A 115,343-nucleotide genomic window follows, 5' to 3' on the forward strand; every position below is an offset into this window, starting at 1 on the left:
CAGCACATCGTTCATGGCCATGCCGTCCCCGCTCACACGCGCTCCAGGATCACCGCGATGCCCTGGCCCACGCCGATGCACATGGTGGCCAGCGCATAGCGCCCGCCCGTGGCATGCAGCCGGTTGACGGCCGTGGTGGCCAGGCGCGCGCCGCTGGCGCCCAGCGGGTGGCCCAGGGCGATGGCGCCGCCCCAGGCGTTCACGCGCTCGTCGTCGTCTTTCAGGCCCAGCATGCGCAGCACGGCCAGGCCCTGCGCGGCGAAGGCTTCGTTCAGCTCGATCACGTCGAGCTGCTCCAGCGTGAGGCCGGTCTGCGCCAGCACCTTCTGCGTGGCGGGCGCGGGGCCGATGCCCATCACGCGCGGCGCCACGCCGGCCGTGGCCATGCCGACCACGCGGGCCTTCGGCGTCAGGCCATGCTTCGCGGCCGAGGCTTCATCCGCCAGCAGCAGCGCACAGGCACCGTCGTTCACGCCGCTGGCGTTGCCGGCGGTCACGGTGCCGCCTTCGCGCACCACGCCCTTGAGCCTGGCGAGCGCTTCCAGGCTGGTCTCGCGCGGGTGTTCGTCCTTGTCCACCACCACCGCGTCGCCCTTCTTCTGGGGAATGGTGACGGCCGTGATCTCGCGCGCCAGGTGGCCGGCCTTCTGCGCGGCCACGGCCTTGAGCTGGCTGGCCAGGGCCATGCGGTCCTGCGCCTCGCGCTCGATCTTGTAGTCGTCAGCCACGTTCTCGGCCGTTTCCGGCATGGAATCGACCCCGTACTGCGCCTTCATGAGCTTGTTCACGAAGCGCCAGCCGATGGTCGTGTCGTACACCGCGTTGCTGCGGCTGAAGGCACTTTCGGCCTTCGGCATCACGAAGGGCGCGCGGCTCATGCTTTCCACGCCGCCGGCGATCATCAGGCCCGCCTCGCCCGCCTTGATGGCGCGCGCCGCCGTGCCCACCGCGTCCAGGCCGGAGCCGCACAGGCGGTTGATGGTGGCGCCCGGCACGTCGATGGGCAGGCCGGCCAGCAGCGCGCTCATGCGGGCCACGTTGCGGTTGTCCTCGCCGGCCTGGTTGGCGCAGCCGTAGAGCACGTCGGTCACCGCGGCCCAGTCCACATGGGGGTTGCGCGCCATCAGCGCCTTGAGCGGAACGGCGCCCAGGTCGTCGGTGCGCACGCTGGAGAGCGCGCCGCCGTAGCGGCCGAAGGGCGTGCGGATGGCGTCGCAGATGAAGGCTTGCGAAGAGGTCATGGTGTCGTGTCTCCTGATGGGGTGGGGGCGCGGCGTTTCAGGCGGCGCGGATGGGCAGGCCGACGAGGCGTTCGAGTTCGGCATGCTCCAGGCCCGGCACGGCGTCGATCAGCACCAGGCCGTCCGGCGTGCAGGCCAGCGTGGCGAGGTCGGTGTAGATGCGCTTGACGCAGCCGATGCCCGTCAGCGGATAGGTGCACTGCGCCACGATCTTGGACTGGCCCTGCTTGGTCAGCAGGTCCATCATCACCCAGGTCTGCTTGGCGCCGATGGCCAGGTCCATCGCGCCGCCCACGGCCGGGATGGCTCCGGGCTCGCCCGTGCTCCAGTTGGCCAGGTCGCCCGTGGCGCTGACCTGGAAGGCGCCCAGCACGCAGATGTCCAGGTGGCCGCCGCGCATCATGGCGAAGCTGTCGGCGTGGTGGAAGTACGCACCGCCCGGCAGCAGCGTGACGGGCTGCTTGCCCGCGTTGATGAGGTCGTAGTCCTCCTGCCCGGCCGCGGGCGCGGGGCCCATGCCGAGGATGCCGTTTTCGCTCTGCAGGATGACTTCGCGGTCGGCCGGGATGTGGTTGGCCACGAGGGTGGGCTGCCCGATGCCCAGGTTGACGACGGCGCCTTCGTGGATGTCCTGGGCCACGCGGCGGGCCAGTTCGTCTTTGCTGCGTTTCTGATAGCTGCTCACGCTGATTCCTTCTGCGCTGGTGGCCTGTTCAATTCCGATGCGATGCCGGGCTCATGCGGCCTTCCTGAAGCCCGCGCCCTGGGTGGCGGTGCGCTCGATGCGCACGATGCGGCTCACGAAGATGCCGGGGGTCACGATGGCCTCGGGGTCCAGCGCGCCCAGTTCCGCGATCTCGTGCACCGTGGCGATGGTCTGCTTCGCGGCCGTGGCCATCACGGGGCCGAAGTTGCGCGCGGACATGCGGTAGGTCAGGTTGCCCCAGCGGTCGCCGCGTTCGGCCTTGATGAGGGCCACGTCGCCGTGGATGGGGTACTCCAGCACGTAGTGTTTGCCGCCGATCTCGCGCGTTTCCTTGCCCTTCGCCAGCTCGGTGCCGTAGGCCGTCGGGCAGAAAAAGGCGCCGATGCCGGCACCGGCCGCGCGCAGGCGCTCGGCGAGGTTGCCCTGCGGCACCAGTTCCAGCTCCAGCTTGCCGGAGCGGTACAGGTCGTCGAACACCCAACTGTCCACCTGCCGCGGAAAACTGCAGATGATCTTGCGCACGCGGCCCGTCTTGAGCAGCGCGGCCAGGCCCGTGTCGCCGTTGCCCGCGTTGTTGTTGACCACCGTGAGGTCGCGGGCGCCCTGCTCGATCAGTCCGTCGATCAGTTCGCCGGGAATGCCGGCCGTGCCGAAGCCGCCGACGAGCACCGTGGCGCCGTCCTGGATGCCCGACAGGGCCTGGGCAACGGAATCCGCAATCTTGTTGATCATGGGAAGAAACACCTGAGATGGGAGGCAGGGCCGGACCGCCGTGCCGCACGGCGACAATCCGGCCCGTGAGCGGGAGGCAGCCGGATGTCCGGCCGCAGGATTTTGTTCGTATAAAGAACAAATGTTCGTACAATGAATTAATTCTAGAACCAACAGCTTATGAGCGATACCCCCACGGACATTGGTAAAAACCCTAGGCCGGGCGACAGCTACGTGCAGTCGTTCGCCCGCGGGCTGGAAGTGATCCGCTCCTTCAGCGCCGCCGCGCCCCAGCAGACGCTGAGCGAAGTGGCCGCCTCCTCGGGCCTGACGCGCGCCGGGGCGCGCCGCATCCTGCTCACGCTGCAGACGCTGGGCTACGTGGAAAGCGACGGGCGGCTGTTCCGCCTCACGCCGCGCATCCTGGACCTGGGGTTCGCCTACCTCTCGTCCATGCCCATCTGGGACCTGGCGGAGCCGTCCATGGAAGCCCTGGCCGGCGAGGTGCATGAATCGTGCTCCGCCGCCGTGCTGGACGGCCACGACGTGGTCTATGTGCTGCGCGTGCACACCCACAAGATCATGAGCACCAACCTCGGCGTGGGCTCGCGCCTGCCCGCGTTCTGGACTTCCATGGGCCGCATGCTGCTGGCCGGCCTGCCCGACGAGCGCGTCATCGCGCTCATGCGCGACCTGCCGCGCAAGCGCTTCACGCCGCGCACCGTCGTGGACGACGCGGAGCTGCTCGCCCGCGTGCAGACCGCCCGCGCGCAGGGCTGGTGCCTGATCGACCAGGAGCTGGAGGAAGGCCTGATCTCCGTCGCCGCCCCGCTGCGCGACCGCGCCGGCCGCACGGTGGCCGCGCTCAACATCAGCGGGCAGGCCAACCGCACCAGCGCGAAGGTGATGCAGCGCGACCTGCTGCCCGTGCTGCTGCGCACGGCCGACACCATCTCTCGGCTGCTGGGCACGCGGCGCGGCTGAGGCCGCGTTTCTCTCCGCGAGGCCGGGCAGCGCCTACCACGCTCCCGGCCCCGGCCCCGGTCACGGCCTGCGGCGGCCCGCGGCTTCGCATGCCTCGCAACTGCTTCGCCGCTCATGACGCTTTCGATGATGGATATGCAAAAGATGTGCATAACCATCGGGAGCGCCATCATGCAGACCTCATCCATCGCAAACATCACTGATCCATCCACCCTCTCACCTCCCTCGGCGGCATGGCTGCGCGAAGCTGCCCGCCGGTTCGGCGAAACGGAAGGCGCGGAGCCTTTCTCCGAGGCGCGCGCCTTCGAACAGGACGGCATCCGCTACTGTCCCCTGCTGATCGAGGACGCCCCGCAGGAGCGCTGGGTCCTGGTGGCATCGCAGCCCCGCCCTGCCGACGTGGAAGAGCCCGTCTGGACCAGCCTGCTGCTGCACCTCAACGCCCCGGCCATGGCGCTCGGGTCCGTCGGCATCGGCCTGGATCGCACCGGCCGCGCCGTGGTCGTGCACGGCGTGCCCCCGTCGCATGTCGGCGATGCGGCACTGCTGGCCCAGGATCTGTTCCAGCTCAGCTACTTCAGCGGCATGCTGCGGGAAAGCGCTCTCGGGGTGCAACACCATCTGCCCTCGATGATCGAAGCGCATGCCCTGCGCCAGGCCGGGAGCGCCCCCGGGACGGAAGCCGCGCCACCGGAGATGCCGCCGCTGCCGCCAGGCCTCGCAGCCACCGTGCAGGCACAGGCCGGTGCGGACTGGCACCGCCCCCTTCTCGGGCAGGCCGTGGACGAGCTGGGCGCCGCGGTCTCGGCCACCCCCGACCTTCCATTGGGCGCCATCGCCCGGCTGCAGGGCAAGGATATCCAGATCGCGGCCTGCGGCGATGGCCGCACGCTGCTGCTGTCGGCACCGCTGGACCGGCCGCTGGCCGACAGCGCCGAGCGCACCGCTGCGCTGCAAGCCAACGTGGAGCTGATGTTGATCGCCGGCTGCGCGCTGAGCCTATCCCCCGAAGGCACGTTCGTACAGACACGCTGGGATTCCGAGGGCATGGATGGCAACGACCTGGCCGTCCAGCTGGACGGATTCGCCGCCCTGGCCGCCAGCATGGACGGCACCTCTGCCTCCACGCAATGAAACCCACCGAACGGAGCCTCCCATGCTGAAAAACGCCACCGCCTCGCCGAGCACCTCGTCGCCCCAGCACTTGCTCACCTCCCCGGGCAAGGAGACGCAGCCCACCAGCAGCCAGCCGGCTTCACCCGCCGTCCGCACGGGCAGCCAGCGCCTGCCGGAAACGGAACTGCAGCGCTTCGCGCGGCCGGATGCACAGGCCTCCACCAGCGCCGCGGCCGCTTCCATCAGGCCCCCGCGCAACGATGCGCCCCGGGCCCCGGCGCGTGAAATGTCGCTGCGCTACATGGCGGATGTGGAAGCCCAGACCGACACGCCTGTCCCGGGCAGGGGCGCGCGGCTCCTGCAGCAGGGCAGGAACCTGGCATCCGGGGCCCGGAATCTGGCGCAGAGTTCGATGACCCAGGTAAGGAACGGCGCGGCCGCAGGTGCCGCGTACGCGGGACAGGCCGCCGCGGCGGTCAAGGACAAAGCCGTGCAGGGCTACCACTACACGGCGGCGAAGGCGCACCAGGGCTGGGAGGTCACCAGCCAGTTCACCCGGCAAAGCGCGCAGGACCTCGTGGGCGACCGGCTCCCCAGCCGCGCGGCCGTGGGAGCCTTCACCGGCCACACGGTGCAGCAGTTGCTGACCTGCGGGATTCCCACCTTCTCCCGCGAATACGCGATGCTGCAGATCTACCGCGGCATCGTGAACTCCAGGTTCGCCCAGGACAACCCCTTCGCCATCGTCGGAATGCAGACCGCCGTGTCGATGGCGGCCGTGCTGGCGCACGCGAAGCTGCGCCATGCGCGCATGGACCGGGACCCAGAAGCCGCGGTCAAGGGGCATTTCGGCCTCACGAACGCGCAGTGGGACGCCATGTCCCCGCAGGACAAGGCAAGGCACAAGGAAATCCAGCAGGCGGATTCGCGGCGCGTGACGGCGAACCAGGTCATCGCCGAGACCGGCAACTTCATCATGGGCGCCACCGCCGCGGCCGGCGGGGATCCCGGCGTGTCGGCGCGGGTGCTGGCCACCCAGGTACGCAACATCATTTACGCCGCCATGCGCGAACTGATGCAGGCCAGCCTCAAGTTCGTCGATACCCGCGGCCCCGGCACCAGCGGCGTGAACAACGCCAACATGAGCTCCATGGCGGCGGTGTACACGTTGATGACCATGGGGGCCAGCACGGCCTCCGACGGCGTGGTCGGCGCGGTGCTGAACGCCCGCTCCGTCAACCTGAGCGGCCTGCAGTTCCAGGTGGCGGACACGAACAACCCGGTCAACGATCCGCAGCTGGAGAACGCGGCCCTCGTCGCCCTGGTCCGCGGGCTCTTCAATACCTCCGTCGAAGTGATCGACGCGGGCGTGGGCAAGCACTACGAGACGAAGCAGGTCGGTGCCCAGCAGGTGTGGAACTCGGGCAGCAAGCTGCCCATGAAGGACCACGACCGCATCCTGGACCACTCCGTCGCGCGGTTCTCCTGGAACCAGTTCGCGGGCATGGCCAACCTCGCGGTGCAGCAGGTGGCCAGGGCCACCGGCCTCAACAGGGCAGCCCCCGCGCTGACCTCGTTCCTCGGGGTCGGCACCACGGCCGCCGCCTTCGGCCTGGCCTACCGCAATACCAACCAGACCTACCAGGCCCATGCCAGGGTGCGCTCCGCCGTGGCGAACGCGCAGGCGTCCGCGCCCGCACCGGACGGCGGCACCCAGGCAGTGGCATCCGGCGCCGCCCACGCCGCGCAGGCACGGCAGCGCCCTGCTGCAGCCTCGGAGATCGAAGAGTCCATGGACGACAGTGCCTCCGTGCCCCCGCACGGCGGACAGGTCCCGCACCCGACCTAATACGCCGCGGGGAGGATTCCGCCGTGCTACGCTGCGCGGCATCATGTTCAATCCCACGCAAGCGGATGTGCGCCGCTTTTTCTGCGCGGTGCATGCCAAGGCCCAGGCAGGCCAGCCGATGGAAGCCATCGAAACCCTGGCCAGCCTGTGGATCGCGGAACACCCCGAATACCACGAGGAACTCTCCGACGTGGACGCGGCCCTCGCGCGCGACTACGACCGCACGCCCGGCCGCACCAACCCCTTCCTGCACCTGTCCATGCACCTCTCGATCAGCGAGCAGTGCAGCATCGACCAGCCGCGTGGCATCCGCCAGGCGGTGGAGCTGCTCGCCGCCCGCCTGGGATCGCTGCAGGATGCACACCATGCCGCCATGGAATGCCTGGGCAGCATGCTCTGGGAGAGCCAGCGCTCGGGGCGCCCTCCGGATGGCGACGCGTATGTGGCCTGCGTGCAGCGCCGGGCCACCCGCGACTGAAACCGCCACCCGGCGGTAGCTATAATTAAAATAGCAAACACCCGACGAAGACCACGGCAGTCCCACCATGAACCGACGACCTCCGGCACGCCGGGAACATGGTTTCGAAGGGCGGTGCTGAAGTGCGGCGCTGGGCCCTGTCGCTGCGCACGGCCATCGCCGTGCCGTTCGCGGCACTCTTCATCGGCACCGTGGCACTGCAGGCGGTCACCCAGCACCGCCAGATCGATGCGCTGATCGACCAGGAAAGCGTCCGCCTGCTCGACGCCGTGACCCACACGGCCAGCGACCGCCTCGTGAACTTCCTGGCCACGCCGTTTCGCGTGCAGCGCAGCGTCGCGGACGCGATCGGGCGCCACGGCCTCTACCACCCGGGCGACCTGCGCCCGATCCACGAATACCTGCGCGCCATCCTGGACGCCATCTATGCCGAAGAGCGGCAGATCGGCCTGCTGGGTTTCGGCGGGCGCGAGGGCGAATACACCGGCATGCGGCGCGAGGACGACGGCCGCCTGCGGCTGATCCTGCAGGACCGCAGCACCCATGGCCGGCTGCAGATATACGGACTGGAAGGCAACGGCACCGTCATCGCTTCGCAGGAGGGCTACGACCCGCGCAGCCGCCCGTGGTATGCGCCCGTCGTCACCTCCGGCCAGTCGCGCTGGTCGGACATCTACACCCGCGCGGGCGAGCGTGCCGACGTGATCATCGCAGCCTCGTCCCCGGTCGTGTCCGAGGGGGAACTCGTGGGCGTGGTACAGGCCGAGGTGCGGCTCGACACGCTGCAGCGCTTCCTGAGCAACGACCCCCTGCTGGGCCACGGCCATATCTTCGTGCTCGATGCCGAGGACCGGCTCGTCGCGCAATCCGGCGAAGGCAGCGTGACACTGCCCATGGCACCCGGCAGCCGCCAGTACGGCCGGCGGCTCGCCAGCCAGAGCACCAGCGAGGCCGTGCGCGCCGCGGCCCAGTTCCTGCCGCCGACCGCCCAGGACGAAGGCGCCGCGGCGTTCAGCTACCCCATGGACGGCCAGCGGTACTTCGCCCGCGTGACGCCGTTCACCCAGGTGCCCGGCCTGAACTGGCGCATCGTGGTCGCGCTGCCCGAGGCCGACCTGCTCGGCGACACGCGCGCGGCCTCCCGCCGGCTGCTGCTCGCCACCGCCGCCATCGCGGCGTTCGGCCTGCTGCTGGGGCTGTGGGCCATCCAGCGCATCGCCGCGCCGATCCTGCTCACGGCCCGGGCCGCGCAGCGCATGGCCCGCGGCGACTGGGACACGGAACTGCGCATCACCAGCCCGCTGCGCGAGACCGGGGCGCTGGTGCAGGCCTTCAACGACATGGCCGGCCGGCTGCGCCACTCGTTCGAGCAATTGCACCGGCAGTTGCTGGGCGATCCGCTGACCGGGCTGCTCACGCGCCGCGGGCTCCTGGAGAAAGCCGACTGGCCCCATCCCCAGCGGGCCGTGCTCGTGCTGGCGGGCATCGATGCGTTCCGCGCGGTGAACGACAGCATGGGGCTCGACACGGGCGACCGGCTGCTGCAGGCGGCGGCGGACCGGCTGCGCGGCTCGCTGCCCGCGCCGGCGTTCGCCGCGCGGCTGGGCGGCGATGAATTCGCGCTCCTGTACCTGGCCAGCGACGCCGCCCCGCCGGCCGATGCCGGGCGCGCCATCCAGGACGTCTTCGCCCAGCCTTTCTCGGTCGGCGAGGACGAGGTGCAGCTGACCGTCTCCGTGGGGACCGTGTCCGGCACGCTGCCGGCCGGCCGGCTGGCGGACTGGCTGCGCAACGCGAGCAGCGCGCTCGGCGAGGCCAAGCGGATGGGCCGCGGCCAGTGCGTGCCCTTCACCCCGGACATGATGGAGCGCTCCCTGGAGCAGTTGCGCCTGGCCTCCGAACTGCGGCAGGCCCTGGAGCGCGGGCAGTTCGTGCTGCACTACCAGCCGGTCGTGGAACTCTCCTCCGGCCGCACCATCGGCGCCGAGGCCCTGGTCCGCTGGGAGAGCCCCACGCGCGGCATGGTGCCGCCCGGCGTGTTCATCCCCGTGGCGGAAGCCTCCGATCTGATCCTGGGCCTGGGCGAATGGGTGCTGCGCGAGGCCACGCACGCCATCGCCGGACAACTGCCGCAATTGCCGGACGGCTTCGACATCCACGTCAACGTCTCGGCGCGGCAGCTCATCCAGTCCGACTTCCAGGAGACCCTGAAGCAGGTCCTGCAGGACAGCGGCCTGCCCCCGGGGCACCTGACGCTCGAACTCACCGAATCGGTACTGCTGGAGGACGACGGCGTGACCCGCGCCCGGCTGGCGGCGATCCGCGCGCTGGGCGTGAAGATCGCCATCGACGATTTCGGCACCGGCTACTCCTCGCTGGCCTACCTGGGCCGGCTGCCGTTCGACTGCCTGAAGGTGGACCAGCGCTTCGTGCGCAACCTGCTGCACTCGCCGCAGGACGAGGCCATCGTGACGGCCGTGCTCAGCATGGCCCGGGGCTTCGCCGTCACCGTGGTGGCCGAAGGCGTGGAAACCGCCGAGGAGGCCGCTCGCCTGCGGTCCATGGGATGCGCGAACGCCCAGGGCTACCACTTCGGGCGGCCGGCACCGCTCGAGCACCTGCGCCTCGCCACGCCCCTGTGACCGGCACGGCGGCTTCAGCCGCCGCAATTAATCGACGGCATTTTCCCGAAAAGGGAATGGGTGAATACCCTGGAATATGCGCCCGTGGCGCGAAACTCAGCGGAAACGCGATTGCGGCACCACCTGCAATTCACCGTCGAGCGAACCCAGATACCCGGACAGGGCCTTGAGCTCGGCATTGGAGAACTGCTTGGCGATGCCCGCCATGATGGCGTTGGAGCGGCCCACGGTGGCCGCGGCGGGGCCGCCCGTCTTGTACGCCTTGAGCGCGGCGAACAGGTAGTCGGGGTGCTGGCCCGCGATCTTCGGGTAGGACGGATCGATGGGCCTGGAGAAGTTCTCCCCGTGGCAGGACACGCAGGCGCCCTTCTGCAGCAGCTGCGCCACCTGGGCGCCCGGCTCGCGCGAGGGCTTGGCGGGCGCGCCGCCCTGGCGGGCCTGGCCGGCGTAGTAGGCGGCCACGTCGGCGATGTCCTGGTCGGAGAGCGAATCGGCGATGCCGCGCATGGTGGGATGCCTGCGGTCGCCCTTCTTGTAGGCCTGCAGCGCCGAGGCGATGTAGCCGGCGTTCTGGCCCGAGATCATCGGCACCTTGTACACCTCGGGGAAACTCGCCTGGTAGCCCGGGATGCCGTGGCAGCCGATGCACATGGCGATCTTGCCCTCCCCGGCCCTGGCGTCTCCCTTGACGTCCTGGGCATGCGCCACCGCGGTCACGCAAGCGACAGCGACGGCGAATATCGTGGTCAACTTCTTGTTCATTTTGCGCGCACAATCCAATGGAGTTTGTCGGTGCTCGGGGGCCAAAATGATTATAGCCAGCGCCCCTTCCGGCCATTTATCAACGATTACCCTCACCGCCCGCACGCACGCCCATGAAATTCCAAGGCTCCGAAAGTTATGTCGCCACGCCGGATCTCAAGCTCGCGGTGAACGCGGCCATCACCCTGCAGCGCCCGCTGCTGGTCAAGGGCGAGCCGGGCACCGGCAAGACCCTGCTGGCCGAGGAGGTGGCGCGCACCCTCGGGCTGCCGCTGCTGCAGTGGCACATCAAGTCCACCACCAAGGCCCAGCAGGGTCTCTACGAATACGACGCCGTGAGCCGGCTGCGCGACAGCCAGCTGGGCGACGCCGAGAGCGGCGAGCGCGTGAAGGACATCCGCAACTACATCGTGCAGGGCGTGCTCTGGCAGGCCTTCACCGCCGACCAGCCCGTGGCGCTGCTGATCGACGAGATCGACAAGGCCGACATCGAATTCCCCAACGACCTGCTGCGCGAACTCGACCGCATGGAGTTCCACTGCTACGAGACACGCGAGCTCATCCGGGCGAAGCACCGCCCGCTGGTCTTCATCACGTCCAACAACGAGAAGGAGCTGCCCGACGCCTTCCTGCGCCGCTGCTTCTTCCACTACATCCGCTTTCCCGACGCGGACACCATGCGCCAGATCGTGGCCGTGCACTTCCCCACGCTCAAGAGCGAACTGCTCGCCGCGGCGATGAAGACCTTCTACGACGTGCGCAACCTGCCCGGCCTCAAGAAGAAGCCCTCCACCAGCGAGCTGATCGACTGGCTCAAGCTGCTGGTGGCGGAAGACATTCCCCTCTCGGCCCTGCAGAGCGCGGACGACAAGGTGTCGATCCCGCCGCTCGTGGGCGCGCTGCTCAAGAACGAACAGGACGTGAGCCTGTTCGAGAAGCTGGTGTTCATGAACCAGCGCAACCGCTGACCGGGAGGCGCACGCCATGGCCTTCGTCGAACCCGTCACCCTGCAGGACCGCGGCATCCGCCTGGAGCCGCTCGCGCTATCCCACGAAGCGGGACTCGCCGCCGCGGCGGCCGATGGCGAACTCTGGAAGCTGCGCATCACCTCCGTGCCCGAGCCCGCGAACACCCGCGCCTACATCGAGGCCGCGCTGGAAGGCCGGGCCCAGGGCCACCGCTTCGCCTTCGCGGTGATCGAGGAGGCTGGCGGCGAGGTGCTGGGCACCACCAGCTTCCACGACATCCTGCCCGCCGTGAAGCGGGTGGAGATCGGCTGGACGTGGTATGCCCGGCGCGTGCAGCGCACCCACGTCAACACCACCGCCAAGCTGCTCATGATGGGCCATGCGTTCGACACGCTCGGCTGCCACGTCGTGGGCTGGCGCACCGACAACTTCAACTTCGCCTCGCAGCGCGCCATCGAGCGCCTGGGCGCGAAAAAGGACGGCGTGCTCCGCGGCCACGCGCTGCGGCGCGACGGCACCATCCGCGACACGGTGATGTACAGCCTGCGCGCGGGCGAGTGGCCCGAGACGAAGGCCCACCTGCTCTACCTGCTGGAGCGGCACGGCGCGGCCGCGGCCTGACCGGCGAAGGAGGCGCCCCATGCTGATCGACTTCTTCTACGCGCTGCGCGCCGGCCAGCTGCCGGTGTCCGTCAAGGAATACCTCGCCCTGCTGGAGGCACTGCAGGCGGGCGTCGTCGGCCCGAAGTCCGAAGACGGCTGGAGCATCGACGACTTCTACCACCTCGCGCGCACCATCCTCGTCAAGGACGAGAAGCACTTCGACAAGTTCGACCGCGCGTTCGGCGCCTACTTCAAGGGCGTCGAGATGGTGGCCGACTTCCGCAAGGAGGTGCCCGCCGACTGGCTGCGGCAGATCCTGGAGCGCGAACTCACCCCCGAGCAGAAGGCCGCCATCGAGAAGATGGGCTGGGACGAGCTCATGGAGACGCTCAAAAAACGCCTGGAGGAGCAGAAGGAGCGCCACGAGGGCGGCAGCAAGTGGATCGGCACCGGCGGCACCAGCCCCTTCGGCCACGGCGGGTACAACCCCCAGGGCGTGCGCATCGGCGGCGCAGGCAGGAACAGGAGCGCCGTGAAGGTGTGGGAGCAGCGCGCCTACCGCGACTACGACGACACCCAGGAACTCGGCACGCGCAACATCAAGGTCGCCCTGCGGCGGCTGCGGCGCTTCGCGCGCGAGGGCAACGAACTGGAGCTCGACCTGGACGGCACCATCCGCAGCACCGCCGCCAACGCGGGCTGGCTGGACATCAAGATGGTGCCCGAGCGCCACAACAACGTGAAGGTGCTGCTGCTCATGGACGTGGGCGGCACCATGGACGAACACATCCAGCGGGTCGAGGAACTGTTCTCCGCCGTCAAGAGCGAGTTCAAGCACCTGGAGTTCTACTACTTCCACAACTGCGTCTACGACTACATGTGGAAGAACAACCGGCGCCGGTTCGCGGAGAAGTTTCCGACCTGGGACATCATCCGCAAGTACAACCGCGACTACAAGCTGATCTTCGTGGGCGACGCGACCATGAGCCCGTACGAGATCGTGCAGCCCGGCGGCAGCGTCGAATACCACAACGAGGAGCCCGGCGCGGAATGGCTGCAGCGGCTCACCCATGCCTTCCCGAAACACGCCTGGATCAACCCCGAACCGCAGGGCGTCTGGCAGTACCGGCAAAGTATCGGCCTCATCCTACAGTTGCTGGGGGGGCGGATGTACCCTTTGTCCCTCAAAGGGCTCGAGGAGACCATGCGGCTGCTGTCAAAATAAACTTCATGCCCAGCCTGACTACAGCGCCGGCCCGTTGGCCGGCGTTGCTGCTTCTGAGTCTCGTGGCGCTCCAGGGCTGCAGCCTGCTGCCCGGCGCCCGCGACAAGGCGGACAGCGACGACAACACCGCCCCCATCGCCTCCGGTACCGGGGAAGCCGCCAGCGGCGCAGATGCCTTCACGCTCGACGTGCGCGGCCCCGACGCCGTGCGCGAATTGCTCGAGCGGCACATGGAGCTGCAGCGCTTCCGCAAGCTGCCCGACCTGCAGGCCAGCGAACTCTCGCGCCTGCTCGGCGCGGCCGATGCCAATGCCCGCGAGCTGCTGGGCACCATGGGCTACTTCAGCCCCACGCTCACCATCGCGCTCAAGGAAACGCCCGGCGGCCCCGCGCCCCGGTCCATCACCGTGAACGTGGAGCCCGGCCCGCGCACCCAGGTCGCCGCGGCCGACATCGCCTTCACCGGCCCCGAGGCCGAATCCCCCGGCTTCGCACGCCGCAAGGAGCGCATCCAGAGCTCCTGGTCGCTGCCGCCCGGCCAGCCCTTCACGCAGGATGCATGGGACGGCGCCAAGGCCGACGGCCTGCGCCAGTTGCAAACCCGCCGCTACCCGACGGCGCGCATCGACGCCAGCCGCGCGGAGATCGACGCCGACCGCAGCGAGGCCAGGCTGAGCGTCACCTACGCCCCCGGCCCGCCCTACCGCTTCGGCGCGCTGCGCGTGCAGGGCGCGCACCGCTACGACCCCGACGGCGCGCGCCGCATCGCGCGCCTGCCCACGGGCTCCGACTACTCCGAGAAGGAGCTGCTGGACGCGCAGGCGCGCCTGGCCAGCAGCGGCTACTACGACGCGGTGTTCCTCGCCCTCGACACCGACGGCACCGACCCGCAGGCCGCGCCCGTCACCGCGCAGGTGCGCGAGGCGCCGCTGCAGAAGGTGGTGTTCGGCGTCGGCATCTCCACCGACACCGGCGCGCGCCTGAGCGTGGACCATATCCACAACCGGCTGCCCGGCATCGGCTGGCGCGCCGTGAGCAAGGTCACCATCGACCAGAAGACGCGACTGCTCTCCACCGAATGGACGGCCCTGCCCGAAGAGAGCGGCTGGCGCTGGTTCGGCGGCGCGCAGGTGCAGCGCGAGGAAACCGGCAGCTACGACACCGACAGCGTGCGCCTGCGCGGCGGCCGCACGAAAAGCACCGGCCACATCGACCGCAGCTACTTCCTGCAGTACGACGACTCCAAGAGCCGCGGCCCGTCGGCGCCGCCCTCCAGCAACGCCATCAGCGCCAACTACGGCTGGACGGGCCGCTACTTCAACAACGACACCTCGCCCACGCGCGGCTACGGCCTCGCGGCCGAACTGGGCGTGGGCACCACGCTGCGGCCCGAGCGCGACCCGTTCGTGCGCACGCGCGTGCGCTGGCAGTCCTTCCTGCCCCTGGGCCGCGTGGACATGGGCGAGGGCATCGTGCGATCCAGCCGCCTCTCGCTGCGCGCCGAGGGCGGCGCGGTGATCGCCCGCCAGGGCGCGGACATCCCGGTCACCCAGCTGTTCCTCACGGGCGGCGACACCACCGTGCGCGGCTACGGCTACCGCAAGATCGGCGCGCGCACCGAGAACGACACCCTCTACGGCGGCCGCTACCTCGCGGTGGGCAGCGTGGAATGGCAGCGTCCCATCACCCTGCGCGGCAACCGTACCGACTTCGAGAGCGCCGTGTTCGTGGATGCCGGCGCCGTGGCCGACCGCTGGGGCGACTTCGACCCGCGCGTGGGCGTGGGCGCCGGCCTGCGCTGGCGCAGCCCCGTGGGCCCGCTGCAGGCCGACATCGCCTATGGCGTGCAGGCCAAGGCCCTGCGGCTGCACCTGCGCCTGGGCTTCAGCTTCTGACCGGCTCCGGCCGCTTTTACCTGCGCGATCCGATGGCCACGCACCAGACACCGAATCCCTACGCCGCCGCCGCGGCCCCGCCACCCCGCCCGCGCCGGCGGCGCGCCCTGCGCATCGCGCTCTGGTCCCTCGCCAGCCTCATCGCGCTGCTGCTCGTGCTGCTCGCCGCAGCCTGGTGGTGGACGGGCACCGGCAACTCCCTGGCCACCGCGCTCGCCCAGGCTGCCCGCTACCTGCCGGCCGGGCAGACCCTGGAAACGCGCGACGTCTCCGGCTCCGTGCGCGCGGGCGGGCAGATCGGCTGGCTGCGCTGGAGCAGCCCCACCCTCACCGTGGAAGTGCAGGACGCGCGCATCGGCTGGAGCCTTCCGCCGCTGCTGCAGCGTGAACTGTCCCTGGGCGAAGTGCATGCCGCGCGCATCGTCGCCACGCCGCGCACGCCCGCGGAACCCGAGCCCGAGAAGCCGGTGCAGCCCCTGGAACAGCTGGTGCTGCCGCTGCGCATCGACATTCCCCTGCGCGTGGACGAAATCACCTGGGCCGCCGCCAGCCCCATCACCGTGCGCAACCTCGCCGGCCGCTACCGCTTCGACGGCGACCAGCACAGCGCCACGCTCGACAACCTGGAACTGGCCCAGGGCCGCTACAGCGGCAGCGCCACGTTGCAGGCCCTGGCCCCCATGGCCCTGGAGCTCACGGCCGACGGCGTGGTCCGCACGCCCGCCCCCGGCGGCGGCGCGGACCTGGAGGCCACCGCCCGCGCCGAGGTGCGCGGCACCCTCGCCACCGCCGCTGCGCGCCTGGACGTGTCCGGCCGCCTGCAGGCCGTGGCCGCACAGGCCGCTGCGCCGCAGCGCCCCACGGCGTCCGCACCGCGCCGCGCCGGCTCCGCGCCCCGCCCGGCCCCCGCCACGCCGTCCGCGTCGGTCGCAGCGTCTTCCCCCGCCGGCACGGCGCCTTCCGGCACGGAGGCGATGCAGGCCCAGGTCCAGGCCCGCATCGCCCCCTGGGCACCGCAGCCCCTGCTGCAGGCGCAGGCACAGGTGCAGGCCCTGGACGTGGCCGCGATCTGGCCCCAGGCCCCTGTCACACGGCTGAGCGGCCGCGTCGAAGCCGCCCCCGCGCCGGCCACCGCGCCAGGCACCGGGGCTCCGCAGGCCGTGCCGCAGCCAGCACCTGCCCAGGCGTCGGCACCGGCATCGGCCGCCTCCGCGCCCTCCCCGTCCGCGGGCACGCCGCCCGCCACCGGCTGGGCGCTGTCCGCCCAGCTGGAGAATGCCCTCCCCGGCCCCTGGGACAAGGGCCGGCTGCCGGTCGAATCCATCGACGCGCGCGCCGATTTCGATGGCGCACGCTGGACCGTGCCCCAGGCCACCGCCCGCGTGGGCAGCGGCACGATCGCGCTGGAAGGCGCCTTCACGCCCGCCACGCGCGCCCTGCAGGGCGACCTGGAACTGCGCGGCGTGCGGCCCGACGCCGTGCTCAGCACCCTGGACGCCGCGCCGCTCTCCGGCCGGGCGCGCGCACGCAGCGACGGCGCGCCCGCCGCCGACAACGACGCCGCCCCCGCCCCGCTGGTGCGCTTCTCTGCCGACATCCGCTCCGCGGGCGCCGCCCGCGCGCCACGCAAGGGCGGCACGTCCACCGCCCAGGCGGCCCCGCCACTGCGCATCGACCGTCTCGCCACCGAAGGCACCTGGCAGGGCACCCTGCTCACCCTGGCGCAATTGCAGATGGACGCGCTGCAGGTGCAAGCGAGTGCGCGCCAGCTGCGCATCGACACCGCAGCCCGCTCCGCCCAGGGCCAATTGCAGGCCACGCTGCCCGGCGCCACCGCACAGGTGGACGGCCGCATCGCCCCGCGCGCAGGCGCGGGCACGCTGGACCTGCGTGTGGCGGACGCGCAGCGCGTGCAGCGCTGGATCGAATCCGTCCCCGGGCTGGGCACCGCCCTCGGCGGCGCCGCGCTGCAGGGCGAGGCGCGCCTCGATGCCCGCTGGAATGGCGGCTGGGAGTCCCTGCTGGGCCAGTTGCAGGCCGCTGGACTCGTGGCGAAGCCCTGGGCCGGCGCCGCCACCACCTCCGGCCCCTTCGAGCTGCAGGCCCGCCTCGCCGCTCCGCGCTGGGAGGTGGCCCTGCCGCCGCGGCCCGGCACCGGTGCGGGCCCCGCGACCGTCCGGCTCACGGCCGTGCGGGCCGACGTGGCCGGCTCCGTGCCGCGCGCCACGCTTTCCCTGGACGGCGAGGCACGGCTCGACGAGCGCCGGCTGGACCTGCGCCTGCGCGGCTCCGGCGGCTCCGCCGGCCCGGGCCAGTGGCGCGCACAGATCGATGAACTGCGCCTGCAGGCCCGTGACGGACAGCGCCCGGGCCCCTGGACGGTGCAGTTCGCGCAGCCGCTCACCGTGTCGGCACGCACCGCGCCCACGCTGCAGGTGGAAACCTCCGGCGGGCAGGCGCGCGTATCCGCGCCCGCCCCGGGCGATGTCACCCTGCGCTGGGAGCCCGTGCACTTCGCGCGCACCGCGGCGGGCAGCCTGCAGTTGCGCACGCGCGGCCAGCTGCAGGGCCTGCCCATGGCCTGGGCCGAAGCGCTGGCACAGGGCAGCGACGCCCTGGACCGCCTGGGCGTGCAGGGCAACCTGGTCTTCGACGGCGACTGGGACGTGGACGCGGGCGACACCCTGCGCGCATCCGCCAGCCTGCGCCGCACTTCCGGCGACCTGCGCCTGCTGACCGGCAATGCGCCCGCGGCCACCGTCGTGCGCAGCAGCGGGCCGAGCACGGGCACCGGCACGGGACCGGCCGCCGGCATGGTCCGCGGAACGGCTGCCGCCGCCAACGCCTCCGCGACCGACACGCCGCGCGGCGCCGGCACCCCCGCCGGCGTGCGCGCCGCCGAAGTGCGCGTGCAGGCGGAGGGCGACACGGTGCGCGCGCGCCTGCAATGGGACAGCGAGCGCGCCGGCCAGGTGCAGGCCGAGGCCTCCACGCGCCTGGCGCGCGTGGGCGAAGGGTGGGAATGGCCCGCCGACGCGCCCCTCTCCGCCACCGCGCGCGCGCGGCTGCCCGACGTGGGCGTGTGGTCCACGCTCGCCCCGCCGGGCTGGCGCGTGCAGGGCACGCTCGATGCCGACGTGGTCCTGTCAGGCACCCGCACGGCGCCACGCTGGAGCGGCACGCTCGCTGCCGACCAGCTGGCCGTGCGATCGCTGCTCGACGGCGTGGACCTGCAGAACGGCCGGCTGCGCGCGGCGCTGCGCGGCGACCGGCTCGAGATCACCGAGTTCCGCGTGAACGGCGGCCCCGGCAGCAGCGCGCGCATCGCGGGCTTCAGCGGCAACCGCACCGCCGCGCCCAAGGACGGCGGCACCCTCTCGGGCACCGGCACCATGTCCTGGGCCGGCATGGGACAGCAGGCCGCGGCAGGCAGCTCGGGCATCGCCATGGACTTCACCGCGGATGCGCGCGCCCTGCAGGTGCTGGTGCGCGCCGACCGCCAGGTGAGCGTCTCGGGCCAGGTGCGCGCGCAACTGCGCCAGGGCCAGCTGTCGCTGCGCGGCAAGCTCACCGCCGACCGGGCCACCATCATCCTGGCGGAAGCCGGCGCGCCCAGCCTGGGCAGCGACGTGGTCGTGCGCTCCGCCGCCACCGACCGCGCCCGTGCCGAGGCCGCCCAGCGCGAAGGCGCGCAGGCCGGCCGCGTGGAGGCCGCGCGCCCGCCCGACATCGCCCTCACCTTCGACCTCGGCGACGACTTCGCGCTGCAGGGCCACGGCGTGACCACGCGCCTGGCCGGCGAGCTGGAGATCCGCGGTGCCACCGCGGCCGGCGGCCCGCCGCGCATCACCGGCGAGGTCCGCACCGTCGAGGGCCGCTACCGTGCCTGGGGCCAGGCACTCAACATCGAGACCGGCCTCGCGCGCTTCAACGGCCCTTACGACAACCCCGCGCTGGACGTGCTGGCCATCCGGCCCAACATCAGCGTGCGCGCGGGCGTGCAGGTCACGGGCACGGCCAAGGCGCCGCGCGTGGCGCTCTACTCCGACCCCGACCTGCCCGACGCCGAGAAACTCTCCTGGGTGGTCCTGGGCCGCAGCACCGCCGCGGGCGGCGCCGAGGCCGCGCTGCTGCAGCAGGCCGCGCTGGCCCTGCTGGGCGGCGGCGGTGGCAATGCGGGCGCAGGCAATTTCGCGAGCCGCCTGGGGCTGGACGAGATCGGCTTCCGCGGCCCGAACTCCGGAGCCAGCGGCGAAGACGCCTCGGGCGCCGCTCTCACCTTCGGCAAGCGGCTGTCCAAGGACCTGTACGTCACCTACGAGCGCAGCCTGTCGGGCGCCCTGGGCACGCTCTACATCTTCTACGACCTGACGCAGCGGCTCACGCTGCGCGGCCAGACGGGCGTGCAGAGCGCGGTGGACCTGATCTACACGCTGCGGTACGACTGACGCAGCGCGCGCGGGCTGCGCGCTGCCGCCCGGCCCGTGCGGAAACGCAGGTCTTCAGGAAACGGAAGGGAGAGGGAGAGGCGATGTGGAAGGGGCCTATGCGCCCGGCGCCGCCTCGGGCACGCGCCCGCCGTGCAGGTGGCGCACGAAGGGATAGAGCATGTGGCCCGCCGCCTTGAGCAACTCGTACTGCGCGGGCGTGAGCTCGCGCTCCTCGTAGTCGAAATGGCACAGCGTGCCCCAGAGCCCGCCCGCGTTGTCGCCAATCGGCACGCCGTGGTAGGCGACGACCACGCCGCGGAAGGGGCTGTGGGCCAGCTTGTCCTCGTGCAGCGAGTTCGCGGTCAGCAACTCGCCATCCCGCAGCACGAACTGGCAGAAGCTGTCGGCCAGCTCCACCACCGCCAGGGCCTCCGGGCGCGCCTGGCCGAGCTTGTCGTACACGTGGACATTGAAGAGACGGGGCCCATCGACCCGGAAGATGCCGGTGTAGCGGTGCGCGACATTGGCATTGAGCGCCTCCATGCCGGCGCCCAGCCCCCGCCCGCGCAGGATCGCCAGCAGTTGCGGGGACGTCAGGTCGAGGAGTGGAGGCATGGGGAAACCATTGTAGAGCCGGGCCGGATCGGATCGGAGAACGACGATCGCCCTGGCGCCCGCCGGCGATCAGCCCCGGCCGCCGGGCGCCAGCTGGATGGTGCCCAGGCCCGCCGGCGCATCGCCCGGCCTGCGGGGCGCGAGCCAGTACACCCAGGCGCCCTGCAGCCAGGCCAGCGCATAGAGCGCCGAGGCCGCGAATACGCCCCAGTGCCCCGACCGCCAGCCGGCCCAGAACCAGAAAGGCTGCCCCAGCAGCCCGACCACGCACGCCCACCGCCGCCAGCGCGCCGACCGCGCCTGCGACAGCCACGCGGCGAATGCGCCGAAAAACGCGATGGCAATCTGTTCGAAAGACATGGCCGGAGCATACTGTATATTCAAACAGCTTCCAACAGGCTGCTGAAATACCTTGGTCCCGACGGCCGAGGTCGCTCCAAGCGCGCTTGGCCGCAGGACAATGCACTATGCGCCGATCCGACACCTTCACCGAGAGCCTGTTCAGCATCAATAAGCTGGAGGATTTCGCTCCAGCGACGCACCCGTTTCGGGCCATCCTTGCAATGGTCAATGACGCGCTGAGCCAACTGGAAGACCTGTTCGCGGGCATGTACGAAGACGCCAGCAAGGACATAGTCAGGGGTGCATGGCGCCTCGCGGCGCTGCGCCGTTAGCTCTGTGCGTTGGGCCAGGGGGCGGGCCGTAATCCGCAAGAAGGCGTCGATGCGGCTTTTCTAGATGAAGCAAACCGGAAAGTGTTGGGGTTGGCGGCCACTGCTATCTCCGATTTTTGTGGTCGGTCGCTCGCAAGGCCGGTGGTGCGAAGGCGTCACCCCTGGTCGTTCTGATTCTTGTTAAGCCAAGCCTTGGTCCGCTGTCTACCGTCCCTTCCCAGGGGGCGTAGTCAGCATCCGCGTCAGGCTCAGCGCCAACCGAAATGCAACGAAAGTTACACGCGACATCTAGAAACGAGTTTGGCGGAGAGCCGGCGAGCCGATGCCCTCCGATGCAGGCTATGGTTAACGCTCAGTGGTCTCAAACGCCATAGAGCTTGGCGCATGCCTCTTGGTAGGCGTCCCAGCCAGGCAGTTGCTCGAGCGCCGCTCGAATCTTTGTCCGCCGCGTGATCATGTGTTTCTGAGGCGAGAGCATGGGTTGCATGTCAGTTTGTGTGCGCCGGGTGGCCCACTCGGACAGCAACGCCTTGGCCGCATCAACGATCGCTCGGTGATCTGGGTTTGCCGCGTCAAACGCTGGGGTTCGATCGAATGCCAGCTTGTGAATATGGCGTTCGCCAAAGGCTCCGCGAGGCTGGTGCGCCTTGATGACCTCGATGACGGCTTGGCTGTTTATCAACGCGGTGATGTAGATTGCCTCGTCCTCGGTCGCCACGCGCCCCCAATAAAGCGTCTGGTCGATGACAGTCTTGCCGCAAGGAATCTGGTCGCCGCGCACATATGCTGCGCACGGCAACTTGCCGCCTGCTGAGGCGAACACCAGCCAGTCCTGGCCGGTCCAGCCTTGGCCAGACAGCTTTTTGCGATCCGTATCCACCGTCTCGAAGAACTCATCGACGCTCTCGTTGATGGCGGTCAAGACAGCTTTGATCGCGCCACTTGTCGCTCCGCCAAGCGCAGCGATCCCCGGTCCAGTGCGAGGCTCCCACCCGCCCGTTCCGTGTTGAAACGGCAGAAGTCCTTTAGCGCCGGCGGCGAGCTCATACGGTGCCAAATGCTTTGAGATCAGCACGTCGAACATCACCTGGTCGCTAACGCCGTTTGCAGTCAGCGCGAAATCTTTAAGCCGATGGCCGTCCGATCTTAGGAAGTAGCAGGGCGAGCCGGAGTTGATTGGCCTCAAGTTCCAACCCGCGCCGCTCTTTGCCGCTGCATGAAAAACGATGCCGCGCGGCATCACGTCGGCGCCCTGCCGAAACAGTGGCCCGATGGATTTCTTGGTCGCGACTTTCACGGCTGGCGCATCGGGTGGCGTGGTGGTCCATGCAGTGCGGCCATTGGATTGGACGATATGGTAGGTCGTCGAAGTCTCTGATGTTCTGCTTACGTCCCGTCCCACAAAAGTCGTGGAGCCGCCAGGGTGCGACTTGGAGCCAAAAAGCACGATCGCTTCATTTTTGAAGGTCTGGTTGGCAATCTTCCAGATTTCGCCAGGAGCGAATTGCACGGGCTTGTTCGCGGTTAGGTAGCCGGCCGAGCGAAATGGCTCGTGGTGCGACCCGTTGAGCACCGTGTCCGGCAGGATGCATCCGATCACCGCGCCCGGACTCAAATAGCGTTCGACGGCATGCAAGAGGAAGATGGTGGCGATTTCCACATGCAAATGCGAAGAACCTGGCGCTTTGATGCCGTGGAGTTCAGCCTTGGCTTTCAGCGCATCCTGGTAAGGGTTGCTCGCGATTTTGCTAAGGGCCAGCCAAGGCGGGTTTGTCACCACTCCGTTGAAGCGTCCCGCCACGAGAGCTGGCCGGAAGCTGTTTCGCAGCACGAATGCCCAGATGCCATTGCAGCCAGCGCGCTGGAGCTTCTCCAATGCCTTGAGAAGCCTCTTGCAGAACTCGATTGACGCGGCCCTTTCGTCGGTGGCCAGCACGACACCGGTGTCAGTCAAAACCGCATCCACCATCGTCTCGATGTCTTGATCCGTGAGCGTCGTGCTCGCTGCCGCTGCGCTGCTCATCGCCATGTCATAGCCACGCGAGAGCAAGGCGTCGAACAAAGTCTGGTTCGATGCCGTGATCAAAAACTGGGGAAGCTGTACCTCTTCCGTGTCGAGTTTGAGCTTGCGCTGTTCTTCTCCCGTCGCGCTGAACACTTTGGTCACCGGCGTGTTCGCAAACAATGAGTCCGCGTGATAGACGGGAATCTGCGCCTCATGCCCGGCGACGAGCCAATCCTTGCTGGCTAGCACCCAGCCAACCTTGGCAAGCATCACAGCCAATGGGTCGATGTCGAATGCAGTGATCGCAGTCGCGAGTTCGCTAAGCGCGGCAGGATCGCCTGGAATGCGGCCGGTAGCGCGAAGGCGCTGTTGAGCGCGCTTCACCGTTTCCACGACTATCGCTCCCGACCCGCAGCACATATCGACGAAGCGCGGCTGCTGTCCCACGGGGAGCGCCGACATGACATGCTCGACAAGCTTGCCGGCGAGCCAAGACGGGGTCCATTCCTGCCCCAGAAGAAGTCGTTGCGAGCGGGCCGCCAACTGCGCCATGAGAGTGCCGAAAAGGTCCTCGGCAGGGGATGATCCGAAATCGTAGGCGCGAAGGTCGTTTTGAATGTCGCGCGCGACGGCGACTAGGTCGCTCACGTAGGGACTGGCGTTGAGCCAGCCGAAGTAGTCATATTCGATGAGGTTGGGCAGCCCACGAGCTTTGAAGAACGAGCCGTCCAAGATCGCTTGCAACTCTGCGCCGTCGCTGATCAAAGCCCTTCCGTTGAGAACGTTGGCGCAAATGAGCTTGGCGAGGGTGAGGATGTAGAGTTCCCCGACATACGAGCCCTTGTCGAATTTGCCGGCAGCGGCGTCCCCGCCCAGGTATGAAACGAAGTCCGTCCAGAGCTTAGTGATCAGGCTGGCATAAGTGGGGTCATGGGCGAACGCGTGGTCCACAAGCGCGTCAATGGGCTGGACATGGGCCTGACAAAATGGGCTGTCGAATCCCAAGTCCTTCGCGAGTGTGAGCGCGGCCAACAAGCGGCCACCTTCACGGCCAAGATGGCGGACCAAAAACGCCCCGAGCTTCTTCGCCTCGACATCGCCCGCCGCAGAAAGGTCGCATGATTCGATCTCGGCGAGCTCGATGTGCTCCGGGCCGAAGCTCGTGGCGCCTGGAACGGCAGAAAGATCCTTGACATCCGAGATGCCAAAGGCGTGCCACCGGACCGTGTCGGAGAGCACGCCAACGAGCAGGTCGCGAGGCGTCCCCGCATTGAGCTGGCCAGCGCAGTATTGCTTCACCTGGTGGAGGCCGTGCGCGAAGGTGCCCAGCGCGTGCAAGTCCCTCTCGTATTCGATCACCGTGGCGCCCACGAGCACATCCACGAAGCCATGCTTCTTGGCCCCAAGCTCGTGGAACTTTGCCAACGACTCTGTCCCGGTGACGTGAGCCTTGGTCCACCAAGGCTGGTCGGGGAACATCAACGGCAGCTTGGCTGAGAGCGCGTGCCGCAGCACATCCTCCGCCATGCCTTCACGGATGAGGTCGCTGGCTTCCTTCAGGAAAGCCTTCCCCTGCGCTTCAACATATTTCACCACCATCGTTTCCTCCCTTTTTTGTGTTGTGTTTGGCGCGTCTTTCCTGTCCCCCACGCGCGATCTGCCGCAATTCCTTGATCCCTTCGCAGTCGCACCCGAGAGCTTCTGCCACCACGCCGTTGATGCCGTTCAGCACCGCTTCCGCTTCTGCGTGTTCGGCCACGGCAGCGAGCTCGTCGCCAAGCTGTGAGAACTTGCAAAGCTGCTTTTCATTGAACGCTGGAACTGGGAAGCGCCGCAGGTGCGCGGCTTCCACCTTCAGGGCGCCGCCTCCCATAACTACTCCCGACGTTTCGACGACCGCCTGTGCCCACGCGCTGTTCATGAAAGCGAGCAAAGCAGCTGCGTTCCATTTGCTGAGCGGCAAAGTCCACATCGTCGAAAAGTTTGCGTCGATGAGGCATTGCCGAGCCTTATTCAAGTAGGCTGTCGGGGTGGCTGAATTCACTCGCGCCAACAGAACGTCAGGCAAGTGTCTCGCCGCGAAGTCGGGCAACATATACCAATGGCGCGGCGGCATGCCGCGAGCCGCAGGCCTGATGTTCGGAGAAACGGCGGTGAGATCCCAAACCTTCTGTGGCTTGGCATCAGTGCCGAAATTGGCTTGACCTGCCGCCCTGACGACCGCAGCAATGGACTCGGGCATGCGTTGATAGATCGATGGGAACATGTCGGCTTCGCCCAAGTCCTCCGGCAGCGCGTGCTGCCTGAGGTCCAGCGCCCAGCCCGTGGCGAGCTCAGGCGAGACGGCGAAGCCCGCCGGAAGCTCAGATTGCCGGCGAATGACGGGCCAAGCGATGCTATCTGGTGCCCGTGCGACCAATCCCGCCAACGGGCCAGAAAAGGACAGCGCTATGTCCCCTGACGAGCGCGCGCCGTCGGCGTAGAAGAAACCATTGGCTCCGGTGCGAAGGCCCTGGCCAACAGCAACGCCCTGCGACTCGAACGTGGCGAAGGAGGGGTCGATGCCCTGGCGCGCGAGCCAATCATGGATCTCGTGAGAGACGTAGATGCCTTCCGACGCTTGGCTGCCTGTCTCGCCCATTGCTGCGAACCATTTTTGCCGCGAGGCGGCGGCAATCATGTTCCTGCATGCGAGCTTCATCGATGCAGGACGCGCGCGGGCGAGCCCTGTGGGATGACTCGCGCCATTTCGAAGCCACGCCCGCGCTTGTTTTGCGAAATCTCGCTCTGGGCTCGATCCTCCGGCAGGCGCGATTCGCCCTATGGGACTCTCCGGGCTGGCCGCAGCAGCGGAGATCAAGATGTGGCAGTAGCTGGAGCTGTCGGCTCGCATCAGCGCCGATGCGCGCCGCTTCACCCGCTTGGCCACGATGAGAGTCGTCTTGACCTGGGCGTCGTCGAACCAAGAGGCATGCTCGTCTTCCACGATGAACTCAATGTCGAACCAGCGGAACAACAGGTAGTGCACGATCGTCGCGTAATCCCGCGTAAGCCACGACTCAGGCACCACCAACGCCAAACGGCCGCCAATCTTTACGAGGCCGGCGCAGAGAATCCAGGAGGGAACTGCTAGGTCAGACAGGCCGGAGTAGCCGCTGATGAGGTGCGCGAACAGGCGTTTGTCCTCTGCGTCGAGAGCGGAGAGCCTTGGCAAGGCTTGCAACAGCCCTGTCCGAATTTGCATTGCGCTCGGAAGATAGTGGGCAACATCTGCCTTACTTGAGAACGACTGATATCGGACATAGGGCGGATTGCCAATCACCAAGTCCCACTCTGCCTTTGGCAGGCGCGAGATGGTGTCTGGGTCGAAAGCGCTGCCGAGAATGCAGTCGGCCTGCGGCAAACGGGTGGAGCAAATGTCTCGAGCTGCGCAGTCGATTTCGATGCCCGCGATCGATGCCGGAGCGGCGCCAATTTCCAGGCACGAAGCCAGCAGATCGCCCGATCCCGCCATTGGATCGATGATGCTTTCTGCCTTCTCGGCTTGGGACAGCGCGGCGAGGATGCGACCGAGACCCACGCCAGTGAAGTATTGGCCCAGGCGTTTGCGGCGCTCCGCATCTGGCGCGCGGCTATCAGGCGGTTGCTGAAGAGCTTTTTTCATCGGTCTGCGGAGGGCCTGCGGCCCGAGCTGACCTCTGCGCGCGCAAGGGCATAGAAGGCCTTAGCGTCCATCTCAACATCACGGCCAAGCTGCAAGCACTTGCCGACGAATTGCGAATAGAGCAATTGCGGATCAGACAGCGAGCCATTGCCCGCATCTCGAATCACTTCCACTGCGATCTTGGAACTCGTCTTGCCAACTGCCCGATCAGGGCGGCGCTTAGACAGCAACAACAATGGATCGCCTTTGACCGAGACGGTGGAGACGACCTGCTTAAAGCTTGCTTGAATTTTGTCCAGGACGCTTGTGGCTTCGACGGTGAAGCCCGCAATAGCATAGGCCTGCGCAAGCGCCCGCCACACCTCCGAGTGCGCGGAGTGAAACACTACCGTCGCCATGCCCTCTGGTTTGAGCACGCGCGAAATTTCTTTGAAGACGCTCGCCATCATGGCTCCGTATTCCGAAACTCCTTTGGACTGCGAAGGACTCACGATCACTTCACGAGCGCGGTCAGTTGTCTTGCCAAGCCAATGCTCGTTGATCTGATTGAGCTCCGCATAGGGGATGTAGGCGCCAAAAGGAGGGTCCGTGAAGACATAGTCCACCGAGTGAGGTTTCAGCGGCATGTTTTCGCTGGTGCCGTTGTGGACGACAACCGTGCTTCTGCTGCCATTAAGCAGGAGGAAGGAGTCGATGAATGCTTTGGACTTGCGTCGCACGCCTTCTAGAATATTTTTCTCCACCGGCAGCCCGCTGATGTACAGCACGCCGCTTTGCGCCCCCGTAAGAACGAAGTCGCTCTGCCCCTTTTTGAGAACCACGCGGGTCATGAGCGTTGAGTGGCTCGAGTTGTAGCTCAGGACCAGGAGTCGCAATGCGTCGCGCACGTCCTCTGGGAAGTCGGCGGCGAGATCAAAAAGGGTCGCCATCGCGATGAAGTTGCGCTTCGTGTAGAAGTGGTGAAGCTTCTCGATACCGACGTGATAGCCAGTGCGGCGCAGCTCGCCCCAAACAAGATCGGCGTTGGGAGCGGACTTCGGCGGTCTCGTTTTTGCTATTCGCGCGAGGACTTCATGGTCTTCTGGCGTGGGCGGGCGCTGCCATTTCGTCGACCCGCTCCGGCCATGCACTCGCGCGATCACGCGCTTCTTTGTCAGTTGCTTGCGACCAAATGCGTCTAGGGATGATTCAAGCGCTCGCTCGCAGGCTCCGACCGGGACCTGTTTCCGGCAGCTCCTGCAACCGAAGGTGTCCGACATGCTCAGTGGCTTTGTCTTCACGCTCGCGTCCCACAGCGAGACTTCGTTGCCGCAGTGCGGGCAAACAAGCACTTCGGACCAGATCATGTGGCGCAGCGTTCCCGGAGAGCCGCTTTCGTCCTTCGCCTCGTATAGCCAGGAGAGCTTTTCTTCGGCGCGCAGGCACAACTCATTGACCGCCGCTGCGAATGTCTCCGGCTCCGGTGGGCGGCAGAGAGTTTCTGAGACGAACGATCCCAACGTTCCGATCTCGAAAAGATGGGCGGTGCGCGGTCCCCACGTCGGCTTGATTCCGAGCGCGTCGGCTATGTGGCGCATCTCATCGGTGGGACGATCGCAAAGCAGTGTCGCGAGCCCTGTGGTTCCGCTTCCTGCGAATGCATCGAGCACGGTCGCGCCTGGCTTAGTGTGCGCGGCAATGAAGACGGCGATGACCTCGGGCGAGATTTTCGTCGGGTAAGAAAAGGCGTTGTAAAGCGGTCCTGTGCGCGTTGATGGCAAGGGGGTGCTGTAAAGGTCGGCGATGTTTGCCACGGGTGATTGATTCTTTTGGTTGTCGACCTCTTGTGAGTCCGAATGGACGCAGGTCGCTTCTCGTTCGAGGGTCATGGCAGTCAGGCCACAGCTTTGACTTGCAGCTTGTTGCCGGCTCGCGTTCGAGCCACTCGCTCGGCAGGAGCGGCAATGCCCTTGGATTCGCAAAAACCAGCGACGAGAACTTCCAGCATGTTCACCATGCTTCGTTGTTCGTGGTCGGCCGCAGCCTTCAAAGCAAGTTTGAAGCTGGGCGAAACTCTGAGGTTCAGCGTCTCGCTCTTTACATCATCAAATCTCATAGCGCCCCGCATCTGTCTGTGCATTTGCGTTATGGTAGCAGCCCCATGGATGGTTACGGGCACACGAAGGTACCGTCCATGACTTCACCGGGTTTTGACGCTACTTAAGAACGGGTAACACGACCTGCTCATGACCCAGTGCGGAGCAGCTATGCTTCGAACCCTCATTGCAAGACGACCCGTCAGCAAAGAACTGCGGCGACAGCTGCAATCCCTCATCCCGGCCTTCGTGCCATGGCCAAAGGCGGAGCGCGCAAGCGCTCCGTGAGCGATGAAACGGCCTCAATGGCATCATCTGTTCGTGCTGGACACCGGCATCGCCTGGGAAGACTTGCCGCAGTACTCGGCTCTGGCGGTGGCATGAAATGCTGGCGGCGGCTGCGCGATTGGAACGCTGCCGGGGTGTGGCAGAAACTGCACCACGCGATGCTGGTGCGCCTGCGCGAGCACGACCAGATCGATTGGAGCCGGGCGAGCATCGATGGCTCGTCGGTGCCGAGCCCCCGGGGGGCTCAAGAACGTGGCGCAGATGTTCGTGCTGAACATGGCCGCCTACAACCTGGTGCGCATGCGTTCGCTGGGACAAGTGCGTCTGCAGGGCGCCAGATGAGCGCAACAGGGGTGCTGAACGGCACTCGTGCCGCTTCCATCGAGCGACAAGAGCACATTCAGCCCTTCAACGCCGAACAGGCGACCGAATTCACGCCTTCACCGACGCAGAACTGCGTCCGTACGCTCGGTATTTCAGCAGCCTGCTAAGGCGCGCTTCGGGCAGACCGTATCGCGTTCGGGTGCCCACCCGGGCAGCTCCGCGGCGGGCCTTACAATCCGCCGTCCTCTCCTCATAGTTCAATGGATAGAACGAGTGCCTCCTAAGCGCTAGATGCAGGTTCGATTCCTGCTGAGGGGACCAGTCTCTGGCGCCGGCTCAGTCTCCGCCGCCCCCATCCCCGCACCCTCCTGCGTCGCCGCTTTCGCCGCTACCGCAGCCATCGGGGCCGCCACCGTCCGAACTGCCACCGTCCGGCACATCGCTGGTGCCCGCCCGCCAGGCCAGCAGCGGAATCGCCGCCAGCAACAGCAGCCAGCCGCTGCCTTCCTCATAGGAGAGGAACGCGCAGCAGAGGGCGAAAAGCACGGCCACGCCACCGGACAGCAGGGAGAAACGCCGGAACCGCATGGCGGGCATTCTCGTGCCTGCGGCCCCAAAGGCAAGGCCCGCTCGAGGCGGGCCTTGCAGGTGGTGAAAGGAAAGGAAAAGGCGTCAGTCGGTGGACTTCTTCAGCGATTCCTTCGCCTTTTCCTTGGAGTGGTGCGCGCGGTTCTTGTGGTAATCGGCCTTCACGTTGTTGACGGCCTTGCCCACGGGGCCGCTGTGCTTGGCGTCGTTCTCGGCGCGCTTCTGGTCGATCTTGTGTTCCGTGGCGTCTGCCGCTTCGGAGGCCGCCTTGCCCACCTGGGCGTGGGCGACATGGCCGCCCAGCAGGGCGGCGGCAGCGGCGAGGGCGGCAAGGGTCTTGTGCAGGGTCATGGTGCGTTCTCCTGGTGATGTTGTGGCACGTGGACCGCAGCATCGCGGACGCCGCGGCCCGGCCGTGTCAGCGGGCACCCCGAGCCGCTGGCGGTGCCTGCCGCGCCTGTACGGCGCCGCGGAACGGGCCCCTGCACCCACGCCGGGGCGGGCCCCCGTCCCACAGCCTGCCACGGCCCCGCTGCCTACAGTGGTGACGGTCGGGTTGCCTCCGGCGCAACAGCCCCCTTCTCCCTTCCGTTCCCCCCATTCCTCTTTTCCTCTTCACGCGCAGGAGTCCCCATGAGCGACGACGAACACGGCCAGCCCAACCCCCTTCTCAATGCCATCTCCAACGCCGTCGCCGCCGTGCGCGCCGACGACGACCAATTGGCACTGGCCCGCGCCCATGAAGCGCTGGGCCCCAAGGCCATCGAAAAGCTCGACGTGGCGGAAGCCCGCCGCCAGCCCACCGTGGCGGATGCCGTACAGCACCTGCTGCGCGAGCAGGGCCGCTCCACCGATCCCGAGCGCCTGGTGCCCGGCGTGCGGGCCACCGAAACCACCGTGGACGGCGCCACCGGACCGCTGCGTGCCACTGTCTACACGCCCGAGACCGCGCCGGGCCCGCTGCCGGTGGTGCTGTACTTCCACGGCGGCGGCTGGGTGATCGCCAGCAAGGAGGTCTATGACGGCGGTGCGCGCGGCCTGGCCCGCGAAGCGCATGCCATCGTGGTGTCGGTGGATTACCGCCAGGCCCCGGAAAACCGTTTTCCCGCGGCCTGGGACGATGCCTTCGCGGCCTATCGCTGGGTCACCGAGAACGCCGGCATCCTCGGCGGCGATCCCGACCGGGTCGCGCTGGCCGGCGAGAGCGCCGGCGGCAACCTGGCCGTGGCCACCGCCATCGCGGTGCGCGATGCGGGCCTGCGTGCGCCACGCCACGTGCTGAGCGTCTATCCCGTGGCGCAGACCAGTCTGAACACCGAGTCCTACCTCGAGAACGCCATCGCCAAGCCGCTCAACCGCGCGATGGTGAAATGGTTCGTGGACCATCTGGTGCGCTCCGAAAAGGACCTGGCCGACCCGCGCCTGTCCCTCGTCGATGCCCGCCTGGAAGGCCTGCCGCCGGTGACCATCATCAATGCCCGCATCGACCCGCTGCGCAGCGACGGCGCCAAGCTCGAGAAGGCACTGCAGGAGGCCGGCGTGCCGGTGGAGCGGCGCGACTACGAAGGCGTGGCCCACGAGTTCTTCGGCGCCGCCGCAGTGCTCGAAAAAGCCCGCCAGGCCCAGGCCTATGCGGGCGAGCGCCTGCGCGCGGCCCTGCGCGCCTGACGCGCTACACTCGCACTCCAATGGGTGCCCTTCCCGGTGCCGCGCCCCCGCGGCGCCGGTGAAGATGGCAGGTCGTCGCGCTGGTCGGGCCGCCGCGCGTGCATGACCACGACCTGCCGATCCCTTCCATGGACACCCATCCCTTCGCCCAGGGCATTTCCGCCGCGGTCTTCGCCGTCGCGCTGCTCCACACCTTCGCCGCCAGCCAGTTCGAACGGCTCTCGCGGCGCTTCCCGCGCCATGCCGGACTGTTTCACCTGCTCGGCGAGGTGGAAGTGGTCTTCGGCTTCTGGGCGATCGTCCTCATCGCCCTGCTCGCCCTGCTGCAGGGCGGCGCCGAGGCGCTGGCCTATGCCGAATCCCGCAACTACACCGAGCCGCTGTTCGTCTTCGTGGTGATGGTGGTGGCGGCATCCCGCCCCATCCTGGAGGCGGTGACGCGCACGGTGGAGGCCCTCGCGCGGCGCATGCCCATGGCGCGCACCGTGGCCCTGGCCTGGCTGGGCCTGTCGGTCGTGCCGCTGCTGGGCTCGCTCATCACCGAGCCGGCGGCGATGACGCTGGCCGCCCTGCTGCTCGCGCCCGTGGCCTTCCACGCCGGCATTCCCGAGCGCGCCAAGTACCTTGCGCTCGGCGTGCTGCTGGTCAATGTCTCCATCGGCGGCACCCTCACCGCCTACGCAGCCCCGCCGGTGCTGATGGTGGCCGCGACCTGGCAGTGGGACAGCGCCTTCATGTTCACGCACTTCGGCTGGAAGGCCGCGCTGGCCGTGTTCGCCAACGCCACGCTCGCCGCGCTGGTGCTGCGCCCGCACCTGCTGCGCCATGCCGCGCGGGGCGTGCTTCCCGATGCCGTTGCCGGCGCCCCGGTTCCGGCCGTGGTGTCGGCAGTGCACATCGCGCTGCTGGCGGGCGTGGTGGTGTTCGCGCACCACCCTGTCGTCTTCCTCGGGCTGTTCCTGCTGTTCCTGGGCTTCACGCAGGCCTATGCGCGGCACCAGAGCCCGCTGATCCTCAAGGAAGCATTTCTCGTCGGTTTCTTCCTCGCAGGCCTGGTGGTGCTGGGCGGCCTGCAGCGCTGGTGGCTGCAGCCCATCGTCTCCAGCCTGGAGCCGCTCGCGCTGTTTTTCGGGGCCCTGGGCCTGACGGCGGTGACCGACAACGCGGCGCTCACCTACCTGGGCTCGCTCATCGCGGGGATCTCTCCGCAGAGCCAGTACATGCTGGTGGCCGGCGCGGTGGCCGGCGGCGGCCTCACGGTGATCGCCAATGCGCCCAACCCGGCCGGAGTGGCCCTGCTCAAGCCGGGCTTCGCGGACGGCACCGTCGGCGCCGGGGGCCTGCTGCTGGGCGCCCTGGTGCCCACGGCCGTGGCCGCGGCGGCCTTCCTGGCGCTGTAGCGGGACGGGCCGCGCCCGGCGGACGTCACTCCAGGCCGTCGAAGGTCGCGTCGTCCGGTCCCACGTAGCGGGGCGACTTCCAGGTCGCGTCGCGCAGGGACCCCGCGACCTGCGTCTCCACGCCCATCAGCACGGCGAACAGGGCCATGCGCACCGCGATGCCGTTGTCGGTCTGGCGGAAGATGGCCAGGCGCGGATCGTGGTTCAGGTCGGTGCTCAGGTCGTTCGCGCCCGGCCGGCCATCGCGCGGCAGGGGGTGCATGAGGATGGTGTCCGGCCGGCACACCGCATCCACCAGGCCCTTGCGTACCTGGAATTCGGGCGTGTAGCCCTCCATGGCCTCGCCCTCGAAGCGCTCCTTCTGCACCCGGGTGGCATAGACCACGTCGGCACCGCGCAGGCCGGCCTCCAGCGAGTCCACGGTCTCCACCGCATGGCCGCGCTGCGCCGCCAGCTCGACGAGGTGGTGCGGCATTTCCAGCGACGGGGGCGCCACCAGCGTGAACCGCAGCCCGCGGTACAGCGAGAGCAGGCGGATGAGCGAATGCACGGTGCGCCCGTACTTCAGGTCGCCCACGATCGCGACATGGGCGCCGTCCAGCAGCCGGCCCTGGCGCGAGAACTCGCGCTGGATGGTGTACACGTCCAGCACGGCCTGGCTGGGATGCTCTCCGGGGCCGTCGCCCGCGTTGATGACGGGGATGTTGGTGGCGCGCGCGAACTCGGCCACCGATCCCTGCTCGGGATGGCGCACCACCAGCGCGTCCACGTAGCCGCTCATCACGCGGCTCGTGTCGTAGATGGATTCGCCCTTGGCCATGGACGAGAAGGTGAAGCCGGTGGTGTCGCACACGCTGCCGCCCAGCCGGCAGAACGCCGCGCCGAAGCTCACCCGGGTGCGCGTGCTGGCCTCGAAGAACAGGCTGCCGAGCACCGCGCCCTCGAGCACCCGGGACACCTTCTGCCGGCGCGCGATGGGCTGCATCACGTCGGCGACGTGGAACAGGTCTTCCAGGCTGCCTCGGTCGAACTGCGACACGGACAGCAGGTGGCGCTGCCCTTCCACGGCAATGCGGTCGGCGAGAGGCCGGTGGTCCGGCTGCCCCGGCAGCTCGGCCGCCAGTGCCTCGTGCCGCAGGATCTCGGCCACGAATTTCTCGACCATGTCCGGCATGGCGCGGGATTCCGCCGAATCCTCCGGCAGCAGCCAGGTATCAAGCGCCCGGCGCCGCACGCCCAGGCGCTCGGCGAACGCATTGCGCGTGAGGTTGAGGCGGCGCATCGCGTCGCGCAGAAATTCCTGTTGTTGCTGGGGCATATATACGCAATGCGTTTTCGATGACTGCAATTTGAAACGCATTGCGTACACAAGTCAAGCTACGATCTGCACCACCGCCACGGCTTCGCCACCGGGCGCAGGGGTTCGCACCTGGAGCCCGCGACAGGCTGGATCACCCTACCCTGGTGCTTTGATCTACCTGATCATCGATATGGCACCCATCAACCTGAATCCGTTTTCCCGCAAAAAGAACCATCGCAACCCGTCCCACGGCGAAAGCTCTTCGCAAGCCGCCGAACGCGGTTCCCGGCATGCACCCCACTCCCCGGCGTCGGACCACCTGTCGGCCCGGCAGGGCGCGGCGTCCCATGCAACGCCTGAGTACAGTTCCGGGCCCCGGCTGGACCGCAGGCAACCCTTTGTCCGCGACGAGCGCGTCGAGCGGTTGGCCACCCGTGCAACCCAGTACGCAACGTCACCCGAAGGGTCGAGCATCGGTCGTGGCGGCCCCTACATCGACCACCGGATCAATCCTCCCGACGAAGAGACATGGCAGAACCTGTTCGATGCGGATTCCGCGGCGGCCCTGGGCCTGGAGGAACCCGAATGGGCACAGGCGTCGCAGGCCTGGGAGCCCTGGTACGGTGAGGCCACGCCAGTGCGGGAGGGGCAGGCCGCAATGACCCGCATCGATCTCAGGGACTATCCCCACGCCAGTGTGGACTCCCTGCCGGAACCGGTGCTGCAGAGCCTGGGAACCGCCCTCGGCCTGCCGGGCAGTACGGGCTATCTACCGGCTCCAGCGCTTGCCGAAGGCATCCGCCAGAGCCTGGCAGCACTGGACATGGGCGTGTTCTCGGTCTATGACGATGTGCATATCCTCAACATGGACCGCGACACGCCGTTGCGGCGCAACCTCGACTCCAGCGACCGGCACAGGCTCTCGCATCTCGCGACCAAGACCCACATGACGATCCGACAGACGCCTGTCACGCCGGCCGTACCGGGCGGGCCATCCTATCGTGTCAGCATCTATTTCGACGGCATGCCGGATGGCAGCAAGCAGCAGAACGGCACCACCCTGAAGGGGGGGGTGGGGCGGGTCTACCGCATGGCCTGCGAGGCGGCGCAACTTGTCGCCAAGGCACTGCAGGCCGATCCGACGGTTCAGGTGTCGCACATCTGCGGCTTGTCCATGGGCGGGGGCAGTGCGCAGATGTTCGCAGCGGTGCTGCAGGGCCACCTGCCGTGGTCCCCACCCCCGGCAGTGGTGCTGCTCGACCCGATGCTGCTCAACCCGAAGCAGAAGGCGCACGCGATGGCACAGAGCCCCCATGGCTACGATTTCACCCAGCCACGCGGCATCGCGCTGACCCTGGACTACGCGGCCAATCCCCGCAAATGCCTCATGGACCGCCAGCACGCCATCGGCCGGTCATCCGAGGGCCTGGTCCGGTTGAGGTTGGGGCTGACCGACCGTGACGGGTTGGGCGGTACGCCTCCGAAGCCGCACGGGCCGCCGGGCACGGGTTACCACAGCAACCGGCACCACTACGAGGCCGCGCTGGCGCGCTTCACAGGCTGAATCCAGGCTACAGCTGGAACCCGACCGCCCGCACCACGCCTTCCGCAATGTCCCGCGGCCACGACGGCGGGCGGGCGTGCAGGCGCCGGGCGCGGGCGAACTGCTCTTCGCACCAGCCCGCCAGCCACCGCACTTCATCCGGGCCGTAGAAGGCCGTCATCACCTCGTAGTTGAGGAACAGGCTGCGCGCGTCGAGGTTGAGCGATCCCGACAGCGCGAGGTCGTTGTCGATCACCACGGCCTTGGCATGCACCATCCCCGGCGCGAGCCAGACCTCCGCGCCGGCCTGGGCCAGCTCGCGCAGGGCGCGGGCGCGTGCCCAGTCGGCCAGCCGGTGGTTGGAGCGCTCGGGCACCAGCAGGCGCACCTGCACGCCGCGGCGGCAGGCCAGGCACCAGGCATCGAGCAGCGCATCGTCCGGCACGAAATACGGCGTCACCGCCACGATGCGCTCCTGCGCGTGGTAGGCGCCGGCCACCAGCAGCGCATGCACCGTGTCGTCCGCATGGTCGGGGCCGCTGGGCACCCACTGTGCGGGCACGCCCTCCGGCGGGCCGGGGGGCAGCGGCCGCGGCAGCACCGCCCGGGCCATGCGCCCGCTCGCCGCCTGCCAGTCGGCCGCGAACTGGGCGGCCGCCTGCAGCGCGATCGGGCCATCGATCTCGTAGCTCAGGTCGATCCAGGCGGGCAGCTGCGGCCGGTCCAGGAAGTACTCGCAGGCCAGGTTACGGCCGCCGCTCCAGAGCCGCTCGCCATCGGCCACCACCAGCTTGCGGTGGTTGCGCAGGTTGGTGTGGCCGCGCATCGGGTTGTGCAGCAGCGGCATGAAGCGGCGCACCTGCACGCCACCCTGCTTCAGGGTGCGAGACAGCTCCGCCGGCATGCCCAGGCTGCCCACCGCGTCCAGCAGCAGCCGCACCGCCACGCCCCGGCCGGCGGCCTCCTGCAGCGCCGCGGCCACCCGCGCGCCGACCTCGTCGTCACCGAAGACGAAGGTGCAGACATCCAGGCTGTGCTGCGCCGAGTCCACGGTGGCCAGCAGCGCCTCCAGCGCCTGCGCGCCCTGCCCGTGGAAGGCGATGCGCGCATTGCGCACCGGCGGCGCCAGCTCCAGCCCCGCCAGCAGCTGCGTGGCCCAGGCGGGCCCGGGCGGGGGCGACGGTGCCGGTGAAGCTGCCGGCGGCGGGCCGGCGATGAGCGATGCCGGTCCTGCCGCCAGCATGGGGGCGGCGCGCCGCTGCGGACGCACGAACTTGCGCGATCCGAACATCAGGAACAGCGGCACCGCCGCATACGGGAAGGCCACGATCGCCAGCACCCAGCCCATGGCCGCCGAGGGGTGGCGGCGCTGGCGGCCGATGCGCGTGGCCATCACGTAGATCAGCAGGCCCACGGCCACGAAAACCGCGTGGCCCAGGCCCGAGAGCAGCGCGAAGCGCGTCAAGCGCCGCCCCCTGGCCTGGCCGCCGCTGCGAAGCGCACCGCCACGCGCAGCCCGCCCAGGCGCGGCGACGCATCCAGCGCCACCGCGGTGCCATGCAGCCGCGCGATCGACTCCACGATCGCCAGGCCCAGCCCGCTGCCGCCCACCGGCGCGCTGCCGGCCGCCGCGGGCGCGCGGTAGAAGCGACCCAGCACGCGCTCGCGGTCGTCCTCGGCGATCCCGGGGCCGCTGTCCTCCACCACCAGCTCCACGCCGGCAGGCCCCGGACCACCGGGCAGCTCGCGCACGTGCACATCCACCACGCCACCGGCGGGCGTGTACTTCACGGCGTTGTCCACGAGATTGCGCAGCAGGATGCGCAGCGCATCCGCATATCCCAGCACCGCCACCGCATCGCCGGTCACCAGGCCCAGGTCGATGTCCTTGTTCTGCGCGGCCGGCGTGGCATCGGCCACGGCCTGCCGGGCGAGGCCCGCCAGCGGCACCGGCTCGGGCGGCGTGCCGGCGGCGGCGCTGGCTTCCTGCCGCGCCAGGGCCAGCAGCTGCTCCACGAGGCGCGTGGCACGGTCGATGCCGGCCGCGAGCCGCCCCGCCGCCACCGCGCGCGCCTCTTCGCTGCCCGCGCGCTGCAGGCCCTGCAGCTGCAGCTTGAGCGCCGCCAGCGGCGAGCGCAGCTCGTGCGCCGCATCCGCCACGAAATGCTGCTGCGCCTCGAATGCGCGGCGCACGCGCTCGAACAGCAGGTTCAGTTCATCCACCATCGGCCGCACCTCGTCCGGCAGCGCGCCCGCATGCACGGGCGACAGGTCGTCCGCCTGCCGCTTCGCCAGCTGGCGCCGCACCCGCTCCACCGGCGCGAGCGAACCGCTCACCGCCCACCACACGGCCAGGGCCAGCAGCGGCGCCAGCAGCGCGATCGGCCCCGCCGTGCGCCACGCCAGGTCGCGCGCCATCGCGCGGCGCGCGGCCATGTCCTGCGCCACCTGGATCACCTGCGAGCGCGTCTGCACCGAGAACACGCGGTAGATCGTGCCGTGCGCGCGCACGTTCGAGAAACCCAGCACCGCGCGCTGCGGCAGCGCCGCGCCCACGGACGACTCGAACACCCGCAACCCGTCGGACGACCAGATCTGCACCACGAACTCGGTGCTCTCCTCATCCTCCTCCTGCTCCGGCGGCTCCGGCGCGCCCTCCGGCATGGCCGGCACGCCGGGGCGCAGCGCCATCGCCGTCTGCTGCATGTGGTAGTCGAAAATCTGGTCCGCCTCGGCCAGCGCCGAGCGGTAGGCGAGCGCGAACTGCAGCAGCGCCGCGCAGACGATCGCCACGAACAGGAAGCACAGCAGCCGCGCCCGCAGCGAGTGCGGCGCGCGCGCGGACAGGGCGTCCATCCAGCGGTCCCGGCGGCGGCCGCGCGCGGGCGGCACGGTGGCACCGGCCGGTGCCGCATCGTGCCCCGCGTCCGGACCGCCGTCCACCGCTCCGCTCATACCTTCGGCACCATGTAGCCCACGCCCCGCACGTTCAGCACCAGGTCCGCGCCGAGCTTCTTGCGCAGCCCGTGGATATAGACCTCGACCGCATTGCTGCTGATCTCGTCCTTCCAGCTGTAGAGCTTTTCCTCGAGCTGCGTGCGCGAGAGCACGCGCCCCGGGCGGGCGATGAGCGGCTCCAGCACCGCCCATTCGCGCCCGGACAGCACCACCGGCTCGCCGTTCACCGTGACCTCGCGCGTGGCCGGATCGATGGTCACGCCCTTGTGCTCATAGACCGGTTCGGCCCGCCCTGCCGCGCGCCGCGCCAGCGCCCGGATGCGTGCCAGCAGTTCGTCGAGCTCATAGGGCTTGAGCACGTAGTCGTCGGCGCCCGCGTCCAGGCCCTGCACGCGCTGGGCCACCGCGTCGCGCGCCGTGGCCACCAGCACCGGCGTGCGGTCCTTGCGCGCGCGCAGATCGCGCAGCACCTCCAGGCCGTCGCGGCGCGGCAGGCCCAGGTCCAGCAGCACCACGTCGTAGGTCTGCGTGCGCAGTGCCGTATCGGCCATCTCGCCATCGCGCACCCAGTCCACCGCGTGCTGCTCCGCGCGCAGCAGGTCATACACGGCTTCGCCGATCATCGTGTCGTCTTCCACCAGCAGAAGGCGCATGGCAGGTGTCCTCGGAAGGTAGGTTCGTTCTCGCGCCGGCCGGAAGCAGGCAGGGGCCCGGCGCCATCCTCCAAGGATAGCGGCAGGCCCCGCTGCGCCGCGTAGGAACCGGCCGGGCCGCAGGGACATGGGCCCGCCCAATGCGGGCCGAGGCCCCGGGCTCCGCCGGCAATGACCGGCGTCCGCCCGGGAGGGATCAGCCCAGGGGCACGGGCACGAAGATCTTGTCGCCGTCGCGCTGGATCAGCAGCGCCACCGACTTGCCCGCCTTGGCCATCGCGGCGCGCACCTGCTCGATGCTCTGCGCCGGCGTGCCGTTGATGGACAGCAGCACGTCGCCGGGGGCCACGCCCGCCAGGGCGGCCGGGCCGCGCGCTTCTTCCACCACCAGCCCGCCGCTCACGCCGGCCTCGCGGCGCTCCTGCGGCTGCAGCGGCCGCAGCGACAGGCCCAGCTGGCCCTTGCCCACGGCCTTGTCGGCGCTGGCCAGCTTGGCTGGCTTGTCGCTCGCATCGCCCAGGGTGGCGGTGATCTCTTCCTGCTTGCCGTGGCGCCACACCTCCATGCGCGCGGTGGAACCCGGCGCGGACTGGCCCACGAAGGCCGGCAGGTCGCCGGACGCCACGATGGGCTGGCCGTTGATGCGCAGGATCACGTCGCCCGACTTCAGGCCGGCCTTGTCCGCGGGGCCGCCCGGCTCCACGCCCGCCACCAGCGCACCTTCGGGCTTGTCGAGCTGGAAGGAATCGGCGAACGCCTGGTTCACCTCCTGCACCGACACGCCCAGGCGCGCATGGCTGGCCTTGCCCGTGGCCAGGATCTGCTCCTTCACCCGCTCCGCCACTTCGATCGGGATCGCGAACGACACGCCCTGGTAGCCGCCCGAGCGGCTGTAGATCTGCGAGTTGATGCCCACCACCTCGCCGCGCGAGTTGAACAGCGGGCCGCCGGAATTGCCGGGGTTCACCGCCACGTCCGTCTGGATGAAGGGCACGAAGCTGTCGTCCGGCAGTGCCCGGCCCTTGGCGCTCACCACGCCCGCCGTCACGCTGTTCTCGAAGCCGAACGGCGAACCGATGGCCAGCACCCATTCACCCACCGCGAGCTTTTTCGTATCGCCCAGGTGCACCACGGGCAGGTCCTTCGCGTCGATCTTGAGGACGGCGATGTCGGTCTTGGGATCGGAGCCCAGCACCTTGGCGCGGAACTCGCGCCGGTCGGTGAGCTTCACCGTCACCGTATTGGCGCCCTTCACCACGTGGGCATTGGTCAGGATGACCCCGTCCGGGCTCACGATGAAGCCCGAGCCTTCGCCGCGCATCGGCACCTCGCGCTGCGGCATGCGCCCGCCCCCGGCGCCGGGCATGCCCGGCATGCCGAAGCGGCGGAAGAACTCGAAGAACGGATCGTCCGGATCCATGCCCTGCCCGCCGCGGGGCTGCTGGTGCTGGGCGGAGGGCGTCTCGTCGTCGCCGTCATCCCCGCCGTTGTACGAGGTCTTGGTCGTGCCCGTCACGCTGATGTTCACCACCGCCGGGCCGTTGAGCGCCGTGATCTGCGCGAAATCCGGGGCGGACACGCCGGAATACGCCGCTGGCGCCGCGGCCACCGGCCCCGTGGCCGCGGGAGGCACCGCGGCATGGCTGGAATGCAGGTTGGTGACGAGCCCCGCGCCCGTCGCCCCCATGGCCCCGGCGACCACCAAGGCGAGGGTCAGGCGGCGGGGAGTGGAGAGGATCGTGTTCATGGCAAACCTTTCAGGTGGGTTGTGGCATGGACGGGAGTGTGCGGAGCGAGGCTTAGATCGGGCTTAGAGGAAGGTTAGGGGAGGCTTAGGGCGTAGCTGAGGCACTGCGGTGCCTGCATAGGCCACTTGATTGGGAAGGCCGAGGCAGGCCGTTGCGTATGAACCTCGTCGCTGGAACACTCGTGCAGGCAGAGCCGAGGAATGGCTGGACTCCGATAGAAATTTTATCTCTCAAAATGGTTTATATAAAAAACTACCGCAGCTCTACTGTTGGAAGTAATTGTTATTCCATCTTCTTTAGACAAACAAGCATGGAGATGCCGAACTTCGTCCGAAAATCGGTCTTTGCCCGAAGGCTTAAATTCAGAGCAAATGAAACCTTTCACTACCTCACCACCTTTGAGGTTTGATGCAATATTCTCTATCTTGCTCTTGTCATCCCACTTTCTCGCAATGATTGTGTACACTTCACCGCTATAGTCTCTACAGTTGATTGATATTTTATGGACTTTTGATTCATCGTTATATTCAGACTTGACGCACCTATCCTTTGGCACCAACCTGGCAATATCTTTCTGGCCATTGAAATAATAAAAAATAGCTCCACCAGAAATCAATAAAAACAAAACCAGAAAGATGAGCCTCAATCTTATTTTCTTCATGGCCTCATCCCCGGGATATGAATAGGTCCTCCTGCGGAAGTACCGGGGGTCTCCATCATAATCTTCGTTACCTCCCCGGTGTTTGAAAGGATTTTCTTTCTTATTTCATTCATTCTTTTTTCAATCTGTTCGATTTTTGCCGATTGACAGGTAGGCGACTGAGACAGGCATGACAGCAACTCTTCGTCAAGTTTATCCAATTCTTTTTGCAGCTTTTTATTCTCTGATACGAGCACCCCTGCTTCAACAGCATCTTTCACCGAGCTTGCCTTCTCACCCCAACCAAATATTTTCGATAGCCATCCCCCCTCCTCCTTCAGTCCAAGGGGATCCTTGCTTGAAGTCGGGTTCGTTGGATAAATCAGCTTGTTCATACCTCCAGCCAACCCCATCGGGTCCTGCGTCACATACTGCCCCAGCATCGGGTCGTAGTACCGGAACCGGTTGTAGTGCAACCCTGTCTCGGCATCGAACTGCTGGCCCTGGAAACGGATGTCCTGGCCGATACCGTGCGGATCGTATTCCTCGCGCACGGTACCCCAGGCGTGGTAACTGGCAGCCCAGGTGACCAGGCCCGCCTGCGGGCCGTTGGCGTCCACCAGCGCGATGGGCGTGCCCAGGTGATCGCACAGGACATGGCGGATGCGCGTTGCATGGGCCTGGATGGCGGCCTGCCGTTGCTGGTGCACGCCTCGGAGACCCGCGGAGAGCAGTGTGCCGGTTTCTTCGGGCAAGCCTGATTGCAGGCGTGCTCGCATCGCGTCGCCGCGCGGCCCCAGGGCGTCGTTCAGCACCTGCTCCAGCCATTCACGCTGCGTGCGCGGCAATCCCGCGAACAAGGCCGCCGCATGGGATTCGCCACCGTGGTTTTCCAACGCGAACATGGCCTGCGCGGGCGTGGGGATGGCCCGGTCCCGCTCCAGTCGCAGCAGCGGCACGAAGGATCCCGGCTCGTACAGCGTGTGCTGCAGCCCTTGCGGGCCTTCGGTATGCACGAGGCGGTCGCCGTCCCAGCCGGTGTAGGTGGTCAGGTCGCCCTGGCCCACCGGGCCGTACACGGTCTTGCCCAGGCGGCGCCCGAACGCGTCGTACCGGTAGCGGGCCACCCGCCGCCACGCGCCAACAAGGCCCTCGCGCTGCCAGACTTCGCGCAACTGGTGCAGCGCGTCGTAGCGCAAGCGCTGGATGCGCCCGCCAGGAAAGAGTGTCTGGACGCGGTTGCCGAAAGCGTCGTGGCGATAGCGGATCAAGGTGCCCTTGCCGACGCTGTCATCGCTGCCGGCTCCATCGGCATCGCCATCGACCGCGCTCCACCCGATGAGGTTGCCCTTCCAGCGCGTGACCGGGCCCTGTGCCTCGCCCGGCCTGCCACTCGAGCGGAGCAGGTCGAAGTCCGGGTCGTGCAGGTGGTCGCGCACTTCGCGGGCCCACGCTTGCCGATCGGCGTTCGGTGCTGCCACGCGGGCCTCCGGAGGCGCGGGCAGGCGGTTGCCTGCGGGGTCGAGCGCCCAGTGCGCCTGTACCTCGGGCGAGCCCTGGCTTGCGCGGTGCAGCCCGCTCAGGCGCTGCCAGGCGTCGTAGCAGTAGCGCGTGGCTTCGCCCGGCGTCTGCACGCCCACCAGTTGGCCCAGCGGGTCGTACCAGTAGCGGCGCTGGGCGAGCGTGGACAGGGGGCCCAGGGCCGGGACGATGCGGCCCGCGGCGGACGAAGGGTCTGTCCCGGAGGCGTTGGCCGGGTCGGCAGGAACCACCGGCGTTGCATGGCGCAGGCCACGCCAGTCCTGGTGCAGCATGCGGCCCATCGGGTCGAGCTGCCGCGCATGCACGATCGCCGGCAGGTCTTCGTTGCCTTTGCCTTCCATCAGGTGCAGCGTGCGCCCCAGCTCGCGGTGCAGGGCATCGCGCTCCCAGTCCACCAGCGGCTGCCCATCCAGCAGCAGCCCGTGTACGTGGCCCGAGCCGTAGGCCAGCCACTGCAGCGTGCCCAGCCCTTGCGCCTGCGTGGCTGTGCGCTGGCCCAGCGGGCCCAGGGTGTGGGTGATCGCGTGCTCGAACTCAACGGGCGGCTCGCCGGCACCCAGGCTGGCCTGGAGGTGTGGCGCTTGCGGCTTCCGGTACAGCGTCTGCGTCTCTCCGCACACACGCCCGAAAGCATCGAGCGCCATCGCCACGCGCGTCTCTGGTTGCAGCCGCTGCGCCTGCAGCGCGGCGGCCAGCGGGGCCTGGGCCGGGTCGCCGGGGCGGTCCAGCAGGGACAGCAAGGCCTGCGTGTCCAGCGCCAGCCAGCGTTCGGCCAGAGGGATGGGACGGTCCGTGGCAGCGCCTGGGCGCGACGAGTCAGAAGACAGGGCCGTTGGCAGAGACATGGGCTCGATCCCGTGGGGCAGCTCTGCTTCCCAGGTCCGCGCCTGCAGCAGGGCTCCGGCCGCGGTGTGCTGGAAGCGCTGGATCTGCAGCACGGCGTGCGATTCAGCCGTGGGGTTGTTGGGGGCCCCGCCTGCGGCATCGCCTCCAACGCCGATACCAGCACAGGCCAATGCGCCCGATGCCGGCAGCCGCACGACCACGCGCGCCACCAGCCGGCCTCCCAGGTCGTAATGCAGCCGCGTGCGCACCACCGCCCCCAGTTCCGGCCGCGCCGCCGCGCCCGGATGGTGGCCCTCGCCATGCCCGTCGCCCGTGTGCGTGAGCTGGCCCGCCGCGTCGTAGCCATACACCTGGCTGCGGCCGTCGAAGCCCACTTCCTGCACCAGCCGGTCGGCCGCATCGTGCACGAAGCGCGTCACGTCGCCGTTCTCGTTGACGAGCTCCTGCAGCCGCCCGGCCACGTCGTAGCGCAGCTGCACGCCCCGGCCTGCCTGCACCTGCTCCACCACCCGGCCCCACAGGTCGTGCCGGTAGGCGACCGTCGTGCTGGTGCCCGCGGGCTCGCCCGTGCCTTCCAGCACGTCGTGCGTGCCGTGGTTGACGGCCGCCATCCGTCCGGATTCGTTCCAGCGGTAGCGCACCGCCGTGTTGCCCGGCTGCTGCACGCCTACCAGCCGCAGCGCGCCTTGCTGCATCGCGTGGTGCAGTCGTGTGCGCTGGCCCAGCGCGTCCACCGCTTCCACCACCTCGCCCCATGCACCGTGGCGCCAGGACTGGCTGCGGCCGGAGCAGTCGGTATGCCGCGTGATTTGGCCGCAGGCGTTGTACGCGTACTGGCTGCGCCCCCCTTGCGCGTCGATCACCGCCACGGGCTGGTCGCACCAGGCGAGTGTGTGCGGTGGGAAGGCCGTGGTGCCGCTAGCGGCATCTTCCTGGGGTTGCTCGTATTCGAAGCGGGTGGTGAGGGATGGGGTGTCGGTCGCCCCGCCCCCGGCTGGAGCCATCGCCACCTCCACCAGGCGCCCCCATTCGTCGTAACGGAACTCCGTACGCAGCCCTGCAGCGTCCTGGCTGGCCAGCAACAGACCATCCTGCGCGCTGCCCGCCGCACCCCAGTGCTGCTGGGTGCTCCGGCCGTCCGGGCCCTGCACGCCCAGCAGCCGGCCTGCGCCGTCGTAGCGCCACCACGTCGTGCGGCCCAGCGCATCGGTGACAGAGAGCCGCCGGCCGGCGCTGTCGTATCGGAACCCTTGTTCGGCCCCGTCCGGGGCCACGAGACGTACCAGGCGCTTGAGGCCGCCTTCGCCCTCGAAATGGTAGGTGGTCGTGCGGCCCAGGCTGTCACGCACCACCGTGCTGCTGCGCGCCAGGGCCGCCGGACCTTCGCCAACACTGGCAGGCGCTTCGCTGTACGCGAAGAAGTACGACAGCCCCTCCTCGTTGTGCTGCTCGGCCACGTGGGCGCCCGGGCTGGCGGGCATCCCCGTGCGCCGGCCCTGCGCCGTCTGGTCTTCATAGACGTAGCGGTGCCATGGGCCTTGGCGCACCTGGTGCTCCGTCATGCGGTGCAGCGCGTCGTAGCCGAAGCGGCGCAGCACCGTGCCGTCCGCACCCAGGACCTCGGCCAGGTTGCCTGCGCTGTCGTAACGGTAGCCCACGAGCGGTTGAGGGCGCAGTGCGGTGCCGGGTACCACGCCCGGATCGAGCGGGTTGAAGGTGCAGTCCACGCCCACCAGCCGCACCCCGTCGTCCGGGCCCAGCAGCGAATGGCGTGCATGCACGGACTCATCCGGCTTGCCAGGTCTGCGGGCTGCAGTGGCATCCGGCACGATGCGTTCGTAGCGCAGTGCGTAGCGGCGCCCGGTGCCATCGGTGGCGCCCACGATGCGGCCTCGCGACAAACCCTCTTCGCCCCATTGGTAGCGCTGGCTGCGGCCGAAGCGGTCGACCACGGCATGCAGGACATGGCCCGCGGCAGGTCCTTCCCCCGATGCGCCCGCTGGCAGGAACACCCAGGCCGGTGCGCCTGCACCGCCCGCGCCCGGCACGGCGACCACGCAGCCCGGGTCCGCACGCAGCACCGCCGGCATGTGCGACCAGCGCGGTTGCTGCGCCCAGGACAGCAGCTCGGCCGGGGCGGAGGCCATCGTCCCAGGCCGGACGGCAGCCATGCCCCCGCCCCGCAACAGCCACAGGTCCTCGCTGCTGCTGTACAGCGCCTGGCCTGGCTGCAGCGCCTCTTCAAAGGTGATCGCCCGGCCCGACGCATCGAAGAGCACCACCCGGTCCGGCTCCAGCCGCAAACGCAACTCCAGCGGCAACTTCCACCCATACCCCAGCAGCCCGCATGCCGCGCCGTGCTCCGCATTCACGTAACTGCTGTACACCCGCTGCCACGCCAGCGGCAGCGGCCCCGGCAGCGCGAAGTCCAGTTCATCGGTCCCCGTCAGCACCTTCGCGCCCAGCGACGGGTTCACCGGGTTGCCCACCGCCATGCCCCCGGGGCACACCGAGCACGCCACGCCCCCTGCAGAGCCGATCAGCACCGTCGCCGAGCCCTGGACGATCGGGCCACCTTTCTTCGTCAAATCGCCCTGCCGGGCAGCGGGTTTGCCGCTCATGTTCCTGCTTCCCTCGCCTGTCTTCCTCACTGCCCCGCAACTTCCAAAGTTTACTGGCAGTTACGTTGAAACGGCCGGGATCATAGGTGGCAAAACATCGGCATACAGCCCTCCCTTCATCCGCCGATGCGTTGGCACACGCCGTGTTTTCTGCCTTTTCCCATGCGGCGGAGAGGAGAAATCAACGCAACGTTATGGGTGCCATAAATAGTTGCCGCAGCATCTCCCACCGGCGTGCCAGGCAGGCCGGCATGACCTGGGTCAGGGAATTCCCGCAGGAGCACAGGCTGCGGATGACAGGGGCTCATCGGTTGCGCACAATGGCCGCAGAGGCTCCGCACCCGGCATGGCCGGGGCAGAACGGGGCCCCGACAAGCCATTGAGAGGGAATTCCTGTTGAAAGACGACACGCAGGGGAGCGGCCACGTCTCCGCTCCTGCCGACGACGCCGCTGCGCCCCACGCCCCGCCGGGCGCGCCATCCACCATCCCCGCGTTCCACGCCCACTCCGTCGAAGGCCAGCCGGAAAGCCGCTGGCAGACGCTGCCCGAGCACCTGCACGCCGTGGGCCGCATGGCCGGCGACTTCGCCGCCGTGTTCAATGCGCAGGAGCTGGCCCAGGTCATGGGCTGGCTGCACGACCTGGGCAAGTACACCCTGCCCTTCCAGGCCCGGCTGCGCGGCAGCCCCCTGCGCGTGGACCATTCCACCTGGGGCGCACGCATCGCCCAGCAGCGCCTGGGCGTGATGGGGCAACTGATGGCGTATGGCATCGCGGGCCACCACGCAGGTCTGGCCAACGGACAGGGCGAAGGGGAGCGCACGGCACTGGCGGACCGGCTCACCGCCGCCGACCTGCCCGCGCTGCACCCCGCCTGGGAAAAAGACATCCCCCTGCCCGCCCGGCTGGCGCTCCCCGCCGGCCTCAAGCTCTACGGCCAGGACCGGCAGCAGGCGCTGGCGCGGCAGCCCTTCCAGATGGCGTTCCTCGCGCGCATGCTGTTTTCCTGCCTGGTGGACGCCGACTTCATCGACACCGAGCGCTTCTACCTGCAGGTCAGGGGCGGACCGGACCACCGCTCCGCGGGCCCGGCCTGGCCGACCCTGCCCGCATTGCGCGCCCAGCTCGACACCTACCTGCGCACGCTCACGGCGCAATGCGATCCGGCACGCGAGGTCAACCGCCTGCGGGCGGACATCCTGCGCCAGGTCCGCGAGCGCGCCGAGTGCACCCCGGGGCTGTTCTCGCTCACGGTGCCCACGGGCGGCGGCAAGACACTGGCCTCGCTGGCCTTCGCGCTGGACCACGCCATCCGCCACGGGCTGCAGCGCGTGATCTTCGTCATTCCGTTCACCAGCATCGTCGAACAGAACGCCGCCGTATTCCGCAAGGCCTTGGGCCCACTGGGCGATGCGGCCGTGCTGGAGCACCACAGCGCCTTCACCGAGCGCCAGCCACCGCGCGACGACCCCGAGAAATACCAATCGGCCGAGAAACTGCGCCTGGCCATGGAGAACTGGGACGCGCCCATCGTCGTCACCACGGCGGTGCAGTTCTTCGAAAGCCTCTTCGCCGCGCGGCCCTCGCAGTGCCGCAAGCTGCACCACATCGCCGGCAGCGTGGTGGTGCTGGACGAGGCGCAGACCATGCCGCTCAAGCTGCTCAAGCCCTGCGTCGCCACCATCGACGAACTGGCGCGCAACTACCGCACCAGCGTCGTGCTCTGCACCGCCACGCAGCCCGTGCTGGAGGCCCCCGCGTTCGATGGCGGGCTGACGGGCGTGCGCGAGCTGGCGCCCGAACCCACGCGGCTGTTCCAGCAACTGGAGCGGGTGCGCGTGCGCCACGTGGGCACGCTGGACGACGCAGCCCTGGCCGGCCACCTGCGGGAACGCGAGCAGGTGCTGTGCATCGTCAACAACCGCCGCCACGCGCGGGCCGTGTACGAGGCCATGGCCGACCTGCCCGGCGCGCGGCACCTGACCACGCTGATGTGCGCGAAGCACCGCAGCGAAGTGCTGAACGAAGTGCGGCAGATGCTGAAGGCCGGGGAGCCCTGCCGCGTCGTCAGCACCAGCCTCATCGAGGCGGGCGTGGACGTGGACTTCCCCACGGTGCTGCGCGCCGAGGCGGGACTGGATTCCATCGCGCAGGCCGCGGGCCGTTGCAACCGCGAGGGCCTCAGGAACATCGATGCCAGCGAGGTGCTGGTGTTCGCCAACGCCAACGAGGACTGGGCGCCGCCCCCCGAGTTGACGCAGTACGCCCAGGCCGCCCGCGAGGTACTGCGCCACTGCGCGGACGACCCGCTATCGCCCGAAGCCATCGCCCGCTATTTCGCGCTGCTGTACTGGCAAAAGGGCGGTGACCAGCTCGACGTGCCCGACCTCATGGGCCTGCTCAAGACCCGCCGCCCGGACAGCCTGCCGATGGAAACCCTGGCGACCCGATTCCGCATGATCGACAGCGTGCAGATGCCGGTGATCGTGCCGTACGACGACACGGCCCGGGAAACGCTGGAGCAACTGCGGTTTGCCGAAGGCAGCGTGGGGCTGGCGCGCAAGCTGCAGCCCTATGTGGTGCAGTTGCCGAGGCAGGGGTTCGATGCGCTGTACCAGGCGGGAGCGATCGCGCCGGTGCGGCCGGACAGATGGGGAGAGCAGTTCATGCAACTGGTGCATCCGGACATCTACAGCCAGCGCTCCGGACTGCATTGGGACGATCCCACCTTCATCCGCAGCGAACGCCTCCAATGGTGAGGTTGCCGTAGCGGCCAGAGACGAACACAAGCCGAACGGGGAGGGGCCATGGCCTATGGAGTGAGATTACGCATCTGGGGTGAGCGCGCCTGTTTCACGCGCCCGGAAATGAAAGTGGAAAGGGTCTCGTACGACACGATCACCCCATCCGCCGCACGTGGCATCCTGGACGCAATCCACTGGAAGCCGGCGATCCGATGGACCATCGACCGCATTCACGTACTCAACCCCATCCGCTTCGAGTCCATCCGGCGCAACGAAGTGGGCAGCAAGATCTCGCCGGCCAGCGTGGCCAAGGCCATGAAGGCCGGCACGCCCGATGGCCTGGCGAACCATGTCGATGAAGACCGGCAGCAGCGCGCCGCGACCATCCTGCGCGACGTGGCCTATGTGATCGAAGCGCACTTCGACCTGACACCCAAGGCCGGCCCCGACGACTCGGTGGGCAAGCACCTCGATATTTTCAACCGCCGCGCGCGCAAGGGGCAGTGCTTCCAGCAGCCCTGCATGGGCGTGCGGGAGTTCCCGGCCAGCTTCGAACTGCTGGAGGATGGCGCCCCGATCCCGCCCGTGCATGACAGCCTGATCGAGCAGCGCGACCTCGGCTGGACACTGCACGACATCGACTTCGACCGCGGCATGGCGCCGCGCTTCTTCCGCGCTCAGATGGTGGGTGGCGTGATCGAGGTGCCGCCCTGGCAGAGCGAGGGGGTGAAGTCATGATCCTGCAGGCACTGAACAGCTATTACAGCCGGCTCCAAGCCACTGGCGAAGGCGACATTGCGCAGCCAGGGTACTCGCAAGAGAACATCTCCTATGAAATAGTTCTGGCGCTAAATGGTTCGGTGGTGGCTGTGAACGACCTCAGGAACACGGCAGGAAAAAAGCCTCTACCCAAAGTCGTTGCCGTACCTGCATCCTTCAAACGTCCTGGCATTGGTTCAAAGTCCTTCTTCCTGTGGGACAAAAGCAGCTATGTGCTGGGTTTTGGAGAGGCAAAGGCGGCCCAGGACCACGCGGCGTTTAAGGAACTGCACCTTTCCGCCATGCCCAACTTGGATGATCCAGCACTCATCGCACTTCAATCATTCATCAATGCATGGCGACCTGAATCCTTGCCATCCCATGCCCTTTTCGCTCCCCATGCAGAGGGTTTAGCGGGCGCGAACATTGTGTTTCGACTGGATGGAGAACTGCGCTTCATGCATCAGCGCCCGGCTGCAGAAGAGGCGCGCGAACGGATATTCGGTGATTCGGGCAAGACAGGGCCTCTAGCCGAGTGCCTGGTGACAGGCAAGCGCTCGAAAATCGCAACGTTGCATCCTGCCATCAAGGGTGTGAACGGCGCGCAAAGCTCGGGCGCTTCCATCGTCTCGTTCAACCTCGAGTCCTTCACCTCCTATGGCAAGAGCCAGGGGGACAACGCGCCAATCTCCGAGCAGGCCGCGTTCGCCTACACCACGGTGCTCAACCACCTGTTGCGCCGCAGCGAGCACAACCACCAGCGCATTCAGATCGGCGATGCCAGCGTGGTGTTCTGGGCCGAGGCCGACGACACCGAAGCAGCCCAGGCCGCCGAGTGGACGTTCGAGTCGCTGCTCAACACGCCCCCCGATGACTCGCAGGAGGCCGCGCGTGTACGCGACGTGCTCGCACAGGTCGCCAAGGGCCGCCCCTTGAGCGAGCTGGACCCGAAGCTGCACGACGGCACGCGCATGTTCGTGCTGGGGCTGGCCCCCAACGCCTCGCGCATTTCCATCCGCTTCTGGGAAACCGGCACCCTCGGCGTTTTCGCCCACCGGCTGGCGCAGCACGCGCAGGACTTCCGCCTGGAGCCCGTTCCCTGGAAAACCGCCCCGGCCGCGCGTCGTGTCGTGCTGGCCACGGTGCCGAACCGCGAAGGCGCCATGCCCAAGATGGACGACGCCTTCAACAACCTGGTGGGTGAATTCATGCGCTCCGTGCTGACCGGCCGGCCCTATCCGCGCAGCCTGCTGGCGAACACCCTCATGCGCATCCGGAGCGACGGCAATCTTTCGGGCCTGCGCGCTGCGATCTGCAAAGGCATCCTGGCCCGGGAGAGGCGGCTGGGCATCAACGTACATATCCACAAGGAGGAGGTTCCCGTGAGTCTCGACAAGCAATCCACCCACCCGGGCTACCGGCTGGGCCGCCTGTTCGCCGTGCTGGAGGCCGTGCAGCGCAGCGCACTCGGCGGACAGGTCAACGCCACCATCCGCGATCGCTACTACGGTGCGGCATCGGCCACGCCTGCGTCCGTGTTCCCCGTCCTGCTGCGCAACACGCAGAACCACCTGGGCAAGCTGCGCAAGGAAAAACCGGGCCTGGCCGTCAACCTGGAAAAGGACATCCGCGAGATCGTCGATGGCCTGCCGGAGCACTTCCCCCGCAGCCTTCGCATCGAAGACCAGGGCCGCTTCGCCATCGGCTACTACCACCAGTCGCAAACCCGGTTCGTGAAGGGCGACGGCAGCGCTGGACAAGACAACAACGACCACGATTCCAACGCAGACACCACCGAGGGAGCCCCCGCATGACCGCCATCGCCCACCGCTACGAATTCGTCTATCTGTTCGACATCACCAACGGCAACCCCAACGGCGACCCGGACGCCGGCAACCTGCCGCGCCTGGACCCGGAAACCAATCGCGGGCTGGTGACCGATGTGTGCCTGAAACGCAAGATCCGCAACTTCGTGACCCTGGACAAGGACGACACGCCCGGCCACGCCATCTACATGCAGGAAAAAGCCGTCCTGAACCAGCAGCACCAGAAGGCCTGGGAAGCACTCGGCATTCCGCCCGACGCCAAGGAGCAGTTCAAGAAACTTCCCAAGGACGAGGCCAAGGCCCGGGAGATCACGGCGTGGATGTGCGCCAACTTCTTCGACGTGCGCACCTTCGGCGCCGTGATGACCACGGGCGTGAACGCCGGCCAGGTGCGCGGCCCCGTGCAGATGGCCTTCGCCACCTCCATCGATACGGTGGTGCCACTGGAGATCTCCATCACCCGCATGGCCGTCACCACCGAGAAAGAGGCCGAAGCGCAGAGCGGCGACAACCGCACCATGGGCCGCAAGCACATCATTCCGTATGGCCTCTACCGTGCGCACGGCTTCGTCTCCGCCAAGCTGGCCGAGCGCACGGGGTTTTCCGATGCCGACCTGGAACTGTTCTGGCGCGCCCTCGCCAACATGTTCGAGCACGACCGCTCCGCTGCGCGCGGCGAGATGGCGGCGCGCAAGCTCATCGTCTTCGAACACGAAAGCGCCATGGGCAACGCCCCGGCGCACGTGCTGTTCGATGCCGTGAAGGTGGTGCCCGCCCAGCCCGATGCCGACGCAGCCCCACGGCGCTTTGCCGACTACCGGGTCGAGGTGAATCATGCCGCCGTGCCCCAGGGCGTCACGGTCCGCGAGCTGATCTGAGGCCACAGGGCGGCGGCAGAGACAGTGGCAGCAGCGATGGAATCGGACGAATTCATCCCGCTGTCCGCCCTGCAGCACTACCTGTACTGCCCGCGCCAGTGCGCGCTGATCCATGTCGAGCAGCTCTGGGCGGAAAGCCGCCACACCGCGGAAGGCCGGCTGCTGCACGAGCTGGCAGACAAGCCACGCGGCGAGCGGCGCCGCGGCGTGCGCACCGCCACCGCCCTGCCCCTGGCGCATGCCGGGCTGCGCATCAGCGGCATTGCCGACGTCGTGGAGTTCCATGAAGGGCCGGATGGCGAGCAAGCTTTCCCCGTCGAATACAAGCGCGGCCGGCCCAAGGCACACCGGGCCGACGAGGTGCAGCTGTGCGCCCAGGCCCTGTGCCTGGAAGACATGCTGGACCAGCCCGTGCCGCACGGCGCGCTGTTCTACGGCGCCACCCGCCGCCGCACCGACGTGGCCTTCGATGCCGAACTGCGCCGCCTGACGCGGGACACCATCGATGCCACCCGCGCCATGCTGGAAGCCGGCATCACCCCCACGGCCGACTACAGCCCCAGGCGCTGCGACGCCTGTTCGCTCATCGACCTGTGCAGCCCCAGGCTGCTGCTGCGCCGCACCAGCGTCAACGCCTGGCTGGCGCGCCAGCTGAAGGCCGAGCGCAGCGGCGGCAACGACGATGACCAAGAGAACGGTGGAGAGGGCCCGGCATGCGGCGGCAACTGAACACGCTCTACGTCACCACCGAAGGCGCATGGCTGCACAAGGACGGCGCCAACATCGTGATGGAGGTGGAACAGCAGGTGCGCGCACGCCTGCCGGTCCACATGCTGGAAAGCCTGGTGTGCTTCGGCCGCGTGCTGGTGTCTCCGCCGCTGCTGGGCTACTGCGCGGAGCAAGGCATCACCACCTGTTTCCTGACGCCGAACGGCAAGTTCCTGGCCCGCGTGGAAGGCCCCATCTCCGGCAACGTGCTGCTGCGCCGGCAGCAGTACCGCGCCAGCGACGACCCGGCCCGGTGCTCCGCCATCGTCTGCAACCTGCTGCAGGGCAAGCTGCACAACCAGCGCGCCGTGCTGGGGCGGGCGCTGCGCGACCACGGCGGCAAGCTGGCAGGCGAACACGAAGCCGCGCTGCAGCACGCCCACACCCGCCTGGAGCGCATCTCGCGGCAACTGTCGCCCGACCAATCGGTGGACCTGCTGCGCGGCTACGAAGGCGAAGCGGCGCAGTCGTATTTCAGCGTGTTCGACCACCTGGTGCGCGTGCAGGAGCCGGCCATGCGCTTCACCGGCCGCAGCCGCAGGCCGCCGATGGATGCCGTCAACGCGCTGCTGTCCTTCCTGTACACCCTGGTCACCCACGACTGCCGCTCCGCGCTGGAAAGCGTGGGGCTGGACCCCGCCGTCGGATTCCTGCACCGCGACCGCCCGGGCCGGCCCAGCCTGGCGCTGGACCTGCTGGAAGAGTTCCGGCCCCTGATGGCCGACCGCCTGGCCCTGTCGCTCGTCAACCTGCGGCAGATCGGCGAGCGCGACTTCCAGACCCTGGACAACGGCGCCGTGCTGCTGCGCGAGGAATCGCGCAAGACCGTGCTCACCGCCTACCAGGAGCGCAAGCGCGAAGAACTGCGCCACGTCTTCCTGGAAGAAAAGGCGGCCATCGGACTGTTCCCTTTCATCCAGGCCCAGTTGCTGGCCCGGCACCTGCGCGGCGACCTCGACGCCTATCCGCCCTTCCTGTGGAAATGACCGCCATGCCCTCCGCAGCCCGCCACCACGCGCCACCAGGACACCCGGCACCATGATGGTCCTCGTCAGCTACGATGTCCGTTCCCAGGACAAGGCCGGCGCCCGCCGGCTGCGCCACATCGCCAAGGCCTGCCTGGATTTTGGCCAGCGCGTGCAGTTCTCGGTGTTCGAGATCGAAGTGGATGCCGCCCAGTGGACCGCCCTGAAGGCCCGGCTGCAGCAGACCATCGACCCCGCGCAGGACAGCCTGCGGTTCTACTACCTGGGCAACGACTGGCAGCGCAAGGTGGAGCACGTGGGCGCCAAGCCGGTGCTGGATTTGAACGGGCCGCTGGTGCTGTAGCGCCTCTCGTTCCCCCTCCTCTTCTTCGTCATTCTTCCAATCATCCGGCGCGAACCGGAAGCGACTGCCTGCGCCCAGGAGAGGTTCGCAGCGTGGCAAGTGATTGATGTGCAAGGGGATTGTTGGACCATGGGCAGCTTTGCCAGGCAAAAGTCCGGTTCCGTGGGCAGATTCGCGCGCGTTGGTGGAAAAGTGGAGGAGTGGCGCACGGTTATAAAGACGCCGTCGCGCCCCGCGTGGGCGCGTGGGTTGAAACCTGCTAAATCCAGCTTTACGGATGCCCCTGTCATGGTCGCGCCCCGCGTGGGCGCGTGGGTTGAAACATCCAGCCGGCGGCGCTCGCTGTCCTGCGGACGGGTGTCGCGCCCCGCGTGGGCGCGTGGGTTGAAACGTTGTGGTTTGTGTATGTTTTTTGGGAGTGTTGACGTCGCGCCCCGCGTGGGCGCGTGGGTTGAAACCCTGGCGCGGCCTGTCTGCCGACCCGGCGGTGGCGTCGCGCCCCGCGTGGGCGCGTGGGTTGAAACCTGGCGAACCGCGGCATCCCGGCCAACGATGATGAGTCGCGCCCCGCGTGGGCGCGTGGGTTGAAACTTCATGCACCGCCTTCCTGCCGCGCGCGAGCGGCGGTCGCGCCCCGCGTGGGCGCGTGGGTTGAAACCGGTAACGATCCCTTGCCGCACTGCGGGCGATGTCGTCGCGCCCCGCGTGGGCGCGTGGGTTGAAACAGCGACCGCACGCCAAAGGTGACGCCAAGAGCAACGTCGCGCCCCGCGTGGGCGCGTGGGTTGAAACGCCTGCTGCACCTGCACCCGCTGCGCCCGTGGTCAGTCGCGCCCCGCGTGGGCGCGTGGGTTGAAACGTCCGCCGCGTGCGTCGGCTGATACCTGACTTCCGTCGCGCCCCGCGTGGGCGCGTGGGTTGAAACCACAGCGCCGGCCGATCAACCCGGGCGGCGGCCGGTCGCGCCCCGCGTGGGCGCGTGGGTTGAAACGTTGAGCGACTTGCCCTTCCGGACGGCCTCATGGGCGTCGCGCCCCGCGTGGGCGCGTGGGTTGAAACTTATGTGACGCATGCGTCATATCGAGTCAGCATAGTCGCGCCCCGCGTGGGCGCGTGGGTTGAAACCCAAACGGTTTTGGTGTGCAGAGCCCCGATGCTGGGGTCGCGCCCCGCGTGGGCGCGTGGGTTGAAACCCGGGCTACCCGGTCGGCGTGCACAGCCTCCAACTGTCGCGCCCCGCGTGGGCGCGTGGGTTGAAACGCGGTACAGGTGCTGGCAGTTGGCAGGCTTCAGGATGTCGCGCCCCGCGTGGGCGCGTGGGTTGAAACGTCACTTGCTGGCGGTGATCCAGTCCATTCAGGCGTCGCGCCCCGCGTGGGCGCGTGGGTTGAAACCATGCGGCCTCGATGGCCCGCTTGGCCTGGACAGGGTCGCGCCCCGCGTGGGCGCGTGGGTTGAAACTTGTCGGGGCCAGGCTCGGCTGCAAAAATCGAGACAGTCGCGCCCCGCGTGGGCGCGTGGGTTGAAACACGCCAGTCGGCACGCGGAAGGCGTTGTGCAGGAGTCGCGCCCCGCGTGGGCGCGTGGGTTGAAACACGTCTGTACCCGCACGGTTGTATCGCCATGCGACGTCGCGCCCCGCGTGGGCGCGTGGGTTGAAACTCTTTCATCTGGCGCCACCTTCTCCGGCGCCGGCGTCGCGCCCCGCGTGGGCGCGTGGGTTGAAACTCTTTCATCTGGCGCCACCTTCTCCGGCGCCGGCGTCGCGCCCCGCGTGGGCGCGTGGGTTGAAACCCGATCACATCGGGCGCCACGCCGCAGGACATCGCGTCGCGCCCCGCGTGGGCGCGTGGGTTGAAACAGCGCCTACCCGCCGGCCGAGCGCGTCACCTTCGTCGCGCCCCGCGTGGGCGCGTGGGTTGAAACGCCAGGATGATCTCGGCCTGTGGCGTGCCGCCAGAGTCGCGCCCCGCGTGGGCGCGTGGGTTGAAACGCGATGTACTTTGCCACATAGCCGGCGGCGCCGCCCGTTGCGCCCCGCGTGGGCGCATGGGTTGAAACTTGCGCATGTGCTCCATCACGTCGAGGGCGATCACGGTCGCCCCCGCGTGGGCGCGTGGGTTGAAACACCAGTTCCGGGTTGGTGATGAGGACATCGACGGTCGCGCCCCGCGTGGGCGCGTGGGTTGAAACCCAACATCGTGAGCCCAGAAGTTAAAACCCATACTGGAGCCCCACACCCCCCCCTGTCGCCCCAGTCCGACATCCATCCAGCCCTCCTCCCCGGACACTGCCTCCATGCCCCTGCACCGCCGCACCCTCTACCGCGCTGCCGCCCTCGCCCTGGGCATGGCAGCCCTGCTCCGCACCGCCTGGGCCGGCGAAAGCGGCAACGGCCACCGGAACGACCGGGACGCCCCCACCAACCCGCTCACCGCCGAGCACTGGCAAACCCGCCCCGTCGTGGTGATCGTCCCGCAGGAGAACGATCCCCTCCTCGCCAAGGTGCGCGCCGCCCTGCAGGAACCGGCCATGCGCGAAGGCTTCCGCGAGCGCGACATGGTGCTGTTCACCGTGGTGGCCGGCCAGGGCCGCCGCAATGGACAACCGCTGGGGGCCGCGCGCACCGCGGCGCTACTGAAGGCGCTGGATCTGGATGCGCGGGCTCCGGCCACATTCATCCTCGTGGGCAAGGATGGCGGCGTGAAGATGAAGGAGGAAGGCACGGTGGTCGATCTGCAGGCCGTCTTCGCGGAGATCGACCGCATGCCCATGCGCCAGCGGCGCTGAGCCCTTGCGCCACGCAGGAAAACAACCCATGCAAATGAGAATTGTTATCATATGTATCTGTTAATTCCTGCCATAGTGATTTTTTATGAAGTTCCTGCCGTCTTCGCTGGCCGCCGCGGCCATGCTCGCCTGTGCGCCCGCCCTCCACGCCCAGAGCGCTGACAAGGGGTCTTCCGACAAGTCGCTGGACACGCTGACCGTCCGCGACGAGCGGTCCAACGGTTTCGTTCCCAACACCGTGGAGGCGGGCACGTTCCGCGGGGCGTCCATCATGGATGTGCCGGCCACGGTGAACGTGATCACGCGCGAGGTGCTGGACCGGCAGGCGGCCGGCGGCCTGTACGACGCGGTGCGCAACACCGCGGGCGTGACGCGCCAGCAGAACGGCGGCGACAGCTGGGACCAGTTGGTGATCCGCGGCATCGCGGTGGAAAACCGCACCAACTACCGGCTGAACGGCTCACTGCCGATCATGAATTTCTCGCAGGTGCCGATGGAGGACAAGGAGCGGGTGGAAGTGCTCAAGGGCACGTCGGCCATCTACTACGGTTTCACCGCGCCGTCAGGGGTGGTGAATTTCGTGACCAAGCGCGCGGGCGCCACGCCCGTGGCAACGGTCGGCACGGTGTTCGATAACTACGGCACGGTGCTGGGCACGGCGGACGTGGGCCGCCGGTTCGGCGATGCGCAGCAGTACGGCCTGCGGATCAATGCCGCCGGAGGCACGCTGGGCAATTCCATGCGCGGCGCCGACGACGGCAGCCGGCGCTTCCTGTCGGCGGCATTCGACTGGCGCGTGGACAGCCGCCTGTCGCTGCGGGCCGACCTCGAATACGACCGCAGGAAGCTCGTGGAGCAGGCGGGCATCGCTCTGCCCGCGGCCGTCAACGGCCGCATCACGCTTCCGCGCGTGCCGGACGCGCGCGCCCTCATCGCGCCCAACATGGCAGTGTTCGACGCCGAGACAACGAATGCCCAGGTGCGCGCCGACTATTCGCTGAGCGACGACTGGGCGCTCACGCTGGAAGCAGGCCGGTCGAAGACGGCCCGCGACCGCCGCCTGTCGATCTTCACGCTGAACAACACCGCCACCGGCGCGGGCACGATCCGCGGCAACATCCAGCACCACGTGGTGGAGTCGGACATGCTGCGGGCCGAGGCCTTCGGCACCTTCAGCGTCGCCGGCTACCGGAACGAACTCACGCTGGGCGCCGCGCGGACGAACAAGACGCAGGACCCGATCTACCAGCGCAACTACAGCGCCACCCAGAACCTCTACAACCCGGCCCCGATCACCAGCGTGACCTACGGCGCGGCGCCCACCGCGCCGACCACGCCCGGCTACGAGACGGAAGAAAAGGGCATCTATGCGGTGGACCGCATCGAGCTGTCGCCGCGGTGGCAGGTGATCGCCGGCGTGCGCTACACCGACTACGGCAGCAACCAGGGCGCGCTCAACTACGCGGCCACCAAGACCAGCCCGATGGCGGCGGTGATCCACAAGTTCAGCCCGGATCTCTCGGTGTACGGGTCGTATTCGCAGGGCCTGGAAGAAGGCGAGACGGCCCCTACCGGCTCGGCCAACGTCAACACCCGCCTGCCCCCCGGCGTGAGCAAGCAGAAGGAACTGGGACTGCGCTGGAGCGTCGGCGGGACGCTGCTGTCCACCGCGGTGTTCGACATCGACCGCCCGGGCTACTACACCAACACCAGCAACATCTTCACCGCGGACGGCCGGCAGAGGTACCAGGGCATCGAAGCCTCCGCCCAGGGCCGGCTGACGCGCCAGCTCGCATGGCAGGTCTCGGCGCAGCTGATCGATGCGAAGTTCGAGGACATCGGCCCGGCCTACGACGGCAAGCTGCCGGAGAACACGGCGAAGAAGACGGCCAGCGCCTTCCTGTCCTACGACATCGCCGCGGTGCCCGGCCTGAACGTGAACGGGGGCGCTTACTTCACGGGACGCCGCCCGGTCAACGACCTGAACCAGGCCTTCCTGGGCGGCTACACGATCTATACCGCCGGCGTGGGCTATGCCACCTCGCTGCTCGGCAAGCGCACGCTGCTGCAGCTGAACGTGGAGAACGCTGGGGGCAAGCAGTACTGGGCCGCGGCCGGCACCCGCCTGGCCACCGGCGCACCGCGCACGGTCAAGGCCACCGTCAAGGTGGACCTGTGACCGGCCACCGCCTGGCACGCCGCTCGCTGCTGCTGGCTGCCGGCGGCCTGGCCTGCCTGCGCGCGGACGCGGCCGGCTCCACGGACCGGGTGCTCGACGCGGCGCTGCAGCCCTATGTGCCCGAGCCGGCGCAGCCAGGCGCAGAGGCCGGATGGATGACGCCGGACGGCGCGATCCGCATCGGCGGCGCCGAGCACGTCGAGTTCATCGTGCGCCGCTTCAACGCACTCTATGCACGCACACATCCCGGCACGCGCTTCGTGTTCGAATCCAGAGGCACCACCAGCGCGGTGCCGCTGCTGATGTTCGACAAGACGCTGTTCGGCGCCATGGGCCGGGAAATCAACCCCGTCGAACGGGTGCCGTATCGCAAGATCGTGGGCACCGATCCGCTGGAGATCCGCGTGGCACATACGTCCGACGACACCTCGCAGCATCTGGCGACGTCGCTGGCGGTGTATGTGCACCGCAGCAATCCGCTCACAGGCATCTCGCTGGAGCAGATGGCGCGCGTGTTCGCCGTGGGCAATGCCGGTGGCGACTACTCGCACTGGGGGCAGCTCGGCCTCGGCGGGGAGTGGGCCGGGCGCACGATCCACCCTTACGGGACGCCGGAATACACGGGCTTCGGGAACTACCTGCAGGCGCGGCAACTGCAGCGGCTGCCGCTCAATCCGCGCCACGAATTCCATGGCGGCACCGGCGAGCTGCTGCGGCGGCTGGGGTCCGATCCCGCCGGCATCGCTGTCGCCGCCATCGGCCGGGAGGATGCGCAGGTGAAGCAGCTCGCACTGATCGGCCCCGACGGAGCGGCCACGACAGGCACGGCGGCCGAAGTGGCCAGCGGGCGCTACGGGCTGGGCCGGCCGCTTTTTTTCTATGTACGGCAGCAGAAGGGCCGGCCCATCGATCCGGTGGTGCGCGAATACCTGCGGCTGGTGCTGTCGCGCGAAGGCCAGCAGATCGTGGCGTCCCAGCCCCGCGGCTACCTGCCGCTGTCCGAAGCCGACGCGGCCCGGGAACGCGCGAAGCTGGAGTCCACCGCATGACCGCCGCACGCATTCGCCGCCTCCTGGCCGGCATGGCCGTGGCGGCCTCCTGCGCCTGTGCTGCGCAGCAAACCGATACGCCGCGCGCCCTCGCCCCAGCGCCAGGCGCGAGCTACCTGCAGCGCGACGGCAGCATCGCCATCGTCGGCAACGATGGCATGGATGAACTGGTGACTTCGCTGAATGCCCTGTTCGTGCGGCACCATCCGGACCTGCGGTTCACCACGCGCATGGAAGGCTCTTCCACCGGCATGCCGGCATTGACGGCCGGTGCCACGATGGTGGCGCCGATGACCCGCGACCTGTGGCCGGCGGACCGCAGCGCCTTCGTGCAGGTGTTCGGCTACGAGCCCACGGCCGTGCGCATCGGCTACAACGGGCACGGCCCCCGCCCGCCGGCCAAGACACCGCCGGCGGTCTATGTGAACACCGCGAACCCGCTGGCGGGCCTGGCGGTGCAGGACGTCGCGCGCATCTTCACCGAAGGTGCGGCGGCGGGAAATCTCAGCACCTGGGGGCAGCTGGGCCTGGGCGGCGCCTGGGCCGAACGCCGCATCCACCTCTATGGACTGCGCGACGACGGAGGGTTCGCCACCGGCATGCGGATGCGGTACTTCGGCGGGCGGCCGTTCAGCCCGCGCTATGAAGCCCTGTCGTCCCGCGAGGCATTGGTCCGCGCGGTCGCGGCCGATCCCTACGGCATGGCGCTGGTGGGGTGGATGAATGCCGCCGCGGTATCCGGCAACGTGCGCGTGCTGCCCCTCGCCTCCGAGCCGGGCACCGCTTTCCACACGCCTGCGCTGGACGACGTGCGGCGCGGACTCTACCCGTTCTCGGCGCCGGTGCAGTTCTACGTCAACAAGGCACCCGGCCGGCCGCTGGAGCCGCTGGTGCTCGAATACCTCCGGCTTTCGCTGTCGGACGAAGGCCAGGCACTGGTCGCCGCACAGACGGCATCGGAGGAAGGCTACGTTCCCCTGAGCCCCGAGGATCTGCGACGGGAGCGGCAGAAGCTCGAAGCGCTGGGCCGCTGACCGCTAGCGCGCCGCCCGGGCCAGGCCGCGCTTCAACTCCTGCAGCAGCATCACCACCTGCCGCGAGGCATGGTGGCAGCTCTTGAAGGCCTGCCGGGCCTGGCGCTCATCGCCGGCTTCGGCGTGCAGCACCACGTCGGCGGCCTGCTGGTGGAAGTAGCGGTGGCGGCGGGCCATCATGTCGAAGGCCGGCAAATGCCCCAGGGCGATGCGGCCGGGGCCGCGCAGCCATTGGCCGAGCTCGGAACGGGTGTCGTCGCGGATGGCCTCGGGGCGCAGGCGTTCGTCGTGTGCGCCGCGCAGCAGCACCAGCTCCAGCCAGGGCACCCAGCGCTCCTGGGCGGCGATGGCGGCGTCGATGTCGATCTCGGCCAGCAGCTTGGCGGCCTCGTCGCCCATCAGCACCAGTTCGCTGGCCTGGCTGTCGGGCAGCGAGGTCCAGTCATCGGGCACGGGACGGCCGTCGGCCCGGGGCGGGAACAGTCGGCTGAAGAATCCCATGGTGGCGTGAGCGCGATCGGAACGGAGGAAGAAGGAAGGAGCGAAGGGGGTATTTTATTTGAAATAATTGATTTGCCTTAAACGATAAATTTAAGCAATCGATTTGCCATCGGTGCCCCGGTTGCCCGCATGGCCACAGCGGTTTTGGGGTGCGCCGCACAATGGTCCGCATGACGACCACGATGCCCTCCACCCCTTCCTCCACGGCCCCGTCTTCCATTGCTCCCGGGGGCGGCCATCGCCCCGCGCTCTCCATGCTGGACCTGGTGGCGGTGCGCGAGGGCGGCAACGTGGCCGATGCTCTGGCCCTGGCGCTGCGCACCGCGCAGCATGCGGAATCGCTGGGGTTCCGGCGCTACTGGCTGGCGGAGCACCACAACATGCCGGGCATCGCCAGCTCCGCCACGGCGGTGCTGGTGGGCCACATCGCGGGCGGCACGCGCTCGATCCGCGTGGGCTCGGGCGGCATCATGCTGCCCAACCATGCGCCGCTGGTGGTGGCCGAGGCGTTCGGCACGCTGGCCGAGCTGTACCCGGGCCGCATCGACCTGGGCCTGGGCCGCGCGCCCGGCACCGACGGGCCCACGATGCGTGCGCTGCGCCGCGACCGTGTCGAGACCGAGGAAGACTTCCCGCGCGACGTGGCCGAGCTGCAGCGCCTGCTCGGCCCCGCCCAGCCAGGACAGCGCATCACGGCCGTGCCGGGCGCGGGCACGCAGGTGCCCATCTGGCTGCTGGGCTCCAGCCTGTTCTCTGCGCAGCTCGCGGCCGAGCGGGGCCTGCCCTATGCCTTCGCCTCGCATTTCGCGCCGCGGCTGCTACACCAGGCACTGGACCTGTACCGCCGGCTGTTCCGCCCCTCCGCCACGCTGGAGAAGCCCTACGTGGCGATCGGCGTGCCGGTGATCGCGGCCGATACCGACGAGGAGGCCGACTACCTCGCCAGCAGCACCTACCAGCGGGTGCTGGGCATCCTGACGGGGCGGCGCGGCCTGCTGCAGCCGCCGGTGCGGGATTACGCGGCACTGCTGTCGCCGCAGGAGCGCGCGGCGATCGGCGACTTCCTGGCGGCGGGCGTGGTCGGCGGGCCGGAGACGGTGCAGGCCGGCCTGCGGGCGCTGGCCGGGGAGACGCTCGCCGACGAGTTCATGCTGGTGAGCGATGTGTACGACCCGGCGCTGCGGCTGCGCTCGCTGGAGATCGCCGCGCAGGCGAACGCCGCGGTGGAGGCCGCGCACACGGCCTGACACACCGGGGCACGGTCCCGTCGCCGGCAGCGGCTACCATCTCCGTCCGTCGCGCCGCTGGCGCCCCGTTTCCGGTCCGACCGCCCTCCCCGAACTTCCTGCCCGCATGCCCGCGTTTTCTTTCGAAGCCCTCGATGCCCAGGGGCAGACCCGCAAAGGCACCCTCGAAGCCGACAACGCCAAGGCGGCGCGCAGCCTGCTGCGCGCCCAGGCGCTGGTGCCGCTGGCCGTGGAGGCGCTCGGCACCGGCCAGGGCGCGGGCGGGGATGGCAGCGTCTCGCTCGGGCAGCGGCTGTTCACGCGGCCGGTGTTCGGCGCCACGGGCCTGGCGGTGTGGACGCGCCAGCTCGCGGGGCTGGTGTCTTCGGGGCTGCCGCTGGAGCGGGCGCTCACGGCGCTGGCCGACGAGTCGGATGACGACCGGCAGCGCCACCTGGTGGCCACGCTGCGGGCCGAGGTGAATGCCGGCTCCACCTTCGCGCGGGCGCTCACGGCGCACCCGCGCGAGTTCTCGTCCATCTATTGCGCGGTGATCGGTGCCGGCGAATCCAGCGGCCACCTGGGCCTGGTGCTGGAGCGCCTGGCGGACGACCTCGAAGAGCGGCAGGCGCTCAAGGCCAAGCTCATCGGCGCGTCCCTCTATCCGGCGATCGTGACGGTGATCGCGATCGTGATCGTGCTGTTCCTCGTGGGCTACGTGGTGCCGCAGGTGGCCGCGGTGTTCGCGGGCAGCAAGCGCGCCCTGCCCTTCCTCACGGTGGCGATGATGGCCTTCTCCGACGCCGTGCGCAGCTACGGCTGGGCGGCCCTGGGGGTGCTGGTGGTGCTGGCGCTGGCCGCCCGCTCCGCACTGGCGCAGCCCCGCGTGCGCGAACGCTTCGATGCCGCCTGGCTGGGCCTGCCCGTGGTGGGCCGGCTCTCGCGCGGCTACAACGCGGCCCGTTTCACGGGCACGCTGTCGATGCTGGCCGGCGCGGGCGTGCCCATCCTGAAGGCCCTGCAGGCCGCCGCCGAGACGCTGGGCAACACCGCCATGCGCGCGGACGCACTCGACGCGCTGGTGCTGGTGCGCGAGGGCGCGCCACTGGCCTCCGCGCTGGCGCAGAAAAAGCGGTTCCCCGGCCTGGTGTCGATGTTCGCGCGCCTGGGCGAGCAGACGGGGCAATTGCCGCTGATGCTGCAGCGCGCGGCCGCGCAGCTGTCGGCCGAGGTGCAGCGCCGCGCGATGCAGCTGGCCACCATCCTGGAGCCCCTGCTCATCGTGGCGATGGGCGTGATCGTGATGCTCATCGTGCTGGCGGTGCTCATGCCCATCATCCAGCTCAACCAGTTCGTGAAGTAGCCCTGCCATGGCCCTGACCCTGGACGACAAGCTCGTCGTCGCCATCTCCTCCCGGGCGCTGTTCGATTTCGAGGAAGAGAACCGCCTGTTCGAGGCCGGCGACGAGGCCGCCTACATGCGCCGCCAGCTGGAGCTGGTACAGCAGCCCGCGCGCGCGGGCATCGCCTTCCCGCTGGTGCGCAAGCTGCTCGGCTTCAATACCGCCCAGGCGCAGCGCGTGGAGGTGGTGGTGCTGTCGCGCAACGACCCGGCCAGCGGCATGCGCGTGTTCGCCTCGGCGCACGCCGCGGGCATGCACATCGAGCGCGGGGTGTTCACGCGCGGGCGCGACCCGTTCGCCTACCTGCGGCCGCTGGGCGCGCACCTGTTCCTCTCGGCCAACGAGAAGGACGTGCAGCAGGCGCTGAACATGGGCTTCCCTGCGGCGCGCGTGATGACCGATTCCACGCCGGCCGGCGACCGCTACCCGCACGAGGTGCGCATCGCCTTCGACGGCGATGCGGTGCTGTTCTCCGACGAGGCCGAGCGCATCTACCAGCAGGGCGGCCTGCCCGCCTTCCACGAGCACGAAGTGAGCAAGGCGGCGCTGCCCCTGGCCGGCGGCCCCTTCAAGCCATTGCTGGCCGCGCTGCACCAGTTGCAGCAGCAGGCCGATGCCTCGGAGACCATGCGCATCCGCACCGCGCTGGTGACGGCGCGCAGCGCCCCGGCCCACGAGCGCGCCGTGCGCACGCTGCTGGACTGGGGCATCACCGTGGACGAGGCGATGTTCCTCGGCGGGCTGGAAAAAGGCCCGTTCCTGCGGGAATTCGAGCCGGACTTCTTCTTCGACGACCAGCGCAGCCACGTGGCCTCCGCGGCGCGGCACGTGCCGGCCGGGCACGTGAGCGCCGGCATCATCAACCTCGTGCGCGAGGAACCTCGGGCCGATGCCCTGCTCCCACCATGATGCGACTCCGAACCCGACTGCACCATCCCCTGGCCGCCCTGGCGCTGGGACTGGCGGCGACCCTCGCCGCCGCGTCCGCCTCTGCCGCAGACGCGCCATCGAAGGCCACGGCCAGGGCCCCGCACGCCTCCGCAGCGGCCGAACCGGCCCAGTCCGCGGCCAGCCAGCCGCTCAGCAAGGGCGAGATCAAGGCGATCCGCGAGTTCCACATGCTGGATCTCAACGGCGACGGCAAGCTCAGCCGCAAGGAGGTGTCGATCATTCCGCGCCTGGCAGCCGCCTTCGACGACGCCGACACCAACCACGACGGCTACGTGACCCTGGACGAGGTCCGCGCCTATGCGGTGAAGTACCGCGCGGAGCGCGACCGGGCGAAGGCCGCCGCGGCTGCGGCATCCGCCGCCGATTCACCGGCTCCGGCGGCCTCAGCGCCTGCGGCCCGGAAGTAAGCCCCCGGCAGCACCGCCGCCCCCGGGTCAGGAATTGCCCGTGCGCTTGACCTTGGGGTCGGCGTAGGTCAGCGGCTGGTCCTTGGTTTCCTGGGACATGCGCTCCTGCAGGCTGTTCTTGTTGATTTCCTGCGCCATGTCCACGGCGGAGCCGCTCGCGCGCCACATCGACTGGATGAACTCCAGCAGCTGCTTGTAGATGGGCTCGGGCGGCGGCTCCTTGGCCTTCTCGGCCTCTTCCTTCTCTTTCTTCTTGACCTCGGTCCAGTCGCGGTTGGACGGGTCCTTGTCCGAGGGCTTGTCGGGCTCGCGGATGGAAGTGCCCTCGCCCAGGCGGTCCGTGGACTCCACCGGCGTCACGCCATTGACGGGCCTGACCGGCACCGCGCCCGAAGCGCCGGTGGAATACAAATCGGCGCCCTGAGGACGCCAGAGCGGCGATCGATCGACAGGTGGCATTTGCATGGCAGGCTTCCGTTGGTTGGCGAGAAACGTCGGGGGGGAGCTATCCCCGTCTCGTACATCCATAACGGCAAAAAAAAGGGTGGATTAAGGCCTTTTTTCACCTTTCGGCGTAATTTAAGGGTTTTCCCCTAGTCTTGCCACCTGCCAGCGGCCTCCCCAGGCTACAGAAAGCGCTCCAGCAGGCGCCGGGAGGCCTTGTCCAGCGCGGCCACGTCGGGCACGCGGAACTGCACGCCGTCGGCCGCGGCGATCAGCAGCGCGTTGCGGCTGCCCAGGCGCCGGATGTCTTCCTCGCCCTTCAGGATGAGCCGGGCCGCGCCCCGGTCGGTCTCCACCGTCCAGGTGCTGGGCGTGGTGAAGCTCGACACCGCGGCGATCCGCGTGATAGTGGGTACAAACTCCCGCGCCGCGAGCTCTTCCTCGATGAGCGCGCGGGCGGCTGCGTCCACGCGATCCAGCCGGTCGATCCAGAGGGCCTCGTGGCCGTCCTGGCCGACCAGCGACAGGCCCTCGCCCGGCGCGGCGATGGGGAATGCCCGTACGGGGGTGACGGCTTCGTGCACCGTGCCGCCGGCCAGCGTCAGGACCAGCCGGCCATGGGCATCGCGCTCGAGGCCGAAGGCGGGAAAAGCGGGGGAAGGATTCATCGCTGCGGAAGAGGAAGGAAGGAGTGGCCCGGCCATGGTCGGTCAGGACGAGCCCGCGGGATGGGTCGGATGGAGCAGCGCGCTGTCCACCACCACGAGGCCGGACGCCTGCGCGTCTTCCTCTGCTCGGCGCGCCTGGGCTTCATAGAGCCGCCAGTAGGCGCCCTGCTTCTCCATGAGTTCGTCGTGCGGGCCGACCTCGACGATCTCCCCGCGGTCCATCACCACGAGGCGGTCCGCCTTGCGCAGCGTGGAGAGCCGGTGGGCGATGGCGATGGTGGTGCGCCCCTGCACGAGGTTGTCCAGCGCCTTCTGGATTTCCTTCTCGGTCTCGGTATCCACCGCCGAGGTGGCCTCGTCCAGGATGAGGATGCGGGGATCGATGAGCAGGGCGCGCGCGATGCTGATGCGCTGGCGCTCGCCGCCCGACAGGCCCTGTCCCCGCTCGCCCACCAGCGAGTCGTAGCCGTGGGGCAGGCGCAGGATGAACTCGTGGGCATGGGCGGCGCGCGCCGCCGCGACGATCTCCTCGCGCGATGCGTCAGGCTTTCCGTAGGCGATGTTCTCGGCGATCGTGCCGAAGAACAGGAACGGCTCCTGCAGCACCAGGCCGATATGGCGGCGGTAGTCGGCCACGCGCAGGCGGCGCACATCCACGCCGTCCACCTGGATGGAGCCCTCCGTGGCGTCGTAGAAGCGGCTGATGAGGTTGACCAGCGTGCTCTTGCCCGAGCCGCTGTGGCCCACGAGGCCGATCATCTCGCCGGGCCGGATCTCCAGGTTCAGCCCCTTGATGACGGAGCGGCTGCCGTAGCGAAAGCCCAGGTTGCGCAGGGAGATGGCGCCCCGGACATGCGACATCGCCACCGGCTGCGCCGGGTCCGGCACGTTGCTGACGTGGTCCAGGATGTCGAAAATGCGCTTGGCGCCCGCCGCGGCTTTCTGCGTGACGGAAACGATGCGGCTCATCGAGTCCAGCCGGGTGTAGAAGCGGCCGATGTAGGCGATGAAGGCCGCCAGCACGCCCACCGTGATCTGGTTGTGCGCCACGAGCCAGATGCCGAAGCCCCACACCACCAGCAGGCCGATCTCGGTCATGAGCGAGACCGTGGGAGTGAACAGCGACCACGTACGGTTGAGCCGGTCGTTCACCTCCAGGTTGTGCTGGTTGGCGTCGCGGAAGCGCTGGGCCTCGCGCTTTTCCTGGGCAAAGGCCTTGACCACGCGGATGCCGGGAATGGTGTCGGCGAGCACGTTGGTCACCTCGGACCAGACACGGTCGATCTTCTCGAAGCCCGTGCGCAGCCGGTCGCGCACGTTGTGGATGAGCCAGGCGATGAAGGGCAGCGGCACCAGCGTGACCAGGGCCAGCCAGGGGTTGATGGAGAACAGGATGCCCGCCGTCATGAGGATCATGAGCACGTCGGTCATGAAATCCAGCGCATGCAGCGACAGGAAAACGTTGATGCGGTCCGTTTCCGAGCCGATCCGGGCCATCAGGTCGCCCGTGCGCTTGCCCCCGAAATAGTCGAGCGAGAGCTTGAGCAGGTGCTCGTAGGTGGTGGTGCGCAGGTCGGCGCCGATGCGCTCGGACACGAGCGCCAGGATGTAGGTGCGCGCCCAGCCCAGCCCCCAGGCCAGGAGCGCCGACAGCAGCAGCCCGCCCAGGTACAGCGCCACCAGGTGCACGGGAATCTGCTGTCCGTTCTGGAACGGAATGAGGACGTCGTCCATCAGCGGGATGGTCAGGTACGGCGGCACCAGGGTGGCGGCCGTGGAGGCCAGCGTGAGTGCGAAGCCCCCGGCCAGCTGCTTGCGGTAGGGCCGCGCGAAGCGCCACAGGCGCAGCAGCACCCAGGTGGAGGGCGGCGGGGATGGCGCGCGCGCGCAGGCCGGGCATTCCTCGGAATCCGGCGGCAGCACCGCGTGGCATGCGGGGCAACGTGGCTCGTCCTCGCCCGGTCCGCTGTCCATGGCCTCGGGCCGCTGCAGGAGCGCCACCTGCTGCTCGAATTTCTGCACGAAGCGCAGGGCCTGCGCATGGTGGCCCAGCGTGAAACGCCAGAGCGCGATGCGCCGTTCGGCATCGTGCAGCTCCAGCGTACCGACGCCGCCATGGTCCAGCATGCGAAGGCCCATGCCGGGAGCCAGGGCCCACTGCTGCAGGGGTCCGTTCCCCTCGCGGGCGATCAGCCGCCGCTCCGTGAGGGCCACCAGGCCGGAAGCGAAGCGCAGGGACGCGCTCAGGTCAACCCCGAGCGCGGCTGTTACGTTTTCATCGGACGCGAGTTCCGCTCGCAGTTCGGCCCCGGCGGGGCCCGTCAAGACACCGGAGGCGTCCACAGGATGGTGATTGTGCATTTTGGTTCGTGGTTCCGTCCCGGGTGGCCCGGGAGCCAGCCCGTTCGCCGGGTGTCATTGTCCCCGATGCCCGGTGCCTCCGGCCGGCATCTGCGTCTAACGCTGCGCCCCCGCCCCCCGCTGACATCCCCCGCCCTCCCGGGCTGACCGCCAGCCCCGCCCGAGCTGGCGCACAATCGCCCGCATACCCCTTCGTCTTCCCCGCATGGCCCGGCCGGCCTCCGTTTCCTTTACGCTGCAACCATGGCGACGACATTCCCCGACATCCAACTGCTGCGCATCAACTACCTGCGCGGCCCCAACATCTGGACGTACCGCCCGGTGCTCGAAGTCTGGCTGGACCTCGGTGCGCTGGAGGACCACCCCTCGAACACCCTGCCCGGCTTCAACGAGCGCCTCACGCGCTGGCTGCCGGCGCTGATCGAGCACCATTGCGGCGTGGGCGAGCGCGGCGGCTTCCTGCAGCGGCTGGAGGGCGGCACCTGGTGCGGCCACGTGCTGGAGCACATCGTGATCGAGCTGCTCAACCTCTCGGGCATGCCCACGGGCTTCGGGCAGACGCGCAGCACCAGCCAGCGCGGCATCTACCGCATGGTGTTCCGCGCCCGGGACGAGAGCGTGGCGCGCGTGGCGCTGGAGCAGGGCCACCGGCTCATCATGGCGGCCATCAACGACCAGCCCTTCGACGTGGCGGCGGCCGTGGCCCGCGTGCGCACCGAGGTGGACGACCAGTACCTCGGCCCCAGCACGGCCTGCATCGTCACGGCCGCGTCCGACCGCGGCATCCCGCATATCCGCCTGAACGACGGCAACCTCGTGCAGCTGGGCTACGGAGCGGCGCAGCGCCGCATCTGGACGGCCGAGAGCGAGTTCACCAGCGCCATCGCCGAGGGCATCGCCAGCGACAAGGACCTCACCAAGACCCTGCTGAGTTCCTGCGGGGTCCCGGTGCCGGAAGGCCGGATCGTGGACAGCCCTGAAGAAGCCTGGGAGGCCGCCCAGGACATCGGCCTGCCCGTGGTGGTCAAGCCCTCGGACGGCAACCATGGCCGCGGCGTGACGCTGGACCTGCGCCGCCGGGAAGACGTCGAGGCGGCCTACCACGTGGCCTACCCCGAGGGCAGTGACGTGATCGTGGAGCGCTTCATTCCTGGCGACGAGCACCGCCTGCTGGTGGTGGACGGCAAGGTGGTGGCAGCGGCGCGCGGCGAGGTGGTGAGCATCACCGGCAATGGCCGCTCCACGGTGAGCGAGCTCATCGACAGCCAGATCAACTCCGACCCGCGCCGCGGCTATGAGGAGGAGTATCCGCTGGACATCATCAATGTGGCGACCGATCCGAAGGTGCAGCTGGAACTGCAGCGACAGGGGCTGGGCGCCGACTCGGTGCCCGCCGCGGGCCAGCCTATCGTGGTGCAGCGCAACGGCAACGTCGCCGTGGACTGCACGGACGATGTCCATCCCGAGGTGGCCTACATCGCCCAGCTGGCCGCCCGCGTGGTGGGACTGGACATCGCCGGCATCGACCTGGTGGCCCAGGACATCTCCCGGCCGCTGCAGGAGCAGGGCGGCGCCATCGTCGAGGTGAACGCCGGCCCCAGCCTGCTGATGCACCTCAAGCCCGCCGTGGGCGCGCCCCGCCCCGTGGGCCAGGCCATCGCCGAGCACCTCTTCCCGGCAGCCGACGACGCGCCCGAGGGCACGGCCGGCCGCATTCCGGTGGTGGGCGTGGCGGGCACCCGCGGCACCGCCACCATCGCCCGCGTGGTGGCGTGGCTGATGCACCTGGGCGGCCGCCACACCGGCCTCGCATGCCGCGAAGGCCTGTACCTGAACCGCCGCTGCGTGGATACGTCCGACAACGCCCACTGGGAAGCCGCGCACCGCCTGCTGATGAACCAGACGGTGCAGGCCGCGGTGATCGAGAACGACGCGCGCACCATCCTGCGCGACGGCCTGGCCTACGACCGCTGCCAGGTCGGCGTGGTCACCGACATGGACGGCCGCGAGGCACTGGCCGAGTTCGACGTGCAGGACCAGGACCAGATGTACAAGGTGATGCGCACGCAGGTGGACGTGGTGCTGCCGCACGGCGCCGCCGTGCTCAACGCTGCCGAGCCGCAGGTGCTGGAACTGGCGCCGCTGTCCGACGGCGCCGTGGTGCTCTATGCGCAGGACGGCATGCTGCCCGCCATCGTGGAGCACCGCGCGCAGGACGGCGGCCGCGCGGTCTTCGTGAAGAACGGCCGGGTGGTTCTGGCCACCGGCACTGCCGAACACGTGCTGGCCCCGCTCGCCGACCTGGCCTTCGGCCGCAACGCGGTGCAACCCGATGCGGACACGCTGCTGGCGATCGTGGCCACGGCCTGGGCGCTGGACGTCGCGCCGGACCTGATCAGTGCGGGCATCAAGACCTTCGAGCCCGAGCCGCCCTGCGCCACCCCCGCGGCCGTGGCCCCGGCCGCTGCCTGAACGCGGCCCCGCCCCCTCTTTCGAACGCGAAGCACAAGAGAGCATTTTCCCCATGGACGTATCCCGCATCCGGGCCCTGCGCGGCCCCAATCTCTGGAGCCGCCACACCTCCATCGAGGCCGTCGTGACCTGCACCGGCAACGAGCGCGCGATGGGCCAGATCGCCGGCTTCGAAGCCCGCCTGAGGGCGCTGTTTCCGGCCGTGGGCGTGCTGCACCCCGAGGGCGGCGACAGCGACATCTCGCTGGCCCACGTGCTGCAGTCCGCGGCGCTGGCGCTGCAAGCCCAGGCCGGCTGCCCGGTGAGCTTCAGCCGCACCTCCGCGACGACCGACCCGGGCGTGTACCAGGTGGTCGTGGAATACACGGAGGAGGCCGTGGGCCGCCAGGCCTTCGAGGACGCCCAGGCACTGATCGAGGCTGCACTGAACCAGGGCCCCTTCGACGCCGACGCAGCCATCGCCCGCCTGCGCGAGCTGGACGAGGACGAGCGACTGGGCCCGAGCACGGCTTCCATCGTCGATGCCGCCGTGGCGCGCGGCATCCCGTACCGCCGTCTCACGCGCGGCAGCCTGGTGCAGTTCGGCTGGGGATCGAAGCAGCGCCGCATCCAGGCCGCCGAGGTCGACTCGACCAGCGCCGTGGCCGAATCCATCGCGCAGGACAAGGATCTCACCAAGCGCCTGCTGCACGCCGCCGGCGTGCCCGTGCCGCTGGGCAAGCCGGTCGAGACCGTGGAGGAGGCCTGGGAGGTCGCGCTCAAGGTGGGCCTGCCCGTGGTCGTGAAGCCGCAGGACGGCAACCAGGGCAAGGGCGTCACGGTGAACATCACCGAGCGCGGCCAGCTGGAGGAAGCCTTCCGCACTGCGGCCGAATACGGCACGGTGATGGTCGAACGCTTCCTGCCGGGCCATGATTTCCGGCTGTTGGTGGTGGGCGACCAGCTTGTGGCTGCCGCACGGCGCGAGCCGCCCCAGGTGCTGGGCGACGGCGAGCGCACGGTGCGGGAGCTCGTGTACCTCGTCAACCTCGATCCGCGGCGCGGCGAGGGCCATGCGACCTCGCTCACCAAGATCCGCCTGGACGACATCGCCGTGGCGCGCCTCGCCGCCCAGGGCCTCACGCCCGATTCCGTGCCGGCCAAGGGCCAGCGCGTGATCCTGCGCAACAACGCCAACCTCTCCACCGGCGGCACGGCCACCGACGTGACCGACGACGTGCATCCCGACGTGGCCGCGCGCGCGGTCGCCGCCGCGCAAATGGTGGGCCTGCACATCTGCGGCGTGGACATGGTGGCAGAGACCGTGCTGCGCCCGCTGGAAGAGCAAGGCGGCGGCTTCGTCGAGGTGAACGCGGCCCCTGGCCTGCGCATGCACCTCTCGCCGAGCTACGGCAAGCCGCGCAACGTCGGCCAGGCCATGGTGGACAAGCTCTTCGCGAACGGCCAGGACGGGCGCATACCCACCGTCGCCGTCACCGGCACCAATGGCAAGACGACCACCGCGCGGCTGATCGCGCACCTGTTCTCCGCCCAGGGCCTGCGCGTGGGCATGACCAACACCGACGGCGTTTACGTGAACGGCCGCCAGATCGACAGCGGCGACTGCTCCGGCCCGCGCAGCGCGCGCAACGTGCTGCTGCACCCCGAGGTGGACGCCGCCGTGTTCGAAACCGCGCGCGGCGGCATCCTGCGCGAAGGCCTGGGCTTCGACCGCTGCTCGGTGGCCGTGGTGACCAACATCGGCGCGGGTGACCATCTGGGCATGAACTACATCAACACGGTGGAAGAGCTGGCGGTGCTCAAGCGCGTGATCGTGCAGAACGTCTCGCCCGACGGCTACGCGGTGCTCAACGCCGCCGATCCGATCGTCGCAGCCATGGCGGCATCCACGCCCGGCAAGGTGATCTACTTCGCGAGCGACCGCCACCACCCCGTGATGGCCACGCACCGCGCGCAGGGCCACCGCTCGGTGTACGTGGACGGCGACTCCATCGTCGCGGCCGAGGGCTCCTGGCGCGAGACGGTGCACCTGCGCGACGTGCCGATCACGCAGGGTGGCCGCATCGGCTTCCAGGTGGAGAACGTCATGGCCGCCGTGGCCGCCGCCTGGGGCGCCGGCCTGCCGTGGCAGACCATCCGCCGCGGGCTCTCGGGATTCGTGAACGACAGCGACAACGCGCCCGGCCGCTTCAACGTGATGGACTTCCGCGGCGCGACCGTGATCGCCGACTACGGCCACAACCCCGACGCGATGCGCGCCCTGGTGGCCGCGGTGGACGCCCTGCCCGGCAACCGCCGCAGCGTGGTGATCAGCGGCGCGGGCGACCGGCGCGACGAGGACATCCGCGAGCAGACGGTGATCCTGGGCGCGGCCTTCGACGACGTGATCCTCTACCAGGATGCCGCCCAGCGCGGACGGGCCGACGGCGAGGTGATGGCGCTGCTGCGCGAGGGCCTGGCCCAGGCCTCCCGCACGAAGTACATCGACGAGATCCGCGGCGAATTCGTGGCCATCGACGCCGCGCTCGACCGGCTTCAGCCCGGCGACCTCTGCCTGGTGCTGGTCGACCAGGTGGAGGAGGCGCTGGCCCACCTTGCGAAGCGTTGCGCCGAAGGCGCACCCGCCCAATGACCCGTGAGACCAGCGACAGGAGCCCCCGCCATGCATTCCCAAACCGTCCCGACTGCCGCACGGCGCATCGCCCTGCTGCTGGCCCTGGCCGGCACCGCCCTGTCGGCCCAGGCCGACGCGGACACGATCGGCACCGTGGACACGGCCTTCAAGCTCATCGGCCGCGACCACGACGTCATCGTAGAGGCCTATGACGATCCGGCCGTGCAGGGCGTGACCTGCTACGTGTCCCGCGCCCGCACGGGCGGTATCAAGGGCTCGCTGGGCCTGGCCGAGGACAAGTCCGAAGCCTCCATCGCCTGCCGCCAGACCGGCCCGATCAGCTTCGCCGCGTCGCCGCTCAAGAAACAGGACGAGGTGTTCAGCGAGCGCACCTCCATCCTCTTCAAGCGGCTGCGCGTGGTGCGCATGGTGGACGCCAAGCGCAACACGCTGGTCTACCTGAGCTACTCCGACAAGCTGATCGACGGCTCGCCCCAGAACAGCGTGACGGCCGTGCCGGTGGACCGGGGCATGCCGATCCCCGTGCGTCAATAACGGAGCGGCCCGCCGTCACGCGGGCGGCGAGTGCAGGCCAATGCAATTGCCCTCCGTGTCCTCGATCTCCGCGACCAACCCGAACAGCCCGACAGCCGTATGCGGCGAGCACGCTGCCAGGTGAATGGCGAGAGGCCGAACACCATGGCTCCACAGGGCCTACGGCTTCGCCGCGGTGACCATGGCGATGAATTCCGGGCCGGTCATGTTCTTCGTCGTCTCGGCAAACGAATAGCTGGCAGGCTTCTCATCCACGAAAATCTGCGATGCCAGCGCGAACGTGGACGGATCACTGAACGCCTGCACGGAAACGGCATGGTGCGTGCCATCTTTCGACCGCCACATGACCGTGCTGCCGCACACCTTGCAGAAGCACCGTTCGCCCCATTCGGAAGAAGCATAGACACCCAGGTGCTCCGGATCTTGCACGGCCACGCCCTGGCACTCCACCGCGAGAAACACACCACCGGACCAGCGACGGCACATGGAACAATGGCAGGCACCCATCTCGCGGGCGCCGATCGTCGCCTGGAAGCGAACGGCGCCGCAAAGGCACTGCCCCTGCTCTTCGGAATGTGCTGCGCTCATTGCTGGCCTTTCCTTCCACGGGAACCACTGGGTTGCGCCCTTCCAGGCAACCGGAAGCGGAAGCCACTGTCCAGCAGCGAAGGCGCGCTTTGAAGAAATCATCCTAGCGCACTTCCGTGGATTTGCAGGGCAGCCCGGAAGCCCAACCCGGCTCCGCGCGGGCAAAAAAATACCCGCCGAAGCGGGTAAACAGCAGCCTGAGTAAGGAGGGAGGGAGAAGAGACAGCGGCTGCCGAACCCCTAATGTGCCCTGCTTGACTTAGGCCAATCTTAAGAATGGCCAGGACATGGTTTGAGGGCCATTTCACCCCTGCGCGGCGATCTGCCGCAAGGCCTGCTCGAACACTTCCGGCGGCTGGCCGCCCTGGATCAGGTGCCGCCCGTTCACGATGACGGCCGGCACGGACTGGATGCCGTGCTGCTGGTAGAAGGCTTCGCGCTCGCGCACCGCGTCGGCGTACTCGCCGGATTCCAGCACCTGCTGCGCGCGCGCGGCGTCCAGGCCCGCGCCGGCAGCCAGTTGCACGAGCAGTGCCCGATCGCCAGGGTCGCGGCCCTCCGTGAAGTAGGCATGGAACAGGGCCCGCTTGAGCGCCTCCTGCGCCTGCGGGCCGGCCGTCTCGTGCGCCCAGTGCAGCAGCTGGTGCGCATCGAAGGTGTTGTAGATGCGGCTGCGGCGGTCCATCCGGAACTCGAAGCCCAGCGCCGCGCCGCGCTCCGCGATGGCGCGCTGCGTCTGCGCAGTCTGCTCGGGGGAGGCCCCGTATTTCTCCGCAAGATGCTCACCGATGTCCTGCCCGCCTGGCGGCATCTGCGGATTGAGTTCGAACGGCTGGAAATGCAGTTCTGCCTGGACGGAGCCCTGGAGCGTGTCCAGCGCCCGGCCGAGCGACTGCAGGCCGATGGCGCACCAGGGGCAGGAGATGTCGGAAACGAAATCGATGCGCAGCGGGGTCGCGCTGGAAGCTGGCGGGGACACGGCGGTCATGGAGGGGTTTCCTTGGGCAAACGTGGGATGCACAGGAGCATGGCAGGATGCGAGAGCCCTTGCAGGACTGCGGCAAAGGCGCCATGTGGTCCATGCCATGTCCGCATCATCTTCCACGACACCCGACCTTTTCGACGGCGACCCCGCCGGGGCCTCTGCGATCCCGCTGGGGCCGGGCGCGGCCCTGCTGCGCGGGTTCGCGCTGCCGGTGGCAGCGGCGCTGCGCGAAGGGGTGCTGGCCGTGGCCCGTACCGCGCCCTGGCGGCACATGGAGACCCCGGGTGGGCGGGCCATGTCGGTCGCGACCACGTCCTGTGGCCGCCTGGGCTGGGTGAGCGACCGCCGCGGCTACCGCTACGCCCCGCTCGACCCGGGCTCCGGCACGGCCTGGCCCGCCATGCCGGACGCCTTCCGGCGGCTGGCCCGCGAAGCCGCCGGGCGCGCCGGATTCCCGGATTTCGAGCCCGACAGCTGCCTGGTCAACCGCTACGCGCCCGGCGCGCGGCTGTCGCTGCACCAGGACCGCGACGAACGTGACCTGCAGGCGCCCATCGTGTCGGTATCGCTCGGAATCTCCGCGGTGTTCCTTTGGGGCGGCTTCGCGCGCACCGGTCCCGTGGAGCGCGTGCCGCTGCAACATGGCGACGTGGTGGTGTGGGGCGGACCGGACAGGCTGCGTTTCCACGGCGTGCAGCCGGTGAAGGACGGCCTGCATCCGGAATGGGGCGCGGAACGGGTGAACCTCACCTTCCGCAAAGCGGGCTGAACCCCGGTGGCCACGGGCTGTCGGCAGTCCCTAGCTGAAACTCCGGCTGCGGCCGAACCAGCGGCCGGCCGCCCGGCGCGCCTCGTCCGCCATCCACTGGGCCACGCCCGCGGCATATTCGCCATCCATCACCCCCTGGGCTGCATGCGTCAACGCGCCCGCCACGCTGTTCGACAGCGCGGCACGGCTTTCGCTCAGGGATCGCCGGAGGGTGCCTGCGGCCGGCCCCGCTGGCGTACAGGCCTGCGCCGGCAACTGGCCCGGCGCATGCGCCACGGCCAGGGCATCGCGCTGGCGGGCCATCCTCTGCCAGTAGGCCAGCAGCATGCCGAGACCGGCGAGCAGTTGCAGGCCCGCCAGCTGGCGGTCCGGCAGATGCCGGAGCGTGCCGTACACCACCTCGCCGATCAGGTCCTCGGCCAGTTGCGGGCCATCGAGCTGCACCAGTGCCTGCGCGATGCGCCAGGCCGTCTCCTGGTCGCCTCGCTCCGCCAGTTGCCGTGGCAGCGCGGCCGCACCGGCAGAGAACCATTGCGCGGCCGTGGCCAGCTGCGCAGCCATGGCCCCGACGAGTTCCGGTTGCCGCAGGGTGTCCAGGACGACGGCGGTCCATGCGGGATGGGCGCGCATCTCCCCGGTCAGCCGCGCCGCCTGGCGGACCAGGCTGCGCCACAGGGGCTGCAGGGCGGGGCCCAGGCCCCCGGAGCCTTGCAGCCCTTCCGGCACGGAGGCCAGCTCTGGCGAAGAGGCTGCACGGGATGCGGCACGGGAGGAGGACGCGCCCTCAGCGCGCGGCGGGCGATCGGCGCTTCGGGGCAGTCCCGCATGCGCGGGAAGGGAACGGGCGCGCGGCAGCAGCGGGCCGGCATGGGCAAGCCGCCGCGGCCCGGCCTGCTGCGCCTGCGCAGCGGCAGGCCCAGGGTGGGAGGGCACGGCCTGGCGGCGGGACGATCGCGGCGACGTGGCAGATGGCGTGTTGGGCACAGAGGCAGGCGCCGGCCGGCGGACAGGCAGCGCAATGCGGTGATGGAAGGCAGGCATGGCGCGGCAGCGCCCGGCCCGGCGGACGGGATCCGGAGATCCCAGGGTGTGCATTGAAGCGGCCAGGCCGGCCATGGAGGGGCCGGCACGCGAACCGGCGGGCGCGTGCGCGAACCCGGGTCACCCCGGCGGCCCTGCCCCCGGGGAAACGCCTCAGGCGCCGGCCGCCTCCAGTGCGGAGGTGCGCCCCGTGCCCACGTACCCCCCGCGGCCCTGGCGTGCCGGAGCGCGCGGTGCGCCGTGGCCGTCGGGAAAGTCGGTGGACAGCGCCAGCGAGGAATGGTGGGGCAGCTCGAAGCCGCGGGCCGGGTCCTGCACGGCCCAGGCCCGGATCTTGGGAGCCTGTGACTGCACGCCGCCGAAGATCGTGGCGAAGGCCACGTCCGCGGCATCGCGGCCCGTCGCGAGCCGCACCATGCCCATGGGGATGGCCGTGCCGGAGGGATCGAACACGTACCAGCGGTCGCCGAGGAAGACCTCCACGTAGGCATGGAAGTCGGGCGGCCCCAGCGCGGGGTCGGCGCCGTAGTCGGTGCCGGTCGCGATGCGCGCGGGAATGTTCAGCGCGCGGCACAGCGCGATCATCAGGTGCGCGAAATCGCGGCACACGCCCACCCGCTCCACGAACGTGTCGATGGCGGAGGTGGTGGAGTTGGAGGTGTTGGAACGGAAAGCCACGTGGCCCCGCACCCAGTCGCAAATGGCCTGCACGCGGCTGTAGCCCTGCCACAGGTGGCCGAATTCGCGCATGGCCAGCGTGACGAGGCGGTCGGACTGGCAGTAGCGGCTGGGCAGGATGTAGCCCACGGCCTCGGGCGGCAGGTCGCGCACGGGCACTTCAGGGATGTGCGCCGGATCGGCGGCATGGTGGTGCATGTCCACCGTGGCCGCGTAGGCGACGGTCAGCGGACCGGGCCCCGCATGCAGGCGCATGCAGCGCGTGCCGGTGGCGGGATCGGTGTGCAGCAGCGGAATCGCGTCCGGCTGGCTGATCTCCAGGGTCTCGTCCAGAACCTTCTGGCCCCCTGTCTGCGCGGCATGGATGTTGAAGACGAAGTCCGCACCGGGGCCGTCTGCAACGCAGTACTCCAATTCCACCTGGAGCTTGATTCGGATCATGTGTTTTCTCGGGGAAAAAGGGGACATGGGGGCGCGACGGCATGGTGCGTCCGCATGGCGTGCGGCGCGGCCACCATTGCTTCGGCGCCTGCACCCAGTATCCGGACCCGACAGCCCGCGGCGTGTCGGAGGAAGGCGCGTCGCAGCGCCAGTGCCTCGCGGCCAAAGCGCGCTTGTCCTACAGCCCCGCATCCCCTGGCGGAAAAAGATGCCGTCTTCCGCGCCCCGCGGCCCACCTTCCCACAAGGAATGCCCCATGCCCAAGAACACCACATCCCCCAGCGAATCCGCCGGAAAGAAGACACCGCGCAAGGTGCAGGCCGCCTCCGCCGCGGCCACCGGCGATACCGCGCGCGGCCAGGGCGGGGAACTGCAACAGCAGGCCGGCGGCGGACATCCGGTGCTCACCACGCAGCAGGGCATCCCCGTTGCGGACAACCAGAATTCGCTGCGCCCCACGCCGCGCGGGCCCACGCTGCTCGAGGATTTCATCCTGCGCGAGAAGATCACGCACTTCGACCACGAGCGCATTCCCGAGCGTATCGTGCATGCGCGCGGCAGCGCAGCACACGGTGTGTTCGAGCTCACGGAAAGCCTGGAAAAGTACACCACCGCGCGCATCCTCACCGAAGTCGGCAGGCAGACGCCCTTGTTCTGCCGCTTCTCCACGGTGGCGGGCGGCGCGGGCTCGGTGGACACGCCGCGGGACGTGCGCGGCTTCGCCGTGAAGTTCTACACCGACGAAGGCAACTGGGACCTGGTGGGCAACAACATTCCAGTGTTCTTCATCCAGGACGCGATGAAGTTCCCCGACCTGGTCCACGCCGTGAAGATGGAGCCCGACCGCGCCTTTCCGCAGGCCGCGAGCGCCCATGACACGTTCTGGGATTTCATCTCGCTCATGCCCGAGAGCCTGCACATGATCATGTGGGCGATGAGCGATCGCACCATCCCGCGCAGCCTGCGCACCATCGAAGGCTTCGGCGTGCACTCCTTCCGCCTTCTGAACGCGAAGGGCGAGAGCACGTTCGTGAAGTTCCACTGGCGCCCGCGCCTGGGCATCCAGTCCACCGTGTGGGACGAGGCGGTGAAACTGCAGAGCGCCGACAACGACTTCCACCGGCGCGACCTGTTCGAGGCGATCCAGGCAGGCGACTTCCCCGAATGGGACCTGGCCGTACAGCTCTTCACCGAGGAAGAGGCCGCGCGCTTCCCGTTCGACCACCTCGACCCGACCAAGCTCGTGCCCGAGGAACTGGTGCCCCTGAAGACCATCGGCCGCATGACGCTGAACCGCTGGCCCGACAACTTCTTCGCCGAAACCGAGCAGGTGGCGTTCTGCCCCGCCAACGTGCCGCCAGGCATCGATTTTTCCAACGACCCGCTGCTGCAGGGGCGCCTCTTCTCGTACCTGGACACGCAACTCTCGCGCCTGGGCAGCCCGAACTTCGTGCAGATCCCGATCAACGCGCCCAAGTGCCCGTTCCACAACATGCAGCGCGACGGCCACATGCAGATGCAGGTGCCCAAGGGCCGCGTGGCCTATGAGCCGAGCAGCCTGCAGCAGGACACGCCGCGCGCCTCCGTGGCCCAGGGATTCCGCCATTTCGCCGAGCGCCTGGCCGGCGATGACGGCGCCAAGGGCCGCTTGCGGCCGGAGAGCTTTGCCGACCACTACAGCCAGGCGCGCCTGTTCTACCGCAGCCAGAGCGCCATCGAGCAGGCGCACATGGCGTCTGCGCTGGTGTTCGAGCTGTCGAAGGTGGAGACCGAGCGCGTGCGCGTCGCCGTCGTCGCCCAGCTGCTGAACGTGGACGAGGGCCTGGCCCAGCGCGTCGCGGACGGCCTCGGCCTGCCGGACCTGCCCGCGCCCTTCCCGGCCGCGGCGCCCGCGCAGGACCTGCCGCTGTCGCCCGCGCTGCGCATCATCGACCGCATGAAGCCCACGCTGCAGGGCCGCTGCATCGGCATCCTGGTGGCCGACGGATCGGCGCCGGAGCCGATCGCAGCGCTGCGCAAGGCTGCCGAGAAGGCCGGTGCGCAGGTGAAGATCGTGGCGCCCAAGGTCGGCGGCGCCGTGCTGTCCGACGGCTCGCGGCTGCCGGCCGATGGCCAGCTGGCGGGTACGCCCTCGGTGGTGTTCGATGCGGTGGCCTCCGTGCTCGCGCCCCAGGCCGGCGCCCAGCTCGCCCGCGAAGCCGCGGCGGTGGACTGGTTCCGCGACGCCTATGGCCACCTCAAGGCGATCGCCGCCTGCAAGGGTTCCCAACCCATTCTGGCGGCCGCCGGCATCGAGCCGGACGCCGGCGTGCTGGCTCCGGACAACGTCTCCGCCTTCATCAAGGCGGCCACGACCCGCCAGTGGGAACGCGAACCCAAGGTGCGGATGCTGGCATGATCCAGTCCCCCGCGCCGGCTCCCGCCACCGACCTTCTCCGACCTTCCTCCCTCGAACCCTTGCAAGGGACAGACCATTCCATGACCCCCCTGCGTATCCTGTACGTGGAAGACAACGCCGAACTCCGCGAAACCATCGGCATGCTGCTGGAAGGCGACGACCGCGAAGTCACGTCCTGCGCCACGGCGGAAGAAGCCCTGAAGCTGGACGGGCCGCAGCCCTTCGACATCGTGGTGACCGACGTGAGCCTGCCGGGCATGTCCGGCACGGACCTCTGCCGCAAGCTGCTGCAGGTCGATCCCCAGCGCTGGATCGTGCTGTGCTCGGGCTACCAGTTCGGCCACGGGCTGGACACCCTCGGACCGAACGTGCGGGCGCTGCTCAAGCCCTTCGAACTCGAAGACCTGGAAGCGCTGATGGAATCGATCCGCAGTGCGCTGAGGCCGGGCACGGCCTGAGCCCGGGACCGCGGCGGGGCGCGCTGCACGCGGCCCCTGCCCCGCCCATCCCGTCCGTCAATCCCGTCCGGCCAGCGCGCAGGGCGGCGCCTCGCGCGGCAGCTCGACACGGAAGATGGTGCGCCCGTCGCGCGAGCACACGCTGATGGTGCCGCCATGGCCTTCCACGATCTGGTGGACGATGTAGAGGCCCAGCCCCAGTCCCTGGTGGCGGCCGGGCTCGCGCTCGCGCCCACGGAAGGGGTCGAAGAGCTGCGGGATCAGCGCCTGGGGGATCTCCCCGCCGTTGCGGACCGTCATCACGACGTTGTGCGGCCCGCTGCCGTCCAGCGCGGCCTGGACGGGCTGCTGCGGGTCGCCGTGGTGGATGGCGTTGCCCAGCAGGTTCGACACGACCTGGCACAGGCGCTCGGCGTCCCACTGGCCACCGAGGTCGCCCTCCTGCAGCACCTCGATCACGCGCTCCGGATGGCTGGTGCGCCACTCGGCGGCCGTGCGCTGCACGAGTTCGCCCAGGTCGGCCGGCGCCGCCCGCACCGGCAGACCGCCGAACTGGCGCACCCGCGTCACGTCCAGCAGGTCCTCGATCATGCGGCCCATGCGCTGTGCACTGGTCTGCACCTTGTCGGCCATGGCCAGGACCTTGTCGGGCTCCTGGGTCCTGCGCAGCACTGCGGCGCTGGCGAGGATGGCGCTCAGCGGGCCGCGCAGGTCGTGGCTGAGCACGGCCATGAACATCTCGCTGAGCTTCAGCGCGTGGGTGCGGTCCTGCAGTTCGCAGGCCAGCGCTACCTTCTGCCGGTGCAGCTCGAAGAACACGTTGGCCTTGTTGACCAGCATGTGCGGATCGATGGGCTTGTAGAGAAAATCGACGGCGCCGTTCTCGTAGCCCTTGAACTGCCAGTTCTGGTCCCGAGAGCCCGCGGTCATGAAGATGAGGGGGATGTGGCGCGTGCGCTCGCTGCCCCGGATCAGCTCGGCCAGTTCGAAGCCGTTCATCTCGGGCATCTGCACGTCGAGCATCGCCAGCGCCACGTCGGTGTGGGCCAGCAGCAGCTCCAGGGCCTCGGGGCCAGAGGCCGCCTTCAGGATGTGCACGTCGTCGCGGCGCAGCAGGGCCTCGAGCGCGATCAGGTTCTCCGGCACGTCGTCCACCAGCAGGCACTTCACCGGGACGGCGTGGCGCGGCGTCGCGGGCGCGGCGGGGGGCATGCGCGGCGGCGCGATCATGCGCGCCCTCCCGTCGGCAGTGCGGCCAGCCAGTCGGCGATGCGCTGTGGCGAAAGGACGTGGGCCGGCGTACACAGCTGCAGCGCCGCTTCGGGCATGGAACTCATGGGAGCGCTTTCGGGATCTTGCACGATGGTCGTGCCGCCCGCGGCCTGCACGGCCGCGATGCCCTGGGCCCCGTCGTGGTTGGCACCGGAGAGCAGGATGGCCAGCAGCCGCCCGGCATAGGCGTCCGCGGCGGACTCGAAAAGAACGTCGATGGACGGGCGCGAGAAGTGCACGGGGTCATCGACCGACAGGGCCAGCGACGGCCCGGCGTCGATGAGCAGGTGGTAGTCGGGCGGCGCGAAATAGACGGTGCCCGCTTCCACCGGCTCCTTGTCCTGCGCCTCGCGCAGCGGCAGCGCGCAACGCGGCTGGAAGATTTCGCACAGCAGGCTGCGCCGGTCGCGCGGCAGGTGCAGCACCACGAACACCGCGGCGCGCTGCGCAGGCCCGAGCGCGGGCAGCAGCACGGACAGCGCCTCGATGCTGCCGGCGGAGCCACCGATGACGATCGCCTCGAACGGCCGGGCGGGCACCTGCGGAGCTGCGGTGGGACGGATCATGCGCCCCCCCGCTTCTGGTAGATGCGCTCGGGCGGGACCAGTTCGTCGAACGCCTGCGCATGCGACGAAAAGCGCAGCGATTCCTTGGAGCCCAGGCCCAGGAAACCCTTGCGGCAGAGCGCCTCGCTGAAGAGGCCGAGTGCCCGGTCCTGCAGTTCGCGGTCGAAGTAGATGAGCACGTTGCGGCAGGAGACGAGGTGCACCTCGGCGAACACGCTGTCGGTCGCCAGGCTGTGGTCGGAAAACACGATGTGCCGGCGCAGGCTCTTGTCGAACACCACGCGGCCATAGGCGGCCGTGTAGTGCTCGGACAGCGAGCCCTTGCCGCCGGAGCGGGCGTGGTTCTCGGTGAACGACGGCACGCGGTCGATCGCGTACACGCCGGCCTCCGCCTTCTGCAGGGCATTGGCGTTGATGTCGGTGGCGTAGATCAGCGTGCGCTCCAGCAGGCCCTCCTCGCGCAACAGGATGGCGAGCGAATAGACCTCTTCCCCGGTGCTGCAGCCGGCCACCCAGACCTTGAGCGAGGGGTAGGTGCGCAGCACCGGCACCACCGTCTCGCGCAGCGCGCGGAAATAGGTGGGGTCGCGGAACATCTCGCTCACCTGCACGGTGAGGTATTCGAGCATGGCCGGGAACACTTCCGGGTCGTGCAGCACCAGGTCCTGCAGCTGCGAGAGCGTGCGGCAGGAAAAACGCGTGAGCGCCGCCTGCAGGCGGCGCTTGAGCGATGCCTGCGCGTAGCCGCGGAAGTCGTAGTGGTAGCGGCGGTAGATGGCCTCCACGAGCAGGTGCTGCTCGATGTCGAAGGTCTTGCGGCGCAGCGCCGCCCGGGCATCGTCTTCGGGGTTCACTTGGGCATCCACACGCGCACCAGGGAGAGCAGTTTCTCGACATCCAGGGGCTTGGCGATGTAGTCGTTGGCGCCGGCCGCGAGGCATTTCTCCTGGTCGTCCTTCATGGCCTTGGCCGTGAGGGCGATGATGGGCAGGCGCCGCCATTCCTGGCGCTTGCGGATCTCGCGCATGGCGGTGAATCCGTCCATCTCGGGCATCATGATGTCCATCAGCACCAGGTCCACCTGGGGCGCGTCGCCGGCCTGGGAGCGCTCCAGCACCTCCAGCGCTTCCCGGCCGTTGCGCGCGATCTGCACCTTCGCGCCGGTCGGCTCGAGCACGCTGGAGAGCGCGAAGATGTTGCGCACATCGTCCTCCACCACCAGGATGCTGCGCCCCTCGAAGGTCGCTTCGCGGTCGCGCGCCAGCCGCAGCATCTGCTGCCGCTCCGCGGGCAGGCTGGATTCCACCTGGTGCAGGAACAGGGTGACCTCGTCGAGCAGGCGCTCGGGCGAGCGGGCGTCCTTGATGATGATCGACTTGGAAAAACGCCGCAGCCGCTGTTCCTCGTCGCGCGAGAGCGACCGGCCCGTATAGACGATCACCGGCGGGAAGGCGACGTCCTCCTGCCCGGCCATCTGCTCGAGCAGTTCATAGCCGCTCAGGTCCGGCAGGTTCAGGTCCATCACCATGCAATCGAAGGTGCTGCTGCGCAGCAGCTGCAGCGCGCGCTGCGCGGTTTCCGCGCCGACGATCTCCACGTCGCCATTGGCCAGCAGGTGGCGCATGCTCTCGCGCTGGCGGTCGTCGTCCTCCACCACCAGCACGCGGCGCAGCGCCTGGGTGAACTTGGCCTCCATGCGCTGCAGCGCCTGCACGAGCTCGTCGCGCTTGACGGGCTTGAGCGCATAGCCCATCGCGCCCAGGCCCAGGGCCTCCTGCGAATAGTCGGCCACCGACACGACATGGACCGGGATGTGCCGGGTCGCGGGGTTGCGCTTGAGCTGGTCGAGCACGCCCAGTCCCGAGAAATCGGGCAGGTTCATGTCCAGCACCACGGCGCTGGGCATGTAGTCGGTGGCGGCCACCAGGCCCTCGCCGCCGCTGTGCGTGACGATGCACTGGAAACCCATCTCGTGGGCCAGGTCGTAGAGGATGCGGGCGAAGCGCGTGTCGTCCTCCACCACCAGGATGGTGCGCTTGCCGGCCTGGAGCGTGTCGCGGTCGTCCGCCACCGCCGATGCAGGGCGACGCGGCGGGGCCGGCGTGGGGGCCAGGACCGGTTGCTCGGACACCTCCGCCGGCAGCGCGGAGACGGGCGTGGCGCTGGCCGTGGCCACCGCGCGCTGCGGCGCGGGGGCCGTTGCCTGCTCGGCTGCCTGGGTGCCCTCGGGCGGCTGCACCGGCAGCACCAGCGTGAACACGCTGCCCTGGCCGGAGGTGCTCTGCACCGAGACGCTGCCGCCCAGCAATTGCGCGAGATCACGCGAGATCGACAGGCCCAGCCCCGTTCCGCCGTACTTGCGGTGGGTGCTGCCGTCGGCCTGGCGGAACGCCTCGAAAATCAGTTTCTGCTGGTGCTCGGGAATGCCGATGCCCGTGTCGCGCACCGAAAACGCCACCCGCCCGTCGGGCTGGGCCGCCACGCGCAGCGCGACCTCGCCACGCTCGGTGAACTTGATCGCGTTGGACAGCAGGTTCTTCAGGATCTGGCCCAGCCGCTGGGCATCGGTGCGCAGCACGTCCGGCACGCCCGGCTCGACCACGGCGCTGAACGCCAGGTTCTTCTCACGGGCGAGGGGCCGCAGCGGCTCCACGATGGACTGCACCGCGCGCGCCACGTTCACGGGCTCGATCTCCACCGTGGCCTGGCCGGCCTCGATCTTCGCCAGATCGAGGATGTCGTTGATGAGCGTCAGCAGGTCGTTGCCGGCGCCGTGGATGGTCTCGGCATAGCGCACCTGCTCGTCCGTGAGGTTGCCGCCCTTGTTGTCGGCCAGCAGCTTGGCCAGGATCAGGCTGGAGTTGAGCGGCGTGCGCAGCTCGTGGCTCATGTTGGCCAGGAACTCGCTCTTGTACTGGCTCGCCTGCTCCAGGTCGCGGGCCTTGTCGGACAGTGCATCCTGCGCGCGCAGCAACTGCTGCTTCTGGTATTCCAGCTGCTGGGTCTGCTCTTCCAGCTGGGCATTGCTCTGCTCGAGTTCGGTCTGCTGGGCTTCCATCTGCGCCTGCGACTCCTGCAGGACGCGGCTCTGCTGCTCCAGCTCCTCGTTGCTCACGCGCAGTTCTTCCTGCTGGGCCTGCAGCTCCTCCGCCTGGCGCTGCGTCTCGTCCAGCAGCGCCTCGAGCTGGGAGCGGTCGATGGCCGAGCGCACGGCGACGGCGAGTTGCTCGGACGCGCGCGACAGCATGTCCATGTCGATGGACTGCACGGGACGGAAGAAGCCCAGTTCGATGACGGCCTGCACCACGCCGTTGTGCACGGCCGGCAGCACCACGAGCTCCGCGGGCGTGCTGTGGCCCACGCCGGACTGCACCTCCAGGTGCGACGCGGGAACATGCCGCGCATGCATCGGCTGCAGCGTCTGGGCCACCTGCCCCACCAGGCCCTCGCCCGCGGCGATGCGCTCGGGGCCGGTGCCGGAGAGCGCGTAGGCGCCGAAGCGGCGGAACGCGCCGTGCCCGTCCGAGACATAGGCCGCACCCACGCGCGCGCCCAGCCGGCGCGCCAGGTAGGCCAGCACGCGCGGGCCGAGCTCGTCCAGCCGCAGGTCGCCCCGGATTTCATCGGACAGCCCCATCAGGCCGCTGCGCACCCAGGCCTCGCGGGCCTTGGTGCGGTGGTCTGCGGCCGTCATGGCGGCCACGCCGAGGATGAACACCAGCAGCAGCAGCGAACTGCCCCAGGTGAAGTACGCCGCGAAGCGCGCCGAGTCTTCCCACATCGCGCGGCGCTCTTCCAGCTCTTCGCGCTCGGCCGCGATCATCTCGCGCACCAGCGAGCGGATGGCGTCCATGGTGGCCCGGCCGCGGTCCGTGCGCACCACGGCCAGCGCCGCATCCGCCTGGCCGGCGAGGCGCAGCTGGATGGTTTCGTGCAGCTCGGACATCTTCTGGCGCGCGAGGGGCGCGAGCTGCTCGTAGCGGCGCAGCTGCCGCGGCGAATCGCCGACCAGTCCCCGCAGCCGCTCCAGCTCGGTCGTGAGCGAGGCCTCCGCGGTCTCGTAGGGGCCGAGGTAGCGGGGCTCGCCGGCCAGCAGGTAGCCGCGCTGGCCGGTTTCGGCGTCCTTGAGGATCGACAGCACGTACTGGATCTGCACGATCGACTCGACGGCCGAGTTGATGCGCCGCACCGCCTCGCCGCGGTCCTGCTGCGACTGGTAGGTGAAGATGGCGATGACGGTGGTCGCCAGCGCCGCCAGCACGAAGCCCAGCAGCATCCGCAGCGGCATGCTGTGGTGGATCTTGTCGTTCGGAATGGGTTGGGAGGGCATGGGCGTGCGGGACGGGAAGCTCCGGATCATAGGGTGCGGGCACCGCCGCGCACGTAGGCCATATCCTGCAAAAGAAGGAGCAACCGTCCCGCGCAGGTCCTCACGTTCCCGCCAGCGCCTGCAGTCGAGCCACTTCGCCGCGCAGGGCCTCGTTCTCGGCGGACAGCTCCGCCACACGGCGGCGCAGCGCCTCGATGTCGTCCTGGGGCGCGGAGGGCTCGCCGCCTCCGGCAGAGCCCTCCGGCGTGGATCCGCCCTGCGGAATCTCCGCACGCGGCTTGCGGCGTGCATCGCGCGCGCGCTTCGCGGCCTGGCGCAGCTCATCCTTGCCGGCCACCGCCGCCGCGCGCTGCTCTTCTTCCGGCAAGGTCGCCACGGCGGCCGCCGTGTTGATGGAGATGGCGCCCGAGCGCACGGCGGCCACCAGTTCGGGCGCCGCCTGTTTCTGGATCTTCTCGATCATCACCACCTGGCTGCTGCTCAGCCGTGCCGCCCGGGCGATGGCTTCGCGGCTCTTCAGCGGCTCGGCCTCCTGCACGGCCGCGGCTGCTGCCTCCTGCGGTGCCGGGGCCGCGGCATCGGCCGGCCCGTCCCACGGCGCAGAGCTGTCCGCGGGCTCTGCGGCATCAGAGGCCTGGGGGGCGGTGGCCGCCACGCGCTGCGCCAGGATCTCCCGCTTGCGCAGCGCCAGCACGCCGCGCTGGAAGTCCGAGACGCTGCGGCGCCCCAGGTGCTGGTCGATCATCCAGAGATGCACATCCTCCATGGAGCGGAAATGCGGGTGCTGGACGGTGTTGAACGGCAGTCCGTGCTTCTGGCAGATGCCATAGCGGTTGTGGCCATCCACGAGCACGTCGCCCCAGAGCACGAGCGCATCGCGGCAGCCTTCGGCGAGCAGGCTGCGCTCCAGGGCGGCATGCTCCTCGGGCGTGAGCGGATCGATGTAGGCCTTGAGTTCTTCGTTGACGATGATGGGCATGGGGTGGGGTTCGCGCGGGCCGAAAAGGGGCGGCATTGTAGTGAATGCGCGTCTTCGGGAATTCCGCAGGGCGGCCGCCGCGCCCCCTGCCGGGCGGACCGACAATGCGCGCCATGCATTCGATCGCCCGGCCAGTACGCCCCCCCAGCCTGCGGGGACAACTCACCCTCTGGTTCGGTACGCTCACGCTCGCCAGCGTGCTGGGCGTGGGCTTCTACCTGGGACGCATCGCCACGCAGGATCTCGCGCGCTTCGCGGGGGAACTGCTGCACACCACGGCCCGTTCGGCCACCGACCTGCTCGCCACGAACCTGCGCGAGCGCGCGCTCGAGATCGACCTGCTGCGCAAGCTGCCTCTGTTCACCCAGGGCGACCTGGGCGGCGACGCGATGCGCCAGGCGCTGGACCAGCGCAAGGATGCACACAGCGAATACGCGTGGATCGGCATCGCCACCCCGGAAGGCAGGGTGCTCCAGGCCACGGGCGGCATCCTGGTCGGAGAGAAGGTGGACCAGCGCCCGTGGTTCCGCGAGGCCACCACACGCCTTTTCGTGGGAGACGTGCACGACGCCGTGCTGCTGGCCAAGCGACTGCCGGAACGTCGCCTGGACCAGCCGCTGCGCTTCATCGACTTCGCCGCGCCCATCGTGGACGCCAACGGCACGCTGCGCGGTGTGATCGGCGCCCATGCCCACTGGTACTGGGTGACCGAGACCGTGGAGGCGGTGGCCGTGGACCGTGCGGCGGGGCGCGGCGTCGAGGTGCTCATCGCCGACCGGTCGGGCAATGTGCTCTACCCCTTCCGGCTCGCAGGCCAGACCCGCCTGCCGGACCGGGCGGGCCCGTCAGCGCGGTACGAGCGCCTCACGTGGGCCGACGGGACGGAGTACCTGAGCAGCACGGTGGCGCTGCCGTCCGTGGCGGGCGCGGACCTCGGCTGGCGCATCGTCGTGCGCCAGCCTGCGAACGAGGCGCTGGCGCCGGCACGTGCGCTGAGCCGGCAGCTCGCCCTGCTGGGCCTGGCCGCAGCCCTGCTCTGCGGCCTGGTGGCCTACCGGCTCGCGGCGCGGTTCAGCCGGCCGCTGGAACTGCTGGCGCACGCGGCGCGGGCCATCGAGCGCCGCGAGGGCGAGCCACGCTATCCCGACGGCACGGACACGCTGGAAGTCGCCCAGCTGAACCGCTCCTTCCAGTCCATGACGGCCTCGCTGCTGGAGCGCGAGCAGGAGCTGTCGCGCCTCAATACCTCCCTGGAGAACCAGGTCCGGGAACGCACGCTGGCCCTGCACCAGGCCAACCAGGAGCTCGAGAACCTGGCGGTGCGCGATCCGCTCACCGGGCTCTACAACCGCCGCCGATTCGACGAAGCGCTGCAGGCGTATGCGGCGCGGTGCCGCGAACTCGGCCAACGTTTCGCGCTGATGATCGTGGATGCGGACCATTTCAAGCGCGTCAACGACACGCACGGCCACCAGACGGGCGATGCGGTGCTGCAGCACCTGGCGGGGCTCATCGCCGGCTGCGTGCGCTCCACGGACTTCGTCGCCCGGTTCGGCGGCGAGGAATTCGTCGTGCTGATGCCCGAACCCCGCGACCGCGAGGAAGGCCGGCTCGTGGCAGAGAAGATCCGCCTGGCCGTGGGCCATACGCCTTTCCCCGGCGTGGGCCACCTGACGGTCAGCATCGGCCTGGCCTTCTGCCATGGAGGGGGCGAACCGCTGGCGTCCATCCTCGACCGGGCCGACAAGGCCCTCTACCAGGCCAAGGGGGAGGGGCGCGACCGGGTCTGCGTCGCGCCCGCCGCCTGACGCGAGCCTGGAGGCCGGCGGGCGGCGGCCCGGTTGGCCAGGGGCATGCCGCACGGTCCGGCTCGCGGCTATCATCCCGCGCTCCGGAAACTCCCATGCGACTGCACCGCTTCACGCCCTTCCTGCTGCTGGCCCTGTGGCTGAATGCCTGCCTGGGCTGGTCGTTGCATGAGGCGGCGCACCTGAGGCAGGCCCTGCAGCCCGCGGCGCCCGCCGCGATGGCAGCGGTGACAGCGGCGGTGGAAGAAGGCAGTCCTTCCGCCTCCGCTGCATCCGAAGCGCCCTCCGAAGACACGGCGCCGCAGCACGGGGCATGCGCTGCCTGCCTGGCCTTCGCCCACCTGCAGGCCGCCGCCCCGCAGCCGGCGCAGCAGCCCTGGCTGGAAGGCCCAGGCGCCACCCCCGGCCCCCCGGCCCATGCCGAAGCGGCGCACGGACGCCGCACCGTCCGGCCCTTCCTCGCGCGCGGCCCCCCGGCAGGCGCTGCAGTCGCGTCCGTGCCCTCCGCCGAGCCGGCCTGATCGCGGCGAGGCCTGCACCGGCCGCGCTCTCTTCTCTCCCTGCCTCCCGCCCAGGACCGCGTCTTCAAAAAACGCGGGTGCCCGATGCCGCGCGCGCTGCCGCATGGCGCCCTCGGCGCCGGCATGGGCTGCGGCCCCTTTTTTGCACCTTCGATTCCATGACTTCCCTTTTCCGCCATCCCTCTTTCAAGGCCCTGCCCCTCGCAATGGCCGCTGCGGCCCTCGTGGCCGGCGGCGCGCGAGCGCAATCCGGCCCCGTCCCCTCCTCTTCCCCTTCCGGCGATGCCCAGCTCTCCACCGTCGATGTCGTCGGCCGCACCGATTCCGGCACCTACCAGGCCCAGGAAGCCGCGGGCGCCAAGACCGACCTGCCGCTGCGCGAGCTGCCGCAGTCCGTGCGCGTCATCACCCGGCAGGCCATCGACGACCTCGGGGCCACGCGCCTGGACGAAGTGCTCGACTACGTGGGCGGTGTCTCGCGCCAGAACAACTTCGGGGGCCTGTGGGACAACGTCGCCATCCGCGGCCTGCCCGGCAACGAGAACACCGGCTCGGCCACCCTGCTCAACGGCTTTTCCGGCAACCGGGGCTTCAATGCGCCGCGCGACATGGCCGGCGTGGAGCGCATCGAGTTCCTGAAGGGCCCGGCCGCCGCGCTCTACGGCAGCAGCGAGCCCGGCGGCACGCTCAACATCGTTACCAAGCGGCCGCAATGGAAACCCGCCAACGCGGTGGAAGCCTATGCAGGCAGCCATGCGTACCGCCGCGGGGCGCTCGACAGCACCGGCCCGCTGGGCGAGAACCTGGCCTACCGGCTCAACGTGGCGGTGGAAGACCGCGACAGCTTCCGCGACTTCGTCAGCGCGCAGCGCCAGGTGGTGGCCCCGGCCTTCACCTGGAAGCTGGGCGGCAGCACCGTGCTGGACTACAGCGGCGAATACCTGCGGCACCGCGCGCCGCTGGACCGGGGCGTGGTGGCGGTGGGCAACCGGCTCGGCGACGTGCCACGCAGCCGCTTCCTGGGCGAGCCGGGCGACGGCGACGTGACCGTGCGCAACACCACCCACCAGCTGTCGCTGCTGCACGAATGGAACGCGCAGTGGCGCAGCCGCTTCGCGCTCTCCTACCGCACCACGGGGCTGGACGGATTTTCCACCGAGGCCTCGTCCCTGCTGGCCGACGGCACGCTGCGCCGCCAGCGCCGCTATCGCGATTTCTCGTCCGACGACACGGCCCTGCAGGGCGAGCTGATCGGCAACCTGCAGTGGGGCGGCACGCCGCACGAACTGCTGCTGGGCGTGGAGACCTACCGCTACACGCTGGATGCGCGCATGCTGCGCATCAATCCCACGGCCGCCGCGCCCTACGCGATCGACATCTACCAGCCGGTGTACGGACAACCCCGGCCGACGCCCGGCCCGAACACCGATTTCACCGAGCGCCAGCGCAACACGGCCCTCTACGTGCAGGACGCGATCCAGCTGGCGCCGCAGTGGCGCGTGCTGGCCGGCGCGCGCTTCGACCGCTACCGGCAGACCTACGACAACCACCGCACCGGCACCACGGACGGGCAGGACCCGACGGCCGTCTCCCCGCGCGTGGGCGTGAGCTGGCTGCCGGATGCGCAGTGGACGGTATATGCCAACGCAGGCACCTCCTTCCGCCCGAACAGCGGCTTCACTTCCGCCGTGGGCCGGGGCGGCCTGGCGCTGGCGCCGGAGAAGGGCCGCGCGCTGGAAGTGGGCGTGAAATGGGAGAGCGCCGACCAGCGCCTGGGCGCCACGGCAGCACTCTTCGACATCACCAAGCGCAACATGCTGACCACCGATCCGGTGGACAGCAGCTTCCAGGTGACCGCGGGCAAGGTGCGCAGCCGCGGCCTGGAGTTCGACCTGGCGGGACAGCTCGGCACGCACTGGCGCCTGAACGCCAGCCTGGTGCTGAACGACGTGGATGTGCTGCGCGACAACACGCTCGAGATCGGCGGCCGCCTCATCAACGTGCCGCGCGTGAACGGCAGCCTGCTGGCGGTGTACGAGGATGCGCTCGCCAGCGGGCAGCGCTACGGCGTGGGCGGCGGCATCACGCATGTGGGCCAGCGGCTGGGCGCAGCCCGCACGCAGGCCGAAGCCCAGGCCGGTGCGCCCGCCTTCGAACTGCCCGCCTACACCACGGCAAAAATCGTCGCGTACTGGCGGCTCACCCCCGCGGTGCGGCTCACGCTGGATGTGGACAATCTGTTCGACAAGACCTACTACGCCACGTCCGTGAGCAGGCTGTGGGTGACGCCCGGCAGCGGGCGCACCGTGGCGGTGGGGCTGCAGGCCCGGTTCTGAAGCGGGCGCACCGCCCTGCCGCATTCCCCGTTTCCAAAGTGGACGCTCCCATGACGCCATCCCCGCCTCCCCGCGCCGCCGCCCCTGCCACGCGACGCTGCGCTCTGCGGGCGCTGGCCGCGGGGGCCGCGGGGGCGGTGGCCCCGGCTCTGCGGGCGCAGAGCGCCGCCGGGCCTCCGCGCCTGCAGATCGTCGGTCCCTGGGAGATCGCCGGCCTGGCCCCCGCGGTCAGCGGCTACGTGTTCACGCGCCTGCAGATCGCGGAGACGCTGGTGGACGCCGACGACGATGGCACCCTGCTGCCCGGCCTGGCAGAACGCTTCGAGGCCTCGGCCGACGGCCTGGCCTGGCGCTTCGTGCTGCGCCAGGGCGCGCGCTTCCACGACGGCATCCCGGTGCGCGCGGCGGCGGTCGTCCGCTGCCTGGAGGCCGCGCGCAGGCCGCCATCGCTGCTGAGCGGCGCCCCGATCCAGGCCATCGAGGCCGAGGACGATTCCACCGTGCGCGTGCGCCTGTCCAGGCCGCATGCCGCCTTGCCCGCGCTGCTGGCGCACAGCAGCACGCTGGTGCTGGCGCCTGCCAGCTACGCCCCGGACGGTGCTGTGCGGTCCATCGTCGGCAGCGGGCCCTACCGCATCACCGCGCTCGCCGCGCCCCAGCGGGTGGAGGCCGAAGCGTTCGACGGCCACGGCGGCCCGCGCCCCGCCATCGAGCGCGTGGCCTACCTGTCGGCCGGGCGCTCCGAGACGCGGGCCCTCATGGCCGAGGCCGGCCAGGCCGACCTGGCCTATGGGCTCGATCCGGCCAGCACCGTGCGGCTGCGCCGCCACGCCACGGCGCCCGGGCCGGTGCGGGTGGAGTCGGTGACGCTCCCTCGCTCGGTGGGGATCAAGGTCAACGCCGGGCTGCCGGCGCTGCGCGACCCGCGCGTGCGGCGGGCGCTCAGCCTGTGCATCGACCGGGCCGGCATCGCCCGCGCGCTGTTGCGCGACCCGGCTCTCGCGGCCACGCAGCTCTTTCCGCCCACACTGCGGGACTGGCACGCTGACGGGCTCGAACCGCTCGCCCTCGATCCCGAAGCCGCGGCGCGGCTGCTGGCCGAAGCGGGCTGGCGGCGCGGCGCGGACGGCCTGCGGGACGCGCAGGGGCAGCCGCTGCGGCTCGCGCTGCGCACCTTCCCCGACCGGCCCGAACTGCCGCTCATCGCCACGGCATTGCAGGCCCAGTGGCGCGAGGCCGGCATCGCCGTGCGCGTGGACGTGGGCAACTCGGGCGACATCCCGCTCGGGCACCGCGACGGCAGCCTGCAACTCGCGCTGATCGCGCGCAACTACGCCACAACCCCCGATCCCACCAGCACACTGGCCCAGGATTTCGGCCCGCGCGGCGGGGACTGGGGCGCCATGGGATGGTCCGACGCGCGCGTCGCCGACGCCCTGGCCACCCTGCAGGCCGGCGGAATTCCGAAGGACCGCGCCGCGGCGCTGCGCCGGCAGGTGGTGCGAACGCTGCAGGACGAACTGCCCGTGATCCCGGTCGCGTGGTACCGGCAGACGGTGGCCATCAGCCGCCGCGTCGGTTCCGTGCGGCTCGATCCGCTGGAGCGCTCCTACCGGCTCACCGCGATGGAGTGGCGCGCATGACCATCCGCACATCCTCCATGCCTTCTTCCTCCAGCACACCCTCCTGCACCGCCACCGCCGAACGCCTCTGGGCCGGCATGCTGCTGCGCCGCGCGCTGCAGGCCGTGGCGCTCGCGCTCATCGTCGGTACCCTGTGCTTCGCGATGGCCCGCCTGCTGCCCGGCGACATGGCCACGCGCATCGCCGCGGGCCGGTACGGCTACGACCTCGTATCGAACGCCGCAGCCGCAGCGGTGCGCGCCGAACTGGGCCTGGACCGCCCGGTCTGGCAGGCGCTGCTGGCCTGGTGGGGCGACATCGCCCGGCTGGACCTGGGCACGTCCTACGTCAGCGGCAACCCCGTGTGGCGCGAGGTCGCGCACCCGCTGGCCGCCACGGTCGAACTGTCGCTCGCGGCCCTGCTCATCGGCATGGCCCTGGGGCTGCCGGCCGGCATCTGGTCGGGCCTGCACCCGCGCGGCCGCATCGACCGCGCCGTGGCCGCGCTGGCGGTGCTGCTGCGGGCCACGCCGCCCTTCCTGCTCGCCGTGCTGCTGATGCTGGCCATGGCCGTGCGCCTGGGCATGCTGCCGGTCGCGGGCGACGACCATGCGGCCAGCCTGCTGCTGCCCGCGCTGACGCTGGGCCTCGGGCTCGCGGCAGGGCTGGCGCGGGTGTCCGCAGCCGCCATGCGGCAGGCGGCCGCGTCGCCGTCGCTGGCGTTCGCCCGCGGCAAGGGCCTCACCGACGGGCAGGCGCTGTGGCGCCACGGGCTCCCGCAGGCGGCGCTGCCGGTCGTGGCCTACCTCGGCGTGCAGGGCGTCTTCCTGGTCGAAGGGGCCGTGGTCGTGGAAACGCTCTTCGCCTGGCCCGGCATCGGGCATGCGCTGGTGCATGCCGTCTTCGGGCGCGACGTTCCGATGATCCAGGGCGCCGCCCTGTGCATGGGTCTGCTGTTCGTTTTCTTCAACCTGCTGGTGGATGCGGCCTGCGTGGCGATCGATCCCCGGCGCTCCGCCGAGGTCCGCGCATGACCGCCATGCCGTCATCCCCCTCCAACCCGCCCGGCGCCTTCGCCGACCCCGCTCGGGTGCCGGTGCGTTCCCCCGTCCGCTCAGGCCGCCGCTGGGGGTTCGTCATCCTCGGCCTGCTCGCGGCCTTCGCGGCACTGGGCCCCGCGCTGGTGGGCACCGATCCCGCGCGCCAGTCGCTTGCCGACAGCCTGCTGCCGCCCGGCCGCGCACACTGGCTGGGCACGGACCTGTTCGGCCGCAGCACGCTCGCACGGCTCGCCCACGCCGCGCAGCTCTCCCTGGGACTGGCGCTGGCCGCATCGGCGAGCGCGGCGGTTCCCGGCGTGCTGCTGGGCGTGGCGGCCAGCTGGCGCGGCGGCGCGCTCGAGCGCTGGCTGGTGCTGCTCGCCGACGCCGTGCTGGCGGTGCCGGGCCTGCTGCTGGTGCTGCTCTTCGCCACGCTCGCGCCGGGGCGGCACTGGGCGCTCTACCTGGGCCTGTCGCTCTCGCTGTGGGTGGAGTATTTCCGCGTCAGCCGCGCGGCGAGCCGGCCGGTGCTGGCCGGCGATGCGGTGCAGGCCTCGCGGCTGCTCGGCTTCGGGCCGGCCTACCTGCTGCGCCGCCACCTGCTGCCGGCACTCGCGCCCGTGCTCGGCATGCTGCTGCCCTTCACCGCCGCCCAGGCCGTGCTGGCGCTCGCGGCGCTGGGCTTCATCGGCGTGGGCATCCAGCCACCGACCGCCGAGCTGGGCCTGATGATGACCGAGGCGCTGCCGCATTACGAGGAAGCGCCCTGGCTGATCGCGGCCCCCGTGGGCCTGCTGGCCTGCCTGGTGCTGGGCATGGCACTCGCCATGCGCCCGGGAAATCCGGCGTGAGCACGGTGTCCGCGCTCCTGCAGGTGGACGACCTCGGCGTGCATGCGGGGCCGCTCGCGCTGCTGCAGGGTATCTCGTTCACGCTGCATCCCGGCGAGGCGCTGTGCCTCGTCGGCGAAAGCGGTGCGGGCAAGTCGCTGCTGGCCCAGGCCGTCATGGGCCAGTTGCCGCCAGCTTTGCGCGCCAGCGGCGGCGTCGCCATCGCGGGCCGTGCCAGCCGGGCGGCCGACGGGCCCGCGCGCAGGCCCCTCTGGGGGCGAACGCTCGCGCTGCTGCCGCAGGAGCCCGCGCAGGCGCTGAGCCCGATCATGGCCGTCGCGCCGCAGTTGGCGGAAGTGCTCGCGCTGGTGCGCGGCCAGGCCCCAGACCGTGCGCGGGCGGCGGCCGAAGCGCAGTTGCAGGCCGCCGGCCTGGGCGCCGCGGCCCGGCAGCATGCCTGGCAGCTCTCGGGTGGCATGGCACAGCGGGCCGCCGCGGCGATCGCGCTCGCGGGTGGCGCGCGCATCCTGCTGGCGGACGAACCCACCAAGGGCCTCGACGCCGCATGGCGCCGGCATGCCATCGACGGCCTGCAGGCCCTGCTGCGCGAGGGGGGCTGCGCCGTCGTCATCACGCACGACCTGGACCTCGCGCGCCAGCTGGGCGGCGCCATCCTGGTCCTGCAGGGCGGCCGGGCCGTGGAGATGGGCCGCGCCCGGGAGGTGCTGGCCGCGCCGCAGCATGCATTCACCCGCCAGTTGATCGATGCGGATCCGTCCGCATGGCCGCGCCGCGCGCCGCCGCCTTTGGGCGAGGCGGTGCTGCAGGCCACGGGACTCGGCAAGGCGTTCGCGGGCCGGCAGCTCTTCCAGGGCGTGGACCTGGAGCTGCGCCGGGGCGAGCGCACGGTGATCCGGGGCGACAGCGGATCGGGCAAGAGCACGCTGGGCAACGTGCTGCTGGGCCTGGTGCGCGCGGATGCGGGTTGCGTGCGACGCGCGTCGTCGCTCGCGCCCACCGCCCTGCAAAAGCTCTACCAGGACCCGGCGGGCGCCTTCGCGCCGCAGGTGGACCTGGGCACCGCCCTGCGCGACGCGGCCCGTCTCCATGCGCAACCGTGGACGGCGCTGGAACAGCACCTGCAGCGCCTGGGGCTCGACCCCGCACTGCTGCGGCGGCGCCCCGCCGCGGTGTCGGGCGGCGAACTGCAGCGCATCGCACTCGCCCGCGCGTTGCTGGCCCGGCCCGCGCTGCTCTTCGCCGACGAACCCACGTCACGCCTGGATCCGCTCACCCAGCGCCACACCCTGGCACTGCTCACCGAGGCGATGGAGCACGCCGGGTCCTGCCTGCTGCTCGTCACGCACGACGACGCGCTCGCGCGCGCCGTCGGCACCCGGACCCTGAGGCTGCAGGACGGTGTCCTGGCCCTGGACGAGGGAACGGAAAGGGAAACGGAAGCGCACGCTCCCGGATGACACGGCGGGTAAGCGGCGTCCCACGCGCCGCGGCGGGTCCGGGCCCGAGCATAGGTGCACGTGCCGGCACGCCATCGTGGCGTCCGGTGCACGGCCCTGCAACGACCGGATCGCCGCCATCATGCCCTCATCCACCTCCCAGGCTGCCGCCAGGCGGCCTCCCAGCCAGGCCCGCATCCAGGCGGCCCTGAAGCAATCCTTCGGCCTGCGCGCCCTGCGCCCGGGCCAGCGCGATGTGATCGACCGCGTGCTGCGCGGCGAGAACACGCTGGCCATCATGCCCACGGGCGCCGGCAAGTCGCTGTGCTACCAGTTGCCCGCACTGCTGCTCGCGGGCCGCACGGTGGTGGTGTCGCCGCTGATCGCGCTCATGCGCGACCAGTGCGACGCCCTGCGCGAGCGCGGCGTGCCGGCCGTGCAGTTGCACAGCGCGCTGGACGCCGAGGAAACGCGCGCGGCCGAGGCGGCCGTGGCCGACGGCAGCGCGCGCATCGTGCTCACCACGCCCGAACGCCTGGCGGACAGCGGCTTCCAGGCGCTGCTCGAAGCCGGTGGCCCCGTGGACCTGCTGGCCGTGGACGAGGCGCACTGCATCTCGCAATGGGGCCACGACTTCCGTCCCGCATTCCTCGACATCGCCCAGGCCGTGCCGCGCCTGGGCCGCCCGACGGTGCTCGCGCTCACCGCGACCGCCGCAGGCCCGGTGGCACAGGACATCCGCCGGCAGCTGGGCATTCCGGCCGCGGGCGTGGTCGATACCGGCACCTATCGCCCCAACCTGCACTACCGCGCCGAACAGCTCGCCGACGAAAAGGAAAAGCGCGACTGCCTGCTGCGCACCGTGAAGGGCACCGAGGGCTCCGGCATCGTCTATACCGCCACCGTGAAGGCCGCGGAGGAAGTGCATGCGCTGCTGGCCGGTGCGGGCGAATCCGCGGGCCTCTACCACGGCCGCATGCCCGCCGCCGAGCGCGGCGAGGCGCAGGACCGCTTCATGGCAGGCGACCTGCGCGTGATGGTCGCCACCAACGCTTTCGGCCTGGGCATCGACAAGCAGGACGTGCGCTTCGTGATCCATTACCAGATGCCCGGCGGACTGGACGCGTATTACCAGGAATCTGGCCGGGCCGGGCGCGACGGCCAGCCGGCACACTGCATCCTCCTGTTCCTGCGCAAGGACAAGGCGGTACAGCAGTTCTTCCTGGCCGGCCGCTACCCCACGCCGGACGACCTCGACGCGCTGTACGGCGCGCTGCAGTCCCCGCCGCCCGGCGCGCACGAGGGCTGGACGCTCGACCTGCTGCAACAGGCCCTCGACCGCCCGCGGTCCAAGCTCCAGGTCGCGCTCGGCCTGCTGCGCCGCCGCCGCATCGTGACGCAGAAGGCCGACGGCCGCCTCGCGCTGCGCCGTGCCGACATCGACAGCGATGCGCTCATCGCCCTGCTCGAAGACTACGCGCAAAAGCGCACGCAGGACCAGGACGGGCTCGAACGCATGGTGTTCTACGCGCAGACCGGCGGCTGCCGCTGGGAGGTGCTGCTGGACTACTTCGGCCATGCGCGCGACACGCACCGCTGCGGCACCTGCGACAACTGCCGGCGCATCGCCGCGCTGGATGCGCAGCAGGCGATCGCGAACGCCGCTGCATCGGCCGCAGCGGCTCCCACGGCCGGCCCGTCCGCCCGTCCGCCCGCCGGTGTGGCGGCCCGCCGCAAGCCGTCGGAAGTGGCAGCCATCGCCGCTCCGTCACCCGCTGAAGTGCTCGCGGCGACGGCGCCCGCCGCCTCTGCCGCCGCCGCCCGCCCGGTCTTCGAACTCGGTATGCCCGTGCGCGTGAAGCGCTATGGCGAAGGCACCGTGCGCGCGATCGCGTCAGAATCTATCACCGTGTCCTTCGCGGACGGAACCGAGCGCTGCTTCCACCCGGAATACGTGCGCAAGGCGCGGCGTCGCCGGGCGGCGGCCAATGATGCCGAGGTGCCGCTGGCTGCAGGACCCGCACTGGCGTTGCGCAGTGCCTGAGGCCTCACTGCCTGTGACCACTGCGAGCCTGCTTCAGATATGGGAAGCGTGGCGAACTCCATCCGCCACCTGCACAGGTGGGACTCGTACTCGTACCGCAATCAGCCAGGTTGCGAGCAGCATCGACACGCCACCAGCGATGAATACGCCAGTGATACCGCTGAAGCTGAACATCGCGCCGCCCGCGGCGGCCCCGGCTGCGATGGCGGATTGCACGGAGGCAACCACCATGCCCCCTGCGCTCTCGGCTTGGTCGGGCACGGAACGCGCTACCCAGTTTGACCATGCCACCGGCACACCACCGAAGGCCATCCCCCAGAACGCCACGAGCAGCGCCTGTCCTGCCAAAGAAGATGGCGCCAGCACCAACGCCAACGCCGCGATGCCAACCAGTGCAGGCATCACTGCCAGGGTCATGCGCAGGCTGCGCTGCATCAGCCAGCCCGCCAAGAGCGTGCCGACGAAGTTCGCCGCGCCGAACCCCAGCAACATCAGCGCCAGTCCCTCCGTCCCGACCCCGGTGGTGCTTTCCAGGAAGGGGCGGATATATGTGAACAGCGCGAAATGACCGGCATGCGCCAGGATGCAGCCCAGCATGCCGATGGCGATGCCTGGGCGTAGCAGCACGTCGAGCACCGTTCTCAATCGCACCACGCTGCGCGGCGCCATGCGCGGCAGCGTGAACCACTGGAAAACCAGCGTGATCACGCCCACGCCAGCGGCCGCCACGAAGGCGCTGCGCCAGCCATACAGCCCGCCCAGGTAGCTGCCCAGCGGCACCGCAACCACCGTGCCGACCGCAATGCCGCTGAAGATGATCGACAAGGCGCGAGGCAGCAGCGCGGGCGGTACCAGGCGCATCGCCACAGCAGCCGCCATGCTCCAGAAGCCGCCCAGCGCGATGCCCAGCAAGATGCGCATCACCAGCAGCACCGCCATGCCGGACGACAGTGCGACCAGCAGATTCGAAGCGATCATCAGCGTGGAGAAGCCCAGCAGCACCACCCGCCGGTCCAGCGCACGCGTCAGACCAGGAACCAGCAGCCCGGCAAACAGCGCTACCACGGCGGTCACGGTGACAGCCTGGCCGGCCAATGCTTCCGACACACCCAATTCCGCGGCCATGGGCGTCAGCAGACTCGCTGGCAGGTATTCGGCCGTCAACAGGCCGAAAACGCCCATCGCCAGCGAGAACACCGCCATCCAGGCCGCCCGGACCGGCACCGCGTCGCCCGCCGTGCCCGATTTGGCTCCGGGCGTAGCACCACAAACGCAATCATTCATCGCAAAAGACCACCTGAAAAGCTATTGAAGCCGCAGTCTAGGATTCAAATTCAGGATGATCTATGATGATTTATCTCGTTTTTTTGACCAAAACTCCTGCAATGAATGCACTGGAGCAGTTTGCGCTCTCGTCCCATCTCATCAGCGAACTGCTGACGGGCATGCGGCTGCGCGGCGTCGAATACCGGCGCATCCAGGTCGGGCCATCCTTCGGTTTGCGCTTCGAGGCCCGGCCCGGCCATGGCTACTTCCACTATCTGGCGGTCGGCTCTGCCATGCTGCGCATGGCGGATGGCACGCTGCATGAACTATCAGCCGGCAATGCCGCGTTCATCCCCCAGGGCGCGGAGCATCAACTGCTCTCCAGCCCGCACGCCCCCGCGCAAGACCTCGCCCGGTTCCAGGCGGAGCCGCTGGGCGATACCGTCAGCGCCGTCGATGCCTGCCCCAGCACCAGCCCCGTTCCCAGCGCCATCCTGTTCTACGGCTGCATGGAATTCGACCTGGGCGGCATGCAGGGTTTGGGCAGGCTGATGCCCGGCCTCATGCTGGTCGATGCTGCCGGCGAACGCTATCCGGGGCTGCTGCCGATACTGGCCTCGATGAAAGCCGAAATCTGCTCGGGGCGGGTGGGCTTTGCCGGCATCCTGGCGCGCCTGGCCGAAGTGGTGGCGGCCATGATCGTGCGCGGCTGGGTTGAATGCGGCTGCGACAACACCTCCGGCCTCGTGGCCGCTCTGCGAGACCCCCGGCTGGCTCGTGCCATCCTTGCTTTGCACCGCCAGCCCGGCCGCGACTGGACGGTGGCGGAACTGGCCGCCGAATGCCATGTCTCGCGATCCGTCTTTGCGCAGCGTTTCGAGGCGACCATCGGGACGCCGCCCCTGCGCTACGCGACGGAGCTGAGGATGCGTCTGGCGATCCAGTGGCTGACCCAGGGCAGCATATCCATCGAGGCGGCAGCCGAACGGCTTGGCTACACTTCGCAGGCCGCTTTCAGCCGTGCTTTCAAACGTGTTACCGGCCGGCCTCCCGGTGCGGTTCGGCACGATCGGCGGCATTTCGATGCTTGAGACACGGTCGCCAGGGGGTGGCCGGGGGCAGCGCTTCAGGGATGCGATGCCACGAAACGGCGCGTGGCGTACAGTCCCACCGGCGTCCAGTGCTCCGAGGGCGACATGGCCGTCACCAGCGCATCGAACTGGGCATCGGCGTCCAGCGTGTTCAGCCGTTCCTTGAAAGCCACCAGATCCGGATCGAGCACGTCTGCCGATCCTGCCGCGCCCGCATCGCTCTTGCGCGCACGCTGCAGCGCACGGAAGGTGGGGCGGCGGCGCGTTTCGTTGGCGGAGGCAGGCTCGAAGTACGCCTGGCCATCGGCGCTCGCCTCATCGCCACGGATCCAGTCGTGGATCACCTGCAACTCGTAGGGCGAGAACACGCCGAACATCTCCGAGCGCGGCCCCTGCAGCAGTCCCCAGAAGCGGCTTTCCGCCACGGGGCGGCCGGGTTGGATCCAGTTCGCCTGCACCAGCGCTTCCAGGAAAGCGCCCATGCCCTCCGGGGCCGACAGCCAGTCGTTCACGCTGCGGCCGGCCACCTTGCAGTAGTCCGAATGCATGCCCTGGCCGGCGCCGCACTTGGCCTGGAAGATGCGCACCACTTCGGCGCGGATGTCGAAGTCCGCGATCACGCGCGTGGTGCCCAGGCCCACATCGCCCAGGCGCGCGCCATCGCGCACGCGTTGCCAGAAGGCCTGGGGATCGCCATGGCGCGGCAGCAGGGCCAGGACGGCGTCGCAGGCCTGCCGCGCATGCCCGGTGTCGGCGTTGTCCACCGTCACGTGCAGCGTGAAATAGTACGGATCGATGCCGAGCTCGTTGAGTTCGTACGACGTGGCCAGCAGGTGCAGAGGAAGCTGTTCATAGCCCAGGTTGAAGCCAATGACTTCGGGCAGGAACTCTTCGGCGTTCCACGCCAGCGCGAGCTGTACCGCGCCCTGTTCGTAGAGCGCGTCGGGCAGCGCGGGCCCTTGCGACAGGCCATAGCGCGACAGCAGCTGGCGGTAGAGCAGCACGTGGTTCTTGTCAGGTGCGCCGTCGCCGAGTTCCTCCAGGTAGGTGCGCACCAGTTCGGCCATGCGCGGATTGCGCGCGTGGCGCAGCACACCGTAGAGCCAGCTGCCGTCCACCAGCTTGGTCGGTGCCACGGCCCGCAGGAAGTGCAGCGCATGCGCACGGTTGCGGAAATACCGACGGCCTTCGCCCGCGCGCCGCGCAGCAAGGTATTCGCCATATTGCGCAGACACGGCGGCATGGCTCGCGGCCATCCAGTCGTGCAGATCTTCGGGGCGTTCGGGCAGCGAGGCCGGCGGCAGGTCGGCACGCGCCAGCGTATCGCGCAGCAGTGCGGCGCCCTGTCGCCGTGACTCGGGCGTGGGGGCTGTCTGGTGCAGCGCGGTGTGCAGTGACTGGAAGGGCCCTTCCGGAGCGCGCACGGGTGCGTGAGTCGGTGTGCGTCGGGGGGCAGGACGGTGGTCCGCGGCGTCGGGCGTGGGGGCGATCAGCGTGGAGGTTCTCATGATGGGGTACCGGATGGCGTATGCCCCATGGTTCCCCACCATGGGGCTGCACTCCATCGGTGCGCGGCCCCCCTCCCGGTCGGCCCCCTCCTACGGTCCCATCGGCGCACGCGCCGCGCCCGCGTCAGGCGGCCTCTGCGCCACCGTGGAGTGTCCGGCCGCAGGCCGCGCCCACGGCGGCATCGCCATGGATGAGTGCGGCTTCGGTCATGCGCGACGCGGCAGGCAGCATGGCGCCGTTCTTCGCCGCGAGCACCTCGGCCAGCACGCTCACGGCGATCTCCGGCGGCGTGCGGCTGCCGATCGCCAGGCCGATGGGCCCGCGCAGGCGCGCGAGCGCGCCCTCGCCGATGCCGAAATGCTCGCGCAGCCGCTGCCGCCGCGCCGCCGTGGTGGCAGCCGACCCGATCGCGCCCACGTAGAACGCGTCGCCCTGCAGGGCTTCCAGCAGCGCGAGATCGTCCAGCTTCGGATCGTGGGTGAGCGCGATGACGCAGGTGCGCGCGTCCATGCCCATCGCCAGCACGGCATCGTCGGGCATCCCGTCGACGAGTTCCACGCCGGGCAGGTTCCAGCCCATCCGGTGCTCCTCGCGCGGGTCGCAGACGCCCACCGCGAAGCCGCAGGGAATCGCCATCGCCGCGAGGCACTGCGCGAGTGCCCCCGCGCCGATGAGCAGCATGCGGTGCGAGGGCCCCAGGCGCTGCGCCAGCGTGTCGCCATGGTCGAGCAGCGAGGGCGCGCCCTGCACGGGCGCGGCGAGGTTCTCGGTCGAGAGCGTTACCGCACCGTCCGCGCAGCGCAGGTGCCGCCATACCACGCGGCGCTCCTGCAGCCACTGGACGAGGCGCTGCAGCCACAGCGTGTCGGGGTCGTACTCGAGCAGCAGCTCCAGCGTGCCGCCGCACGGCAGGCCGAAGCGGTGCGCCTCGTCGGCGCTGAGCCCGTAGCGCACGCGCTCGGGCGGTCGCCCGGCCCACTGCGCAGCGCCCGGCAGGCAGCGCTGCAGCAGGTCGTCCTCGATGCAGCCGCCGGACACCGAGCCTTCGATCAGGCCGTCGTCCCGCAGCGCCATCCACGAGCCCACGGGCCGCGGCGACGAGCCCCAGGTGCGCAACACGGTAGCGAGCACGGCGTGGCGGCCGGCGGCGCGCCAGTCGTGCAGCGTGCGGGCCACGCGCAATTCGGGTGCGGATTCGTGCGTCACTGCGGTGCGTCCATCGCCTGTGCCACCACCCCTGCGGGCACATGTTCCATGGGTTGGGGCGTTGCGCCGGCCGCAGGCCGCATCACCTTGTCGGGCGTCATCGGCGTGGAGCGAACACGCCGGCCGGTGGCATGGAAGATCGCGTTGCACACCGCCGCGGCCACGCCGACGATGCCGATCTCGCCCACCCCCTTGGCGCCCAGGCGGCTCACGATGCGGTCGTCCTCCTGCACGAAGATCACGTCGATGGGCGGCGTGTCGGCGTTGGATGCGATGTGGTATTCGGCGTAGTTGTGGTTCATGAACCGGCCCAGCGCATGGTCGGTCTGCGTCTCTTCGTGCAGCGCCTGGCTGATGCCCCATACCACCCCGCCTGTGATCTGGCTGTGCGCCGTCTTGGCGCTCAGGATGCGGCCTGCCGCGATCGCGCTCACCACGCGGGTCACGCGCACGGTGCCGAGTTCCTCGTCCACCTTCACCTCGCAGAACACGGCCGAGTGCGTGGCGCGCACGTAGTTCTTCTGCTTGAGCACGTTGGGCAGCAGCAGGTAGCGGGCCTCCACCTGCGAGCGGCCCTGGGCGGCGAGGATGTCGGTGAAGGCCATGCCGCGATCATGCACGGGCGCACCGCGGCGGCGCAGGCGGCCGTCCACGAACTCCACGTCGCGCAGCAGCGTGCGCTCGAAGCCCGAGCCGCGCGTGCGCTGCGCCAGCGCCCACAGCAGGCGGCGCAGCTTCTCGCAGGCGCCCTCCACCGCCGAGCCGACGGTGGCCACGTGGGACGAGCCCCCTTCGATCGGCGCCACCGGCAGCGTGGAGTCGCCCAGGCGGAAGGTCACGTTCTCCAGCGGCAGGCCCATCGCCTCGGCAGCGATCATCGACATCACCGTATACGTGCCGGTGCCGATGTCGGACGCCGCACTGCTCACTTCCAGGCGGCCGTCGGCATGCAGCACCGCGCGCACCCTGGCGAACATCTGCATCGCATCCCAGGTGCCGGTGGCCATGCCCCAGCCCACGAGTTCGCGGCCTTCGCGCATCGAGCGCGGCTCGACCGGCCGGCCGTCCCAGCCGAAGCGGGCCGCGCCCAGGCCGTAGCAGGCGCGCAATTCCTTGGTGGAGAACGGCAGGTCCTTGGAGGCGTCGCGGTCGGCGTAGTTCTTCAGCCGCAGCGCGAGCGGGTCCATGCGCAATGCGTAGGCCAGTTCGTCCATGGCGACCTCGAGCGCATGCACGCCGTGCGCCGCTCCGGGTGCGCGCATGTCGATGGGCGTGTACTGGTCCAGCGGCACGAGGCGATAGCCCAGCCGCACGTTGTCGCAGCGGTAGAGCTGGCCGGACCAGTTCACCACCACCTCCACATAGTCTTCCATGCGCGACGTCTCAGCCACCGCCTCGTGCACGATGGCGCGCAGCGTCCCGTCCCGGTCGGCCGCGAGCTTCAGGCGCTGCCAGGTCTCGGGCCGGTGGCCGAAGGTGAACATCTGCTGGCGCGTGAGCACCACGCGCACCGAGCACTGCAGGTGCAGCGCCGCCATCACAGCGAGCACGAGTTGGTATTGCGGGCGCAGCCCCGAACCGAACGCGCCGCCCACGAACGGGTTGCGCACCGTGACCTCGTCCCCGCCCAGGCCGAACACGCGCGAGACCAGCCAGCGGCTGTTCTGCGGGCTCTGGGTCTTGTCGTAGATGGTGAGGTGGCCGTCTTCCGCGCGCAGCACGGTGGAGGCGTGCATCTCCATCGGGTTGTGGTGCTCCACGCCACTGTAGTACTCGGCCTCGATCTTCACGGGCGCGCGCTCGAAGGCGCCGTCGGCATCGCCGCGCGGCTTCGGCGGCGGCGAATAGCCGGCCTTCATGCGGCTGGGGTCCCGCGCACGGCCCAGGTGGCGCAGCAGGTGCGTCTCGTGGTGCTCCACCTCGTAGTCGATCTCCACCAGCGACGCCGCGCAGCGCGCCGCCTCGAACGTGCAGGCCACCACCAGCGCGACGGGCTGGCCGCTGTAGCGCACCACGTCGTCCAGCAACGGCTTGAAGGGCGAGCCACCGGGGGCCGTCATGTCCTTGTAGAACAGGTCCATGGAGCGGACCTTCGGGCGGTTCTCGTGCGTGATGATGTCCAGCACGCCCGGCACCGCGCGGGCACGCTCGAGGCGCATGCGCAGGATGCGGCCTTTGGCGATGCTGCTGTTGACCACCACGCCGAAGGCCATGCCCTCGTCGTGGTGCTCGGCCGCATAGCGCGCCCGGCCCGTCACCTTCAGGCGCCCGTCCACGCGCGAGACGGGCATGCCCAGTTTCACCGGCCCGGTGCCGGCGTCGGCGCGGGGCTGCTGCCCCGCCTGCGCGCGGTCCGCCGCTTCGTTCGGCATCGGTGCGTTCATGGTTGCGCGTCCTGTACGTGGCCGGCACCCAGTTCGCCGGTATTGGTGAGTTCGCCGCCCTTCGCCATCTCCAGCGCGCGCACGATGGCCCGGCGGGCCAGTTCGATCTTGAAGCGGTTGTCGCCCGGCCCGCCGGGCGCGCCGTGGCCGCGTGCTCCCTGCAGCAGCCGATCGGCCGCCTGAGCGAACGCCTCGGCTGTGGCCTCGCGGCCCGCCAGGGCCTCTTCGGCCTCCGGCACGCGCCAGGGCTTGTGGGCCACGCCGCCCACGGCAATGCGCGCCGTACGGATACGGCCATCCTCGCCCAGGTCCAGCCCCGCCGCGACCGACACCAGCGCGAATGCGTACGAAGCGCGGTCACGCACCTTCAGGTAGGCGCCATGCCGCGCGAAGCCCTGCGCCGGCAGGGCGATGTGGGTGATGAGCTCATCGCCCGCCAGCACCGTGTCGCGATCCGGCTCATTGCCGGGCAGCCGGTGGAAGTCGGCGAAGGCAATGGTGCGCTCGCCACGCGGGGAGCGCACATGCACCACGGCCTCCAGTGCCGCCAGGGCCACGCACATGTCGGACGGATGCGTGGCGATGCAATGGTCGCTGGTTCCGAGGATGGCCAGCTGCCGCGCGAGCCCGTCGCGCGCCGGGCAGCCCGTGCCGGGCTCGCGCTTGTTGCACGGCACGGCCACGTCGTAGAAATAGTGGCAGCGCGTGCGCTGCAACAGGTTGCCACCGTTGGTGGCCATGTTGCGGATCTGTGGCGAGGCCCCGGCAAGGATGGCTGCCGCCAGCAGCGGATAGCGCTCGCGTACCAGCGGATGCCTGGCGGTGGCGGCATTGCGGGCCAGCGCACCCAGGCGCACGCCGCCGCCCTCGGCCTCCTCGATGTCCGCGAACGGCAGGCGCCCCACATCCACGAGGCGGCGCGGCCGCATCACGCTCTCCTTCATCAGGTCGATGAGGTTGGTGCCGCCGGCGATGAACTTCGCGGGCAGCGCCCGCTCGCTCGCATGGTGCATGCCCTGCGGCATGGTGGCGAGCGCCATCTCGGTGTCGGCCGCCGGCACGTAGTCGAAGCCCCTCATGCTGCCTCCTCCCCGGCTGGCGCCGGCCGGGCCTGCGGTGTGGCCTGCACTGCGTGCGCGGAGGGCCGCTCGGGACCGCGCAGCGGCACACCTGCCACCTCGGCGACGGCCTGCACGATCTGCGGGTACGCGCCGCAGCGGCACAGGTTGCCGCTCATGCGCTCGCGGATGTCGTCGGCCGTGCGCACGCCACCTTCGCTGAGCAGGCCCGCAGCGGAGCAGAGCTGCCCCGGCGTGCAGTAGCCGCACTGGAATGCATCGTGGTCGATGAAGGCCTGCTGCAGAGGATGCAGCGCACCCGAGTCGTGCCGGGCATCACCGGACGCCGCACCGGCCTCGCCCCCTGCACCCGCTCCGTCCTGCAGGCCGGCGAGGCCCTCCACGGTGGTGATGTGCGCGCCGTCGTGCATCACGGCGAGCGTCAGGCAACTGTTGATGCGCTGCCCATCCAACAGCACCGTGCAGGCGCCGCACTGTCCGTGGTCGCAGCCCTTCTTCGTGCCGGTGAGCTGGAGCAGGTCGCGCAGCGTGTCGAGCAACGTGGCCCAGCAGGGTATGTCGAGGTGCTGTGGCGTTCCGTTCACGTGCAGGCGTATGGCGTGGATCGACACGGCGGATTCGGCCGGACCGCTGGCGCGGGCGACCGACGTGGGGTGGCTGGATGACATCTCGCTTCCTTCACGGCCGGTGGACGGACCAGTGTCGTCGGCAGGTGCGGCGGGACCTGTAGGAAGATCGCGCGCCCATGGTCGGCCTGGAGCGGTCCATCCGCCCGGTACGCCCTGCGGCGCGGCGCCTCGCCAGGACCGCTTCTCCGGATCGCACCGGCCGCCCTGGTGGCGCAAGGCAGCGCCGCGCCGTATGCTCCGGCCATGCCTTCCGTGCCCCCATCCGGCCTGCGTCCGCCCTCCACCGTTCCTGCCGGGCATCCGGATGCAGGGGCCGCACCCGTGGTGGCCGGCGTCATCCTGGCAGCCGGCGCATCGTCGCGCTTCGGCAGCGACAAGCGCCGCGCCCTGCTGCCGGGCGGCACGCCACTGCTCGCCGCCGTGGCCGGGTCTTTCGCCCGCGTCTTCGTGCGGACCGCCGTGGTCATGCCCCCCCATGACGACTTCGGCCTGGAACTCTGCGCACGCCTCGGGCTCGACGCCGTGCCGAACGAGCGCTGCAGCGAAGGCCAGGGCACCTCGCTCGCGGCAGCCATGCACTGGGCGCTGGCACAGCCCCACCTGCAGGCCGTGGTGGTCGGCCTGGCGGACATGCCCTGGGTGCGCGACGACACGCTGGCGGCGCTGCGCGATGCGCTGGTGCAGTCCCCCGGAGAACCCGCGATGCCGCTCTGGCAGGGCCGCCCGGGCAATCCGCGCGGCATTCCACGGCGGTATTTCGCGCCCCTGGCACAGGCCAGCGGCGCGCAGGCGGCCGCGCACCGCATCGCGTGGGATGCGGCACGTACCGTCGCGGTGGATGACCCGGGCATCCTGCGCGACGTGGATACGCCGGCCGATCTGGCCGGCGGTGCGGAGGATATGCGCCGCCCCTGCGACGGCACGAGCGCGTGATGTCGCCAACCCGCCGCGCTGGCGCGCCGCCTGTTCCGGCGGCGCGCAGCCCGGTCAGCGCACTTCCGTAACGAACTGGCCGCGCGGGCGGCGCACCTTCTCCAGGTTGACCAGCCAGTCGCCCTCGGGCTGGCGGTAGCCCAGCGGCAGGAGGGTGACGCTGCGCAGCCCGCGCGCGCGCAGGCCCAGGATCTCGTCCACCGCCTCGGGCTGGAAGCCTTCCATGGGCGTGCTGTCCACCTGCTCGGCGGCAGCGGCGATCAGTGCCGCGCCGAAGCCGATGTAGGCCTGCCGTGCGGCATGCTGGAAGTTCACCTCCGCGCCGCGCTGCGGGTACGAACCCAGCAGCATGTTGCGGTAGTTCTCCCAGCCTTCGTTGCGGAAGCCGCGCACTTCGTTGGTGTAGTCGAACATCGCATTGATGCGCTCGGCCGTGTAGTCGTCCCAGGCCGCGAACACCAGCAGGTGCGACCCGTCCGTCACCTGGGCCTGGTTCCACGCCACCTCGCGGATGCGGGCGCGCACGTCGGGGTTCGTCACCACGATGACCTCGAAGGGCTGCAGGCCGCTGGAGGTGGGCGCCAGCCGGGCCGCCTCCACGATGCGGTCCACCTTGTCCTGCGGCACGGCGCGGGAGGGGTCCATCTTCTTCGTGGCGTAGCGCCACTGCAGCACGTCGAGCAATTCCATGGTGTCGGGTCCTGGTAGTTGGGTTGGGAATGTCAGGAACGGCCGAGTGTAGGAGCGGCCGCGAGGCCGCGCTCGCACGGGGAATTGCACACCGTGGTACAAGGCCGCGCCACCGGGCACGGGTCCCGGCATCAGCCGAACAGCCCGCCCTCGTCCAGCAACGCGAAGGCGATCTCCGGCCGCCGCTCCATTCCGCGGCGGATGGCCGCGGCGATCGCCTGCCGCGTCTTGCGGCACAGCCCGCGCTGCTCGTGCACCAGGATGGCGATCCCGCGCAGCGTGCGCACCTCGCTCGCCCCCTGCGAAATGCTCAGCCGGATGCCCAACTGCTCCTCCAGCCGCGCCTCGATGCGGCGCAGGTCCGCCAGGCTCTCGATGGCCTCCAGGCGCTGCACCAGGCGCTTCTCCTCGTCGCGCGTGAGCCGCAGCACCCGGCGGTCCGCATCCGGCGCCGCGAGCATCGCCTGCAGGTCGCAATTGCAGGCGCCGGGCGGGCACTCCGTGCGCACCGGCACGGGGAAGGACATCGCGGAAGAAGGGGACGGGGACATGCCGGCGGACATCGTGCCCGCATTCTAGAAAGGCCTGGACGGGTCTAGCTGTTCAACCCCCGCGGCACCACCGACAGGGACCGGCGGAAAGCCTCCCGCAGCCGGTACACCTGCGCCGGCCGGTGCGCGGCCCCGGACTCCATCAACCCGTTCACCGGCTCCAGCATGCCCAGTTCGTCGATCTTGCGGCGGAAGCTCACCTTGTTCACCGGCTCGCCCAGCACCGCCTCGTACACCGCCTGCAGTTGCGGCAGCGTCATGCGCTCCCCGCAGAAATACACCGGCAGCGACGAATACTGGCTCTTGGACCGCACCCGCGACACCGCCAGCGCCACCATGTCCGCATGGTCGAAGGCCAGCGCCGGCAGCGCGCCCACGGGCGCCGCCTGCAACCACTCGCTGTCCTCCGGCAACAGCTCCGCCGGCACCAGCGCGCAATAGACGATGGAGACGGACCAGCCGCGCGGATCGCGCTGCGCTCCGGAATAGGTCGCCAGCTGCTCCAGGTAGGGGCTGGCGATGCCCGTCTTCTCGCGCAGCACGCGGGCCGCCGCGTCCCATGCCGTCGCATCCTCCTGCGCGTGGATGAAACCGCCCGGCAGCGCCCAGCCGCCCGCGTGCGGCCCATCGGCCCGCCGCAGCAGCACGGCGTGCAGCACCCCGCCCTTCAGCGTCAGCAGCACCACGTCCACCGTGCAGAGGATGGCGGGAAAGCCGGGGTCCGGAACAACGGAAGAAGAAGCGGGATCAGGCGCGGCCATGGATGGACAAAAAGGAAGGGATCGCAACAGACCCGGAGTGTGCCTCCAATCACTTTCCCGGCCCTCCCCCATTCATCGTTCTGTCACGCCGCGCCGCAAGCATGCGGGCTCTTGTCACAAGCAGAGTAAGGAGAACGCCATGATGGCCAATGTGGGAAAACACAAGGAGAACACGCAGGGCCGCGTCCTGGGGCACCGTGTCCTGACGCGGAGCGCGGCGTTGGCCGCGGCAGCCCTGGTGGCGGCCTGCGGCGGCGGATCGGGTGGTGGCGGCGTCTTCCAGGGCGCGCCGATGGAACTCACCATCCTGCACATCAACGACCACCACTCCACGCTGGAATCCAGGTCCAGGACCCTGCAGCTCTCCACGGGCGGCTCCGCGCCCGCCACCGTGGCCGTGGATGCGGGCGGCTTCCCGCGCGTCACCGCCGCCATGGACGAACTCTCGAAGCGCTCGGCCAACGTGCTCAAGCTGCATGCGGGCGACGCCCTGACCGGCACCCTGTACTTCAACCGCGCCGGTGCCGACGGCGAGGCCGACGCGGCGATGATGAACACCGTCTGCTTCGACGCCTTCACCCTCGGCAACCACGAATTCGACAAGGGCGACACCGGCCTCAAGAACTTCCTGGACCTGCTGCGCAAAGGCAGCTGCAAGACGCCGGCCCTGAGCGCCAACGTGCGCTTCGGCGCCAGCTCCGCGCTCAACGCCGCCAAGGCCCCTGACGCCGTCCAGGCCTCCACCATCGTCGAGCGCGGCGGCCAGAAGATCGGCATCGTCGGCCTCACCATCGCCGGCAAGACCAAGGCCTCCTCCAGCCCTGACCCGGACACCACCTTCGAGGACGAAGCCACCGCCGCCCAGCGCGAGATCGACCGCCTGCGCGGCCAGGGCATCAACAAGATCGTGCTCATGAGCCACATCGGCTACGACGCCGACCGCCAGATCGTGACGAAGCTTTCCGGCGTGGACGTGGTGGTGGGTGCCGATTCGCACACCCTGCTCGGCCCCGACGCGCTCAAGGCCACCGGCGTGGGCACGCCCGGCGGCGCTTACCCGACGCGCACCACCGACAAGGACGGCCGCACCGTCTGCATCGTCCAGGCCTGGGAATACGCCCAGGTGGTGGGCGAACTGAAGGTGAACTTCGACGCCGACGGCAACGTCACCCAGTGCACCGGCACCCCGCACGTGCTGATCGGCGACAACTTCACCCTCGGCGGCAAGGCCCCGACGGAGGCGGAAGCGAAAGCCCTGCAGGCCAGCGTGGCCGCCACCGGCTTCCTGCGCGTGACGCAGCCCTCCGCGGCGGCCACCGCCACCCTGCAGCCCTTCAAGGACCGCGTGTCCGTCTTCAA

At 69.6% G+C, this 115,343-nt stretch carries 88 protein-coding genes, 1 tRNA gene, 1 pseudogene and 1 CRISPR repeat array (2 of these 91 only partly in view); of the genes and pseudogenes, 48 read left to right on the forward strand and 42 right to left on the reverse strand.

Annotated features, from left to right (window positions below):
* The 4 genes in view from pcaD to ACGHC0_RS20110 are tightly spaced (at most 51 nt apart) and all read right to left on the reverse strand, a layout consistent with a single transcriptional unit that may run on beyond the window.
* Positions 1–21, reverse strand: the 5' portion of a protein-coding gene (gene pcaD, locus ACGHC0_RS20095) for a 3-oxoadipate enol-lactonase (RefSeq protein ID WP_368352630.1). The gene continues 780 nt to the left of window position 1, outside the view; the window shows 21 of its 801 coding nt (coding positions 1–21); its start codon is at positions 19–21; its stop codon lies off the left edge, out of view.
* 11 nt (positions 22–32) lie between these two features.
* Entirely contained in the window at positions 33–1,241 is a 1,209-nt protein-coding gene (pcaF, locus tag ACGHC0_RS20100) for a 3-oxoadipyl-CoA thiolase (protein WP_368352631.1), read from the reverse strand.
* 37 nt (positions 1,242–1,278) lie between these two features.
* Positions 1,279–1,926, reverse strand: coding sequence for a 3-oxoacid CoA-transferase subunit B (locus ACGHC0_RS20105; RefSeq protein ID WP_053845471.1), 648 nt, complete (start codon positions 1,924–1,926; stop codon positions 1,279–1,281).
* Between the two features lie 51 nt (positions 1,927–1,977).
* Entirely contained in the window at positions 1,978–2,679 is a 702-nt protein-coding gene (locus tag ACGHC0_RS20110; protein WP_368352632.1) for a 3-oxoacid CoA-transferase subunit A, read from the reverse strand.
* A gap of 159 nt (positions 2,680–2,838) precedes the next feature.
* Between ACGHC0_RS20110 and ACGHC0_RS20115 the strand changes: the two genes are divergently transcribed.
* The 5 genes from ACGHC0_RS20115 (at position 2,839) to ACGHC0_RS20135 (ending at position 9,727) form a co-directional block, all read left to right on the forward strand.
* Entirely contained in the window at positions 2,839–3,642 is an 804-nt protein-coding gene (locus ACGHC0_RS20115; protein WP_368352633.1) for an IclR family transcriptional regulator, read from the forward strand.
* Positions 3,643–3,813: 171 nt separating this feature from the next.
* Complete coding sequence (locus tag ACGHC0_RS20120; protein WP_415266558.1) at positions 3,814–4,776, forward strand: type III secretion system chaperone; 963 nt, start codon at positions 3,814–3,816, stop codon at positions 4,774–4,776.
* 22 nt (positions 4,777–4,798) lie between these two features.
* On the forward strand, positions 4,799–6,607 hold the full coding sequence (locus ACGHC0_RS20125) for a hypothetical protein (protein ID WP_415266559.1): 1,809 nt from the start codon (positions 4,799–4,801) through the stop codon (positions 6,605–6,607).
* A gap of 43 nt (positions 6,608–6,650) precedes the next feature.
* Positions 6,651–7,085: a DUF1841 family protein gene (locus ACGHC0_RS20130; protein WP_019701657.1), complete on the forward strand. Its 435-nt coding sequence runs from the start codon at positions 6,651–6,653 to the stop codon at positions 7,083–7,085.
* A gap of 98 nt (positions 7,086–7,183) precedes the next feature.
* Positions 7,184–9,727 carry an EAL domain-containing protein gene (locus ACGHC0_RS20135; RefSeq protein WP_415266560.1) on the forward strand — a complete coding sequence of 848 codons (2,544 nt, stop codon included), beginning with the start codon at positions 7,184–7,186 and terminating at the stop codon, positions 9,725–9,727.
* A 96-nt stretch (positions 9,728–9,823) separates the two neighbouring features.
* Here the strand turns inward: ACGHC0_RS20135 and ACGHC0_RS20140 are convergent, their stop codons facing one another.
* Complete coding sequence (locus ACGHC0_RS20140; RefSeq protein WP_368352639.1) at positions 9,824–10,489, reverse strand: c-type cytochrome; 666 nt, start codon at positions 10,487–10,489, stop codon at positions 9,824–9,826.
* A gap of 113 nt (positions 10,490–10,602) precedes the next feature.
* Between ACGHC0_RS20140 and ACGHC0_RS20145 the strand changes: the two genes are divergently transcribed.
* The 5 genes from ACGHC0_RS20145 to ACGHC0_RS20165 are packed head-to-tail and all read left to right on the forward strand — an operon-like array spanning position 10,603 to position 19,629.
* Positions 10,603–11,457: an AAA family ATPase gene (locus ACGHC0_RS20145; RefSeq protein WP_368352640.1), complete on the forward strand. Its 855-nt coding sequence runs from the start codon at positions 10,603–10,605 to the stop codon at positions 11,455–11,457.
* Positions 11,458–11,473: 16 nt separating this feature from the next.
* Positions 11,474–12,079: a GNAT family N-acetyltransferase gene (locus ACGHC0_RS20150; protein ID WP_415266561.1), complete on the forward strand. Its 606-nt coding sequence runs from the start codon at positions 11,474–11,476 to the stop codon at positions 12,077–12,079.
* 19 nt (positions 12,080–12,098) lie between these two features.
* Positions 12,099–13,286, forward strand: a complete 1,188-nt coding sequence (locus ACGHC0_RS20155; protein ID WP_415266562.1) for a vWA domain-containing protein — start codon at positions 12,099–12,101, stop codon at positions 13,284–13,286.
* A 5-nt stretch (positions 13,287–13,291) separates the two neighbouring features.
* Positions 13,292–15,181 (forward strand): autotransporter assembly complex protein TamA, encoded by a 1,890-nt coding sequence (locus ACGHC0_RS20160; protein ID WP_415266563.1) that lies wholly within the window; start codon positions 13,292–13,294, stop codon positions 15,179–15,181.
* Between the two features lie 32 nt (positions 15,182–15,213).
* The gene (locus ACGHC0_RS20165; protein WP_415266564.1) at positions 15,214–19,629 is read left to right on the forward strand and encodes a translocation/assembly module TamB domain-containing protein; all 4,416 of its coding nucleotides are present in this window, start codon (positions 15,214–15,216) and stop codon (positions 19,627–19,629) included.
* A 96-nt stretch (positions 19,630–19,725) separates the two neighbouring features.
* Here ACGHC0_RS20165 and ACGHC0_RS20170 read toward each other — a convergent pair whose 3' ends face one another.
* Together ACGHC0_RS20170 and ACGHC0_RS20175 are read right to left on the reverse strand one after the other, a co-directional pair.
* Positions 19,726–20,226, reverse strand: coding sequence for a guanylate cyclase (locus ACGHC0_RS20170; RefSeq protein WP_415266565.1), 501 nt, complete (start codon positions 20,224–20,226; stop codon positions 19,726–19,728).
* 69 nt (positions 20,227–20,295) lie between these two features.
* Entirely contained in the window at positions 20,296–20,586 is a 291-nt protein-coding gene (locus ACGHC0_RS20175; protein WP_107161097.1) for a hypothetical protein, read from the reverse strand.
* 107 nt (positions 20,587–20,693) lie between these two features.
* Between ACGHC0_RS20175 and ACGHC0_RS20180 the strand changes: the two are divergent.
* Positions 20,694–20,843: pseudogene (locus tag ACGHC0_RS20180) on the forward strand (IS5/IS1182 family transposase); the annotation flags it as partial.
* 418 nt (positions 20,844–21,261) lie between these two features.
* Here the strand turns inward: ACGHC0_RS20180 and ACGHC0_RS20185 are convergent.
* The 4 genes from ACGHC0_RS20185 to ACGHC0_RS20200 are packed head-to-tail and all read right to left on the reverse strand — an operon-like array spanning position 21,262 to position 28,664.
* The gene (locus tag ACGHC0_RS20185; RefSeq protein WP_415266566.1) at positions 21,262–24,504 is read right to left on the reverse strand and encodes a hypothetical protein; all 3,243 of its coding nucleotides are present in this window, start codon (positions 24,502–24,504) and stop codon (positions 21,262–21,264) included.
* Positions 24,485–26,569 (reverse strand): Eco57I restriction-modification methylase domain-containing protein, encoded by a 2,085-nt coding sequence (locus ACGHC0_RS20190; RefSeq protein WP_415266567.1) that lies wholly within the window; start codon positions 26,567–26,569, stop codon positions 24,485–24,487. Before ACGHC0_RS20190 ends, ACGHC0_RS20185 begins: the two co-directional genes overlap by 20 nt.
* Positions 26,566–28,437 carry a DNA methyltransferase gene (locus ACGHC0_RS20195; RefSeq protein ID WP_415266568.1) on the reverse strand — a complete coding sequence of 624 codons (1,872 nt, stop codon included), beginning with the start codon at positions 28,435–28,437 and terminating at the stop codon, positions 26,566–26,568. Before ACGHC0_RS20195 ends, ACGHC0_RS20190 begins: the two co-directional genes overlap by 4 nt.
* A 5-nt stretch (positions 28,438–28,442) precedes the next feature.
* Entirely contained in the window at positions 28,443–28,664 is a 222-nt protein-coding gene (locus ACGHC0_RS20200; protein ID WP_415266569.1) for a hypothetical protein, read from the reverse strand.
* A 234-nt stretch (positions 28,665–28,898) separates the two neighbouring features.
* On the opposite strand from ACGHC0_RS20200, the gene ACGHC0_RS20205 reads away from it, so the two are divergent.
* Both ACGHC0_RS20205 and ACGHC0_RS20210 read left to right on the forward strand, forming a co-directional pair.
* Positions 28,899–29,423: a hypothetical protein gene (locus ACGHC0_RS20205; RefSeq protein ID WP_415266570.1), complete on the forward strand. Its 525-nt coding sequence runs from the start codon at positions 28,899–28,901 to the stop codon at positions 29,421–29,423.
* A gap of 79 nt (positions 29,424–29,502) precedes the next feature.
* Positions 29,503–29,577, forward strand: a tRNA-Arg gene (locus ACGHC0_RS20210).
* A gap of 15 nt (positions 29,578–29,592) precedes the next feature.
* Here the strand turns inward: ACGHC0_RS20210 and ACGHC0_RS20215 are convergent.
* Complete coding sequence (locus ACGHC0_RS20215) at positions 29,593–29,844, reverse strand: hypothetical protein (protein WP_415266571.1); 252 nt, start codon at positions 29,842–29,844, stop codon at positions 29,593–29,595.
* Positions 29,845–29,928: 84 nt separating this feature from the next.
* Positions 29,929–30,195 (reverse strand): hypothetical protein, encoded by a 267-nt coding sequence (locus tag ACGHC0_RS20220; protein ID WP_107130338.1) that lies wholly within the window; start codon positions 30,193–30,195, stop codon positions 29,929–29,931.
* Positions 30,196–30,477: 282 nt separating this feature from the next.
* On the opposite strand from ACGHC0_RS20220, the gene ACGHC0_RS20225 reads away from it, so the two are divergent.
* Positions 30,478–31,512, forward strand: coding sequence for an alpha/beta hydrolase (locus ACGHC0_RS20225; RefSeq protein ID WP_415266572.1), 1,035 nt, complete (start codon positions 30,478–30,480; stop codon positions 31,510–31,512).
* Positions 31,513–31,640: 128 nt separating this feature from the next.
* Entirely contained in the window at positions 31,641–32,912 is a 1,272-nt protein-coding gene (locus ACGHC0_RS20230) for a putative Na+/H+ antiporter (protein WP_415266573.1), read from the forward strand.
* 25 nt (positions 32,913–32,937) lie between these two features.
* Here ACGHC0_RS20230 and ACGHC0_RS20235 read toward each other — a convergent pair whose 3' ends face one another.
* Positions 32,938–34,230, reverse strand: coding sequence for an aspartate carbamoyltransferase (locus tag ACGHC0_RS20235; protein WP_368352650.1), 1,293 nt, complete (start codon positions 34,228–34,230; stop codon positions 32,938–32,940).
* 151 nt (positions 34,231–34,381) lie between these two features.
* On the opposite strand from ACGHC0_RS20235, the gene ACGHC0_RS20240 reads away from it, so the two are divergent.
* Positions 34,382–35,776 carry a hypothetical protein gene (locus tag ACGHC0_RS20240; protein ID WP_415266574.1) on the forward strand — a complete coding sequence of 465 codons (1,395 nt, stop codon included), beginning with the start codon at positions 34,382–34,384 and terminating at the stop codon, positions 35,774–35,776.
* 7 nt (positions 35,777–35,783) lie between these two features.
* Here the strand turns inward: ACGHC0_RS20240 and ACGHC0_RS20245 are convergent, their stop codons facing one another.
* From ACGHC0_RS20245 to ACGHC0_RS20270, 6 genes are all read right to left on the reverse strand, one after another.
* Positions 35,784–37,220 carry a phospholipase D-like domain-containing protein gene (locus tag ACGHC0_RS20245; protein WP_415266575.1) on the reverse strand — a complete coding sequence of 479 codons (1,437 nt, stop codon included), beginning with the start codon at positions 37,218–37,220 and terminating at the stop codon, positions 35,784–35,786.
* Positions 37,217–38,710: an ATP-binding protein gene (locus tag ACGHC0_RS20250; RefSeq protein WP_415266576.1), complete on the reverse strand. Its 1,494-nt coding sequence runs from the start codon at positions 38,708–38,710 to the stop codon at positions 37,217–37,219. The genes ACGHC0_RS20245 and ACGHC0_RS20250 overlap by 4 nt, the downstream gene beginning before the upstream one ends.
* Positions 38,707–39,366, reverse strand: coding sequence for a response regulator (locus ACGHC0_RS20255; RefSeq protein WP_368352653.1), 660 nt, complete (start codon positions 39,364–39,366; stop codon positions 38,707–38,709). Before ACGHC0_RS20255 ends, ACGHC0_RS20250 begins: the two co-directional genes overlap by 4 nt.
* 196 nt (positions 39,367–39,562) lie before the next feature.
* Entirely contained in the window at positions 39,563–41,113 is a 1,551-nt protein-coding gene (locus tag ACGHC0_RS20260) for a DegQ family serine endoprotease (protein WP_107130343.1), read from the reverse strand.
* A gap of 224 nt (positions 41,114–41,337) precedes the next feature.
* Positions 41,338–41,775, reverse strand: coding sequence for a hypothetical protein (locus tag ACGHC0_RS20265; RefSeq protein ID WP_368352654.1), 438 nt, complete (start codon positions 41,773–41,775; stop codon positions 41,338–41,340).
* A complete protein-coding gene (locus tag ACGHC0_RS20270) occupies positions 41,772–46,763 on the reverse strand; it encodes an RHS repeat-associated core domain-containing protein (RefSeq protein WP_415266577.1) in 4,992 nt (1,663 codons plus the stop codon). The genes ACGHC0_RS20265 and ACGHC0_RS20270 overlap by 4 nt, the downstream gene beginning before the upstream one ends.
* Positions 46,764–47,159: 396 nt before the next feature.
* Between ACGHC0_RS20270 and ACGHC0_RS20275 the strand changes: the two genes are divergently transcribed.
* The 11 genes from ACGHC0_RS20275 to ACGHC0_RS20325 all read left to right on the forward strand — a co-directional run bounded on the left by ACGHC0_RS20275 (position 47,160) and on the right by ACGHC0_RS20325 (position 62,120).
* A complete protein-coding gene (locus ACGHC0_RS20275) occupies positions 47,160–49,523 on the forward strand; it encodes a CRISPR-associated endonuclease Cas3'' (RefSeq protein ID WP_415266578.1) in 2,364 nt (787 codons plus the stop codon).
* Positions 49,524–49,571: 48 nt separating this feature from the next.
* On the forward strand, positions 49,572–50,246 hold the full coding sequence (gene cas5c, locus ACGHC0_RS20280) for a type I-C CRISPR-associated protein Cas5c (protein ID WP_415266579.1): 675 nt from the start codon (positions 49,572–49,574) through the stop codon (positions 50,244–50,246).
* Positions 50,243–52,081 carry a type I-C CRISPR-associated protein Cas8c/Csd1 gene (gene cas8c, locus ACGHC0_RS20285; RefSeq protein ID WP_415266580.1) on the forward strand — a complete coding sequence of 613 codons (1,839 nt, stop codon included), beginning with the start codon at positions 50,243–50,245 and terminating at the stop codon, positions 52,079–52,081. The genes cas5c and cas8c overlap by 4 nt, the downstream gene beginning before the upstream one ends.
* The gene (gene cas7c, locus ACGHC0_RS20290) at positions 52,078–52,971 is read left to right on the forward strand and encodes a type I-C CRISPR-associated protein Cas7/Csd2 (RefSeq protein ID WP_415266581.1); all 894 of its coding nucleotides are present in this window, start codon (positions 52,078–52,080) and stop codon (positions 52,969–52,971) included. Before cas8c ends, cas7c begins: the two co-directional genes overlap by 4 nt.
* Before the next feature lie 36 nt (positions 52,972–53,007).
* Positions 53,008–53,700, forward strand: coding sequence for a CRISPR-associated protein Cas4 (cas4, locus tag ACGHC0_RS20295; protein ID WP_415266582.1), 693 nt, complete (start codon positions 53,008–53,010; stop codon positions 53,698–53,700).
* A complete protein-coding gene (cas1c, locus tag ACGHC0_RS20300) occupies positions 53,685–54,725 on the forward strand; it encodes a type I-C CRISPR-associated endonuclease Cas1c (RefSeq protein ID WP_415266583.1) in 1,041 nt (346 codons plus the stop codon). The genes cas4 and cas1c overlap by 16 nt, the downstream gene beginning before the upstream one ends.
* Positions 54,726–54,777: 52 nt before the next feature.
* Positions 54,778–55,068, forward strand: coding sequence for a CRISPR-associated endonuclease Cas2 (cas2, locus tag ACGHC0_RS20305; RefSeq protein WP_013596241.1), 291 nt, complete (start codon positions 54,778–54,780; stop codon positions 55,066–55,068).
* Between the two features lie 224 nt (positions 55,069–55,292).
* A CRISPR array of direct repeats spans positions 55,293–57,261; the repeat unit is 32 nt; unit sequence GTCGCGCCCCGCGTGGGCGCGTGGGTTGAAAC.
* Between the two features lie 105 nt (positions 57,262–57,366).
* Entirely contained in the window at positions 57,367–57,858 is a 492-nt protein-coding gene (locus tag ACGHC0_RS20310; protein WP_415266584.1) for a DUF4174 domain-containing protein, read from the forward strand.
* Positions 57,859–57,943: 85 nt separating this feature from the next.
* The gene (locus ACGHC0_RS20315) at positions 57,944–60,037 is read left to right on the forward strand and encodes a TonB-dependent siderophore receptor (RefSeq protein ID WP_415266585.1); all 2,094 of its coding nucleotides are present in this window, start codon (positions 57,944–57,946) and stop codon (positions 60,035–60,037) included.
* Positions 60,034–61,086, forward strand: a complete 1,053-nt coding sequence (locus tag ACGHC0_RS20320; protein WP_368352665.1) for a PstS family phosphate ABC transporter substrate-binding protein — start codon at positions 60,034–60,036, stop codon at positions 61,084–61,086. Before ACGHC0_RS20315 ends, ACGHC0_RS20320 begins: the two co-directional genes overlap by 4 nt.
* Complete coding sequence (locus tag ACGHC0_RS20325; RefSeq protein WP_368352666.1) at positions 61,083–62,120, forward strand: PstS family phosphate ABC transporter substrate-binding protein; 1,038 nt, start codon at positions 61,083–61,085, stop codon at positions 62,118–62,120. The genes ACGHC0_RS20320 and ACGHC0_RS20325 overlap by 4 nt, the downstream gene beginning before the upstream one ends.
* Before the next feature lie 3 nt (positions 62,121–62,123).
* Here the strand turns inward: ACGHC0_RS20325 and ACGHC0_RS20330 are convergent, their stop codons facing one another.
* Positions 62,124–62,621 carry a CZB domain-containing protein gene (locus ACGHC0_RS20330; protein ID WP_368352667.1) on the reverse strand — a complete coding sequence of 166 codons (498 nt, stop codon included), beginning with the start codon at positions 62,619–62,621 and terminating at the stop codon, positions 62,124–62,126.
* Positions 62,622–62,803: 182 nt separating this feature from the next.
* On the opposite strand from ACGHC0_RS20330, the gene ACGHC0_RS20335 reads away from it, so the two are divergent.
* From ACGHC0_RS20335 to ACGHC0_RS20350, 4 genes are all read left to right on the forward strand, one after another.
* Positions 62,804–63,868 (forward strand): LLM class flavin-dependent oxidoreductase, encoded by a 1,065-nt coding sequence (locus ACGHC0_RS20335; protein WP_405045368.1) that lies wholly within the window; start codon positions 62,804–62,806, stop codon positions 63,866–63,868.
* A gap of 106 nt (positions 63,869–63,974) precedes the next feature.
* On the forward strand, positions 63,975–65,210 hold the full coding sequence (gene gspF / locus ACGHC0_RS20340) for a type II secretion system inner membrane protein GspF (protein WP_288494982.1): 1,236 nt from the start codon (positions 63,975–63,977) through the stop codon (positions 65,208–65,210).
* A 7-nt stretch (positions 65,211–65,217) separates the two neighbouring features.
* Positions 65,218–66,159, forward strand: coding sequence for a 5'-nucleotidase (locus tag ACGHC0_RS20345; RefSeq protein ID WP_368352668.1), 942 nt, complete (start codon positions 65,218–65,220; stop codon positions 66,157–66,159).
* Complete coding sequence (locus ACGHC0_RS20350; RefSeq protein ID WP_368352669.1) at positions 66,156–66,608, forward strand: EF-hand domain-containing protein; 453 nt, start codon at positions 66,156–66,158, stop codon at positions 66,606–66,608. The genes ACGHC0_RS20345 and ACGHC0_RS20350 overlap by 4 nt, the downstream gene beginning before the upstream one ends.
* 27 nt (positions 66,609–66,635) lie before the next feature.
* Here the strand turns inward: ACGHC0_RS20350 and ACGHC0_RS20355 are convergent, their stop codons facing one another.
* From ACGHC0_RS20355 to ACGHC0_RS20365, 3 genes are all read right to left on the reverse strand, one after another.
* On the reverse strand, positions 66,636–67,073 hold the full coding sequence (locus ACGHC0_RS20355; RefSeq protein ID WP_368352670.1) for a hypothetical protein: 438 nt from the start codon (positions 67,071–67,073) through the stop codon (positions 66,636–66,638).
* A 161-nt stretch (positions 67,074–67,234) separates the two neighbouring features.
* Positions 67,235–67,720: a DUF1854 domain-containing protein gene (locus tag ACGHC0_RS20360; protein ID WP_368352671.1), complete on the reverse strand. Its 486-nt coding sequence runs from the start codon at positions 67,718–67,720 to the stop codon at positions 67,235–67,237.
* Between the two features lie 42 nt (positions 67,721–67,762).
* Positions 67,763–70,081, reverse strand: a complete 2,319-nt coding sequence (locus ACGHC0_RS20365) for an ABC transporter ATP-binding protein (RefSeq protein WP_368352672.1) — start codon at positions 70,079–70,081, stop codon at positions 67,763–67,765.
* Between the two features lie 243 nt (positions 70,082–70,324).
* Here ACGHC0_RS20365 and cphA (ACGHC0_RS20370) point away from each other — a divergent pair, with 243 nt between their 5' ends.
* From cphA (ACGHC0_RS20370) to ACGHC0_RS20380, 3 genes are read left to right on the forward strand one after another with little or no spacing between them, the layout of a single operon-like run.
* Positions 70,325–72,553 (forward strand): cyanophycin synthetase, encoded by a 2,229-nt coding sequence (cphA, locus tag ACGHC0_RS20370; RefSeq protein WP_368352673.1) that lies wholly within the window; start codon positions 70,325–70,327, stop codon positions 72,551–72,553.
* A gap of 52 nt (positions 72,554–72,605) precedes the next feature.
* Positions 72,606–75,185 (forward strand): cyanophycin synthetase, encoded by a 2,580-nt coding sequence (gene cphA / locus ACGHC0_RS20375; protein WP_415266586.1) that lies wholly within the window; start codon positions 72,606–72,608, stop codon positions 75,183–75,185.
* Positions 75,186–75,215: 30 nt separating this feature from the next.
* Positions 75,216–75,722 (forward strand): CreA family protein, encoded by a 507-nt coding sequence (locus tag ACGHC0_RS20380; protein ID WP_368352675.1) that lies wholly within the window; start codon positions 75,216–75,218, stop codon positions 75,720–75,722.
* A 159-nt stretch (positions 75,723–75,881) separates the two neighbouring features.
* On the opposite strand, the gene ACGHC0_RS20385 is transcribed toward ACGHC0_RS20380, so the two are convergent.
* Both ACGHC0_RS20385 and ACGHC0_RS20390 read right to left on the reverse strand, forming a co-directional pair.
* The gene (locus tag ACGHC0_RS20385) at positions 75,882–76,412 is read right to left on the reverse strand and encodes a GFA family protein (protein WP_415266587.1); all 531 of its coding nucleotides are present in this window, start codon (positions 76,410–76,412) and stop codon (positions 75,882–75,884) included.
* A 202-nt stretch (positions 76,413–76,614) separates the two neighbouring features.
* Entirely contained in the window at positions 76,615–77,298 is a 684-nt protein-coding gene (locus tag ACGHC0_RS20390) for a DsbA family oxidoreductase (protein WP_368352677.1), read from the reverse strand.
* A gap of 97 nt (positions 77,299–77,395) precedes the next feature.
* On the opposite strand from ACGHC0_RS20390, the gene alkB reads away from it, so the two are divergent.
* The gene (gene alkB / locus ACGHC0_RS20395; RefSeq protein WP_368352678.1) at positions 77,396–78,064 is read left to right on the forward strand and encodes a DNA oxidative demethylase AlkB; all 669 of its coding nucleotides are present in this window, start codon (positions 77,396–77,398) and stop codon (positions 78,062–78,064) included.
* A gap of 30 nt (positions 78,065–78,094) precedes the next feature.
* On the opposite strand, the gene ACGHC0_RS20400 is transcribed toward alkB, so the two are convergent.
* Positions 78,095–78,790, reverse strand: a complete 696-nt coding sequence (locus tag ACGHC0_RS20400) for a hypothetical protein (protein WP_368352679.1) — start codon at positions 78,788–78,790, stop codon at positions 78,095–78,097.
* A 468-nt stretch (positions 78,791–79,258) separates the two neighbouring features.
* Complete coding sequence (locus ACGHC0_RS20405) at positions 79,259–80,224, reverse strand: transglutaminase-like domain-containing protein (RefSeq protein WP_368352680.1); 966 nt, start codon at positions 80,222–80,224, stop codon at positions 79,259–79,261.
* Positions 80,225–80,480: 256 nt separating this feature from the next.
* On the opposite strand from ACGHC0_RS20405, the gene ACGHC0_RS20410 reads away from it, so the two are divergent.
* Together ACGHC0_RS20410 and ACGHC0_RS20415 are read left to right on the forward strand one after the other, a co-directional pair.
* The gene (locus tag ACGHC0_RS20410; protein WP_415266588.1) at positions 80,481–82,622 is read left to right on the forward strand and encodes a catalase; all 2,142 of its coding nucleotides are present in this window, start codon (positions 80,481–80,483) and stop codon (positions 82,620–82,622) included.
* A gap of 89 nt (positions 82,623–82,711) precedes the next feature.
* Positions 82,712–83,080, forward strand: coding sequence for a response regulator (locus ACGHC0_RS20415; protein ID WP_041829364.1), 369 nt, complete (start codon positions 82,712–82,714; stop codon positions 83,078–83,080).
* 57 nt (positions 83,081–83,137) lie between these two features.
* Here the strand turns inward: ACGHC0_RS20415 and ACGHC0_RS20420 are convergent, their stop codons facing one another.
* From ACGHC0_RS20420 to ACGHC0_RS20440, 5 genes are all read right to left on the reverse strand, one after another.
* Entirely contained in the window at positions 83,138–84,310 is a 1,173-nt protein-coding gene (locus ACGHC0_RS20420; protein ID WP_415266589.1) for an ATP-binding protein, read from the reverse strand.
* Positions 84,307–84,918 (reverse strand): chemotaxis protein CheB, encoded by a 612-nt coding sequence (locus tag ACGHC0_RS20425; protein ID WP_368352684.1) that lies wholly within the window; start codon positions 84,916–84,918, stop codon positions 84,307–84,309. The genes ACGHC0_RS20420 and ACGHC0_RS20425 overlap by 4 nt, the downstream gene beginning before the upstream one ends.
* Complete coding sequence (locus ACGHC0_RS20430) at positions 84,915–85,784, reverse strand: CheR family methyltransferase (RefSeq protein WP_405045307.1); 870 nt, start codon at positions 85,782–85,784, stop codon at positions 84,915–84,917. Before ACGHC0_RS20430 ends, ACGHC0_RS20425 begins: the two co-directional genes overlap by 4 nt.
* Positions 85,769–89,248: a response regulator gene (locus ACGHC0_RS20435; protein ID WP_368352686.1), complete on the reverse strand. Its 3,480-nt coding sequence runs from the start codon at positions 89,246–89,248 to the stop codon at positions 85,769–85,771. Before ACGHC0_RS20435 ends, ACGHC0_RS20430 begins: the two co-directional genes overlap by 16 nt.
* Positions 89,249–89,348: 100 nt before the next feature.
* Positions 89,349–90,227, reverse strand: coding sequence for a plasmid replication/partition related protein (locus ACGHC0_RS20440; RefSeq protein ID WP_415266590.1), 879 nt, complete (start codon positions 90,225–90,227; stop codon positions 89,349–89,351).
* Positions 90,228–90,340: 113 nt separating this feature from the next.
* On the opposite strand from ACGHC0_RS20440, the gene ACGHC0_RS20445 reads away from it, so the two are divergent.
* From ACGHC0_RS20445 to ACGHC0_RS20480, 8 genes are all read left to right on the forward strand, one after another.
* Entirely contained in the window at positions 90,341–92,035 is a 1,695-nt protein-coding gene (locus tag ACGHC0_RS20445; protein ID WP_368352688.1) for a diguanylate cyclase, read from the forward strand.
* A 95-nt stretch (positions 92,036–92,130) separates the two neighbouring features.
* Positions 92,131–92,556 carry a hypothetical protein gene (locus ACGHC0_RS20450; RefSeq protein WP_368352689.1) on the forward strand — a complete coding sequence of 142 codons (426 nt, stop codon included), beginning with the start codon at positions 92,131–92,133 and terminating at the stop codon, positions 92,554–92,556.
* A gap of 158 nt (positions 92,557–92,714) precedes the next feature.
* On the forward strand, positions 92,715–94,892 hold the full coding sequence (locus ACGHC0_RS20455; protein ID WP_368352690.1) for a TonB-dependent siderophore receptor: 2,178 nt from the start codon (positions 92,715–92,717) through the stop codon (positions 94,890–94,892).
* A gap of 50 nt (positions 94,893–94,942) precedes the next feature.
* The gene (locus ACGHC0_RS20460) at positions 94,943–96,535 is read left to right on the forward strand and encodes an ABC transporter substrate-binding protein (RefSeq protein ID WP_368352691.1); all 1,593 of its coding nucleotides are present in this window, start codon (positions 94,943–94,945) and stop codon (positions 96,533–96,535) included.
* Positions 96,532–97,548 (forward strand): ABC transporter permease, encoded by a 1,017-nt coding sequence (locus ACGHC0_RS20465; protein WP_415266591.1) that lies wholly within the window; start codon positions 96,532–96,534, stop codon positions 97,546–97,548. Before ACGHC0_RS20460 ends, ACGHC0_RS20465 begins: the two co-directional genes overlap by 4 nt.
* A complete protein-coding gene (locus ACGHC0_RS20470) occupies positions 97,545–98,405 on the forward strand; it encodes an ABC transporter permease (RefSeq protein WP_415266592.1) in 861 nt (286 codons plus the stop codon). Before ACGHC0_RS20465 ends, ACGHC0_RS20470 begins: the two co-directional genes overlap by 4 nt.
* On the forward strand, positions 98,402–99,862 hold the full coding sequence (locus ACGHC0_RS20475; protein WP_415266593.1) for an ABC transporter ATP-binding protein: 1,461 nt from the start codon (positions 98,402–98,404) through the stop codon (positions 99,860–99,862). Before ACGHC0_RS20470 ends, ACGHC0_RS20475 begins: the two co-directional genes overlap by 4 nt.
* A 121-nt stretch (positions 99,863–99,983) precedes the next feature.
* Positions 99,984–101,885, forward strand: a complete 1,902-nt coding sequence (locus ACGHC0_RS20480; RefSeq protein ID WP_415266594.1) for a RecQ family ATP-dependent DNA helicase — start codon at positions 99,984–99,986, stop codon at positions 101,883–101,885.
* A gap of 33 nt (positions 101,886–101,918) precedes the next feature.
* Here ACGHC0_RS20480 and ACGHC0_RS20485 read toward each other — a convergent pair whose 3' ends face one another.
* Positions 101,919–103,169, reverse strand: a complete 1,251-nt coding sequence (locus ACGHC0_RS20485; RefSeq protein ID WP_415266595.1) for an MFS transporter — start codon at positions 103,167–103,169, stop codon at positions 101,919–101,921.
* Positions 103,170–103,270: 101 nt separating this feature from the next.
* On the opposite strand from ACGHC0_RS20485, the gene ACGHC0_RS20490 reads away from it, so the two are divergent.
* Positions 103,271–104,242: an AraC family transcriptional regulator gene (locus ACGHC0_RS20490; protein WP_415268441.1), complete on the forward strand. Its 972-nt coding sequence runs from the start codon at positions 103,271–103,273 to the stop codon at positions 104,240–104,242.
* A 35-nt stretch (positions 104,243–104,277) separates the two neighbouring features.
* Here the strand turns inward: ACGHC0_RS20490 and ACGHC0_RS20495 are convergent, their stop codons facing one another.
* The 5 genes from ACGHC0_RS20495 to ACGHC0_RS20515 all read right to left on the reverse strand — a co-directional run bounded on the left by ACGHC0_RS20495 (position 104,278) and on the right by ACGHC0_RS20515 (position 111,088).
* Positions 104,278–105,750, reverse strand: a complete 1,473-nt coding sequence (locus tag ACGHC0_RS20495; protein WP_415266596.1) for an iron-containing redox enzyme family protein — start codon at positions 105,748–105,750, stop codon at positions 104,278–104,280.
* A gap of 124 nt (positions 105,751–105,874) precedes the next feature.
* A complete protein-coding gene (locus ACGHC0_RS20500; protein ID WP_415266597.1) occupies positions 105,875–106,957 on the reverse strand; it encodes an XdhC family protein in 1,083 nt (360 codons plus the stop codon).
* On the reverse strand, positions 106,954–109,341 hold the full coding sequence (locus ACGHC0_RS20505; RefSeq protein ID WP_415266598.1) for a xanthine dehydrogenase family protein molybdopterin-binding subunit: 2,388 nt from the start codon (positions 109,339–109,341) through the stop codon (positions 106,954–106,956). Before ACGHC0_RS20505 ends, ACGHC0_RS20500 begins: the two co-directional genes overlap by 4 nt.
* Positions 109,338–110,420 carry an FAD binding domain-containing protein gene (locus ACGHC0_RS20510; RefSeq protein WP_415266599.1) on the reverse strand — a complete coding sequence of 361 codons (1,083 nt, stop codon included), beginning with the start codon at positions 110,418–110,420 and terminating at the stop codon, positions 109,338–109,340. Before ACGHC0_RS20510 ends, ACGHC0_RS20505 begins: the two co-directional genes overlap by 4 nt.
* On the reverse strand, positions 110,417–111,088 hold the full coding sequence (locus tag ACGHC0_RS20515) for a (2Fe-2S)-binding protein (RefSeq protein WP_415266600.1): 672 nt from the start codon (positions 111,086–111,088) through the stop codon (positions 110,417–110,419). Before ACGHC0_RS20515 ends, ACGHC0_RS20510 begins: the two co-directional genes overlap by 4 nt.
* A gap of 204 nt (positions 111,089–111,292) precedes the next feature.
* Here ACGHC0_RS20515 and ACGHC0_RS20520 point away from each other — a divergent pair, with 204 nt between their 5' ends.
* The gene (locus tag ACGHC0_RS20520) at positions 111,293–111,982 is read left to right on the forward strand and encodes a nucleotidyltransferase family protein (RefSeq protein WP_368352701.1); all 690 of its coding nucleotides are present in this window, start codon (positions 111,293–111,295) and stop codon (positions 111,980–111,982) included.
* A gap of 54 nt (positions 111,983–112,036) precedes the next feature.
* Here ACGHC0_RS20520 and ACGHC0_RS20525 read toward each other — a convergent pair whose 3' ends face one another.
* The 3 genes from ACGHC0_RS20525 to ACGHC0_RS20535 form a co-directional block, all read right to left on the reverse strand.
* Complete coding sequence (locus ACGHC0_RS20525) at positions 112,037–112,672, reverse strand: NAD(P)H-dependent oxidoreductase (RefSeq protein WP_368352702.1); 636 nt, start codon at positions 112,670–112,672, stop codon at positions 112,037–112,039.
* Positions 112,673–112,803: 131 nt separating this feature from the next.
* Positions 112,804–113,235, reverse strand: coding sequence for a hypothetical protein (locus ACGHC0_RS20530; RefSeq protein WP_415266601.1), 432 nt, complete (start codon positions 113,233–113,235; stop codon positions 112,804–112,806).
* A gap of 32 nt (positions 113,236–113,267) precedes the next feature.
* Positions 113,268–113,984: an NUDIX hydrolase gene (locus ACGHC0_RS20535; protein WP_415266602.1), complete on the reverse strand. Its 717-nt coding sequence runs from the start codon at positions 113,982–113,984 to the stop codon at positions 113,268–113,270.
* Positions 113,985–114,123: 139 nt separating this feature from the next.
* On the opposite strand from ACGHC0_RS20535, the gene ACGHC0_RS20540 reads away from it, so the two are divergent.
* Positions 114,124–115,343 carry the 5' portion of a bifunctional metallophosphatase/5'-nucleotidase gene (locus ACGHC0_RS20540; protein ID WP_415266603.1) on the forward strand. Its footprint extends 736 nt past the window's final position, so the window shows 1,220 of its 1,956 coding nt (coding positions 1–1,220); it begins with the start codon at positions 114,124–114,126; its stop codon lies beyond the right edge, outside the window.

It is taken from the genome of Acidovorax sacchari (assembly GCF_042847045.1).
GTDB lineage: Bacteria > Pseudomonadota > Gammaproteobacteria > Burkholderiales > Burkholderiaceae_C > Paracidovorax > Paracidovorax sacchari.

Bases quoted from the DNA above. Each gene is read 5' to 3' on its own strand.
- pcaF (WP_368352631.1), bottom strand. From the start codon at position 1,241: ATGACCTCTTCGCAAGCCTTCATCTGCGACGCCATCCGCACGCCCTTC.
- ACGHC0_RS20110 (WP_368352632.1), bottom strand. From the start codon at position 2,679: ATGATCAACAAGATTGCGGATTCCGTTGCCCAGGCCCTGTCGGGCATC.
- ACGHC0_RS20115 (WP_368352633.1), top strand. From the start codon at position 2,839: ATGAGCGATACCCCCACGGACATTGGTAAAAACCCTAGGCCGGGCGAC.
- ACGHC0_RS20120 (WP_415266558.1), top strand. From the start codon at position 3,814: ATGCAGACCTCATCCATCGCAAACATCACTGATCCATCCACCCTCTCA.
- ACGHC0_RS20125 (WP_415266559.1), top strand. From the start codon at position 4,799: ATGCTGAAAAACGCCACCGCCTCGCCGAGCACCTCGTCGCCCCAGCAC.
- ACGHC0_RS20130 (WP_019701657.1), top strand. From the start codon at position 6,651: ATGTTCAATCCCACGCAAGCGGATGTGCGCCGCTTTTTCTGCGCGGTG.
- ACGHC0_RS20135 (WP_415266560.1), top strand. From the start codon at position 7,184: ATGGTTTCGAAGGGCGGTGCTGAAGTGCGGCGCTGGGCCCTGTCGCTG.
- ACGHC0_RS20140 (WP_368352639.1), bottom strand. From the start codon at position 10,489: ATGAACAAGAAGTTGACCACGATATTCGCCGTCGCTGTCGCTTGCGTG.
- ACGHC0_RS20145 (WP_368352640.1), top strand. From the start codon at position 10,603: ATGAAATTCCAAGGCTCCGAAAGTTATGTCGCCACGCCGGATCTCAAG.
- ACGHC0_RS20150 (WP_415266561.1), top strand. From the start codon at position 11,474: ATGGCCTTCGTCGAACCCGTCACCCTGCAGGACCGCGGCATCCGCCTG.
- ACGHC0_RS20155 (WP_415266562.1), top strand. From the start codon at position 12,099: ATGCTGATCGACTTCTTCTACGCGCTGCGCGCCGGCCAGCTGCCGGTG.
- ACGHC0_RS20160 (WP_415266563.1), top strand. From the start codon at position 13,292: ATGCCCAGCCTGACTACAGCGCCGGCCCGTTGGCCGGCGTTGCTGCTT.
- ACGHC0_RS20165 (WP_415266564.1), top strand. From the start codon at position 15,214: ATGGCCACGCACCAGACACCGAATCCCTACGCCGCCGCCGCGGCCCCG.
- ACGHC0_RS20170 (WP_415266565.1), bottom strand. From the start codon at position 20,226: ATGCCTCCACTCCTCGACCTGACGTCCCCGCAACTGCTGGCGATCCTG.
- ACGHC0_RS20175 (WP_107161097.1), bottom strand. From the start codon at position 20,586: ATGTCTTTCGAACAGATTGCCATCGCGTTTTTCGGCGCATTCGCCGCG.
- ACGHC0_RS20185 (WP_415266566.1), bottom strand. From the start codon at position 24,504: ATGGTGGTGAAATATGTTGAAGCGCAGGGGAAGGCTTTCCTGAAGGAA.
- ACGHC0_RS20190 (WP_415266567.1), bottom strand. From the start codon at position 26,569: ATGAAAAAAGCTCTTCAGCAACCGCCTGATAGCCGCGCGCCAGATGCG.
- ACGHC0_RS20195 (WP_415266568.1), bottom strand. From the start codon at position 28,437: ATGACCCTCGAACGAGAAGCGACCTGCGTCCATTCGGACTCACAAGAG.
- ACGHC0_RS20200 (WP_415266569.1), bottom strand. From the start codon at position 28,664: ATGAGATTTGATGATGTAAAGAGCGAGACGCTGAACCTCAGAGTTTCG.
- ACGHC0_RS20205 (WP_415266570.1), top strand. From the start codon at position 28,899: ATGGCCAAAGGCGGAGCGCGCAAGCGCTCCGTGAGCGATGAAACGGCC.
- ACGHC0_RS20215 (WP_415266571.1), bottom strand. From the start codon at position 29,844: ATGCGGTTCCGGCGTTTCTCCCTGCTGTCCGGTGGCGTGGCCGTGCTT.
- ACGHC0_RS20220 (WP_107130338.1), bottom strand. From the start codon at position 30,195: ATGACCCTGCACAAGACCCTTGCCGCCCTCGCCGCTGCCGCCGCCCTG.
- ACGHC0_RS20225 (WP_415266572.1), top strand. From the start codon at position 30,478: ATGAGCGACGACGAACACGGCCAGCCCAACCCCCTTCTCAATGCCATC.
- ACGHC0_RS20230 (WP_415266573.1), top strand. From the start codon at position 31,641: ATGGACACCCATCCCTTCGCCCAGGGCATTTCCGCCGCGGTCTTCGCC.
- ACGHC0_RS20235 (WP_368352650.1), bottom strand. From the start codon at position 34,230: ATGCCCCAGCAACAACAGGAATTTCTGCGCGACGCGATGCGCCGCCTC.
- ACGHC0_RS20250 (WP_415266576.1), bottom strand. From the start codon at position 38,710: ATGAGCGGAGCGGTGGACGGCGGTCCGGACGCGGGGCACGATGCGGCA.
- ACGHC0_RS20255 (WP_368352653.1), bottom strand. From the start codon at position 39,366: ATGCGCCTTCTGCTGGTGGAAGACGACACGATGATCGGCGAAGCCGTG.
- ACGHC0_RS20260 (WP_107130343.1), bottom strand. From the start codon at position 41,113: ATGAACACGATCCTCTCCACTCCCCGCCGCCTGACCCTCGCCTTGGTG.
- ACGHC0_RS20265 (WP_368352654.1), bottom strand. From the start codon at position 41,775: ATGAAGAAAATAAGATTGAGGCTCATCTTTCTGGTTTTGTTTTTATTG.
- ACGHC0_RS20270 (WP_415266577.1), bottom strand. From the start codon at position 46,763: ATGAGCGGCAAACCCGCTGCCCGGCAGGGCGATTTGACGAAGAAAGGT.
- cas5c (WP_415266579.1), top strand. From the start codon at position 49,572: ATGGCCTATGGAGTGAGATTACGCATCTGGGGTGAGCGCGCCTGTTTC.
- cas8c (WP_415266580.1), top strand. From the start codon at position 50,243: ATGATCCTGCAGGCACTGAACAGCTATTACAGCCGGCTCCAAGCCACT.
- cas7c (WP_415266581.1), top strand. From the start codon at position 52,078: ATGACCGCCATCGCCCACCGCTACGAATTCGTCTATCTGTTCGACATC.
- cas4 (WP_415266582.1), top strand. From the start codon at position 53,008: ATGGAATCGGACGAATTCATCCCGCTGTCCGCCCTGCAGCACTACCTG.
- cas1c (WP_415266583.1), top strand. From the start codon at position 53,685: ATGCGGCGGCAACTGAACACGCTCTACGTCACCACCGAAGGCGCATGG.
- cas2 (WP_013596241.1), top strand. From the start codon at position 54,778: ATGATGGTCCTCGTCAGCTACGATGTCCGTTCCCAGGACAAGGCCGGC.
- ACGHC0_RS20310 (WP_415266584.1), top strand. From the start codon at position 57,367: ATGCCCCTGCACCGCCGCACCCTCTACCGCGCTGCCGCCCTCGCCCTG.
- ACGHC0_RS20315 (WP_415266585.1), top strand. From the start codon at position 57,944: ATGAAGTTCCTGCCGTCTTCGCTGGCCGCCGCGGCCATGCTCGCCTGT.
- ACGHC0_RS20325 (WP_368352666.1), top strand. From the start codon at position 61,083: ATGACCGCCGCACGCATTCGCCGCCTCCTGGCCGGCATGGCCGTGGCG.
- ACGHC0_RS20330 (WP_368352667.1), bottom strand. From the start codon at position 62,621: ATGGGATTCTTCAGCCGACTGTTCCCGCCCCGGGCCGACGGCCGTCCC.
- ACGHC0_RS20335 (WP_405045368.1), top strand. From the start codon at position 62,804: ATGCCCTCCACCCCTTCCTCCACGGCCCCGTCTTCCATTGCTCCCGGG.
- gspF (WP_288494982.1), top strand. From the start codon at position 63,975: ATGCCCGCGTTTTCTTTCGAAGCCCTCGATGCCCAGGGGCAGACCCGC.
- ACGHC0_RS20345 (WP_368352668.1), top strand. From the start codon at position 65,218: ATGGCCCTGACCCTGGACGACAAGCTCGTCGTCGCCATCTCCTCCCGG.
- ACGHC0_RS20350 (WP_368352669.1), top strand. From the start codon at position 66,156: ATGATGCGACTCCGAACCCGACTGCACCATCCCCTGGCCGCCCTGGCG.
- ACGHC0_RS20355 (WP_368352670.1), bottom strand. From the start codon at position 67,073: ATGCAAATGCCACCTGTCGATCGATCGCCGCTCTGGCGTCCTCAGGGC.
- ACGHC0_RS20360 (WP_368352671.1), bottom strand. From the start codon at position 67,720: ATGAATCCTTCCCCCGCTTTTCCCGCCTTCGGCCTCGAGCGCGATGCC.
- ACGHC0_RS20365 (WP_368352672.1), bottom strand. From the start codon at position 70,081: ATGCACAATCACCATCCTGTGGACGCCTCCGGTGTCTTGACGGGCCCC.
- cphA (WP_368352673.1), top strand. From the start codon at position 70,325: ATGGCGACGACATTCCCCGACATCCAACTGCTGCGCATCAACTACCTG.
- cphA (WP_415266586.1), top strand. From the start codon at position 72,606: ATGGACGTATCCCGCATCCGGGCCCTGCGCGGCCCCAATCTCTGGAGC.
- ACGHC0_RS20380 (WP_368352675.1), top strand. From the start codon at position 75,216: ATGCATTCCCAAACCGTCCCGACTGCCGCACGGCGCATCGCCCTGCTG.
- ACGHC0_RS20385 (WP_415266587.1), bottom strand. From the start codon at position 76,412: ATGATTTCTTCAAAGCGCGCCTTCGCTGCTGGACAGTGGCTTCCGCTT.
- ACGHC0_RS20390 (WP_368352677.1), bottom strand. From the start codon at position 77,298: ATGACCGCCGTGTCCCCGCCAGCTTCCAGCGCGACCCCGCTGCGCATC.
- alkB (WP_368352678.1), top strand. From the start codon at position 77,396: ATGTCCGCATCATCTTCCACGACACCCGACCTTTTCGACGGCGACCCC.
- ACGHC0_RS20405 (WP_368352680.1), bottom strand. From the start codon at position 80,224: ATGATCCGAATCAAGCTCCAGGTGGAATTGGAGTACTGCGTTGCAGAC.
- ACGHC0_RS20410 (WP_415266588.1), top strand. From the start codon at position 80,481: ATGCCCAAGAACACCACATCCCCCAGCGAATCCGCCGGAAAGAAGACA.
- ACGHC0_RS20420 (WP_415266589.1), bottom strand. From the start codon at position 84,310: ATGATCGCGCCGCCGCGCATGCCCCCCGCCGCGCCCGCGACGCCGCGC.
- ACGHC0_RS20425 (WP_368352684.1), bottom strand. From the start codon at position 84,918: ATGATCCGTCCCACCGCAGCTCCGCAGGTGCCCGCCCGGCCGTTCGAG.
- ACGHC0_RS20435 (WP_368352686.1), bottom strand. From the start codon at position 89,248: ATGCCCTCCCAACCCATTCCGAACGACAAGATCCACCACAGCATGCCG.
- ACGHC0_RS20440 (WP_415266590.1), bottom strand. From the start codon at position 90,227: ATGCCCATCATCGTCAACGAAGAACTCAAGGCCTACATCGATCCGCTC.
- ACGHC0_RS20445 (WP_368352688.1), top strand. From the start codon at position 90,341: ATGCATTCGATCGCCCGGCCAGTACGCCCCCCCAGCCTGCGGGGACAA.
- ACGHC0_RS20450 (WP_368352689.1), top strand. From the start codon at position 92,131: ATGCGACTGCACCGCTTCACGCCCTTCCTGCTGCTGGCCCTGTGGCTG.
- ACGHC0_RS20455 (WP_368352690.1), top strand. From the start codon at position 92,715: ATGACTTCCCTTTTCCGCCATCCCTCTTTCAAGGCCCTGCCCCTCGCA.
- ACGHC0_RS20460 (WP_368352691.1), top strand. From the start codon at position 94,943: ATGACGCCATCCCCGCCTCCCCGCGCCGCCGCCCCTGCCACGCGACGC.
- ACGHC0_RS20465 (WP_415266591.1), top strand. From the start codon at position 96,532: ATGACCATCCGCACATCCTCCATGCCTTCTTCCTCCAGCACACCCTCC.
- ACGHC0_RS20470 (WP_415266592.1), top strand. From the start codon at position 97,545: ATGACCGCCATGCCGTCATCCCCCTCCAACCCGCCCGGCGCCTTCGCC.
- ACGHC0_RS20480 (WP_415266594.1), top strand. From the start codon at position 99,984: ATGCCCTCATCCACCTCCCAGGCTGCCGCCAGGCGGCCTCCCAGCCAG.
- ACGHC0_RS20485 (WP_415266595.1), bottom strand. From the start codon at position 103,169: ATGAATGATTGCGTTTGTGGTGCTACGCCCGGAGCCAAATCGGGCACG.
- ACGHC0_RS20490 (WP_415268441.1), top strand. From the start codon at position 103,271: ATGAATGCACTGGAGCAGTTTGCGCTCTCGTCCCATCTCATCAGCGAA.
- ACGHC0_RS20495 (WP_415266596.1), bottom strand. From the start codon at position 105,750: ATGAGAACCTCCACGCTGATCGCCCCCACGCCCGACGCCGCGGACCAC.
- ACGHC0_RS20505 (WP_415266598.1), bottom strand. From the start codon at position 109,341: ATGAACGCACCGATGCCGAACGAAGCGGCGGACCGCGCGCAGGCGGGG.
- ACGHC0_RS20510 (WP_415266599.1), bottom strand. From the start codon at position 110,420: ATGAGGGGCTTCGACTACGTGCCGGCGGCCGACACCGAGATGGCGCTC.
- ACGHC0_RS20515 (WP_415266600.1), bottom strand. From the start codon at position 111,088: ATGTCATCCAGCCACCCCACGTCGGTCGCCCGCGCCAGCGGTCCGGCC.
- ACGHC0_RS20520 (WP_368352701.1), top strand. From the start codon at position 111,293: ATGCCTTCCGTGCCCCCATCCGGCCTGCGTCCGCCCTCCACCGTTCCT.
- ACGHC0_RS20525 (WP_368352702.1), bottom strand. From the start codon at position 112,672: ATGGAATTGCTCGACGTGCTGCAGTGGCGCTACGCCACGAAGAAGATG.
- ACGHC0_RS20530 (WP_415266601.1), bottom strand. From the start codon at position 113,235: ATGTCCGCCGGCATGTCCCCGTCCCCTTCTTCCGCGATGTCCTTCCCC.
- ACGHC0_RS20535 (WP_415266602.1), bottom strand. From the start codon at position 113,984: ATGGCCGCGCCTGATCCCGCTTCTTCTTCCGTTGTTCCGGACCCCGGC.